This is a genomic window from Paenibacillus sp. Soil724D2 (assembly GCF_001427935.1).
In the GTDB taxonomy this organism is placed as follows: Bacteria; Bacillota; Bacilli; order Paenibacillales; family NBRC-103111; genus Paenibacillus_E.
This window is the reverse complement of the sequence record NZ_LMRY01000002.1, coordinates 1-115,343: the sequence shown is the minus strand read 5'-3', so window position 1 is coordinate 115,343 and position 115,343 is coordinate 1. Positions and strand designations below refer to the sequence as shown.

The following is a 115,343-nucleotide window of genomic DNA, read 5'->3' as shown; positions in this document are numbered from 1 at the left end:
CTCGAATTATTTTATGGAAAAAAGAATCTTGTAGATATTCACAGTGAGCCGGGCCAAGGGACGACTGTCCTCATCCGGATTCCTACTGCAGGAAAGGAGGATGGGGATGTATCGCCTACTGATCGCAGATGATGAAGCTTTAGAGAGAGAAGGTATTGAGTGGATCGTTACCCGAATGATGCCGAATACGTTTGAAATTATTCATGCAGAGAATGGCCGTGTGGCGATTCAAAAGGCAGATGAATTTCGACCGCATATCGTTCTGATGGATATTCGAATGCCGGGCATTCAAGGCCTTGAAGCGTTAAAGGAAATCAAGGCTCATAGTCCGCAGATCAAGATGGTACTGGTTACAGCCTATGAACAATTTGAATACGCTAAAGAAGCCCTTTCCTTGGGAGTAAAAGAGTACCTGATCAAACCGGCTAAACGCGATCAAATCGTTGCACTCCTCCAGCGGCTGGTAGCTGAAATTGACCAGGACCAAAGAAAGCGCGACGAGGAATTCGCAATGCGCGATAAGTATTTCCAGCTGCTCCCGCTGGCGGAAACGGAAATGGCTCTGGTCTTTATGTCCGATCAAGTGAATGAAACCGAGTTGGGGTATCTGGCTGATATCCTCGAGCTTTCCATAGATAAAGGCTGTGCGCTTGTGCTCGCTTTGCCGGAATTCGGGCATACATCCGAGCAGGAATTAGGCATCGAGAAGAAAAAGGTTTACGAAACGGTAAAAAACTTCGCCAAAGGCTTTATCAAGAATAGGGTCGGCTGTGTGGTCAGTTCCATGGTCCATTGGCACATGGTCATTTTTCTACTCGAAAAGGCAGACATCAAGGATGAGGTATTGCGGGAAGAGGCTCATTTGCTAGGCGCTAAGCTGGTTGAGACACTTCACCAACAGCGTAATTTAGACGCTAATGTAGGCATTGGGTCCGTCCAAATGGAGATTGAGGGAATAAGGAGATCGTATTTTGAAGCCGTCTTCGCATCTACGTATCCTAAAAGGTGGGGTAACCTTTGCTCATTTGAGGATATGAAAATGCTTTCCCTAGAAGGTGAGCGGGAAACGGCTGATAAGTTGATTGCAGAAAAGACTACCGAACGCACGTACGTGGAATTGGCCATCAAACGAATTCGTGAGGAACGTGAGCAGCGAACATGGAGTGTCCTAGACAACGCCATCACGTTCATTCAAGATAAATTCAACGAGGAGCTTTCCCTCGAAGATGTTGCGGAACATGTCCATTTGAACCCGTATTATTTCAGTAAAGTATTCAAACAGCAAACGGGAGAAACCTTCATTGATTATGTGACAAGGCTGCGGATCGAAAGGGCCAAAGAATTCATAAACGAAGGGCAATTCAGCTTAAAGGAAGTCTGCTATATGGTTGGTTATAAAGATCCTAATTATTTCAGCCGAGTATTTAAAAAGGTAACAGGGGTAACGCCCACCGAATACCGCAACCAACTTTAATAAAGACAAAGGTTCATGTAGAGATGCATGGACTTTTTTGCTTTTACACAACAAAAATATGCTAGTCTGCCGCCCTATATCAGGCGGAGAATTACAGGCATCAATATTATGCTTGTAAACAGCAAATAAGTGAAGGGAATAGGCCCCTAGCTTGAACAAAACGCATGGTATAATGAGTCTCGCATTATAAGGATTGACTATTTTTTCACGATAAAAGACTCGCACGCAGGTGCGGATAAGTCAGAAGGGATAATCGCTTATGAGCTCACAACATATAAACAATCAAGACCAACAAGTAAGCATGAAGTTTGTCACGCTAGTTTCGATGGTTGCCGCTTTGGGTGGTTTATTATTTGGATTTGATACAGCTGTTGTGTCGGGTGCAATCGGTTTTATGAAAGAACGCTTTGACCTCAGCGAGGTGCAAGTGGGGTGGGCGGTCTCTAGCTTAATCATCGGGTGTATCGTTGGAGCAGCAGGATCCGGTATGCTGGGGGACAGGTTCGGTCGGAAAAAAGTGCTGATAATGGCCGCGATCCTATTCATTATCGGATCCATCAGTTCCGCCATTCCAGATACGTTCACCGGTTATATTATTGCCCGGATTATTGGCGGACTGGGGATTGGTATTACCTCAACGCTATGTCCTCTTTATAACGCGGAAATAGCACCTGCCAAGTATCGCGGCCGCCTTGTAGCCCTCAATCAATTCGCGACGGTGACCGGTATCTTCCTCGTATATTTCATTAATATGGGCATTGCGGGGTATGGTGACGACGCGTGGGATATTTCAACAGCTTGGCGATGGATGTTTGGCTTCGGGGTTCTTCCAGGCTTGCTATTCTTAGTACTGCTTTTCTTTGTGCCTGAAAGTCCAAGATGGTTGATCAAACAGGGGAGGGCAGCAGAGTCACTTCCGATTTTACTAAAAATTCACGGCGACGAATTGGCCAGACAGGAAGTACTGGATATTAAGGAATCGTTCGAACAGGAAAGTGGATCGATCCGCCAACTGTTCAGCCCTGCTTTGCGGCTTGCTTTAATTGTAGGTGTGGGACTGGCCGTTCTCCAGCAAGTTACGGGAATTAACGCGATTATGTATTATGCTCCGGAAATTTTTAAGGAAACGGGTGCTGGCACGAATGCTTCTCTGATTCAGACCATTTTGGTCGGTTTGATTAATTTCCTCTTCACCATTCTTGCTATATGGCTCATCGATAAGGTGGGACGTAAGGCTCTTTTACTCGTCGGATCTGCCTCAATGACAGTGTGCCTAGTCGTTATAGGCGCTGCCTTTCACACGGGACAACCTTCAGGGCCATTGGTGCTAATCTTTATTTTACTGTATGTGGCTTCCTTTGCTGTATCGCTTGGTCCTGTTGTGTGGGTGATTATGTCCGAAATTTTCCCGAACCGTATTCGTGGAAAAGCTACGGCAATTGCATCTATGGCGCTATGGGCAGCGGATTATATCGTATCTCAGACCTTTCCTCCGATGCTTGGTTCTGCAGGGCCCGCGGTGACATTCTGGATATTCGGTTTCATGTCCTTGCTTACTTTCTTTTTCACTTGGCGTCTAGTGCCTGAGACAAAGGGGAAATCGCTGGAGGAAATCGAAGCCTTGTGGTCTTCGAAAAAAGCTTCTACTGCGAATAAAAGCAAAGAAGAAGAGGGAGTCCCATATAGAACTTTTCCTAATACACGCGAATCCTGAGTGCTCGTTGTGGACGAGATATAGCGGTTGTCGAGCCCCATTTACGATAAAAGGGAACTACGATTCGTTATATTGAGCAAATGAGAGCTAGGCGGGTATATCACGAACGAGGATACCTTATTTACTTGAAAAACGCGTTGCAGACGCAAAAATGACCAAATAGCGAATCGTCATTCCTCTTGAACCCAAATTTGAGCGGATCTCTGCGAAATAGCGAATCCTCGTTCCGTTTAAACGGGCTAATTAGGAACAAGTCATTCCTATTATATGAAAAGAACCTCAACTCCACAAAAAGGAGCTTGAGGTTCTTTTTTTACACATCGGTTGTCTGCTGCCAGTTACTACGGTTCTATAATACTTTAAAGCTTTCCTCCCGAATTAAGAGAGCAATTCCTGCGTCATATCAAAAAATGCTTTTGTATGTTTGATTTCATAATTGCGGGGCCGATCAAAGCTTTAGGCTAAAATGGTTGCATTTTATGCAACAATCGCTTAAAAACGAGGGTTATCTTGCATAATTTTGTATAAAATACAACTTTACACGTATAAGCAAGCATTAGCATTTCGCTTCTTGGGCGCAGCATGCTTTTGGCGTATGCTCTTTATTTAAGAAATCTTGCTTCAGCCAAAACTAGGCATTTATCACGAATTAACTTCCAACGCATATCATGCAGATATATGAATTACAAGTGAAATGGAGTTGTTCCTAAATGGCGACACCTGATATAGATTATACGAAACCAGATGTTCAATATTTTTTTGATATCAATAAGAACCGTTTGAAAACAAGGAATGCCGAAAATTTTATTAATCGATTGGGACGAGAGAATTTAAACACGCTGGGTAACGTTTCTTTGCTTGATATTTATTTAAGTAAAGGACGTGTTGTTGAACCACATTATCATCAAAATGCATCTGAGCTTGTTTATTGTATTACGGGAACCGCTAGGGTTTCCTTAATTAATCCTTTTAATAATGTAATCACAAATGTGACGATAGTCCCAGGACAAGTGGCGAATATTCCGCAGGGCTGGTGGCATTGGGAAGTGGCTTTAGAAGATAGCACCCATTTACTCGCCATCTTTGATGCTCCGTATCCAGAGTATATTTTCGGGTCTGATATTTTAACAAAAACACCAATAGAAGTCCTTGCCCATACGTATTGTTTAGATCCAGAACTATTGAGGAAAACTCTTAAACCTCTAGATAATCAAACCATTATAATTGGACCTACGGACGAATGTGTGTCAGAAATGCATAAGCGGCAGGCCACTCCCTCGTATTCTAACACGACAAGTCATCCCCATGCAGCGCCTCAATACCAGTATCCCCCTCAAAACAATTATCATTATGGGAATCGCTAAAGTTGATTATGCAAAAAGAAAGGCCATAGTTCGGTTTTCTTAGAGAAAATCGGAATAGAACCTTTCTTTTTTTGCACGCTAAATGAATTTGATTTTCTTTTGCCGAAAGACTACTTTGTGCACCCTATGACGCAATGATGAAAAGTATCGTTACAGCATTAAAATGATGATTGAGCTCCCTTGTAACAATGTAAAACATCGTTCCATCAACCTTTTATGAACAGTTATACGCCCAATCGCCCTTGCAACGATATAAAACATCGATGCAGCAATCGTAAAGCTACAATAACTTGAATCTAACGATGAAATACATCATTGCAGCAAAAATGGCTGTGCTAAAAGTCGCCGAAGATGACTGTGAGATAGGCTTTACGATAAAACAAGGGGCTGTCCCCAAAGAGACAGCCCCTTGTTTGTATGATTAAAGAGTTATACATTAGCAGGCTTACGTTCTGCAAGATAACAAGCAAATCCTAAGATCAGCGCCAGTCCTACAAGTATAGCGCCAACCCAAGGGAGGGCTGTGATGGACAAATGTGTAATGACCCATCCTCCAATGAAAGCGCCTGATGCATTTCCTAGATTACCGGCAGAATGACTGGAGGTAGAAGCAAGTGCTGGCGCCGCCTGTGCAAGGCTCATAATTCGTACTTGCAGCCCAGGGAATACAGCAAAGGAAGCAGCTCCCCACAGAAAAATAGTCAATACCGCAGCTATTGGACTATGAATGGTAAAGGTGAAGAGGGTGAGAAGTACACATATCGAAAGATAAAGTCCCAGTATGGAAGGCATCAGCTTCCAGTCCGCAAGCTTCCCGCCAACGATATTTCCGATGGTTACTCCACAGCCGAAGAGGACTAGAATCCAAGTTACGCTATGTTCAGCAAAACCGGTGACTTGCACAAGCAGTGGCGTAATATAAGTAAAGACGGCGAATAGGCCGGCGTTGCCTAGGGCTCCGATAAGCAGGTAAAGAAGGAGCTTGGGCTTGACGAGAGCGCTTATCTGCTTAACGATACTCGCTGGTTGGTCATGTCGAATTTGCGGTATAAAGATAAGAATGCCGATTAATGCAATGATTCCCATGATCGCAATCGCGCCAAATGAGGATCGCCACCCCATGTGTTGACCGATGAATGTCCCCAGAGGAACACCGATAATATTGGCAATGGTTAGACCGGCCATCATAATGGATACGGCCCCGGCACGCTTGTCCGGACGTACCAGATTGGAGGCGATAACAGCCCCGACGCCAAAGAATGTCCCGTGTGTCAATGCGGTTATCATACGGGCTCCCATGAGAATGGCATAGCTTGGAGCGAAAACAGAAATTCCGTTACCCAGAATAAATAAAACCATTAGCAAACATAACAGTTTCTTTTGCGGGATTCGGTGGGTGAGAACCGTCAGTATAGGCGCGCCAAGAGCTACCCCGAGGGCATACATCGTAATGAGTTGTCCTGCGGATGAGATGCTGACATGCAGATCATTCGCGACATTAGGCAAAAGCCCCATGATGACAAATTCAGTCATTCCAATGGCAAAGGCGCCAACGGTAAGAGAAAGTATAGAGATGGGGAACGGTTCTTTGGCTGTTTGTTCCTTGGTAATACGGTGAGATAACTCCATGATGTCAATGGCAACCTTTCTGTTGTGTGTACTAAAGCTCAAATCATAATCAAATCGTGCCGATCAATAAGACCTTTTTCATATTATTTAGTTTTCTAAGCTTATAATCAAGACAATTCTTTTAAAAAATATGTAAAGAGGTGCGTTTTTTTGTCGAGCGATTGGATATTTTATTAGAAATAAAGAATAAAATGGCTGCCGTCAAGCACAACGTAAACAATATGAAATAAAGGAAAGGTGCGCCCATATGGTCAATAAAGATACCTCCAAAGGCACCGCCAATAATTCCGCCAAGCCCCGTAGTGATCGCTGCAAATACCGTTTGAAAGGTAGCCTGATTCTCGTCTTTGGAATAACCTTTCACCATTTCAACAGATGCGCTTGCGAAAAAGGCATAGGCCATTCCGTCTAAAAGCTGTGAAGCCAGCACCAGATAAATATCGTGCGTGAAAGCCAATGTCAAACACTTGGCCGCATAGCAAATTGCAGCCATGCAGAGGACAGGCAAACGTCCGATTTTGTTATTCAGCTTAGCTGATACCCAGAACATCGGTACTTCAATAATCGCTGCTATCGCATACGTGGTGCCAATCCAGGCTTTATTAAAGCCCATTTCTTTGAAATAAATAGGAAGAAACGAAAAGTTGATCGCAATCGATAAATTCACCAGCAAACAAATCCCGATAAAGCCAAGAAACCGTTTATGGCTAATTACCTCTTTAGCCTGATCAAACATCGACAGCTTATGTTCGGACGGTTTGATTTTTGGAAATAGAAACAATACACCGAGGACAGCAGCATTGATGATAAGGAAATAGAAAAAACTACTTCCGTAGCCGCTGCGTTCATAAATAATACCTGTGGCAAAACTAGCCAAGGAAAAACTCAGGGCTCCCCAGAGACGAATGCTGCCAAAAGAAATACCCGCATTACTGCCAATCTCAACAGCCAACGCATCGCTTAACGAGGCAGAAGAAGATTGAAACCATGGGAAGAGAACCGAGAAGATCAATAAGGCAAAGTAGGCGTCAAAAAAGTAGAAGCCAAATGCGAGAATAGGGGATAGGATGGTACAAAGCATCAATATTTGTCGGCGATCGTTCAGCCGGTCATTCAGCATGCCCATAATGGGCTGAGCAATGACACTCGTAAAGGCCCAAAGAGATAGAAGCAGTCCGACTAGGGTAGAGCTTATCCCCTTATCACTAAGATATAGGCTAAGATAAGGCATTAATGCTGCCTGTCCGAGATAGTATAGGAAATAGTAGGACGCAAGACTTTTCATGCGAGAATCCCCTCTCAGATGTCCAAACCAAATAAAGGGCACATACGTGTAATGTGTGGATTGACAGGAATCTGTGCCCATTTAACATCTTATTCTTTTCCCGTTACCTTGGCAATCAACAAACAGGGTGTGTCGTGTCCCAACAGCTAGGGACACAGAAAATAAAAAAATGAGAAGGCAAGGTTACTCTTGCCCTCTCATTTTTTGTTTTGCCGATTGTTAAGGAAAGCCACCTAACCACTAGTACTAGGTAGCGGAACGTAGAGGCGTTATTTCAGGAAAACAGCCCGAAAAACCGATTGAGAGGAACATGAGGGCGCTATTTGATCATCAACACGATCCAGAAGGCGAAAAACCGCGAAATAACGCCTCGTCGTTCCGCTTCCTCGTGATTATGGGGGTTTTTCGAACAAATAGCGAATCGACGTTCCCTCTCAGCAAATTCGGGTCCAGTATATATAGGTAGAGAGGCTTAACATCAAAATGGCTATGGGATAGCCGCTTTCCGTATTAGTAAGCTCGAGCATATTGTTCCGGGATATGATTCGGTTCTTTGCGAAGTGTAATGGCTGCATGTGTAGCCCAGTACGGATCACGCAGCATGCCCCGTGCAATCGCTACGAAATCTGCATCTTCACTGCCGATAACGGACTCAGCAAGCGCTGGGTCTTCGAGCATACCTACAGCAATCACGGGTACATTCAGCGCCTCACGGATTTTACGTGCGAACGGAACCTGATAGCCGGGGTAGTTGCCTGGTTTTCTCTCTCCAGCGGGTCCTTCCCCGCCGGAACTCACATGAAAAGCGTCTACACCTGCAGCTTGGTAGGCTTTGGAAAGCTCGATGGCATGATCCATATCATATCCGCCATCGGCATACTCCACTGCGGAGATGCGGAAGATGAGCGGCATGTCAGCAGGCATTTCTTTTTTGACGGTTTGAATGACTTCTACGCCAAAACGGGCTAGGTCTTGACCGTATACATCATCTCGTTTATTGGTTAGAGGCGATTGGAACTGATGGATCAAATAGCCGTGAGCTCCATGAAGCTCGATCGTATCTACACCTGCTGTTACAGCACGGCGGGCGGCATCACCGAATTTTTGGACGACGTCTTGAACCTCCTCGGTTGTAAGAGCGCGCGGCATCTTGTAAGCCGAGCCAGGAAACTTAATCGCAGATGGGGCAATGGGGACTGCCGCATCTTCTGCTTTGCGTCCTGCATGAGCGATCTGAATCCCGATTTTGCCATTATGCGAATGTACACCGTCGATAATTCTGGCGAATGCTGGAATATGATCATCTGACCATAGTCCTAAGTCGAAATCAGTAATGCGGCCATCGGGATCAACATCCGTCATTTCCATGATAATGAGACCAGTACCGCCAATAGCGCGGCTAAGATAGTGAACGTAGTGCCATTCGTTCGGCTTTCCGTCTTTGGCCGTAACCGAATATTGACACATTGGCGCCATGACAACGCGATTATTTATGTGCAAACCTTTCAAATCATACGAAGAAAACAATTTCTGAGTCATAGTCATCTCTCCTTTAAGCTATTTATGAAGACAACCCTAACAAGGGTTCCTATTTGCAACTGACAGTCACGCCATTATTATTAATGGTATTGGAATTAAAAGCAAGTACCTACTTTTAAGTACTATAGTATCAAAAAGTATACTAAAGGAGTCGTTTACCATGGGTAATCAACGATTTAAGAACTCGGTAGAAATGACCTTGTGCTGATCATCAGATCAGGATCAGGGGAATCCAAGAGCCTCCTCTCTATCCTTGTTTGGTTTTTTCTTTTCTATTTAGGAGATAATGACAGGGAGGAGGGACATAAGTATGTATGCCTACGTGGAAATTCTGATTCGGACCGTTCTAGCTATTTTACTGCTTCTGTTTATAGCCAAAGTACTTGGTAAACAGACGATTTCCAATATGACGTTTCATGATTTTGTGACTGGTATTACTATAGGGGCTATTGCAGCTAATTTGGCATTCAATGAAAAATTAAGTCTTTCGCATATGATTTTATCGCTGATTGTCATTGCCATTATGTCCTATTTGTTATCCGTCATTGCATTGAAAAGCCGCAAAATGAGAAACTGGATATCAGGTTCCCCGACGGTACTTATTGAAAGCGGGAAAATTCTTGAAGATAATATGAGAAAAGTGAGATATACACTGGACTCATTAGATCAAGCTTTAAGGGAAAAGGGGATTTTTAATATAGAGGAAGTGGACTACGCTGTACTTGAGGATAATGGTGTGGTATCGGTATTAAAAAAAGACGAGTACCAATATGTCACTAAAAAGGATATGAAGCTTCATTCAAACACCCAAGCTTTTCCCATTGAATTAATTATGGATGGAAAAATGATGGAGAAAAACCTAGAGAATAACGGACTGACTAAGGAATGGTTGGAACTGGAGGTAAAACGCAAAGGAAAACAGATATCCGATGTATTCTATGCGGCAAGAGGTACGAAACAACAGCTTGTCTTTGATTTTTATGAAGATGGAATCCATCAAACCATTGATAAAGAATAAACGGATGTAAACTTTGTGAAATTTTACAAGGTGACTTGAGAAGGATTTTCCAGTAACATTATTTCATCAAAATAACGTTAGGAGATAATCATTCATCATGAGTAACGATCAGACATCAGGACAAGCAGCAAGCAAAAAAACAGGAACGGTTGAACGATTTACGTCTACTGGTTTTATTTTGGCTGCGATCGGCAGCTCGGTAGGGCTAGGCAACATGTGGAAGTTTCCCTACATTACAGGTAAACATGGCGGTGCCGCCTTTTTCCTGTTGTTCATCATTTGTTTAATTGTTGTAGGCTTACCTATTTTGCTTGCAGAGATGACGATTGGCCGCGGTGGTAGAGGGAATGCATCGGCATCCTTCTTTAATCTGACGGGCAAAAAATACTGGGGAGCATTTGGGTTATTATCAATTCTAACCGCTTTCATGATCATGTCCTACTACGCGGTAGTCGCGGGATGGACACTCCATTATACGGTAGAGTCGTTTACTGGCCTCTTGTTCCAAGAGGGCTCAGACTATAAAGAGAAGTTCCTATCATTCGCTTCGGGCTACTGGCCTATTTTCTGGCAGGCTGTTGTTATGTTGGTTACAGGGTGGGTTATTGCCAAGGGGGTTTCTGGCGGTATTGAGAAATTCAACAAAATTTTGATTCCTGGTTTTCTCATCATCCTACTCATTCTTATGTTCCGTTCGCTTACGCTTCCAGGGGCAGCAGCGGGGGTATCCTTCTTCTTGAAACCTGACTTCTCCAAGCTGGACGCGGAGTCTGCACTAGTTGCTTTGGGACATGCGTTCTTTTCCTTATCGTTAGGGATGGGCTGTATGCTAACCTATGGATCTTATGTGGAAAAAAGACAATCACTCGGCACGGCGACGCTCGCCATTGGTTTCGGTGATTTGGTATATGCTTTCATCGCGGGTCTAGTCATTTTCCCTACGGTGTTCTCCTACGGGCTTCAGCCTGGTGAAGGCGTAGGTTTGGCTTTCATGGCGCTGCCTGCGGCGTTCTCGCAAATGCCATTTGGCTTCTTCTTTGGTGGATTATTCTTCTTGCTGCTAGCCATTGCGGCGTTAACTTCAGCGATTTCCATCTTAGAAGTTCCAGTTGCTTATGCTATGCACAAATGGCAGTGGAGCCGCAAAAAATCAGCGGTTATCTTATCCATCCTTTGTTTCTTAGTTGGTGTTCCTTCAGGGCTTTCTGTTGGAGGCGTTCTAGGGGACTTCCATCCTGGAGGTAAAAGCATTTTTGATTGGATGGACTTCGTTACTTCTTATGTTCTGATGCCATTCGGTGGGTTGGTTGTTACCTTATTTACCGGATATGCATGGAAAAAGGCTGGAGAAGAAGCGGGTTTGAAAGGTTTTTGGTATAAAGCTTGGATGTTCTTACTACGCGTGGTAGCTCCCATACTCATCGTTTGTGTATTCTTGCATTCGGTAGGTATAATTAAATTTTCATAGACATATACCAACTATCATTAGTAAAGAGGATACCGCAAAGGTATCCTCTTTCTTTTTTCTTACTTTTTTTCAATCCTGCGGCAAAGGGCATATCATCTTGATATCTTCCATCTCCAGCATTTGAGAACGCTCGACTAGACTGTTCAGAGGGACACTTTGCTCATTTTCCGGTTGATCCAAAGGATAAATTCTGGCGGTTTCATTCTTTTCGTCGACATTTTGAATGTAGATTGGCGTCCCATTATAAGTGACATCTACCATGACAGGTGAAACCGCAATCTCTTGAGCGCGTTGATTGTTCATTTTTTAGCCTCCTTGACGTACTAGTTACATTATTTGTGGATGTGAAAGGATGTATTCATAAAAAAGCACCCCCAGCTATTTGGAGGTACCTTAATTTTTATTTGATTCTCATACTAAGATGATAGCCCTAGCTAACCAACTAAATTTATTCAGCTGAGCTGTTGAACCGTTACCAACTGTAATAAATGAACCCGTAAAGGTGATTCCACGGTTGATTGTAGACCTTTGAATATAACCTTCATAAAGCTGGTTGTTTGTTCCTGGAATGCTGCCACCTGGCACAAATCTTAGGAAAGTCATTTTACCAGAAGGCACGTCATACCACCCTCGAATCGTATTCCCCAATGCCGTTCCTGTCACAAAGCCGTTACGAGCAACCAGTGAGACCTGTATGGATCAATAGATTAGTAGAATAGCGTATTTTTCATAAAGGATGGTAAAATAAGAGGCAGATAAAGGAACGCGTATGGCCTCTCACTCCCCTTGTGTTCATGAAGGATTTTTGGCACAATAATAAACAGATGGTACGCTTCGGCTGCTTAGTAGAATAGGACTGTATGTGAAAGTCTTGAAAAGAGGATAACGATGAATAAAGAATCCATCTTTGGATTAACGTTGGATCAATTGATTGCATGGCTTGAGGAAAAAGGACACAAAAAATCGCGGGCATTACAAGTCTGGGATTGGCTATATCGGAAGCGGGTGACCGACTTCTCAGAGATGACGGATGTGAAGCAGGATTGTATTCAGAGTCTGGAAGAGCATTTCGTCATTCAGACGTTGACTGAACATACGAGACAAGAATCAGCGGATGGTACGATGAAGTTCCTGTTCAAGCTTCAGGATGGTAATTTGATCGAGACCGTGTTGATGAGACATAAATTCGGGTTGTCCGTGTGTGTAACGACGCAAGTTGGCTGCAACATTGGGTGCAGCTTCTGTGCGAGCGGGCTTTTGGCCAAAAGTCGTGATCTATCCAGCGCCGAAGTCGTGGAACAAATTATGAAGGTTCAGTTTCATTTGGACAAAGTGGGTAAAGACGAACGTGTCAGCCACATTGTTGTGATGGGCATTGGTGAGCCATTTGATAATTTTGAAAATATGGTTGATTTTATCCGCGTTGTGAAAGATCAGAAAGGCCTAGACATTGCCGCTAGACATATTACGGTATCAACTAGTGGTCTTGCTAATAAAATAATCGAATTCGCGGACTCGGATTTGAAGGTAAATCTCGCAATTTCTCTGCATGCCCCGACGAACGAGCTTCGTACCCGGATCATGAAAATAAATAAAGCGATTCCGATTGAGAAATTAATGCAGGCAATCGAGTACTATTTGGAGAAAACGAACCGGAGAATTACACTCGAGTACATTCTGCTGAAGGATGTTAACGACGGTAGAGAGCATGCGCTGCAATTAGCAGAGCTCATCCAGCATATTCGCCACCTTGCCAACGTGAACTTGATTCCTTACAATCCTGTGGATGAGCATAGTCAATATCAACGGAGCGAGCGGGAATCCGTGCGGGCTTTCTATGATACATTGAAAAAGCAGGGAATTAGCTGCAGTGTTCGCCTTGAGCATGGAACGGATATTGATGCCGCTTGTGGACAATTAAGAAGCAAACAGATCAAACAATCCACAGGGGATAACCTGGGTCAGGATAGTTTGGTTGTAGGATAATAAAGAAGGCGGGACCCCATCAGATATTGATCGGGTCTTTTTTTCGTAAAGAATAGCAGCTTTGATATAAAGGGAAAAATGACTTAAGATCCAACTGAGATAGGTATAGGAGGCGTAGAATGTCAGATTTCAAAGCCGTTATTCTAGATGAGGAAACAGCACCTTCTCATGCCATCGCATGCCAGCAATGCGAGCTTTCCAAGCAGCGTCATCGTGTGATTTGGGGGGAAGGTAATCCCGAAGCTCCGATTTTTATTATTATGGATAACCCGGGTGCCCGTGAAGACAAGGAGGGACAAGCATTCGTATGCGGTACAAGGGAAACTTTACAGATGGGGATGAGGGAAGCGGGGCTGGATTTGGGCTTGGTTTATGTAAGTTATTTATTGAAGTGCCGCCCGATTCGGGCTTATAACAAGCCCTTAGCCAGAGAGGCGTGCTCTTCCCATTTAAAGCTTCAACTTGAAGAGAAGAAACCCAGTTTGTTGTTTGGACTTGGAAATGTTGTTGTGGATTCTATGTTTCCGGATGTTGGTGCCGATGTAAAAAGCTACAGGGGTAGATGGCACACATTCCAAGGGTTACCTATAGCTTTCTCTTATCATCCACTCGCTGTACGCCGGAGACCCATCCTTATGAAATATTTCGTCCAGGATGTTGAGCTTATTACTCAAAGGATCAAGGAAATGACGTAAATGGAGATGAATGTTCTGTCTTCCCAACCCGTAGCTGCTGCATTTTTTGGGCAACCTACACTGCTCTTGGCTCGTTCACTGCTCGGCAAACTACTTGTGAAAGAAACCGAATTAGGCATAGCCGCAGGCTGGATTGTAGAGACAGAGGCCTATAAAGGGCCGGGAGATCGCGCCGCTCATAGCTTTGGCAATCGCAGGACACCGAGAACGGAAGTCATGTTCGGCCCTCCGGGCTATGTCTATACCTATGTGATGCATACCCATTGTCTAGTGAACATTGTTAGCGGGGAGCCTGGTCACCCAGAAGCTGTCTTAATTCGAGCTGTGGAGCCCTGCATAGGAATTGATCTCATGTATGATCGCCGCGGCCACGATAAAAAACTCAAGGAGCTCACAAACGGTCCCGGCAAACTAACGAAAGCTCTTGGCATTGTAAAAGAGGACTATGGAAGGCCCTTCTTTGAGCGTCCTCTTTTCATTGCTGAAGGAAAAACAATAGAATCCGTTGCGGCTGGACCGAGAATCGGTATCGACAATAGTGGGGAGGCCAGAGAATATCCGTGGCGATTCTGGATCGAAGGAAATTATTTTATTTCAAAATAGCTGCAGAACCGTATTTCCGCCCATTCGTCGCCTATTTTCAGTAAACTTTAAGCCAATCTTCGGATAAATTTCAGGGAATTTCCCCCAGTTCCATGCTATTCTATTCGTACAAGAGGTTGAATTGGGGGGGACGACAATGGAAGAGAAGCAAAAGGAGTCGAAATCTTCGAGTATGAAAATAACGCGTCGCCGGTTCTTGGTATCGAGTGTTCTAATGGTCACCAGTGCGACGTTAGCGGCCTGCGGAATTAATTTGGGCGGCGGAGCTACGACTGGAGGACCAACGACTCAGCCTGAAGTTAATCAAGCGAAGGAAACGGCGAGCGAATCACTGAAAGCTGCGAATCTGGAGCCAACACCTGCGTGCGGTTCCCCGGAGGAGATGACGCCAGCTGTCACCGAAGGTCCGTATTTTACACCGAACTCGCCGGAGAAAAGTTCCTTGTTAGAGCAAGGAATGAAGGGAACGAAGCTTACGCTTGTAGGCTACGTTGTATCCACGGCGTGTAAACCAGCTGCGCATGCGTTATTAGACTTCTGGCAGGCAGATGCAGACGGTCAATATGATAACAAAGGCTTCACCCTTCGGGGGCATCAATATACGGACGATAAAGGTAAATTTACATTGGAAACGATTGTGCCGGGCTTGTACCCAGGGCGAACGCGCCATATCCATGTGAAGGTGCAGGCGCCGAATGGTCAGGTGCTGACGAGTCAGCTCTTTTTCCCGAATGAAGCGGGCAATGTGAAGGATGGCATCTACAACAAGGCACTACTGATGGATATTAAAAGCAACGCGGATGGCAGCCTGTCGGGCGCCTTTCAATTCGTTGTGAAGGTATAAATAAAGAGGAGCCCATGATGAATTCATGAGGCTCCTTTTTGTTTTAGATATGTAAGAATTGAGGGTAAGCGAAGCTTGTCCCTTGATTTTGCTGTATCTTGATCTTTTTCTTTTTGTCTCAGTCTTTTATCCTCTGTCTCGGTCTATTCCCCGCTTAAGTTGTACAACGTACAACAATTCCGTTAGTTTCTTCTCATTAAGCAGTAAGTGTTGTATGTCGTACAACAATTTAGCCATATTTCATGGAATTGAGTTAATTTATTGGAAAATTGATGTATTTTCTGCAACAATCGCAGGGATAACGCGGATTTAGCCTGCGTAAAGTTGTACGTAGTACAACTTTACGATTACCTTGGACCAACATTGCTTGGAGCAAGCGACTTTATGATGATAAAAGCTTGCATCTACTATAAACTTGTTCCGTATTTACCTAATAAACACCACACTCGTCCAAAAGGAGGGCATAATCCGTATTCTTCATAGAGTTAGATTGATTTCCGATTGCGCGTAATCATCATCAAGCCGCCTGCAACAATAAGAATAATAGCAATGATCGGTATGGAGAAAATGGTGAAGAACAAAAGGGACATGACGGTCAGAATGTTAATCGGGATGAGCAGCCATTTATTTCGGCCTCCGAACCAGTAGAGTTCGAATAAACCGACGGCAACAGCCAGCATAAATCCAGGCCACATAAGATGCCAGATATCAAACAGCATGGAGATTTGGCAGATGACGCCGGTTGTTAACACAATCCCGCCTGGGACAAGCACACCAACACCTCGCCGCTGCAGGATAAAGAAGTATAACCAGTGGAAAAATATGCCCGCCGGTATGACAAACAAAGTTGGCCAGAAGTACTCAAAAATGGTACCGGTATTGAACGTACTGTCGCCTTTTAGAAACATAAAAATACCTAAGATGATCAATATTGGACCAAGAAAGGCGCTGCGATTCATATTCAACATGCTCACTCCTAAACGTTATTATCCATTCTCAATTACTTTAAGAATATCATGACAAGGGAAAAGTGTCTTCCTACTCAGGGGGAGAATGGGTATCGGTCGGAAGACTGATTTCATCCCCTCCATCATATGCATCCTTGCCAACAATAGGAGCTAGCGAATGCCTTCTCATGAATGAAAATAGTCCACAAGCACACAATAAAAGGACTGTTAATCATGATCAAAAGGAGAAGATGTTGATGCGTGGCAAATTTCTCAAGTTAATGCTGTTGTCGATGTCCATAGCCTTAAGTGTGGCCCCACTCAGCGCAGAGGCAAAGGCGGACGAACGCGCCGCTGTAAAGATGCAGTGCTACAGTCAATCGATGGTCAAATTGAAAGGCGACTTAAGAAAACTGTGGATTGATCATGTTTTTTGGACCAGAAGCTACGTTATAAGCGCCCTTGCTGGCTTAGAAGATCAAGAAAAGGTGCTGGCTAGACTGCTCAAGAATCAGAAGGACACCGGAAATGCGATAAAACCGTATTACGGAGAGGCCGCTGGTAATCAACTAGGTGACCTGTTAACTGAACATATCGTTCTTGCAGGCAAAGTGATAGCCGCAGTCAAAAGCGGTAATTCAGCTGATTTCGAGAAGTACAACAAAGAGTGGCATCGGAATGCCGATGATATCGCCGCATTTCTCAGCAAAGCGAACCCGAATTGGCCCATGAAAACTGCGCAAGATCTAATGTATGGGCACTTGCAATTGCTCACAAACAATGTGTTAGCTAGGCACAAAAAGGATTGGGACGCGGACATAGCTACGTTCGAACAATACGAGGACCATATTTTTATGCTGGCCGATTTTCTTTCGGACGGGATCATCAAACAATTCCCTAAGAAGTTTAAGTAGTCGTGTTCGAAACGTAGTGAAACTTGACACAAAAAGCCTCAAAGACATTAGTCTTCGAGGCTTTTTTACATACTATTTTTAGAAAAACTTCACCAACTGATCCTTGATCTCATCGTTCGTACCGCCAACGACCGTCTGGAACTGCGGCTTGTCGAACAGCGCTTGAATCTGCTGCGGATACGTCTGCTCAATGCTGCGCAAACGGATCGACTCATCGAATTTAGCCGGATGAGCTGTCGAAAGGGCAACAGTCACTTCACCGTCTACAGCGAGCTTGTCAGCAGCAGCTACTCCGCAAGCTGTATGCGGATCGAGCAGATACGCGTATTTCTCATAATACTCGCTAATTGTATCCAAGCACTCCTCATTCTGCACGCCATAGGCAGCAAAGTCAGCTTGCACGGCTTGCAGCTTGTCAGCAGGGATAACAACGCGGCCTTCAGCCTTGAATTGATCCATGATAGCCGAGACAGCTTGCGCGTCTTCGCCATAGAGGTAGAACAAGTAGCGCTCGAAGTTGCTAGCCACTTGAATATCCATGGAAGGACTGTATGTTCCGCGGAATGCTCCTGGTTGGTAGACGCCGTCTTGTACGAAACGCTCAAGAATATTGTTTTCGTTCGTTGCAAGAATGAGTTTATGGATGGGAAGACCCATTTTCTGAGCCAAATAGCCAGCGAAGATATCACCGAAGTTTCCAGTCGGCACACTGAAATTGACCTTATCAGCCTGATTATTGTTCGCTAATTGGAAGTAAGCATAGAAGTAATATACCGTTTGTGCCAAAATGCGGGCAATGTTGATTGAGTTAATCGCACGCAAATGGTAACGGTGCTTGAATTCCACGTCGGCGAACAGCTCCTTGATAATACGCTGGCAGTCGTCGAAAGTGCCTTCAACGGAAAGATTCAGCACATTCGCGTCATCAACGGTGGTCATTTGCAATTCTTGGACCTTGCTGACCTTCCCGTGTGGGTGAAGGATACAGATTCGGATGCCTTCTTTACCGCGCACACCTTCAATCGCTGAAGCTCCTGTATCCCCTGAAGTGGCTCCAAGAATATGGATAATCGAATTCGTTTTGCGAGAAACGTACGAGTAGAGATTGCCTAAGAATTGCAGAGCAATGTCTTTGAAAGCAAAAGTAGGTCCGTGGAACAATTCCAGCACATACGTGCCGTCGTTCAGACGTTTGACCGGTGTCACTGCTTCGTCCCGGAAGGTTGCATAGCTGTCGTCAACCAGCTGCTTCAGCTCATTGCGCGGGATTTCGTTATTCACATATAGCGAGAAGATTTCAAGAGCCAACTCCGAGTAGGAGAGCTTTTGCCACTTCTGTAGTGTGTCTGCCGATAATTGCGGGATATGCTTAGGAACAAGTAAACCGCCGTCGTCTGCCAATCCCATCAAGATGGCGTCGATGAAGCCGATGGGTTCTACTTTACCGCGAGTGCTAATGTATTCCATATGAGTCCCCTTAGGATTGAATTTTCAGCTATTGTATCAAAAAACAGACCATTTGGACAGTGTAGATGCTTTACAAATGAGCAAAAAAACCATCCAAAGAGGGAAGGTTTCTTCGACATTTTAAAAGTATTAACCTATTCTTGTTTAGCACTTACAACGATTTTCCATGCTTGACCGATAGGAGGAAGGCTTTTCGTCAATGCTGGTCCATAAAATCCGATGACATTCGCGCCTTTAACAAGAGCGGCTTTCTCCACTTTATCGCCGTTTTTATCGACAATAGCCGTCTTGTCTGAGATTTGTAGAACAACCTCGCTCGGAGATGTTTCCGTTAAACCAGTACCTTTAACAAGGAGACTCATATTACCTTTATCATCGCCCCTGACTTCTTCAACCACGCCAGCTGTACCGAGGCTGTTTGCCTCTCTTTTCGTGTCCAAAACCGTAATCTTGGAAGTTGACGTTTGTGGCGGCAAGCTGAGGGTTGTAGCCATAGAATGCTCAGCAGTAACGGTTAAACCAACATGAAGATCGGAAAGACTAAGTTTAGTGCCATCCAGCATTTGATATTCCGTATCTTTGTTCACATTGAGGATCATCCCCTCTGTGCCAATTCCTTGAATCTGAATCGCTGTATAATCATCAACAGGTCGAATCGAAGTGATTACGCCAGTCGTTTGAACTTTCTTAACATCCTTTTTCATCGCGATGGAAACCGAAGCTCCTTTCGTTGTGACAGAACCGTGCAGTACCTTGCTGACAAAGGAAGCAGGCACGTAAAGCTTGTTGTCGACCAATTCAGGAGCCGTACCAAGCGTTGTGAACATTTTATTAATCGCATAGCGATCTTCGCCAGTCTTCACGGTTGTAAATACACTGCCTTTTAACAAATCAACGGAAAGCGTTTCTTGATTCCAAGTGAGTTTGAAGCCCAAGCTCTCCGTTACAGCTCGAAGCGGCAGCATAGGTTCAGTCGCAGCAGCTTTCAAATAACCTTTCTCGGAAAGGGCTCCTTCATTGACTTGGACGGAAATAGCCGTTGGAGTAGCTTGTGTGGTGACAGGCATAATAGTAGTCGTGTGGACAGTTTCATTCGTTGCAGCAAATGCGGCGCCCGTCGTCATCATAGTGGATAAGGATAGAATAGCTAAGCTCTTTTTCATTGTACGATTCATGGCTGTAATTCCTTCCTGTATGTAAGTTATGTTGGATAGTCTGTCTTCCTAAACAAAGGGATATTCCAGAATGTTGCAGGTGAACGGAAAGTTTCGTTAAAAACAACTTAATAAGTAGACTTCAATTGGCTTAAACTATAAAATCAATCTTAGTGGGAAATGGGAAGGGGTGGAAATCTTGTCTTTTGTAATCAAATTGCGGTGGTTTTTCAAAGAAAGATGGAAATACTACGTGCTTGCAATTAGCTTAATGATCTGTGTGAATTTATTGGCGACGATTCCGCCTAAAATGATAGGGAATACAATCGATCAGATTGGCAGCAGGAGTTTAACAGCATCTAGCTTAAGTCAGACTGTTCTTCTGCTTGTAGGCTTGTCTCTCCTATTATATGTAATTACTTATGTTTGGATCACGACCTTATTCGGCAATTCGGCACTTGTTGAGAAAGTGCTCAGAGGGCGTTTACTGGCTCATCTGACGAAAATGACACCGGCTTTCTTCCAACGCAACAGCACGGGGCAGTTGATGGCATTAGCTACTAATGATGTACTCGCTATTGGACAGACCGCTGGTTACGGCGTTATGACACTCGTGCACACATTGGTTGGGGCATCCGTCGTCATTATTACGATGATCTCCCTTATTAGCTTCAAATTAATGATTGCGGCGCTGATTCCTCTGCCTTTTCTAGCCTTTGTGATTAGTAAACTGGGTCAAAAAGTGAGAGTTCGCTTCCTTGCTGCACAGGCTTCTTTCGGCCAAATGAATGATCACGCACTCGAGTCCATCTCCGGTATTCGTGTGATTCGTTCTTATGTTCAGGAAGATCATGATCTGGTCGCGTTCGATAAAGTAACGTCAGAAGTGATGAATAAGAATAGACGCGTGTCCATGCTGAATGCGCTTTTTCAGCCGCTTACATCGTTGATTGTCGGTCTAAGTTACTCGATAGGCATTGGCTATGGCTCTTATATGGTCTTTCATAATGAAATCACGCTGGGTCAGTTGATTTCATTTAATATTTACTTAGGTATGCTGATCTGGCCGATGATTTCTTTCGGCGAGTTTATTAATGTCCTGCAGCGCGGCAGTGCCTCGGCAGACCGTCTGGAAACAGCACTGACGCAGAAAGCGGATATTGTGGATGTTGATGCACCGATTGCGGTGAGTGTGCCGGAGCGTATCGAGATGAAGGATTTAACCTTTACGTATCCGACCGCAAACCATCCAAGTCTCGTTAACGTTTCTTTCCAATTGGAAAGAGGGCAGACGCTAGGGATTGTAGGCCGGACGGGTAGCGGCAAAAGCACGCTGCTGAAGCAGCTGCTGCGGCAATTCCCGATCGAACCAGGTAAGCTGCTGTTTGCAGGCGTGCCGATTGAGAGAATCGCCTTGGATCAAGTGAAGCGCTGGGTAGCCTACGTTCCGCAGGAGCATCTGCTGCTATCGAAATCCATTCGCGACAATGTCGCGCTGGGTAAGCATGACGCTTCGCCGGAAGAGATTGCAAGGGCCATTGAGATGGCCTCTTTTACCCAAGATATCGAGCAAATGCCGGAAGGTCTAGCGACAATTGTCGGCGAAAATGGCGTCATGCTGTCTGGTGGACAGAAGCAGCGTTTGGCAATTGCTAGAGCCCTTCTGATCGATTCGGAAATCCTGCTGCTTGATGACTCGTTATCCGCTGTCGATGCGCGGACTGAAAGCCGCATCCTCCAGCATATCCGTAAGGAACGCGCGGGCAGAACGACATTGATCAGCACGCACCGGCTCTCGGCAGTGAGCCACGCGAATTGGATCCTCGTTCTAGATGAGGGGCGAATCGTCGAAGAGGGTACCCACGAAGAGCTGATGTTGTTCGGCGGCTGGTACCGTGAGCAGTGGGAACGTCAACAAATGGAAGCGAGTTTGGAAGAATGACAAACAGAAGAAGGGAGGACGACAAGATGCAGAAACCGTCCACGGCGAGAAGGCTGATTTCGTATGCGCTCGTCTATAAGTTCAGGATTATCGGCGCACTGCTCATTCTTTGCTGTGCAGTAGCCGCCGAGCTGGGCGGACCTTATATAACCAAAACCATTATCGATCAGCATTTGTCTACAGGCACACACACGATGGCGCCTGTACTTAAACTGCTTGGTCTCTACATGGGCTTGCTCCTCGTAGCAAGCATCTGTAATTTTTCGCAAGCCTATTTACTCCAATCTACGGCTTTGCAAATTATCAAAAACATGCGCATGGATTTAATGCAGCACATTCAGCGCATTTCACTGCGCTATTTCGATAACACGCCGATCGGGCAGGTTGTGTCCCGAATTGCGAACGATACCGAGGCTGTCCGCGACTTATTCATGAGTTTCATGGCTACATTCGTCGTGAGCATGATGCAGCTAACGGGCATTTTCGTAGCTTTATTCATTCTGGATTGGCATCTCGCTCTTTTTTGCTTGGTGCTGCCGCCTATCTTTGCAATAATTATGGTTGTTCACTTAAAATATTCGAAAATCTTCATCACCATTATGCGTGCGCGGCTGAGTGATATGAACGCGATGATTAATGAATCGATCGTCGTTATGCCTATTATTCAAGCTTTTCGCCGGGAGAAAGTGACGCTTGAGGAATTCGAAGTACTGAACAAGGATCGCTATGTAAATCAACTTAAGCAGTTCCGTATTTTTTCCTTATCCTCTCGTAATATTGTGGGGACCATCGGCAGCTTGGTGACGGCTATGGTCATATGGTATTTTGGCCGGGAATCGCTGACAGCCGTGATTTCTTTCGGGGTGTTTTATGCTTTCATCGATTATCTGGGGCGGATCTTTCAACCGATTATCGGGATTTTCGATCAATTGACGAATGCGCAAAGAGCCTTTGTATCCGCGGATAAGGTGTTCACCATCCTAGACATGGAAGGCCAAGAGGTTGAGAAGACGGATAAAGTCAGCCGCCCGGAAGGCGTTGTGAAGTTCGAGGACGTAACCTTTGCTTATAAAGCAGGGGAAAACGTACTGAAGCATATTTCCTTCGAAGCTCGCAAGGGGGAAACCGTAGCCTTGGTCGGACATACAGGCTCAGGCAAAAGCTCCATCATGAACTTGCTGCTCGGGTTCTATGAACCGGATGAAGGCAGTATCACGATTGATGGACGCGACATCCGGGAGATGTCGAAGCAAGCGCTGCGTAAGCATATGGGCATTGTTTTGCAGGACCCGTTCTTGTTTGCCGGAGATATCAAATTCAATGTGAGCCTGTATAATGAAGAGATTTCGCTTGAACGTGTGAAAAATGCGTTAAGTGATGTAGGCGCAGCCTCCTTCATTGAGCAGCTGCCTAACGGCTATGATGAGCAGGTTGTGGAGCGGGGGAGCACTCTGTCTTCCGGCCAGAGACAGCTCATTTCATTCGCGCGAGCGCTGGCCTTCGACCCGTCGATTCTCATCTTGGATGAAGCGACAGCCAGCATCGACAGTGAGACGGAAGGGCTGATCCAGCGCGCGCTGAAGGTGGTCAGCGAAGGGCGCACGACCTTGGTCATCGCGCACAGACTGTCTACGATTCGCGATGCGGATCAGATTCTCGTGCTGCACCGCGGCGAGATCGCCGAGCGTGGCAACCATGAGACGCTGATGGCGCTGGGCGGCCGATACGCGAAGATGTATCAGCTGCAGAAGGGCGAGTCGGCTGTAGTGGGCTGACCATAACATATGAAGCCTGCCTATAACTGAAGCTTAGGACGTATTTCAAAAGGATAAGCCTTTCCCGATAGGGGGTGGCTTATCCTTTTGTCATTTTACCTGAGCACGGTCATTTTGGTTAAAGATGAAGATGCAAAAAGTGCAGCAAAAAGTACTCTTTTTAGCCATTCCGACTTGTTTCGGTTTTGGATAAAGCGGATACTACCGCATTATAAGCAGCGTAATAAAGAAAAGCATATTATTTTTCAAATTACCTGTTGACATCTATCTCGAAATGAAGTATCTTTAAATCAAGATATTACAAATTAAGATTTCGCAGCAAAGCATAACACACCACAGATCATCACAGCATAACAAAAAGATAAAAGAAATGAGGTGAACCAAATGAGTGAACAGAGAAACGAATCATTAGATCTCTATATTGCACTCTCCAGAGCAAGTGAATGGGTCAACGCCCATGGGGACCGGGATATTCGTAATTATGGATTGAATCGAACGGAATTCGGTGTCCTCGAGTTGCTTTATCATAAAGGCGCGCAGCCGATTCAACAGATTGGCGGCAAGGTGCTGATGAGCAGCGGGAATATCACCTATGTTGTAGATAAGCTGGAGAAGAAAGAGTTCGTAAAGCGCAAAACATCAACCGAAGACCGCAGGCTCATTTTTGCAGAAATTACGGAAAAAGGGAAGCAGTTTATTGAAGAAGTATTTCCCAAGCATACCGAGGTCATTGAGAAAGCGGTAGCTGGACTTACAGCAGAAGAGAAGAAGATAGCTAGTCAATTGTTGAAAAAGCTGGGTAGGTTTGCTCAGGATGGTTTCAAGTAGTTTGGCCTCACATGAGAGGTGTTAACTACTTAACCTTTTATCTTATATCTTAAATTAAAGATTCTTAAATTGAAGGAGAATGAATATGAGTATCGCATTAGGATTATTAATTATTCGTTTGGTTGTTGGATTAAGCTTTATGGCGCATGGGGCACAGAAGCTGTTTGGTTGGTTCGGAGGCTATGGTCCGAAAGGAACGGGCGGGTGGATGGAATCCATCGGCATTAAACCCGGTGTTGCTATGGCGGTTATGGCAGGACTCATGGAGTTCGTGGGCGGTGCATTATTCGCCACTGGATTTGGTACAGTCATTGCTTCATTGCTCATCGTCATGACAATGGTCGTTGCAATTGTCAAAGTACACGCTAAGAGCGGCTATTGGGCTACCGCGGGCGGCTATGAATACAACTTGCTGCTGATTGCTATTGCGGTTGGCGTGGCATTAACTGGTGCAGGAGCTTACTCTGTCGACGCTTTATTCAAATAATAATCTTGGATACTTTTAAATTAGGTCTGGAATAATTAAACTAAACTAAAGGAGTTGGATTCAATGACACAACAACAACAACAAACAGCAGGTATTCACCATATCACAGCTTTCGTTCAAAATGCACAGGAAACAGTAGACTTTTATGCAGGGATTCTAGGACTTCGGATGATCAAAAAAACAATTAACTTCGACGCACCGGAAGTCTACCATCTGTACTTTGGTAATGAAATGGGAAGTCCAGGAACGATCATCACTTTCTTCCCATGGGCGCACTCTCGCAAAGGGCGTATCGGCGGCGGTCAAGTCGGTATCACAACGTATGCTGTGCCTACAGGCAGTCTGTCATTCTGGGAAGAGCGTCTAGCGCAATTTGATATTCCTTTCGAAAAAACGCAAAGATTCACAGAAACATACCTTCAATTCGAGGATCGGGATGGTCTGAAACTTGAAATCGTAGAGCGCGAGCAAGGAGCGCTTAGCCAATGGTCATTCGGCGGTATTCCAACGGATAAAGCGATCAAAGGCTTCGGCGGCGCTGTTCTCTACAGCACGGCTCCTGACAAAACTTCGCAGCTGCTAGAGCAAGTGATGGGGCTTCAAAAAGTAGGGCAAGAGGGAGCTTACGCTCGATTCAAATCCTTCGGAGACTTGGGTAACATCGTCGATGTTAACGTAACCCCAATGGCCTACGGAGCTGGTGGAGCGGGTACCGTCCATCATATTGCATGGCGCGCCAAAGATGATGCTGAGCATGCACTATGGAGAAGCCATGTACAGACGAATGGATTCCAACCTACGCCGATCGTGGATCGTCAATACTTTAACGCGATCTACTTCCGTGAAGAAGGCGGCATACTCTTTGAGATTGCAACGGATCCTCCGGGCTTTGCACGTGATGAACAGCCTGAGGCGTTAGGTGAGAAACTGATGCTGCCGGAATGGTTCGAGGAGAGCCGTGAACAAATCGAGCGTAATCTTCCGCCGATTCAAGTACGTGTATTGGAGGCGAAAAAACAATGAAACATATCTTTCAAAAGGGATCAGATATAACGGCTCCGGTACTCGTGCTCTTTCATGGCACAGGTGGCACCGAACGTGATCTACTGCCGCTAGCTCAGGCGATTTCACCGACATCGTCGGTGCTAAGCGTTAGAGGTAATGTGCTTGAGAATGGGATGCCGCGGTTTTTTCGCAGGCTGGCTGAGGGAATCTTTGATGAGGAGGATCTGATCTTCCGTACCAAGGAATTGTACGATTTCCTCGATCAAGCTGCCGTGGAACACGGCTTTGATCGTAACAATCTCGTAGCCATTGGTTATTCCAACGGTGCAAACATCGCCGGAAGTCTGTTATTCCACTATCCAGATGCACTGAGAGGAGCCATTCTCCATCATCCAATGGTGCCGCTGCGAGGCATTCAACTGCCGGATCTATCTGGGATTCCAGTCTTTATTGGAGCAGGTCAGAACGATCCGATCTGTTCTCCGAAGGAGACAGAGGAATTACAGATGCTGTTAAGTGAAGCGGGATCAACTGTCGCTGTTCACTGGGAACAGGCAGGGCATCAACTGACTCGTTCGGAGGTAGAAGCGGCAGCGACTTGGTTCAAGACGAATTTAGCATGAGACCGAGTCTAGTAAAGGTGGGAGATGCGTTGTGAGATCCATTGATCCCTCAAGTCAAAGTGAGCGGGAAAACTATAAGCTGTTGATAGGCAGCATAATTCCTAGGCCGATCGCATTTGTTACATCCCTATCTTCAGAGGGTGTGCTCAACGCAGCACCGTATAGTTACTTTACAATTGTGACGGCGAATCCTCCAATGGTCGCTATCTCCGTGCAGAGGAAACAGGGTGTTCGCAAAGATACTTCGCGAAATGCCATCGATACTGGAGCATTCGTCGTTCACATCTCAGACGAATCGTACATCGACCAGATTAACCAAACCGCTGCTGCGCTAGCGGCAAGTGAAAGCGAAGTTGCTTTAGCCGGACTTACACCCGTCGCGAGTGACAAGATTGCCGTACCGGGCATCGCCGAAGCGAGCATTCGCATGGAATGTGTTCTGGAGCAAGTTATAACGCTTGGCGGAACAGACGAAGCACCTGCAGCCGATTTATTAATCGGTAGAGTCGTACAGTTTCATATTGCTGAGTCCTTATATGAGAACGGTCATATTGACCCGAATGGACTTAAACCAGTCAGTCGATTAGCCGGTAACTGGTATGCGAAATTGGGAGAACAATTTGCTATGGATCGTCCCGTTTGAAATAAATAGGTAAGCCCTCGTGACCCACTATCTTTCTTTCGAAAGAAAAATGGACTACGGGGGCTTTTTCCCATTTTTTATCTACAAAAATGTAACTATTTGTAAAACCGAATCGTCTACTCTATGTATCTTTCGTAACCTTATATAGAAATAGGTGATTTGTTATTGTAAGTATTTTCAGGGGAACGCAAATAGCCTTCATGTTGAAGCGGATAATAAAAGGGCTGGATGCCATTATTTTATTGCTGCTGCTCATCTTTATGATCATTAGTATTTTCTGCATCTACAGTGCGACGCGGACAGTTCCAGACTTTTCACAATCATATATTAAAATGATGTATTTTTACGGGTTGGGGTTTGTTGTCTTATTTACGATGCTGTTTGTCAACTATAAACTCTTATTGCAGTTTTCGTCGCTGTACTATTTCATTGGGCTGGGACTGTTGGTCTTATTGTTTTTTAAAGGGAATACTCTCAACAATGCTCAGGGTTGGTTCACTCTTCCTGGCGGGATCAACTTTCAGCCGGCAGAGCTTTGTAAGCTCATTTTGATCTTGTTTTTATCGTATTTCCTGTCCAGAAGAGAAATCGAGACCCTTAGCCTGATCAAGGAAATACTGCCGATGGGTGTTATTACGTTTGTTCCTTTTCTCTTGGTTCTAATGCAGCCGGATCTCGGTAATTCTATCGGATATCTGGTCATTTTCATTGTAGTCTGTTGGTTTGGCCATATTAACTACAAGCATGCTTTGATCGGCCTAGTCATTATCATAATCGTAAGCGGAAGCTCCCTGTACAGCTATATAAAATACCATGAAGAAGTAAAGCAATTCATGGCATCTAAACATAAAGCGTATTGGTTGGATAGGGTTGATGCTGTCCTTTTGCCAGACCAAGCTTCTGAGAAAGCAACCTATCACATGAAACAATCGGTTAAAGCAATCGGATCAGGTTCCTTAGAAGGAGATGGCTACCTTCATGGAACCTCAGTCCAAAGCGGTCAAGTCCCATATACATATTCAGATTCCATATTCGTTGTCGTGGGAGAAGAATTTGGATTTATAGGAGCATCTGTTTTACTCATACTTTACTTTCTTCTCATTTATCGAATGATCACTATCGCGCTGAACATCCGCAGCCAAACAGGCATATACATTATTGGTGGTATTACAGCTATGTTTCTGTTTCAAGTTTTCGAAAACATTGGGATGCTGATCGGTATCATGCCGATTACAGGGATCACCCTTCCGTTTATCAGCTATGGAGGGACCTCGCTTTTGATCAACATGATATCTATTGGCTTTGTTCTAAGTATAAAAATCTATGATGATATAGACGTAGAAGATAGAAATCATTCATTAATAAACCATGTCAAATAAGGTGAGTCAGTCATAATCAAGAGAACACTCCCATGCAGGGGTGCCCTCTTTTTGCTATGTTCACTTTTTAAGCCGAAGCCCGTTTCTCTCGCAGGTCCTGTCTATGCTGACTAAACCAAGGATCAATCCAAGAACCGGCAGCAGGGCTCCCGCCCAAGGCAAAAAGGTAAGCACCATATGGGTGATGACCCACCCACCAATAAAAGCACCGCTAGCATTGCCAAGGTTTAGAGAAATAAGGAACCTCCCTTTGGTTGCGTGGCTCCCCATCGTTGCTTGATGCTGACTAATAATAATGAATTCCAACCTCTCTAGATCTCTTTGACAACCTCCGCGACAATTTCATAAGACCTCAAGCGAGCGTTGTGATCATAAATTTGGCCGGCGATGATCCACTCATCGGCTGCAGTTTGCTGCTGCAGCTTAGCAAGCTTCTCTCGAACGGTGTCTTTACTGCCTACGATGGAGAAGCTTAGGGCTTTGTGAACGTAAGCTTTCTCTTGAGGACTCCATAGGGACTCCATGCTGTCCACGGGCGGGCTCAGCATGCCAGGACGGCCGCGCACGATGTTCAGAAACTGCTGGTGCTGCGAAGTCGCCAAATGCTGAGCTTCCTCATCGGTTTCGGCAGCAATAATGTTAACGCCGACCATCGCGTACGGCTTCTCAAGCGCACCCGACGGGCGGAACTGACGGCGGTACAGATCAAGAGCCGCCAGCAAATAATCCGGAGCAAAGTGGCTGGCGAAAGCGAAAGGAAGACCCAGCTGACCAGCCAGTTGGGCGCTGAAATCACTCGATCCGAGCAGCCAGATCGGGATGTCCAGTCCTTCGCCCGGCACGGCGCGCACGCCCGGTACACCCGTACCCAGCGCCGGGTTGAGATAGCCGCGGAGCTCGCTCAGCTGCTCTGGGAAGTCATGGCCGTCGCTGCCTAAGCCGCGGCGAAGCGCTCTTGCCGCAGGCTGATCGGAGCCAGGCGCACGCCCTAAACCAAGATCGATGCGTCCCGGAAACATCGATTCCAGCGTCCCAAACTGCTCGGCGATGACGAGCGGTGCGTGGTTAGGCAGCATAATGCCGCCGGAGCCTACGCGAATCTTTTCCGTAGCCATAGCGACATACCCGATGACGAGTGATGTGGCGGAGCTGGCAATACCCGGCATATTATGATGTTCGGCGAGCCAATATCTATGGTAGCCCCACTTTTCAACGTGTTTGGCTAAATCAACGGAACGGAGAAATGAATCTCTTGGCGTACCGCCAGCAATAACGGGAGCCAAGTCCAAAACAGATATAGGTATCATTGAATAGACCTCCATTTTATTATATACACTACTATACCAGCATTAAGTAAGGTGCGCTTAAATGGGTCAAGCTAGGAGTAAAAGGCATATGAAAAGGGTGTGGAGCTAATTTTGGGAGAGATAATTGTATTTTTTGTATTTTTTGCAACATTTGAAGGGTATAACGACGATTTGTTCGCCTAATGTTGTAATAAGGAGACTGTCGATTGTTTCACAACTAGTATTCATCATAACTCCATAATGCGATTTTAGAGTCATTCAGCTTTCGTGAGGCAGATGGGCTATAGTGATTACCAATGTTGTACATGATGCAACATCGAAGGGTGAGAGGCTGGATCTAGGCAGCAATTGTTGCGCTTTTTACAACATTATTCTACCGCGAATAGGGATTCATTCATTTAGCAACCTCAAGCGAACATGATGATAATTGATCCCGATCTGAGCTACCCCAATGTAGAGAAAGATGGATGAATGAATCGAAGGTCTCATAAGTGTGGAAGGCGGTTTGTATTTTATTCCGTATGAGAAACCTATTTTTATGGGAAAATAAGGGTTAGGTTGCCATTCGCAGGATGATTTTTGGGTTGTGCAGAATAGTAAAAAATAGGGTCTAATGCAGCTTTGACTTATATTGCATTTTACAAAAAGCATTATGGAACTTATGATGAGAGGGCAATGTAACATTTCTTCTCTTATAAAGGGAACTTAATTAAATTCCCAACGTACTACATCAGGTGGCACAAATCAGTCCGGTACGAAACGGAGAGAAGGAGCTTTAATTAGAATGACTCAACAAGACAAAGGTGGGTGGCGGTCTGACATCGCGCCTTACGAAAGACCACATATGAAGATCAGTGTGTGGCAAATCATTAATACATTAGGACCCTTTTTTGTACTTTGGTATTTCGCCTTCCTAAGTCTATCGGTTTCTATCTGGCTCACGTTCGTGTTAGATATTATTGCAGCAGGATTCCTAATTCGAATCTTTATTATTTTCCATGATTGCTGCCACAAATCTTTTTTCAAAAATAAAATCGCGAATGAAATTGTTGGTACATTAACAGGTATTTTGACGTTTGTCCCTTATCATCAGTGGCGTCATACCCACTCCGTCCATCACGCATCCAGCGGTAATTTGGATCGTAGAGGTGTCGGCGATATATGGACACTAACGGTTGACGAATATATGGCATCTTCTCCGGCTAGAAGACTATATTATCGGGTTTACAGAAATCCGATTGTGATGTTTATTGTCGGACCCATTTTCATCTTTTTGATTGATTACCGTTTTAACCGCAAACGCGCAGGAATGAAAGAACGTATGAATACGTACATCACGAACTTGGGTATCTTTGGGAGCATTGCACTGCTTTGCTCAGGTATGGGTTGGCAATCATTCCTCCTAGTCCAAGGTCCGATGTTTTTAATTTCAGGTATGGCTGGGATTTGGCTTTTCTACGTACAGCACAACTATGAAGACTCGTACTATGAGAATGATGGAGAATGGGATTATATGAAAGCGGCTATGCATGGAAGCTCTTTCTACAAATTGCCTAGAATTCTGCACTGGATCACAGGTAATATCGGCTTTCACCATATTCATCATCTGAGCCCGCGAGTTCCTAATTACTATTTGGAAAAAGTTCATAACAAGAATGCTGAGCTTCGCAAAGTGCAGACAATTACATTGAAGACAAGCTTGGAATCCCTTAAATTCCGTATTTGGAACGAGGAAACGAAGAAGTTCATACAGTTCAAAGATCTCAAGCCTTTCAAGTCGAAAAGAATGATCGAGACACTCAAAACTAAGGCAGAGTAAGTCTTAAAGAAGAGTCGACGGCCTTAAGCAGAGCGCTGCTTAGGTTGTTGGCTTTTTTTCTTTGATTCCATGCTTGCAAAAAAGGAAGTACAAACGTTATAATCATTCCATTACGACAAAAAGTGAACAGGTGTTTATTATATGCAAGTTTTAAAAGATGACGTAAAAAAGAGTATCCGCCAAGCGGCCTTGTCTGAGTTCAAGAAACATGGGTATATGAAAGCCTCCATACGGCATATTGCAGACGCAGCGGGTATCACACCGGGCAATATTTATCGGTATTTTAAAAACAAAGAAGACCTATTCTATGAGCTGATTCAACCCGTCTATGAGCAGCTTGCTTCTTACACCCTAGAGATCAAGAATGAGGTTGATTTCAAATTGTGCAAGGAGACTGCCGATCATCTCGTTATTTTACGTAAAATTGATGCGACGATTCTGCAGCTTTTCAAGCAATCGAGTGTTGAGCTGACCATCCTATTAAATCTGAGTGAAGGCTCACGCTACGAAACCGTGAAACAGGAACTCATTACTTTGGTATATCAAATTTTGGAGAACGTGTTCGCCACAACGAAGCAAACGCCCGGCCCGCTCGAAGTGAATGAGCAGCAATCTGCACGGATGCTAGCTGTTACGCTTATTGAGGGGATGAGCCTTATTCTGCGCGATTATGAAGATGGCGATACCATTAAGGTGCTGGTTGATGAACTGTTGTACCTGTATTCTGCGGGTATTTCAGAAAAAATAAAGCTTCAAGGGCAGTGCTAAAATTTTTTTGAGTCAAAAATGAACGCTTGTTTACTAACGATTACGTAAATCGGAGGAGGAATTAGAGAGATGAAACAAATTATTAAATGGCGCTGGACGATTGTCGCCCTGTGGCTGGTAGCTACCGTGGTTCTCACGGTTTTTCAACCTGATGTGAATGCCATTTTAGGGCTCAGAGGCCAAGATCCGCTGCCAAAGGATAGTCCGTCGAAAGTTGCTACATCGATTTTGAATAAAATGAATGGGGTTGAGGGGACTAGCGATATCATCGTGTTCCACAACCCGAATAAACTGTCTGATACGGATATGAAGCAGATCGAGTCAGGTATTACGAGTATGAAGAACCATCAAGCGGAGCTTGGGTTCAATCAATTGCTTGATCCGTTCTCACTGCCTGACGCGAAGTCCTCACTTATTTCGGAGGATCAGACGACATTAATGGCTAGCTTTAGTTTGGATAAAAGAGGACGTCATGTCGATGAGATTCAACAGGAGTTTGAGGCTGTTTTGAAAGACGTGAACGTGGACTACTACCTCTCAGGTGAAGACTTCATTCAGAACGATTATATCAAAGCATCCGAATCGGGTGTGGCCAAAAGTGCGGCGTTAACGGTTATCTTCATCCTAGCGGTGCTAGTCATTATGTTCCGTTCCGTTGTTATTCCGATTGTCTCGCTGCTTGCTGTGGGTATTTCCTATTTGTGCTCCATGGGGATTGCCGCGCAGCTTATTGATAAGTTTGAGTTTCCAGTGACAAGTGTCACGGAGATGCTGTTGATTTTGATTCTTTTCGGCATTGGAACTGACTATAACATCCTGTTATTCAATCGGTTTAAAGAAGAATTATCCCATGGTCTTTCTGTGGATGAAGCGATTATTGTGACGTATAAAACGGCTGGGAAAACGATTTTTTATAGTATTCTGACGGTATTTATCGCTTTCGCGAGTTTGACGTTCTCGGACTTTGGTATTTATAAATCAGGTAATGTGGTGGCTATTGGCACCGCGGTGCTCTTGCTTGAAATTATGACCGTGACACCTTTCCTCATGAAAGTACTAGGCAATAAGCTGTATTGGCCTTCCAAGGGTGCAACCGGGCATAAGGAAAGTAAATTTTGGGCGAGCTTGACGGCAGTTGCGGTAAAAAGACCGGTGATCACAACGCTGTTTATTCTGATTGTGATGATTCCAATTGCCCTTTCTAACCATCAGAAATTGTCTTTTGACCAGTTGAAAGAGTTAGGAAATAGCCATGAATCCACCAAAGGATTCAGCCTCGTAGCGGATCATTTTAGTCGAGGTCAAGCACTGCCGACCATGGTCGTGATTGAGAATGATAAAGCACTTGATAATAATGACGGATTAGCCGCAATTGATAAGCTAACGGACAAATTGAAGGGTGTTCCGGGCGTGGATAAGGTGTCCAGTGTGACGCAGCCACAGTCGAAGCCGATTGATAACTTCTATATTTCGACCCAAACGTCGACCGTTGCAGAAGGAATTACAGCTTCTCAGAAGGGCGTTAATCAAATAAAAGATGGTTTGAATTTGATGCAGAGCAAACTGGTTAGTCCAGATTTGTCCGGCACCGACCAGTTAGTTGACGGAACCGGTAAGGTTCAAGATGGCTACAGCCAGATTACTGTTGCGCTGGGGCAAGTATCGAAGGGCATCACGCAAGGGGCCGACGGAGCCGGTGAGCTAACTGCGGGCATTGCGAGCTTAAAGGATGGCATGGCGCAAGTCGAGGCTAACACGTCGAAAATTAGCAGCGGACTTACGCAGCTGCAGCAGGGTTATAGTGCTTTATCTGACGGCTATCGTCAGATTGAAGGGAAGCTTCCTGGCATTCAGCAGGGGCTAACTGGGATGAATGGGCTAATTGGCGGGCTGGGTGAAAAGTACAGCCAGTTGAAGGCAGATGCGGATTACACGAAGCTGAAGCAAACGGGTGAGGGCTTGGAATCCGGTCTCGCCCAGCTGAACGGTGGGCTGAAGGAGCTTGGCGCGAATGCAGCCAAGTTGAATGGCTCTTTTGCAGAGGCTGCTGCGGGACTTACGCAGATTAACGGTGCGCAGTCGCAGCTTGCTGCGGGATTGGCTTCCCTGCAGAGCGGCTCAGAGGCGCTTGCCAAAGGGCTGAAGCAAGGCAGCGCGGGCAGCCAAGAGATCGTCGCGAACATGGCGAAGCTGAATGACGCGCTGGGCAGCATCAAGAACGGGCAGCAGAAGCTGAACGAGGGCTTGTCGGGCTTGGCTGGCGGGATGAGCCAGCTGAAGGACGGCCTCGGCCAAAGCGGCAACGGACTGGGCGATGTGTCCGAAGGGCTCGGCAAAACGAGCCAGTTCCTGACGCAGCTGAATAGCTCGAAGACGTTTTTCATTCCGAAAGAAGCGCTTGTGAGCGCGGATTTCGGTAAATCGCTGGACAGCTTCATGTCCAAAGATCGCAAGAGTACGAAACTCATCGTCATTCTGAAGGATGATCCGTACTCGTCAGCGGCTATGGACACCATTGAGGGGATTAACGCCGAGTTAGCGTCTAGCTTGAAAGGTACAGTGCTGGAGAAAGCAAAAGTCGGTGCCGCGGGACCAAGCTCGACGACCTATGACACGAACAAAGCACAGCTGAAATCGTTCAACAGCACGGCGATCATCGTGATCATTGGCGTATTTATTGTCCTGTTGTTCGTGATACGCTCCTTCTGGCCAGCGGTCTATATCATCGTGTCATTAGTAATTTCCTACTATGTAGCCATGACCGCTACCAATATCGTTACAGATAAAATCATCGGTGCAGACGGTGTTTCCTCTTTTGTACCGTTCTTCTCCTTCATCATTATCATCGCAGTCGGTGTCGACTACAGCATCTTCCTGATGATGCGATATAAAGAGCTGGGCGAATTATCGCCGTCTAAGGCGATTGTTCAGGCCGCTAAACACATCGGCGGCGTGGTGATCTCGGCTATGGTTATCCTCGGCGGTACCTTCGCGACGTTGGTGCCATCAGGCCTAGTGCTGCTGATTGAGCTAGCCGTAGCCGTGATCGTGGGGCTCATTGTACTTTGCTTTATTTTGCTTCCGATGCTGCTGCCGGCTTTGCTGGCTATGCCTGAGGCATTGCGGATGAAGCGCAAGTCAGCGGCTAGGCAAGTGTCCACGGAGAGTAGAACTGCATAAGGATGAAGTGAATGGATTGATAGGGCGCCTCCCACATTGTGGGCGGCGTTTTTTGTTTGTCTTGTGGATGTGGTGATGGCTTTAGCGATGATTTTCATCGTTAAAATGATGATCTTGAGTAGAAGCCTGACTTTAGCGATGCAAAACATGCTTACGAGCGGGGATATTCACATAAAGGCAGAGTAGATGGAAGTATAACGATGAAATTCATCGTTAAAGAGATGGTATTGAGCAGCAGCCCGGTTTTAGCGATGAAAAACATGCTTACAAGCAAGGAAATTCCCATAAAGGCAAAGTAGATAGAAAATAACGATGAAATTCATCGTTAGAGTGATGGCATTCAGCAGCAGCCCGACTTTAACGATGAAAAACAACCTTACGAGCAAGGGAATTCATATAAAAGCAAAGTAGATGCATTATAACGATGAATTTCATCGTTAAAAAGGTGCTTTTGAGCAGCAGCCCGACTTTAACGATGAAAAACAACCCTACAAGCAGAAAATTTCACTTAAGAGCCAAGTAGCATGAGTGGGGATAGGACGTGTTGGGAGTTGGAGGGGATTTGGATATTCGGAAGCGGGCCCTGACTGAGCGCGGAAAACGCACTACACCACAAGCATTTTGTGCATCAAAATCTCAGCGATGAATGTCTGTTGGAGGGTTTTATATGCAAAATGTGCAGCTAATTTCTCCCAAAAGCGTTCAAAATCACGCTTTCCTGGGAAATTTGTTGTAGGAAACGCAGCTAATTCATCAGTTCAGCATAGGTTGAGGCAAATTAGCTGCATGTTTCGTAGCAAAAGGTGTTGAGATCTTACGCATGTCGCGCGATAGACGGGGAGATGTTCAACGCTGTAGAGGACGGATGCTAGCAGCCGAAGACTTCTTTTGTGATTCTCATATTCTTCCCGCGCATCCCGCCGTCCAGCGCAAGCCGCCCCTCCGCCCCCCCATACGTCCAAAACAAGCTGCAACGCGGCACTTCTCCCACCTAAAAAAAACACAAGTGAGTGAAAAGACAATCCATTGTTGCAAGCGCTTTAGCGGGGTACGATGTAGGTATAACATCAGCGAAGAATAGTGAGGGGGGCCAAGAATGGCGGTCAACGCACAAGCGGTAAAAAAGATGAATCAGCGCTCGCAGGTACGTAAAGGTAGATCCTTTCTGCGAACGTTCTGGAAGTATAAGGCACTGTATTTGATATCGCTGCCGGGGATTTTGTATTTTATTGTTTTCAAGTATGTGCCTTTGTTAGGTTCAGTTATTGCTTTTCAAGATTACAACATTTTTGATGGCTTCACGGGAAGTGAATGGGTTGGGTTTGAGCATTTCACTCGAATGTTTGCCCATTATGACTTCCTCAAGATCTTGAAGAATACGATTCTGATCGGCATTTACGACTTGGTACTGGCTTTTCCGGCGCCGATCATTCTCGCCTTGCTGCTTAATGAGCTGCGCGTTGTCGTGTACAAGCGGTTACTTCAAACCGTTGTTTACATGCCTCACTTCTTATCGTGGGTTATTGTGAGCGGGATTGCGATCGGTATTCTTTCTCCTTCAACGGGGGCTTTGAACCATCTCATTACTTGGCTAGGATTCGAGCCGATTTATTTCATGGGTGAAGAGTCATGGATTCGTACAGTGCTCATTTCTTCGGGTATTTGGCGTGATTCCGGTTACGGTACGATCATTTATTTGGCCGCGCTGGCAGGAATTAATCCGGATCTGTATGAAGCTTCTGAGGTGGATGGCGCGAACCGCTGGAGACAAACCATTTCAATTACGCTCCCGTCGCTTCTACCAACCATTATGATCTTGTTCCTTCTTCATATCGGTAAATTTTTGGACTTTGGCTTCGAGCGTGTTTACGTGTTCCTGAACCCTCTGAATAAAGAAAATGGTGAAATTCTAGACACGTATATTTACACTGCGGGGTTGTTAGGTCAGCAGTTTAGCTATACGACGGCGATCGGACTTTTCAAAGCACTAGTTGGCGTAATTTTTATTGTTACGGGTAATATTTTAAGCAAAAAAACAACGGGTGAAAGCTTGTACTAAGACGGAGGTGAACGCTTTATGAATCGCAAGCCGACAGCCGGCTGGCAAGTTTTTAACATCTTTAATGTGCTATTTCTGACACTTCTATCGCTAGCGATGCTCCTGCCGTTCTTAAACGTGCTGGCCCAATCGTTCAGTTCTTCGGAAGCCATTGTGAATGGGAAGGTATTATTCTTGCCTGTTCAATTTACATCGATCAACTACCAATATGTGTTTAGCGATGCGGCGATCTGGCGTTCCTTCGGAGTGACCGTGTATATTACAGTAGTGGGTACTTTGATCAATCTGATCGCCACGGCATCGCTAGCGTATCCGGTGTCTCGACCCGAGTATGCTGGCCGCAATGTTGTCGTTATTATGGTTCTCATTACAATGGTTTTCACAGCTCCGCTGATTCCTAACTTTATTTTGATGAAAAATTTACACCTGACGAATTCGCTCTGGGCCTTATTGCTTCCAGGTGCCATCAGTGCTTTCAATTTTTTCATTATGCGGTCATTTTTCTTACAAATTCCGAGTGAATTGATTGATTCCGGGCGTATCGACGGCTGCTCCGAGCTTCGGATGATCTGGAATATCATTCTGCCTTTGTCCAAGCCGGTCATGGCCTCGCTGGGGATCTTCTATGCGGTGGGTCACTGGAATACGTACCAAAGTGCACTGTACTATATTAACAAGCCTGCCTTATGGCCGCTTCAGGTAAAGCTCCGTCAATTGATTGTGTCTGAGGATATTAGTATTGATCCGAACGCTTCCCAATTCAGCGGACTTGCTCATATGGATCCCGAAGGCATCAAGATGGCGACCATTATTATTGCGACGATCCCCATTATTCTGATCTATCCGTTCTTGCAGCGCCATTTTGTCAAAGGAATGATGGTTGGTTCTGTAAAATCTTAAGGAAATAGTGCTGAATGAATTCAACCATTTCTACAGCATTCTAAAAAAAAGACAAATCGAACTAAAGACATTCCATATCGGCAATTTGTAAACGCTTTTACAATGAAGGTGTGAAAGCGTTCATATCTCAGTGAAATGAAAAGAGGGGTAGAAATGAAAAAATGGATTCCCACCACGATGGCAGCAGTAATGATGGCCAGTTTGCTGGTTGCTTGCTCTTCAAAAACCGCTGAACAACCGGCGTCAAGCGCGGCTGCTGGCACGACAAGCGCGAAGCCTGCTGAAAAAACGAAATTCTCCATCTCTTTGCGTACACTCGCATTCGGACATGTAGAGAAGTCGCCTGATATTAATCAAGACAAATGGGTGAAAAAATTAGAAGAGATGACGAACTCCGATATGAATATCGTACTTGTTCCTCACAAAGAATATGAGCAAAAAATGATTCAGATGTTTGCAACCAATGACATTCCTGACGTTGTACAGGGCAGTGGCGGTGTGAACGGTAAAGAAATGGCAGGTTCCGTGAAGGCTGGCGTGTTCACGCCGCTTGATGAATTACTGAAGAAGTATGGACCGAATCTGCTTAAAAAAGTGCCAAAAGACGCTTGGGATAACGTAACTTACCAAGGTAAAATTTTCGCCATTCCGGAATACTTGTCCAACCCGTCCCGTCGCTCTATCTTCATTCGTAAAGATTTGCTTGATAAAACAGGCCTAGGGGTTCCTAAAACAGTTGACGAGTACATGGCCGTACTTCGCAAGTTCAAAGAAATGGGCGTTGAGAACCCGTACATGGGTCGTGAAAACTTCAAGTATTCAGACTCCTTCTTTGGCGCATACGATGTGTTCCCTTATCTATCCATGTTCGAGAAGCAAGGCGATCAAGTTCTGCCGAAGTTCTTCGACACAGAGAATATGACGAAAGCACTGACAACGTACAAAACGATGTTTGATGAAGGCTTGATCAACAAAGAGTTCGCAACGATCAACGCTACAGTGTTCAAAAACACCATCCTTGCGGGTAAAGCAGGTATGTGGTCCATGAACGCGAATGAATTGCTGCAATGGGAAACACAGCTGAAAACAACCGTTCCAACGGGCGATATCGAGATCATCGCATCGCCGACAGGACCAGATGGCAAAGGCGGCCACTACTTGTACGGACCTGCTCCGCGTGCGTACTTCATCAATAAAAATGCTAAAAATGCTGCGCAAATTATCCAGTTTTTTGATTGGATGATGTCAGATGAGGCAGAGAAATTCTTTACCTTCGGTATCGAAGGTGACACGTACAAAACGGTGGATGGCAAAATCGACTACAAAGCACCAACGGATACGGCGGGTGTCGATGAAGAGCGTTACCGTCAATCCTTCTTGTGGCTTGTCCAAGATACGACTTATAATAAAGGGACACTAAGCTTAACGGACGAAGGTAAGAAATTAATGAATGTCTATGATACAACGTTAAAGAATGAAGGACGCGACGGTATCAGCTTCGAGCCACGTCTTGAATCTTTAATGAAAAATCCGGATATTTCGCCGCTTTCCGACCAAGCACCTCCAGTCATTCTTCAACATATGGTCAAAATGGTATACGGCAAAGAGCCGATCTCCGATTGGCCGAAAGTATTGGAAGAGTGGAAATCCAAAGGCGGCAACGAAGTAATCAAGGAAGCAACAGAGAAATTCAATAGTAAAGATTCCGGTACGACGGTGTCGATGCCGCGTAAATAAGCTCATCTGCTGAGCATGACCGCCTCCTCACGTGCCAACCAGCCCGTGGGGAGCGTGCATTTCATAAGGGTTTGAAAGGAGCATTCCTCATGTACCGCATACTCATTGTCGATGACGAACCGATGATACGCAAAGGATTACAGAAACTCGTTGAACAATCGGAGCTCCCCATCGAAAGCCTGCGAACGGCTGAGAATGGCGTTGTCGCGCTGCAGCGGATTCAAGAGGAACGACCTGACTTCCTGTTCACCGATATTCGGATGCCTAAGATGGATGGACTGGAACTATGTGCTCGTGTTGCAGAAATGGATGCGGACATACAAGTCGTGGTCATTTCCGGTTATGGTGATTTCGAATATGCGCAGAAATGCGTGTCTTACGGGGTGAAAGAGTACTTACTGAAGCCCGTCAACATTAAGGGATTTCAGCATGTGTTAGAGAAGCTAATTCGTAACCAAAGTAAAGTAAGCTCCGAATCCTTCGTTGCTGTAACGAAGTTGGAGCAGTGGGCTGGCCGTATGGAGCAAGCCGTGTGGATGCTGCAGCAGGCGGAATTAAACGGTGTGGTAGAGGAAATTCAGGCGGAGTTGAAGGCCAATAAGCTGAAGCTCAACCGGGTTAGCGATATTTTGCAAGAGATCCACACCCTCCTGCACCAAAGGTTAAATGTGAGGGATGTATATTTCATGCAGGGTGAGCTTGATTTAACCGGTGCTGTGAGCGAGGAGGAAGCTTGGCTTCGTTTCACGACTGCGATCAGCGGGTACCTGGATGAGCTTCGAATCAAACGCAAAGGCAAGCTTAAGGACCCTGTTGAGGAAGCCAAACACTATATAGAGACGCATCTCGCTGAGGAAGTATCCTTGGAAGAGGTAGCTGACTTTATCGGGCTTAATCCTTCTTATTTCAGCCAACTGTTTAAGCAATGTACGGCGGAAACATTCGTGCAGTACCGCACACGCAGACGCATGGAGAAGGCGAAGAAGCTGCTTCAACAGCCGCAGTGGCGAATTACCGATATCTCGGGTGAGGTTGGTTACGCCGATCATCCCCATTTTACAAAAACATTTAAGAAATACGAAGGTTGCCTACCTTCTGAATATCGACAACAAATGGGTATCCGTTCATGAAAAGAAAGACGTTATCAGGTCAAATTTATACGTACTTTCTCATTGTGATCGTGCTGTCCCTTTTGTCCGTAGGCGCTGTATCCTATTGGCAATCATCGCGGGCGTTAGACGACCAAGTGAAGCAGTATATGGAGCAAATGGTCGATAGTGCGAACTATCAGACAGATAGTTACTTGCAGGCTTATGAGCTGCTTAGTAATGCCTTTTCATCCAACTCTGATGTCAGGAATTTTATGGAAATAAAGCCTGACGACGCATATGAATATTATGTGTATTCGGATAAAATCAAGAAATTTTCGGAATCGTCCGTTCAATCCGTTGTCACCTTGTACAAACAGTTGAACATGATTTATGTCGTCGGTAAGCATGGGCGTTCCTTCATTTATGAGAATCAGAATCTACTGAACCTCGATCCCGTACTCGTACAAGAACAATTCGATAACCTAATGAAGATTGCGGGTGACGGCAAAATTGCGCTGCTGAATATGAGCATTCGTCCTGTTGATCAAGGATCAGTCGTAACGATGGCCCGTAAAGTAAGAGGACCTTCTTACGGCGACGAGAATCGTGGGGTAGTTGCTATTGAGATCAAGCTAGATGAACTGGCAAAGACTTGGGATCGTGTGAGTTTGGGGAAAAAGGGCTTTTTCTTCATCGTGGATGATGCCGGTAACTACATCTATCCTCGTTCGATGAGCGAGCGGAAGCCTCAAGACGAACTGTCATCGCTCGTTTTGGCGAGTGGCAATCAGACATTCCTTCATAAATACAACGGGGAAGAACGTATGTTTGTATCAAGGAAATCCGGTTATTCCGATTGGAACCTTGTCGCATCGATGCCAGTTGAGGAACTGCGCCGACCAGCTAATACCATTCGAACGACAACAATTATCGTTGGTCTGGTTACACTGGCTATCGCATTATGGCTAGCCTACCGTTTCGGTCGGTCTATAATTGCCCCTATACGAGGGTTAAAGGATGGCATGCGGGAAACGGAAAAAGGAAACTGGCAGTACATCGAGGAGATTGGCCGAACGGACGAGATCGGCGGACTTATTCACAGCTACAACCTGATGGTGACCCGTCTTTCCGATATGATCGAACGGGTGTATGAGGCCGAGCTGGAGCAGCAGAAGAACCAGCTTGAGCTAGGTGAGACGAAGCTTGAACGGCAGCGGGCAGAATTTCAGTCCTTGCAGCTGCAGATCAATCCGCATTTTTTATATAACACGTTGGAAACGATCAATTGTTATGCAATAGTTCAGGATTCTAGTGAAATAACCGAGATGGTAGAAGCAATGGCTTTCATGCTCCGCTACTCGGTGCAGACGAATTTAGAAGAGATTACGGTAGCGAATGAACTGAATCATGTGCGCAATTATATGATTGTTTTGCAGCACCGGACGGGAAAAGAGTTTGAAATTGATGTCGCCATACCGCCAGGCTTGCTGTTGGAGAAGATGGTTCGGTTGACTTTGCAGCCGCTCATCGAGAATGTTTTCCAACATGCATTCCCAGATGGTGTGGAACCGCATCATTTCATACGCATCGATGCTCGCAAAGAAGGCGGATTGTTCCAAGTGTTCATCCAGGATAATGGCACAGGCATCAAGCCGGAGCGGCTCGCCGAGCTGCGCACGAAGCTGGAGGAAAACCGCTTGGCAGAGCCGGAAGAGACAGGCGATTTACAAGGTGGCGGGATTGGACTAATGAACGTCCACCGACGGATTCAGATGGTGTTCGGCGAGGCCTACGGGCTGTCTATAGACAGTGAATGGGGACGAGGGACCTGTTTAACGATGACCATGCCGGAGACGGTGAGGCCTCGGTTGCGTGGGTGAGCTGGAGCGGAACTCGGGGACAGCCATTGGATTCAGAACCAAGTGGAGAATAGCAGTCTCTAACGTCTCTTATTTCAACAATAATAGAGGGTAAATTGAAGTCCTTAGAGACTCTTATTCCCCCGAAAACTAGTTGAAATTTCATTTTTGGAGAGAATAGCAGTCTCTAAAGACTCTTATCCGAGCAATATTAGCTAATAGAGGGTAAATAGAAGTCCTTAGAGGCTCTTATTCTACTAATCAAGCAAAGATTGAATAATTTAACACATACATGGGAGGAATTCATATGAATATCGATTTGACGGGGAAAATTGCACTGGTGACAGGATCTAATGCGGGGATTGGGCGCGCAATTGCACTAGCTTTGGCTAGCAATGGGGCGAAGGTTGGTGTGAACTGCTTAAATAACGTTGCACAAGGTCAGGAAGTTGTAGCAACCATTCAAGCGGCAGGCGGCCAGGCCGTATTGGTACAGGCGGATGTGACGAATTTGGAGCAAATCGACAGACTCGTGAGTGAAGTTGAGCAAGCATTGGGGGGGACGATTGATATTCTCGTGAACAATGCAGGCCATCTCGTTCAGCGTGTTGCGAATTCTGAAATGTTCGAAGAGATGTACAACCGAATCATGGATGTAAATTTAAAGAGTGCCGTGTTCATGTCCAAAAGAGTGCTTGCCGGCATGAAAGCGAAAGGCTACGGCCGTATCGTCAATATGACATCGGTTGCTGCGCATAACGGCGGTGGACCAGGTTCCAGCATATATGCAGCTAGTAAAGCAGCTGTACAAACGTTCTCCAAGGGATTAGCCAAGGAAGTGGCGGCAAGTGGAATTACCGTCAACAACGTCTCTCCTGGCTTTATCGGCAATACGATGTTCCACGCGACATTCACGACGGACACCGCACGCCAAGCAACTGTGAATGGCATTCCGCTGCAGCGTGAGGGAACACCGGATGATGTAGCAGGTGCTGTGCTTTACCTTGCTTCCGATCTAGCTGCATACGTAACGGGTGAAACGATCGAAATCAACGGCGGGATGATGATGCGATGAGTACCGCGCTGAGGCTCGGCGAAAAGCTGGAAAAACTGACTTGGGCAGGCCGCACAGCACACATATTGAAAGAGGAAATTGATAGGCTGCAGCAAGCAGGCAGCCTTTCCATTCCTAAGGAACCTGGGGGGTGGTGGCACCAGTATGTCTGTCCACACCATCACACCGAACTGACGTTCGATTCGATGCAGGTGGATGCGTCCGAATTTCTATGTCCGCACGGCTGCAAAATCGAGGGAGAAGCTTACCGAGGCGCTTGGCTCGTGTTCAAGCACCAGTCCCTTGCGCGGGTGGCTTTACAGTCAGCAGCTGTCTTTGCAGCGCTGGGCGAAAAGTCGTACGCGCAGATTAGTAAAAGGCTGCTCGTAGAGTACGCTGCGCAGTTTCCGCTCTACCCCGTGCATCCGGAAGCTCAGAGCTGGATGCTGAAGGGGCGTGCTTTTCACCAGGCGCTGACCGAGGCGATCTGGTCCACGACCTTGATTCGCGCTTACTTGCTACTGCGCGATGAGGGTGTTGTTTTCGAGGCGAAGGAGCAGGCGGCGATTGATGCCTTCCTGGGTTTGCTCGCTGGTAGTATGGAAGAATACCGGCACATCCTGATACATGAGCGGAACAATGCGGAGAACAACTACACCGCTTGGCTGAACGCGTCATTATCTTGTGTATATGCCGCTCGCGGAGAGCAAGCGGCTTTGGAAGCGCTCATTGAAGGCCAAGGCGGCTTCAAGCATCACTTATCGATCGGCGTGAAGGCCGATCAGCTGGAGTTCGAAGGAAGCACGTACTACCACGTATTCGTGCTTCGGGCGTACTTAATCTCTGCAGAGATGGCGCAGCGATTCGGGATTGATCTCTACGCCACGACAGGCGCAGGCGGCCAATCCATGCGCGGCATGCTAGAGGCGCTGGCCGATCTGGCCGACGACCAGGGCGCGCTGCCCGCCCTGCATGACGGGCCGCTGGCGCGGGAGCCTTACGCCCGCGAGATCGCCGAGATCGCTGAGCAGGGGCTCGCGATCTACGGCATCGCCGGGCTAGCGCCGGTCCTGCGCGAAGCGTACCGGCAGCTAGGCGCTGCCGTCGGCGAGCAGCTCGAGGCGCTGCTCTACGGCGCTGGCGAGGCCGCTGACCGCGCGCCTGCCCTAGAGCCGCGTGGGTCGCGGCTCTGGCCGGACGCCGGCTTCGTGATCGGCCGCGCAGCCGGGAACCCGCTGTCGTTCCTCGCCGATTTCGGCGAGCATGGCGGGTCCCACGGCCATTACGACAAGCTGCATCTGACGTTGATGCACACGGAGCAAACCCCGACGCCCGATTTCGGGATGGTGCCTTACGGCTCACCCATGCGGAAATCGTGGTTTGCCGAAACCGCCAGCCACAACACCGTGTCGCTGGATGGCCGATCCCAAGCGCCGCATGAAGGACGCTGCGTCCGCTATGAGGCTAACGATTCGACCGTGTACGTTTGGCTTCAGTCAACAGAAGCCTACGAAGGGTGCACGTTGAATCGCCATTTGCTGCTCACAGGCGAGTGGCTGCTCGATTGGTTCCAAGCCGAGCTTGCGGGCGAAGAGCAGAAGAGCATCGAGTGGTGGATGCATCCAGTTGTTCAAACGCATTCGGAGCAGTTGCATAGCCGGGATGAAGTTTACAAGCTTCTCATTGAACAGAAGGATGCTGCTTCAGGTACCGTCGCTGACTCCGTGCAAGATCTGCCGATCATCGGCCAGTTCGTGCCTAGCGATTCCGTCGACGCAAGCGGTTCGGCCCAATTGCACGTATCCTATGCCTTTGGCTCTGATCTTAACGGCTCCACCACGACCTTATTCCACACGGCGCTTGTTCAACCTGGCGATGAGATACTCGCTGTACGGACACCGGGCGACTCCGTTGATCCGAGTCAGCCGCTTACAGCGATGCTTCACCGTTGCAATGATCGTAAAGCTGACTTTATTCATGTGTATCGTGCAGGCAGCAATGCTGAACTCACACGCTTTTCCGCACAGGAAATTGCCATTTCAGTTCCGGGACAAACGAATAGCTCCAAACGCATTCAATTAACAGCAGATAAAGGCTTGCTTTTTATATAAGATAATTTCCACTAGAGAACCCACCCGGGAGGAGAATGGATATGACTTCATTGTCGCCATTATACGAACCGCAGAGCGGCGTTTTAACTGTACAATACGAACCGAATGAGCAGACCGTACTGCTGGAAAACCCACCTCGTTTCACGTGGATTCCTGCACAATTGGAGCATGATCGCTATGTACTGCAAATCTCGCATTCTGAGGCCTTCTCTCAGGCTGACACACAAACGATAAAGCCGGTTCCATATAACTTATATACACCGGATGATGCGCTAACCCCAGGTACATATTTCTGGCGGTACGCCCTTCTCCAGGAAGATGGCACACAAACCGTCTGGAGCCTCGTTCGACGCTTCGAGGTGCCAGCCGATTTACCGGAAACTCCGCTGCCTAGCAGAGAACGCCGATACGCGGAAGCTTCTTCCCAGCATCCTAGACTATGGCTTCAGTCTGCTGAGCTCGACGCCTTCCGCAGTGCGCTAGCTGCAGATCAGACCTATTGCGGATTTGATGTCTTCTACGAGAAATCTGTTAAGCCTTGGATCGAACGTGAGCTGATTGCAGAGCCGCTGCCGTATCCGGGAAATAAGCGAGTAGCTAAGCTATGGCGCCAAATGTACATGGATACCCAAGAAGCTCTCTATGCGGTTCGCCATCTCGTGGTGGCCGGTACGATTTTGATTGACGAAACGCTGCTGGATCGCGCGAAAACGTGGCTGCTCCATCTCTGCAGCTGGGACGTGAACGGTACAACAAGCCGCGACTATAACGACGAAGCCTCCTTCCGTATGGCTGGAGCTATCGCATGGGGCTATGACTGGCTTTATGCTCGGTTAACTGAGGATGAGCGGAAGCAGGTGCGGCAGGTTCTGCTCGCCCGTACGCGTCAAATCGCCCAACATGTTATTGAGCATTCCAAGATCCATCATGTGCCGTTCGACAGTCATGCGGTGCGTTCGTTATCGAGTGTACTGGTGCCGTGCTGCATCGTGCTCTTGAATGAGGAGCCGGAAGTTCGCGAATGGCTCGATTATACCCTTGAATACTATGCGTGCTTATATTCGCCTTGGGGCGGGTCGGACGGAGGTTGGGCGGAAGGTCCGATGTATTGGACGACTGGGATGGCCTTTGTTACGGAAGCGATGAATTTGCTGAAAAAATATACAGGCATTAACTTTTATAAAAGACCGTTTTTCACGAAAACAGGCGATTTCCCGCTTTACGCATTCAGCCCAGATACCCTTCGCGCAAGCTTCGGTGACCAATCGACCCTTGGCGATCCGGTTAGCTTGAAAACTGGCTTTAACATCCGTCAGTTCGCTGGTGTAACCGGTAACGGTCTGTACCAGTGGTATTTTGAGCGGGTACGTGAAACGGATACCGATTCGGAAATGAAATTCTACAACTATGGTTGGTGGGATTTCCGTTTCGACGAAATGGTCTACCGTCATGATTATCCGCAAGTGGAAGCTATCGCTCCAACTGACGCGAATATCGAGCCGGTCAAATGGTTCCGCGACATCGGCTGGGTAGCGTTTCACTCGCAAATGGCCGATCCGGAGCGCCATATCATGCTGCTGACGAAGAGCAGCAAATACGGCTCCGTCAGCCATAGTCACGGCGACCAGAATGGCTTCCTGCTGCATGCTTATGGGGAACCGCTTGCCATTGAAAGCGGTTATTACGTGGCATTCAGCAGCACAATGCACATGAACTGGCGCAGACAGACGCGTTCGACGAACAATATTTTGATTGACGGTTTAGGCCAATACGCAGAGAAGAATAAAGTGCTGAACATGGCTGCTAACGGGTTCGTTGAAGTTGCCGAGCAGCGCAAAGGCTACGGTTATTCCCGTAGTAACGCAACCGCAGCATATAAGGAGTACGTTCCGTATTTGGAGCGTTATGTGCGCGAGCTTTACTTCTTCGGAACGTACGTTGTTGTCGTCGACCATATCGACCTGTCGCAGGCAGGTTCTATTGACTGGCTGTTCCAGACGCTGTATGAAATGAAGCTGAACGGACAGACTTTCAAAGTCCAAGGCCGCAAGGCGGATATGGACGGGCGTTTCGTCTATTGCTCATCCGGTGAGCTGGAGCTGACGCAGCATGAAGGCTTTACGGATGTGGATCCAGCCGAAATCGAGGGACTGCCGCTGCATTGGCATCTCAAGGCAACAACCAAGCCTGCGCGCAGCCACCGCATTGCAACACTCCTTGTGCCGATCAAGCACGGCGAGCCGAAATACGTGTCCTATTTCATGGACGATCAGGGCTTCGACACACATATTTATTTCACCGAAGATGGTGTCACGCATAGAGTCGAGGTTCCGAAGGCTTACTAGTCTTTACAAGCTGCACTCATCATTTATCTTTAAAGATCGACCTCTTATTCGCTGAACTAGCGAGAGAGGTTGATCTTTTTTGCTGTACTAGGCAGCTATTTTTTTAAAATAGAAAACTGATTATTATTGTATGGGTAGCTATAGGTTCAAGGAGTGTGAATAAGTGTCTATTCAGCTAGAAGGGAGGATATCTTTTGTTTATAGTCGGATATAGGTAGGGGTTCGAAAGAGGGGAAAGATTTGAGTTGTAACTAGAGGATTTGAAATTGATGAGATAGCTGAAAGTAATCGAGATGGGGATAGGAGATAGGAGATAAGAGATAAGAGACAGGAGATAGGAGACAGGAGACAGGAGACAGGAGATAAGAGATAAGAAATAAGAAATAAGGTATAAGAAATAAGTGAAAGGAGATAAGAAGTGAGAGGTGAGAGTAAAATGAGAAGTGAGAAGTGAGAAGTGAGAAGTGAGAAGTGAGAACGGCGAGTGGTGATGGATGATAGATGATAGATGATAGATGAAAGGTTCTGAGTTCGAAATTTCATCTAACTCATGCTGGCTTAGGATGCCGAATGAATTAATCGAGGGTTCGAAATAGCAACTGAATGCTTTGGTATTAGAAGAATTAGATCATTTTATCGAAATAAAGGAGCTAATAGTAAAAGCTGATGTCTGAAAGTTGTACAGCGTACAACATTTTCCTGGGTATTATCTCTTTTTACTAGAAGTGTTGTACTTTGTACAACAACTTTACCGTATTTCACCCAAAATGGGCTCTTTTAAGTAAAATTGTTGTATTTTCTGCAACATTCGCCTCAGAAACGCCGTTTATCCAGATTATTGTTGTATAAAATACAACTTGGGTCACTCCCGCTGCAGATTCCACTCCGTCACTCCAACCTGACGCCTCCATTCCAGCACTCCACCAGCAAATCTGATTAGTCTTTCTCTCCTGTCGCCCCTCAGCGATCCCCCCAGCCACCAACCTGCCGCCGCCCCACCGGCAATACCATTAGTCACTCCAATCTACCTTCTCCACACTAGCATCTAAACAGCCACTCGAACCAGCCGCCACTCCACCAGCATTCTCATTTTAGTCACTCCTACTTGCCACCACCGCACCAGCAATCCATTAGTACTCCCCCAGCCACCAATCTGCCACCACGCACCAGCAATCCCACTAGTCACTCCACCAGTCTCCACCAGTCCTCCCACCCATCATTCCCCCCACTTCCAACATAAACCTATAAAAATTAAACATCATACCTATAGTTCCCACATTGTAAGGGTTGCCATATTCGAGCGATAATAAGGACATCAAGAACAACCAACAAACGAGGGGGATTCACATTGGTAACTAAATATAAAGCACTAAGCGTCGTTGCAGCTAGCTTGCTTACTATCAGCTTAACAGCATGCGGTGCAGGTGGAAGCACAACCGGCAGTACAACAGATACGAAAACAAGCGAGGCACCGACTGCGACAGCACAAGCTAAAAAGCAGGAGAACATCACGATCACGTTCCAAAATATATATCCGGATCCAACCGATCCCAAAAACGGCATGTTGAAGAAAATCGTTAACGATTACCAAACGAAAAATCCGAACATCAAAGTCGAGCTTGACTCCCTGAACACAGATCAACAAAAGCTGAAGCTCAAAACACAAGCCGCTTCCAAAGAGGTTCCCGACATCACGATCGTGAATCCGGCAGCGCAAATGAAGCCTTTCGTCGATGCTGGCCTGTTCGCGCCACTGAACGACATGGTGGATCAAAACGGATTAAAAGGGACGTTCCAAGAAGGTATTCTGAACTGGTACACGTTCAACAACAACATCTACGCACTGCCTGACGGTAACAACATTGCTGTTGTTTACTACAATAAAGATCTATTCAAGCAAGCTGGCGTTGAAGTGCCGAAGACGTTCGAAGAAATGGTTGCAACGGTAAAAACACTCAAAGGCAAAGGCATTCAGCCAATGGCGATCGGTGAAAAAGATTCCTGGACTGGTTCCTTCTTGTTCATGAACGTACTGCTTCGCACAAATGGCGGTCCTGGCTTCCTACAATCTGTCGTTGATGGCAAAAAGACGTTTGCTGATCCGGCATTCACAGAGGCAGTAAGCAGCTTCCAAGACCTGGTTCAAGCTGGTGCTTTCCAAGAGGGCGCAACATCTTTTGACTACAACGCAGGTGAAAACTTGTTCAAAACGGGCAAAGCCGCTATGTACTTCATGGGCAGCTGGGCAACGGGCGGAATCGAAACATCTTCCGTTAATGGTAAAGTTGGCGTGTTCAAATTCCCAACGGTTAAAGGTAAAGGGAATCCAGACGAGTTCATGCTTGCGCCAGGAAGCGCGTTCGCTATTTCTGCAAACAGCAAACATTTGAAAGAAACCAAGGATTTCTTGAACTACTTCATGCTGAACTTCCCTAAAGAAGCTTTCGCTGTAAAAGGTGCTGTAGGTATCGCACAAAAAGTAGATGGCGACTTCAAAGCCGCTGGTTACTCGGATATGGCGATGGAAGTGCTTGGCTTGTTCAAACAAGTAAAAGGCGGCGATCTTGCGTTCGACAATACGATGAACCCAGGAACAGCGCAAGGACACTTAACAAGCATCCAAAACCTTTTCGTACAGAAGAAAGATCCTGCTGAAGTGGGCAAAGAACACCAAACCGCTTACGAAACGAATAAAAAATAAGATGAATTAGCAGCCGAGTCGGAATTTATCTTGAGCGCCGCAATGGGCTGAAGGTAAATTCCGATTGGTTTATACCAGGAAGGAGGCGAGCCAAGTGAATGTGTTAAGAGTCTCCAAGTGGACAATTGCCATGTTTGTATTACCGTGTTTGCTGATCTATGTTAGTCTCGTTTTCGTCCCGATTCTCGTGTCTCTTTACAGTGGATTGCTGGATTGGAACGGAATTGGCGATTCGACATTCGTAGGTCTCAAAAATTTTCAAACGCTGCTATTCGCAGACCCTGTGTTCTGGCCGTCTGTTCGCCGTACATTGATGTTTGCTGTATTTTCTATGGCAGAAATTCCGATCGCTTTAGGTGTAGCTATACTCTTGAACCGATTTATCAAAAAACCGAATTTTCTCGTTTCGAGTTACTTTTTACCGGTTATTCTATCCGTCGTTATCATCGGTCAATTGTGGAAAACCATTTATAACCCCGCCGCGATGGGGGGCATGCTCAATCAAGTGCTCGATATGTTGAATTTGCATGGTTGGACGAGATCGTGGCTGACAGATCCTAAGATTGCGATGTATTCTCTCTATTTTGTAGCCCTATGGCAGTACTTGGGTTACCATACGCTGATCCAGTTTACCGGTATTCAGAACATCCCTGCTGATATTTATGAGGCAGCCCGGATTGACGGAGCCGAGGGGCTTAAAGCCGACTGGCATATTACTTTCCCTATGAATATTCCGATTTTTAAAATATCGATCGTCCTCGCCTTTATCGGCTCGCTGCAAGCGTTCGACATGGTCATGGTCATGACCGCAGGGGGACCGGCGCACGCGACAGACGTCATTTCCACACATATGTACAACATGTCCTTCCTCTCCATGAAATATGGTTACGGAAGCGCGATTGCGGCTTTCTTGGTCGGTATGTGTTTGATCGCAACGGTTGTTATTAATGCGGTATTCAACCGACTAGAGAGAAGATTTTCATGAAGGAGGGGAGTGTTACCATGCAGACCGCACGGGAAATAGCTTCGGCTAAACCTGCAACCATTCGGAGACGCAAACGCCTCTCTATCATCAAAATTATCGTGATCGCCTTTCTTTCCCTACTCGTGGTTACGCAAGTATATCCGCTGCTCTGGCTGGCTATTTACTCATTAAAAAGCAATGAAGAAATCCTGTCGGGCCAATTTTTCGCTCTTCCTCATACGCTTCAATGGAAGAATTTCACGGATGCGATCAAGGCCGGACACTATTTTCAATATTTGAAAAACAGCCTATTCGTCACTTCGGTTACGATGGTGAGCGTCCTGCTGCTCAGTTCTCTTACCTCGTTTGCCATCGCCCGATTCCGTTGGAAATACGGTCAGGTCGTGATGGTCATCTTCCTCATCGGAATGATGGTACCGCTGCAGGCCACGCTGTTGCCGCTCATGATTATTTTCAAAAATCTACACGCACTGAACACGCATATTTCAATCATTCTTCCTTATATAGCGTTCCAGACGCCGATTGCGGTCTTTATCCTCAGTGGATTTATGAAATCCATTCCGAGTGAGATTGAGGAATCCGCTGTTATGGATGGCGCGGGGGTTTTCCGGATCTTCCGCAGTATCATCTTACCAATTTCCATTCCTCCAATGATGACAGTCTGTATTTTAACTTTCATTAGTATTTGGAACGAATACATTCTCGCGGCGACTTTCATTTCGTCGGAGCGGCTGAAGACGCTGCCTTTCGGGGTGAACAGCTTCGTCAGTCAATATTCGGTCAATTACGGAGCAATCGGTGCCTTCCTTGTACTGGGCGCGCTGCCGGTCATTCTCATCTATTTCTTGTTAGCAGATAAAATTACAAAAGGTATGGTAGCGGGAGCGGTGAAGGGTTAATTTCACCCCTCTCTTTTTGCTGTTTCTTGGGGTGCCTATGATAAAATAGGAAGTAGCGTATAACGAAAGGAGACCGACAACCAGTGACACGAGGCTTACACTCCATTCATAACCGGCTATTTCTTCTCTTTATCTCCTGTATGTTAGTCCTCGTTCTTTTGGGAAGCGTCCTCTATTATAAGAAGACGACGGATATCATCCATAGTAAAATTAGTGATTTGGCGGAGAAAAATATTTCTCAAACGGTAGGTTTATTTGATTTGCTGCTGCAAGGCTATGACAGTATTACGAAGTCTCTGAATAGCAATTTTGAGCTGCTCAGATTAATCCAAGATCGCGACACCAATAAGGATGAAGCGATTAGCATTATTAATGAGCGCACGATTACCAATATCTTAGGGGCTATCTATTACTCGCGCGATGATATTGTCGGAATTCATGTGATTACGAACGCCGGCAAAAACTATAATTACGAACGAGGATTCCATAGTGTTATGGACACGAATTATCCATCCTCGGAGTGGTACCGGAAGCTGCAGGACTCCTCGGGAGAAATGGTATGGCTTGGCCTTTTCCAAGGCTCTGTCATCAATCAGTTTCAGAAGGATCCGTTATTCATATTCGGGCGCAAGCTGTACGATTTAACAGACCACCGGGTGATAGGCGTTATGCTCATTGAAACGAATCCGCAGCCGATTCTTGCCGCTCTTTCGAACGTCACCATCAGTCCAAACAGTCAGGTGTACATTGTTGACCGGGAAGATCGGATGATCGCTTCTACTGCGGCAGAGAAGGTCATTCCGCCTTCTTTCAGAGGGCTTCCGCGTCCTCAAACGAATGAGATCCTCGTTGATGATCGAACGGATCATCTCCTCGTTGCCGCGAAAGCGAAGATGTCAGATTGGACTGTGCTTGGTTTGACTCCAAAAGGTGATATCAACGCCGAGGTCGTGAAGACAAGAGAATATTTGTACGTGGTTATTGTTGTACTCGTTATTTTGTCAACCGCTTTGGCAAGTCTCATATCCCGCAACATCGCATCACCGCTCAAGCTCCTCATCCGCGAGATGAAGCAAGTGGAGATGGGGAATTTTAAAGGATCGGTGACGGTGAAGTCATTTGAGGAAATTAATTCGTTGGTTTCATCGTTTAACCGAATGGTGAATCGGATGGATGAGCTTATCGAGCGCATTACACTCTCTTCCATGAGTGAGAAGAATGCGGAGCTGCAGGCGCTTCAATCGCAGGTTAACCCTCATTTCCTCTATAACACCTTGGATATGATTTACTGGATGCTGGATGAGCGTGAGAACGATCGATTGGGCAAGGTGATCTTAGCCCTGTCTCATATGTTTCGATACAGCAGCGACTGGCAGGAAGCGTCTAAGACGACACTGCGGCAGGAGCTAGACCAAATGCGGCATTACATCACGATTATCGAAAGCCGTTTAGAGGGTAGGGTTAGTACAGACATACAAATAGACCCAGAAGTTCTTGATGTCAGTCTACCGAAAATGACCCTGCAGCCAATCATCGAGAACGCCGTTAAATATGGGCTGGAGCCTTCCCGAGAGCCGGGCAATCTCCGTGTATTTACGGAGGTTCATGAGCAAGAGCTTCATATCATTATTAAGGATAACGGGGTCGGCATCCCGGAGAGCACCTTAGAGGAAATGCAGGAAATGCTGCGCGCAGATACAACGGAGGGAAGTGGCGTGGTGGCTTCAATGAAAATGGAGCAAACTATAGCGCAAAGCTACGTCCAAGCGGCAAGACCTTCTGTGAAAACTAGGCGGGGTATTGGACTCACCAATGTTCACCGCCGCATAAAGTTAATGTTTGGAGATGCCTACGGGCTCCGTATTCATAGTGAACAAGGAGAAGGAACAACGGTCATCATCGCGATGCCGCTTCCTCGGAAAGGAATGTAAACCATGGACATTCTCATCGTAGATGATGAAACAGTCATACGAGAGGGCATACAGCGTACGCTGCAGAACCGTTTCCCCGAGCATCGGGTTCATCTGGCTGCGAATGCGGAGCAAGCCATCACGCTGCTGCGGAGCCATCCGATTCACATCGTTCTGACAGACATTCTGATGCCGGGCATGACCGGTCTAGAGCTTATGAATATGTCTCGAAGCCGGCACCCTCATGTGAAATGGGTTGTCATTTCGGCCTATTCGGAGTTTGCCTACGCCCAGGAGGCAGTGCGGCTAGGGGCGAAGGACTATTTGCTTAAGCCGATCGGCAAAGAGGTTTTGATTGAAATGATCGGCAAGCTTAGCGAAGAAGTTACGCGTGACACGGAGCTGATCGAAGAGGCTGAGTTGCTGAAGGCCAACCGCAAATACTTGCAGGAAGCCGTCTTCCAGCGCTTTGCGCAGGGTTTGGACACGGGTCGCATCGATATGGGACCCTTCATGGAGCAGCACCCTTATTTTCATCTCATCATGGTTAAAATGGAGACCGACAAGCCCGTCTTCCTCGAAAATTTCATTATCGAGAATGTCCTGCTCGAGCTTATCGAGCGCTATGGTAAGGGCTTCGTGACGGTGCACGACAGCAAAAGCCTGCTAGGATTGGTCACACTGCCGGAAGGCAGCAGCCTGACCCTGCTGGTGGATGAGCTGCGCAGCCATCTCGTGAAATATTTGAAGGTGCCCTTTCAGATGATGAGCTCCGAGCTGATCGACTGCTTCCAGGCGGTGCCGGCAGAAGTACAGCGCATGAGGCAAGCGTCTACGACGCAGGTCTACGAGCACCATGCCAGCGGCAGCGATCGCTCCATAGAGGTGGCCCTGCAATATATCCGCACGCACTACCATGCCGATCTATCGCTAGAGAAGGTAGCCTCGATCGTCTACCTGAATTCTGTCTACTTTAGCCAGCTTTTTAAGCAAAAGACGGGTCAAGGCTTCAAGGAGTATGTTATTCACCTGCGTTTGGAGCAGGCGAAGCAGCTGCTGATGAATCCCAAGCTCAAGCTCGCTGATGTGGCTGAACGTATCGGGTACCATGATATTCGCCACTTTTCGCAGGTTTTCCGCAAAAAGTACGGCGTAACCCCTTCGGAATATCGCCAGGAGAACACGGGTGATAAACCGGATAAATATGTGTCAAGGGAATAATTTTCATCAAATTCTCATGGAATTCTAAGAATGGCGGTTTTTGCTAGTCGTGGCGCGTCTTTCTCCCTTTTCAGGTAAATACTGGATGATCGTAGTGTGGTAAGGTGGAATCAGGGTCAAACAAGCCCGTCACAACACGATCCATGAAGGAGGAAGTCCAATCATGCTAGTAGTGAAAAACAACCGCCTTAGCAAATCGTTAGTGGGGATAAGCTTAAGCCTTTCCTTGTTAACTTCAGGAACGATGTTCCTTAGCCCGCAGTCCGCTCATGCAGCAACAGACGCCACGTCAACAGCAACATACAGCGCAAGCGCAACGAGTACCAGCAAAGCTAACAGCATTATACGTACTGCACAATCTTATATAGGTAAAGTTCGGTACAGATTTGGTGTAAGAGATACGAATCGTTTAATCTTAGACTGCTCTGCTTTTACGCAAATGGTATTTAAGAAGAACGGCATCACGATCCCTTGGGGCTCTAGCGCGCAAGCGAAAGTAGGGACTCCTGTTAGGAGTAAATCGAAATTACAAAAAGGTGATCTCGTCCTGTTTAGTGTTAGCAGACCGGGACGCATTAATCATGTTGGCATCTATATAGGAAATGGTAAGTTTATTAGCAACACGACCAGCTCCGGTGTAGTAATTCGTGATATGAATACAGGCTACTGGAAAGATAGATTCATTTCAGGCCGTCATTTGTAAAATTGGACAAGCTGCTTAGAGCGTGAAAGCGCTTAGCTGAGCGTTCCAGTGCCTAAACCGCAATCCTACCTACTCAAGCCCTTACTCGAACCTCCTGTCCATGGTGAAGCTCTTGCTCATGAATAGAAGTATTGAAGTTAGGGCTTTTTGTTGACCGAGGACACTTTTAAATGGTATATAAAAGAAAACCGTTTGCAAGGGAGCAGAAGAAACGAAATGACCTTAAAAAAAGCATTTGAAGATGTTAAAAAGTTTCATGAAACGTTTGAGCATCCAGTAGGCACATCCCCACAGCGTCTTACCGAAAGTCGTAAATCAGCTCGTCTAGCATGGATGGAAGAAGAACTCCAGGAGTTTAAAGAAGCAGCGACACTGGAAGACGAAGTGGATGCGATGATCGATGAGTTATATTTTGTCCTTGGTACATTAGTTGAAATGGGCGTGGAGCCTGGACCGATTTTTGACATTGTTCAGCATGCAAATATGTCCAAGGTATGGCCCGATGGACAAGTTCATAAAAATGAGACCGGCAAGACCCTTAAGCCCCCCCATTGGCAGGACCCATTCGACAAAATTAAAGCTGAAATTCGCAGACAGCAAGGCAACCAAAATGGCTGAGGAGGGCGCAACAGTGGCGTTTCACACGAAATTAAAAGAGCTCAGACAGCAGCAAAATCTAACTCTCCGAAAGCTCGGGGAGAAGGCTGGAATCAGCTATTCCATCCTTAATTCTATCGAAAATGGTCGAATCGAGCCGTCGAAAGATGTCGCATTAGCACTAGCAATTGCCTTGAAAATAGAGGACAGGGAAGAGTTCTTATCTTTAGCAAGAAATCCCTCTTAGGGACAATTGCATTACACGATATTGTGTGGTAAAGTAATGTTAAGTCTTAAAGATTCACCCTGAATTGCGTATTGCAAAGGGTTATCATTAAGTTAATGAAACCTTTTCCAATGTGTAATTTTTTTGTTCGAAACAAGAAAAAAGACATGTTAATAAAACTTTGGAGGTATTACCCATGGCAGTAGGAACAGTAAAATGGTTTAACGCAGAAAAAGGATTTGGCTTTATCGAAGTTGAAGGCGGCAACGATGTATTCGTACATTTCTCCGCAATCACTGGCGAAGGTTTCAAATCTTTGGACGAAGGCCAACGCGTTGAGTTCAACGTAGTTCAAGGCAACCGCGGACCACAAGCTGAGAACGTTGTAAAACTGTAAGCTTAGCTTGCACAAATAGCATTCTCGAAGAACGGCCTCTCAACATTACGTTGAGGGTCGTTCTTTTTTGCGTTCAGCTCTAAAGGCAGCAAAACCAAAAATAAAGAGCCTCTAAAGAGGCTCTCCATTCACGTTATTATTGATAATCTTTTGCTTTTTTCACAAGCTCCTCATAAGCAGCTTCTGGCGTTATTTTGCCGAACATTACTTTTTCACCGATGCTCTTATAATCTTTAGCTGTATAGTTACTCCAGCCTTTAGCTCCGGCATTGAAAGGTTGAGCGTCAGGAGCAACATTCTTAATGAGTTCAATTTGCAGTTTATCTGCGGGAGTTAACTTCGGTGTTAGGTACTCAAGCATTTTCTTGGAAACCGGCACGCCTCTTGTTGTTGTTAGAATGTCTGCGGCTTCGCTATCATTCACGAACCAGTCGATGAATTTCTTGGATTCTTCCGCATACTTCGAATCAGCGCTTACCGACCAGAACATAGAAGGCTTCAACCAACCGCTGGACTTTGGTCCTTTAGGCTGAGCAACAAGTGAGTAAGCACCTGGTTTTACACCCTCGTAGCCTGGGAACAGCGCGGCGAAAGTACGTTTCATCAAGACACTGTCATTGTTCATCAAATCCAGCTTCGCATCAGATTCTTTATCTGTGCTGGCGATTTCTGCGGGAGGAATAACTCCGGCTGTTCGCAGCTCCGCATATTTCTTAACAAAGGTCAGCCACGTATCTTTATCGAAGTTGAATTTGCCATCCTCGGTGATTGGGTAGCCTTTACCCTGACTAATTTGATAGGCGGAATACGTGGTATAATCGGATGTCGCATCCATTAACACATATTTGTCTTTCTCAAGCTTGGCTTTCGCATCTTTACCAAATTGGAAGTATTCGTCCCATGTCCAACCGTTTTTGGGAGGTGTAATCCCTAGTTTATCAACGGCATTCTTGTTGTAGATCATGCCAGTTGCATTATTGCCTAGCGCGATGGCATAAAGCTTATCTTTAAATTTCCCTGAATCCACGAGCGATTTATCGATATCTTCGGTACGAATGCCTTTGGATAAGTCAGCCAGCTGGTTTCTGCCTGCATACTCGGCCAGCCATGCTGGATCCATTTGGATAATGTCCGGAGCATTTTTGGCTGCAGCTTGGGTAGCTAGTTTATCCGCGTAGCCATCAAACCCGGAGAATTCTGGCTCGAAGGTCACGTTAGGGTGTTTCTTTGTATACGCATCTAGTGCTTTTAATGTAGCGTCGTGCCTTGCCTGTGAACCCCACCATACAATGCGAAGCTTAACGGGCTGGGAGGCTGTAGCCGCGGGTGTTGCTGTTGCAGCAGGGCTGCTTCCCGTAGTACTTGGTTTATTTCCGGAACCACATGCACTTAGGGACAGCGCTATCATGGCAGTCATCGAAAGCATGCTCCATTTTCTCATCTGCACTTTCATTGAAAATCCCCTTTCACTACCTCATTATCTTTACAAGTTAATTATAGGACAACTGAAAAGAAGAAAAAGGAGAGTAATGAACACACTTCTTTCACTATTGATCACAATATTATGACAAATAGGTACATTCCCGGCTATAATCCGCTTTTACTTACTTCACTTGGGCTAATGCCATTATATTTTTTGAAAATAGAGCTAAAATAAGGGACGTTTTTGTAGCCAACTTTTTCGGATATCTCGTAAATCAAATACTTGCCTTCGGCCAGAAGAGCTTGTGCCTTTTTCATCCGCACTTGAATGACGTAGTTGGTGAAAGTTTCACCTGTCGCTTTCTTGAATATTTGATTCAAATAATTGCGAGACAAGTAAAGCTGCTTCGACATATCTTCCAAGCTAATCTCTTCGGCATAGTGATCATGTGCATATTGAATCATGAAATCAACCGCTTCTTTATGTTTGGAATTCTCGTTCCAATGGCGGCTGGTTGCAATGATATGAATTTTACCCTGCAGCCATTGCTGCAATTGTTCGGGTGTTTGAATTTGAATGATTTCCGACTGCAGCTTCATTTCTGGAAACAGTTCATCTAGCACAATACCTACACTATATAAGGAATAAGCAAATATAGTCCAAAGCTCTGTACATAAGTACTGCAAGTAAGCGGGGGTCATGGTTGACATGGTTTGCAGACGGTGGATATAAGCTTCCACAATCTGTGCAGCCGTTTCTTCTTTGGAATAAACAATCGCTTCCGCAAGCTCTTGATAAAACTTAACTGGACGAATAGCAAGTTCTTTCTCTGATGGAACAATCGATGGATGCTCTCGTGCAAGCGGCGGGATGATGGTCATCTGTAATAAATCTAGAAAGGCTTCTTCGGTGGAATCCGATATTTCCTGCCATGATTCCTTCATCTGGCCTAACCCTAGACGGATCGTTAGACGCAGATAAGTAAGGACACAATCCGTGATACGCTCGCCAATCAATTGAATCCTATGCATAACGTCATCTTTTACACTCGAACGCTCAATATGAAACATAATCGCGGCATGATGGCTGTGAAGCTCAATGAAGTCGGACTCAGGCCAATCTTCGGCCAAGATTTCTCTAATAATATTGGCTAAGGCAAAACGAAACAAATTCCAATCGATTAGCGATAGGTTAGCTGTGCGAACAGTGCTCATCAGCTCTATACCCATCACGAGGTGGTTCCTTTGCAGCCAATAGGCTTGTTCAGATAGCAGAATGCTTTCCGCGGCAATTGTTTCATTAAAGGTGCCGGTAATGACCGACTTCAGCCATTCTTGCTGCACAAACGGCTCATACATCATTAGCCTTCTTTTGACTTCTTCTTGCTCTATTTTTTTCAGTTCTTTCGTTTCTAGTTCTTTAATGACTTTGGCTAGCACAGCCCCCAGTTCTTCAATGGTTACGGGCTTGGACAAATAGTCACTCACCTGCAGCCGCAGAGCCTGCCGTGCATACTGGAAATCGGCGTAACCGCTTAGAATGATCAGTTCACCGGGAAAGTTAGTCTCTCGGAGCTTCTCAATCATTTCCAGGCCGTTCATCACAGGCATGTAAATATCCGTAATCACGATATCCGGCTGAGTTTGTCGGACCATTTCTAGACCTTCGGCGCCATCACTGGCCTCACCCACTAATTCGGCGTCAATAGACTCCCAAGGAATCGCCTTCTTCATACCTTCCAACACTTGAAAGTCGTCATCAATAATGAGTATTTTCCACATGATACTTCTCCTCGACTTCTTCTTTATTTTGGATTTGCGGCAATAGAATAGTGACTTCGGTGCCCCTGCCTTCCGTACTGGCAATATGGACCCCATAAGGAGGCCCGAAATAAGCCTGAATTCGTTCTTTCACATTTCGCAATCCGTAACCGCCTGTTTTCCTTGCCTTGGGTTGATCCCAATCGGGTCGCAGCCCAACACCATCATCCCAAATTTGAAATTGGATATCTTGCCCTAGCAGCTGCACATTCACTCGGATTTCGCCTTTCTTTCGCCCGTGAAAACCATGGATGATCGCATTTTCAATAAAAGGCTGCAGGGTAAGTCTCGGTACATACAGTTCTTTGGCTGATTCGTCGACAGAGATGGTGAATGTCAAGCGATCGCCCCATCGAATTTGCTGAATTTGCAAATAACATTCGACATGCGTCATCTCGTCCGCAATGGGGATCAAGGTTTCACCATTGGAGAGGCCGATGCGAAACATTTTACCCATTAAGGAAAGGATCTTGCTGATTTTCGTTTGACCGGAATCAATGGCTAGCCAGTTTAATTGATCCAATGTGTTGTATAGAAAATGGGGATTGATCATAGCCTGCAGCGCCTTAATTTCGGCTTCTCGTTGGCGCTTGTGCTGATCTTTCAATGAGGTTAAAAGTTCCTCTATTCGTTCCATTTGTTTGCGATAGCCGTTAAATAAATTTCCGAATTCATTGGTGTAATCCGTAGGCAAGTCCGAAACAAGACCCCGATCGGGAAGCTTGCTCATAAAAGCAACCAAAAGTCTAATTGGATTGGTAAATTGTCTGGATATAAAGAAAGTGAAAAAAGATGCAATAAAAATGGCGGATAAGCCAACAGTTAAGAGAATTAGTGCTAATCGAATACTGCCATGGACAATGCTCTTCCACGGTGTCACCTCAACGAGTGTCCAGTTCGAGGGGGATTTACTCCAAACGAGTAAGGCTTCACTTTGCTCTTTGGCTTTTAAATGAACACTTCCGGACTTCTCCTGAATCAACCTAATCTTCTCCAGCTCACTCTCTTGTAAGTTGGGATCGCCTATGGCAGCAATTGTTCTGCCGCCAGCGTCAACTAACAATCTGCTTCTTCCCTCTGTTTCACCTCGAATCAAATTCTGGATTTCGGATGATTTCACATTAAGCAAGAGCAAGCCATAATAGATTCCTGAGTTATTGTAAAGCTTTCTTGCAAAGCTAGTGACGGGTAGCGAGCCTTTATTGGTTGGAATAGTACGTTCTTTTATCCAAGCAAAATCATTATTTTGGATGTCCGAAAACCATTCCTCGTCCTTCACCGTCTTTAAATCATAAACGCGAATTGGCCCCTGAGCATCTGTCACGAACGGGCGTTCGATATATAAATAAATGGATTGTACCATTGTCGTGCTGTAGGTAATGCTGGCTAGTAGGGCCTCCAAATCTGCCTTGCGTTTTTTTAGCTCAAATAAGTCACTCTCCAGAGGATCATACCCAATAATATCGATATTTCTGGAGGCTGCGTTAGACATCTGCTCAATAGAGTTCAACTGAGTGACCAAGCGCTTATTCAACTCATTTAACAGATCCTGCTGATAATTAGCGGTATTGTCAGCTAACTCGCGTGAAGTTAGGCTGTAGCTGATCCAGGAGGAAATGAGCAGCAGCACGGCAATAAACGCGGCGAAGCTTCCAAAGAACAGGCGGCCGATTCGAACGCGCTTGAATAAGTTAAACACAGCAGCCCCTCCTCATTTACTTCCATAAAAGTGGAAAAAAGGCTGCGGAAGCGCAACCTTTTTAAGTATTATATTATTCTATCCTTTCACTGCACCCGAAGCAATGCCATCGACAAAATGGCGCTGTGCCATAAAAAAGAGAATCAGTGACGGAATAATAGAAACGAGCGACATGGCAAGTAATTGTCCCCACGGAAGAGCTGATTGGCTGTCGACGAACAGCTTCAAAGCAAGACCGACGGTGTATTTGCTCACAGAATTGATATACAGCAAGTGTCCGAAGAAATCGTCCCAATTCCAAAGGAAACAATAAATGGCGACCGTTACGAGTGCGGGCTTCGTTAAGGGCAGAACAATGCGTAAGTAAATGCCGAACCAGCTGCAGCCATCCATTTTGGCCGATTCATCCAGCTCCCGCGGAATTCCGCGAATAAACTGCACCAACAGGAAGATAAAGAAGGGTCCTCCGATCCCGCCTGCTAGAGCATGCGGAACATAGAAAGGCAGATACGTATTGACCCAACCCCAAGTATTAAACATGATGTACTGGGGAACCAGTGTCACTTGACTTGGCAGCATCAGGGTGACCATTAGAATGGAAAACCAGAAATTTTTCAGCGGAAAATCTAATCGAGCGAAACCAAAAGCTACCAAGCTGCAGGAAATGATAGACGTTACAAGAACTCCAGCAATCAGTTCAAAAGTATTCAGATAAAAATGAGTAAAGGTGAACTTTGGAATGGCGACCCACCCTTGGCTGAAGTTACTCCATAACCACTCCGTAGGAAAGAAGCTGGGCGAGCTCATCTCCGCGTTCGATTTAAAAGCAGCTCCCACCCACCACAACATGGGATATATCATGATGAGACTAAACAGTGCCAATAAGAAATGCGTTCGAAAAGTGCGTGTTCCAATCAGCTGGTTTCTCATTTTCTTCTCCCTCCTCCTTCTGTTTCGTAGAATACCCAGTAACGGGATGAGGCGAAAATTAAAGCCGTTACGATTGCAATCACTACAAGGAGTATCCATGCCAGAGCGGAAGCATAACCCATCTCATATCTAGAAAAAGCACGATCATATAGGTATAAAGCATACATATACGTGGAGTTAATGGGTCCGCCTTTCGTAATGATGAAGGCTTGCGTAAACATTTGAAAGGAACCGATTGTCTGCAGTACGAGATTAAACAACAGTACAGGCGACAGCATAGGTAAGGTAATACTGAAAAACTGTCTAACTTTAGATGCCCCATCCACGGAAGAGGCTTCGTATAACTCGGCGGGTATTTGTTTTAATCCGGCTAGGAAAATAACCATCGAAGAACCAAACTGCCAAGCAACCAGTATAATTAAGGTGCCTAAAGCTGTATTGGGATTGCTAATCCAACTGATTCCCTCGATACCGAAATAACTTAAAAATCGATTGATAAAACCGTTAATGCCGAAAATATTTTGCCAAAGAATAGCTACAGCAATGCTGCTCCCTATTAATGAAGGCAAATAGATGAACGTTCGATACACAGAAATCCCTTTTATTTTCTTATTGAGCACCATTGCAACCATTAAGGCGCTGAAGAGTTTGATGGGCACGGATAATACGACAAAAAGAATCGTTATTTTCAAAGATTGACGAAACATCTCATCGTCTGCAAAAATGCGTTCATAATTTCTTAAGCCAATCCACTCTGGCGCATCTAACAACGTATATTTTGTGAAAGAGTAGTACATCGATTGAACCATCGGCCATAAGGTTAACAGCAGAAATCCAAGTAACCACGGGGAAATAAATAGATACCCAGCTATGGGGGATTCCCAGCGTCCTTTCAGGGTGAATGCTGTTGTCAGTTTGCGTGAAGAAAGCTTTTGGGGAGCAGCGCTAGTTTCAGGCTTCATCGGGATTAACCGCCTTTCATTTCAATAACACCTTTATGTTTAGTATAAAAGGTATTGCCTACCCGAAAAATGAGAGTAATGAACACAATTCATTCACAATCGAACAAATTGTTCTGCGAAAATAAAGTTGTTAAACAAAAACCCAGTCAAAACACCAAAATTAAGTGTTAGACTGGGTTTTTATTTACTAATGGCTGCTTTGCCAAGCAGGGTTCACTTCTCGTTTACGGACAGGCCGGGCCTGGTTCCTATTACGACTGTGGCGTCCAGTTCGTCTAATCTAGCTACCTGCGGGATCAGCCCATTGCTAGCGAAAATTTTGATTGTCTGCGGCGCCTGCCGCTGGCTAGTCTCAATCAGAAGATGGCCACCCGGTGCCAGCCAGATTGGCGCCGCAGCCGCCACCCGGCGCTGGACGTCATGCCCATCTGCGCCCCCGTCGAGCGCCACCAGCGATTCGTGAATCCTGGCCTCTGGAGGCAGCAGCCTGATCGCCTCGGTGGGGACGTAAGGTGCGTTGGCGACCAAGATGTCGACGCGGCCTCGTAGTTTGGCGGGCAACGGCTCGTAGAGGTCGCCTTCATATACATACCCACTGGCGGAAGTGACGTTGCGGCGGGCACACCGTACTGCGGCTGGGTCGATGTCGGTGGCGTGCAACTCGATCTGTTCTAAGACGGCAGCCAGTGCTGTGCCCACTGCGCCCGAGCCACAGCATAGGTCGACCACTACGGCTCCTGACTGTGCGAGTGCTGCGGCTTGGCGAACGAGAAATTCTGTGCGGTGGCGAGGTACGAAGACTCCTGGATCCACGGCTATCTTTAGACCGCAAAACTCCGCCCATCCGATGACATGTTCGAGAGGCAAACCGGCGACTCGACGATCCACCATGGTGATGAGATCGTCCGACGTTCGAGCTGCTGAGATGAGTAACCGGACCTCATCTTCGGCGAAAACACAACCAGCGGCTCGAAGCCTGCTGACAAAGATTGTTTCATTTATTATTTATCTTCACTCTCTTTCGAATAAATCCATCATGTCTCATAATGAACATGATAACAAAACATTTAAGGATAATGTGGATAAAGAATCGCTATAGCCATTCTGTCCGGTAGTTCGTCTTGCTGTTGGCAATTCTATGCATCCCCTTCTGGAATTATGTTGACGTAACCCCCCAAACCGCCTATACTGACCATGATTCTCATTCTCACATAAAACTAGTTTGAGGTACCCTTAACTAAAAGAAGGTCACAACAAATATGCCAACAAAGAAACAAATTGTTCGTTTCCTGGCGATCCTTTTGATCGTTTGTTCTATTTTTCTGACATGGCAATGGTTCGATTCGAAGGAATGGCTCCGGGACGTAGAGCTTCTTTTCCATCAACCCCAATGGTTGGTCTTCATGTTCGCCATCTACCTCCTCTCTTTCCTCCTAAAGGCCGCAGCTTGGCGAATTTATACAGGGTCTGAGGTGCGATTCAGCATTTATTTTCATGCTATTAGCTATAGCTTGCTCGTCAATCATGTACTTCCGGTGAAAGCGGGAGATGGCGTTCGTGCTGGCTTATATATGAAGCATGGCGGGAAATCGTGGGAGGAAGCGTTCCATTCCGTTGCGGTCATGCGATTGCTTGATGTGCTCGTGCTTGCCGGAATTGGGGGAATTGGCATCATTCGGTTAGGTCTGCCCTCTTCATGGATCTGGGTGACGGTGTTGGCTGGGGGAACCGTGATTCTCGCAACAGCGCATTACCTGCCCATGATTCGCAAAATTCCATTCATAGCGAAGCATTCGGCTTATTTTCATCTTAAAATGCTTTCTGGCAAAGGGCTCGTTATTGTAGGCTTGATTGCTTTAAGCTGGATCCTAGAAGCTGGTGTTATCTTTGCTGTTGCTCGCATGATCGGCTTGCAGCTTGGGACAATCTCGCTCGTTTGGGCGAATAGCATGACGATTGCTGGACAAATTTTCCACATAACCCCAGGTGGGATAGGTACCTATGAAAGTACAATGAGCGGGTCCCTTGTCTTGCTCGGTGTTGATGGTAAGGATGCTTATAGGGCGGCACTTGTGTCGCATACTTTTAAATTTCTTTTTGCCTACACGTTAGGGGCGTATTCACTTGTGCGAATGCCTTTAGGTTGGCACGAGATGAAAACCTGGATTGGACGGCTTAAGGGTCACAAAAAACCATCATTGAATGGTAACGCACGGAAGGATGATTAATATGAAAAAAGCTTCATCGTTTGAAATCGTCGCAGCTCGCTGCTGGAACTTGCTAAATGAGGGAAAACCGTTTACCCCGATTTTCGTTGTGGGCGTCTTTCTGCTCTATCATATCGGCGTATGGTCCGATCCTAGTTTTTGGAGTTCCGCTGGTTTGGGGCTGCTCGTGACCCTCCCTCTTTTTGTGCTGTATTATTGCTTTGATTTTCCGCTTTTTTTGCGAAATTATTTATGGATGCCATTCATTGCTGCGCTGCTGATTTGGGAGCGGTCTGAGTTCTCGCTGTATTTGCTAGCGCTAGGGTTGTTCTACTTCTTTACGGTTTATTTCTGGGGCACTTTTTACTATCATCTACGAATTGGGACGACTTGGTGGAATTTCACACGGTTCTGGAAGCTAGTTCTGAAAAATAGCGACTCGACGAGCGGCAATGCGCAGGAGCAGATGCCTAAATTTTTGCTGCTGCTTTTCGTATGGAATCATTATTACCGTCAGTTCGAGGGTGGTGTTTCCGCTGATGTGGGTACGGGGCTTCTATTTGCGGGCGGTTTGCTGATATACAGCTTCATTCTCCATCGTTATTTGTTTGACTGGAAACCAGCCGAAATCCCAACGTACACACGCGATTCAAGCGATGTACAAGCGGGCGGACAAGCACTGAATAAGAAGGTCATTGTTATTGTCGTGGACGGGATGCGCAAAGAGCGCTTTGAAGAAGCCGACGCGCCATTTATGAAGAAACTGCGAGCAGAAGGCACAGAGTATGCCCAAATGGAAACCGTTTATCCTGCGCGAACCGTGGTATGTTTCTCTTCGATGTTCACGGGTACTTACCCGCGCGAGCACGGTATTCGCTCCAATATGGTTTGGAGGCTGGGGATTCGGGTTGAAAGTATTTTTGATTCGCTGCGTAAGGTTGGGAAAAAGGGACGTCTGCTCGGCATAGCGCACTTAATCGACTCCATGGGAGACGATGTTGAAAGTGTGACCGCTGTGATGCATAACGATGTCGCAGATCGTAATATTATCGAACGGGCGAAGAAGATCATGGCCGAACAAAATCCGGATTTACTCGTTGCCCAATTGATTGGAGTTGACCAAACGGGTCACAGCCGAGGCGTTTTATATGACGATTACACGCAAAAAATCGCAGAAGCCGATAAATTAATCGAAGAATTCGTTGGCTGGCTTGAAGAGCGCGGCATGATGGAGAATACAACACTCATTATATGTGCCGATCACGGACAGGCTGATGGAATTGGTGGACATGGCCATTTGGATGAGGGTGAGCGCTATGTGCCTTTCTTCCTGCACGGTCCTGCCATCCAAAGCGGCCATCGCATTGATGAAAAGCATTCCCTCGTATCTATGGCCCCAACTTTGGCCTATCTGCTGGGTGCGCCATTCCCAAGCCATAGTCGCGGACCCGTCCTAACGGAGGCTATTAAGCATCATGACTAAGAAAAAAATCATCGTTTTTATGCCTGCGCATAACGAAGAAGAGAATATTAGCGGGGTTATTGCCCGCGTTCCGAGAGCTTTCCACCCTCAGTATGAGGTGGAGGTGCTCGTCATTGACGACGGGTCCAAGGACCGCACGGTCGCCGTCAGCAAGGCAGCGGGAGCCGACCACATCGTGTCGTTCCCACACAATAAAGGACTCGGCGCTGCCGTTCGTGAAGGGCTGAAGCAATGCTGCCTGCTCGGCGCCGACATTGGCATCATGATCGATGCGGATAATGAGTATCCGCCGGAGCAAATTCCCGATGTCCTTGCGCCCATCATCGCCGGGCGGGCGGACTACACCTTCGGCTCACGCTTCAAAGGGCAAATTCAAGGCATGAAGCTGCATCGCCGTTTAGGCAACTATACGTTCACACTGCTGCAGGCGATCCTGCTGCGCAGATGGATTTATGACGGCCAATCTGGGATGCGCGGGTTTTCTCGCGATGCGATGGAGAATGCCGTTATTGTCCACGATTACAATTACGCCCAGGTGCTCACGTTAAACTTGGTTCGTCAGGGTTACCGCTTGGAGGAGATTCCCATCTCATACCAAGTTCGGACTAAAGGCCAATCCTTCATCAAATTCAGACAATATGTAACCTCCGTTCTTCCGGCGATCTATAAAGAAATGAGACGCCCTGTCTCCAAACGCAATGTGAATCCACAGACGAATCGAGATGATGCGGGCATATGAAACTTAATGCAATATGGTTGGCGCTGTTCGCAGCTGCTGTTATTGCTGGAGTGACGTGCCTAAGTATTGTCTACGCCAGCTCCTTTGCGCGAACGTGGGACGAGGTCGATTTCACGTTGGCTCTACATAGGTATGATCTACTCGCCATGCAGCCTCATTTTCCGGGTTATCCGTATTTTATTCTAGGTGGTTGGTTTATTAACCAGTGGATGAATAATCCCGTTAAAGCTTTATCTGTCTTCAACACCCTAGCAGCCTTAAGCTCCGCGCTTCCGATGTTTTTACTGGCAAATCGTCTGACGGGCAGCGGCATAAAGAGTCTTTTACTGCCTGCGCTCGTATTAAGCAGCCCTTACATCTGGCTCATGTCCTCACGTCCCATGTCGGAGTGTGCGGGTATGGCCTTATTGTGGTGGTTTCTTTGGAGTATCCGCTTTGCGATGGATCGTCCCGTTACCATGCTACGTCATGGACTGGCGCTGCTGATGTTCGGCTTCCTTCTGGGGACACGCCTATCCTTCTTTCCGTACGGTCTTGCGTTGGTGCCCCTCTGGTACGGAATTTGGCAGTACGGTGCGAGCGGTTGGCGGAGATGGTTGAGACTGGGGTGCTCGGCCTTGGCTGCGCTGCTGTTTCAGCTGCTTTGGATAGCTGGTTTGGTGCTTTCCGAAGGAACTCTCGCTGGTTTCTGGAAGCTCTCACTGGCTTTCGTTGAAGGACACTTCTCCGAATGGGGCGGCGGCGTTATCTCTACCCCGATGCCGCTGGGAGAACGAATCTACCAGCTCATTGGACACAATTTGCTGGGATCAGCCCTGCTAGGCGGTTCTATTCTCATTGGCTTATGTGTCGTCGTTATTGTCGCTGCAACGTTTATCGGTCGGAGATTCGTTCCTCCAAGTGTGCAGGGCAACGAGAATCGGCGTTACATCTTCTGGCTCGTTGGCTGTGCCGTTTTGTACACCCTTTGGGCTCTTTTTGGTCAAAATATTGAGAAACCGCGTCATATCGTTCCTGTCGTTGCCCCGATATTGCTTCTAATGTTTGCTTTTATCATTCGAACAGCAGATGGATTAAGGACATCCACGCATAGGACGCGTCTATTGAGAATAGCGCCAACGATCCTGTACGCCCTCCTCATTAGCCTCATATCCATTCAAGTTGTGTATGGGGCTCAGCTTCAGAAGCGGCAGGCCGTGGAAGAACCGGCAGTTTATCAGCTTCATGACTATGTAAGCAGCTTGCAAGAGCCTCTCCTACTGTTTACATGGGAAGAAACGAGGGTACTGCAGTACTTGCAGGCCGACTACGATCATCAGCGTATCTATACATACGGGTACTTTCAAGCGTTGGCTGGGGCGAATCCCGAGCGGCGTGTGCTGCTAACCGATCATGTCGTTCAAGGCTTTGCGCAGCAAGGCAAATCGGTGAAGGAGCATTTAAAGCAGCTTGCTGAGTTTAAATCCGACGACCTATTTGACCCGGCGTATGGGCGCGTTATTTTATATGAGTGGGTGCGTTAAGAGTGGGTTCATCTTCTAGGTAAAGTAAAATAATGGTTGACACAAATATGGACAATGATTATCATTATCAATGACAACGAGGTTCCAAACAATCATATCAGGGGTGAAGACATGAAACGATGGCTACTAGCCGGTTTGACTTTTGTTCTAGCGGCATTGATCATCTTGCCGTCCTCCGCGCTGGCCTATTCGTATGGTGACGCCAATACTGAAGCAGTCGCTGAAACCTTTAAGCTGGTTCAAACCAGTGTAGGCGATGGAGCGAACAATTGGGGCGCTGCGGAAAGTGCTTACAAGGAGATAAGAGCAGAACTCGTATCGCACTTCGGCGATGGAATAGCTGCCACACTGGACGCTAATTTCCAGGCCAAAGATAGTAAAGAAGTCATTGCTAATTTCAAAGCTGTCCTCGTCATGAACTTGGATCGACGGTTTACCTATGCTACCAAAGGGCTTGATGATTATGCAGAGTCTAAACTCTTGCTAGCCAAAGCTAAGGCGACCTTTGATACACTGGAGCTTTATGTGGGGGCGGGTTCGAGTGAAATTAATAAAGCTTTCGAAGCCGCACTTGAAGCGCTTGGGAATCCTGGATTGTTCGGTGTAGGGAAGAAGGATGTACAGCCAGATGTCTTCAAGGAAAAGGTCAATTTTATCTATGGTAAGGTGAAGCCTTTATTCCCTTATAAGGCTTACGTCAAGCCTGCCGCTCCAAGTGAGTCTACTCCTGTTCCTAAACCGCAGGCAACAACTGCCCCGGTTAAGAACGAGGCAGCGGTCAAGCCAGATCAACCAGCGCCAACGGCTAAACCGACAGAGACGAAGGCACCCGATGCAGCTGCAGCAGTGGAGACGAAGTCGCCTGAGCCTAGTGCAACGGCTAGTGCTAGTCCAACACCAACTGCGGAAGCGGCTCCTACAGCTACTGTAGAAGCGCCGGCTAAAGCGTCGGAAGCAGCGGGTTCGGATAATAAGCAAGCTGAGCCGGCGAAAGAAGCGTCGGCGCATGCACCTATGGAACGTTCCGATAAAACGAATCCATTTATCAGCATCACTGTTATCGGAGGGGTTATTGTTCTTCTGGGTGGGGGCGTATGGTTCGCTCGTAAAAGAAAGTGGATTTAAATATTTCTTACAAACTTGAGATGAATAGAGGAGAAACTTATTATGCGTAAATTTCTAGCAGTAGCTTTAAGTGTTTCACTAGCTTTATCTAGCGTTGTTACGGTTACATCTGTTGCTTTTGCAGAAAGTAAATTCCAAATCACGGAAGATCAAACGATCGCTGCCTCCATCAAGTCTTTCACGGATATCAAAGCTCTTTTCACGGATAAAACCGTACTTGCAGATGTTCAGAAATTATATGTAGATAAATTCCAAACTGAAGTTAAACGCATTGATACAACCATTAAAGCAGACGATCCTAAGATCGATGCGAACATCACACTTGTCCTGGACAGTGCTATCAAAGGCGATTTGAAAGTCGACCAAGCGAAACAAGCGATTGATAAAGGCCTACAATGGTACTACTTCTTGGCTGTACGTGATTTGGTCAACAACCAAGTGCGTCCTGCTTTGACTAAAGGCGATGTTGCCGGAGCGAAAGCGGCTTTTGATAAAGTCGTACAAATTTATGAAGCTGTTCTAGAACCAAACGTTGTGAAACGCGACGCAAAATATAGCTTAAACATGGTTTCACTTTTGAAAACAACGATTGAACTTATGCAAAAAGATATTAAAGAGAATAACTTGAATGAATTCAATGTTCACCGTCAATTCTTAGACAAAACGTTGATCAAAAACTACACACTCGCTACTTTTACATACGCAGAAAGCATTGCTACTAAAGCCCCAGCTGATCAAGCGGCAGCGATTACAGAAGGTTACTTCCTCTACATGCCGGTATACACCTACCTCAGAGGCGGCAGTGTCGCAGATGCGAACTTCGTGAGAGATGCCTTCGCTTCCGGCGATGCAAGCAAAATCAAAAAAGACGAAATCAAAGATGCCTTACAACGCACTATGATCGGAAAAGTATCTGAGTATGTGAACCAAGCTTTCATCAAGCTTGAAGCTGGCGACCTACAAGGTGCTCGCGGTTATGTGGCTGAAGGTACGATGTTCCTTGCTAGCCAAGAAGTTTTCTTAGGTAAAGAGAAATATGCGGCAGCAAGTATAGCGGCAACGAAATTCACAGAAGCTGTTAATAAATCCGATCTTGCTGCTACCAAAGAGTACGGTTTCCAAATTCTTAAGTTCCTCGTTGACAAAGATGGTTCCAGCTTGAAAATTGGCGACAAAGCGTATCAAGTGGACGGAGCTGCTTTCACAGCTGAAAATGCGCCTTTCATTAATACAGAAAGCGGACGTACATTGGTTCCGGTTCGTGTTATTGCCCAGGCAATTCAAGCTCAAGTTGAATGGGTAGATGCAACGAAAACAGTTGTTATCACAAAAGATGGTAAGAAAACAGAAATTACATTAGGATCCGATCAAGTCGTAGAGAATGGTAAAGTGAATGAGAAAGTCAAACTGGATCAACCGGTTATTATTGAAAACGGAAGCTCATTTATTCCATTGCGTGCTGTAGCTGAGTTGTTCAGCAAACGAGTATTCTACCAAAATGGTGAAATTATCATTCTTCGTTAATCAGTTCTGTTCATAGCGAAGACACTTGTGCCTAGTAGGCGCAAGTGTCTTTCAGCATGCTGAAACAAGGAAGAGAATAGGGGGCAGATTATGGATTTACAGGCATTTCTCATTACGTTTCGTGAGGCGCTTGAGGCCATTCTCATAGTTGGTGTAATCATTACGTATTTAACACGTATTGATGCCGTGCACTGGCATAAATGGGTATGGGTTGGTGTGTTTTTGGCTTTGATCGTGAGTTACGGATTGGCCCTGGCTTTCCAGGTTTTATTGACCGGATTTGCCAGTATGGGCAGCCAAAATTACTTGAAAATCGGTATCATGCTCGTCTCTTCCGGGCTGCTGACACATATGATCATGTTTATGGGCAAACAAAATAGCGAATTGCAAGGGAAGGTTCAGAGCAAGGTTGCACATATTCTAACCATTGGCGGCGCCATTAATATGGTCGTCCACTCGTTCTTAGTCGTTGTGCGAGAAGGCGTGGAGACGGTTTTCTTTTTTGCGGCAATTACAGGTGGAAACATACAGAAAGCACTCGAAAGCTGGGGAGCACTAGGTGGACTCATTCTGGCTGTCGTTATTGGCCTTCTTTTTTTCAAAGGGACGAAGAAAATTCGGCTGGGCACGTTCTTTCGCATCACCAGTGTGTTTTTGATGATGATTTCTGCGGGTTTGTTCGTGCAAGCCATCGGAATTATGCAGGATTTGGGCATCATTGGAAGTTTGTATCGAACAGCGGGACACCAAATCGGTGAAATATATAATATAACAGGATTTATGCCGGAGCATCCAATTGATGGTGTGCAATATCTCCGTGATTTCGGGAAAGAGCCGCTTATCAACGGCCAAGTCGGCATTTTCTTTAAAGCTTTCCTAGGCTATACGCAGAACCCTTCACTGGAGGAATTCGTCGGTTACTGGGGATACTACTTCTTGGTATTCATCTTGCTTGCCGTTCAGAAGAAGCGTCATGAACAGGAGCAGGTAGAGGAAGAGAAAGTGGCTGCGTGATATCTGCAGTAGAAATTTCGAATGGCAAAGCATAAGGAGCGAGGACTGATGACGATTAAGATAGGAATTGTTGGATACGGTCATGTTGGGAAGGCGATACATGCTTTGTTTCCAAACGCTGCGGTTTATGATGCACCTATGCAGGTGGGCAGCCAAGCGGAGGTAAACAAGAGCGATGTCGTCTTCGTCTGTGTTCCGACACCCTCGCTCCCGAGCGGCAAATGTGATACGTCCATCGTGGAAGAAGTGATTATGTGGCTGACAGCCAAAGTCATTGTGATTCGCTCGACAGTTCCCGTAGGGTTCACTGACGCTATGAAGGAACGAACGGGGAAAAGAATCGTGTTCCAGCCAGAGTACTATGGAGAAACCGTTGATCACCCCTTTTCGGACTTGCGTCACCGGACGTGGCTTACATTTGGAGGCGAATCTGAGTATGTTAGCCTTGTGATTCGGGCCTATCAGCAGGTCTATAACGCAGAAGTAAGAATCCGTCGGACGGATGCCCGCACAGCCGAAATGGCGAAGTATATGGAGAATTGCTTCCTTGCGCTTAAAGTGTCTTTTTGCAATGAGTTTTATGATATCGCCGGAGCCCACGGGATTGATTACAATGAGCTGCGGGAAGTTTGGCTCGAGGACCCGAGAATTGGACGCAGCCATACCTTCGTGTATGAGGATAGTCGCGGGTACGGCGGGAAATGCTTGCCGAAGGATGTTCATGCGTTGATTAGCATGGCGGATGAGAAAGAAGTTAATGCGGATTTGATGAAGTCTGTTCAACGGAAAAATAGCGACCTTCGTGCTTCATTCGAGTGATTATATAGTAAAGCCTCCTTGTCCACGGATTGTTCGTGGGTTAGGAGGCTTTCTTTTATATGCCGTCTTGAACAACTGTAATGGTGCCCATATTTCTGACATAGACTCGGTTCGTCCTTGTATTCAGGGCCATTTGAGGTGGGCTCTACACACAGCTAGATGAAAAAAGTGCATCAAAATATCGGGGATTCGACCGAAAGTGGGCATAACTTGACTAATTTGATGCAACTTTTGCAGCAAATCTCTTTCTCCTTAAGGTTTATCCGACGATATTTCCACCGAATCCACACTTCATGAACGTTAAGAGTCTTTAGGGACTTCTATTTTTACATAATACGGTGAAAATGAAGAGATAGCAGTCTCTAAAGGCTCTTATCCGATTGCTTTTCTCCGAATTCACACTTTACTTGACGGATAAGAGCCTCTAGGGACTCTTATTATTACAAAATACGCTGGAAATGAAGGAATAACAGTCTCTAAAGGCTCTTATTCAACTGCATTTCTCCCGAATCCCGAGATCAATCACGCAGAATTAGCTACTCCAAGTGATCTAAACACAGTACACGGAGCTAAGTACTCCAATCAATCTCCCCGCAGAAGTTGGTATTATCCAATTTGCAGCTATAGGGAGATGCAAAACAGCCTGCAATCCAACTAATGCTGCGCTAGTTGGATTGCAGGCCTATATGCGTTAGCCCTCTTAGCGCAGGTTGGCGCGCTTGAGCAACCGCTGGATGGAGCGGTTCGCTTCGGGCAGGACGATGTCCTTGTCGATCGTCCGCATGATGCGGTTTTCCATGACGATACGACCGTTAATGATCGTCGTTTCTACGTCGGCTCGCGTCGCGGAGTAAACGATGCGAGAGATCGGATCCACGTCGAAGGACGGATACGTGTGAAAGTTGTTGAGATCGAGAATAGCGAGGTCGGCCTTCTTGCCGACCTCGAGGCTGCCGATCTCCTTCTCCATGCCGACCGCGCGTGCGCCCCCGATGGTCGCCATGCGGAATACCGTCTGCGCATTCATGGCCGTCGGCCCGTGTATCGGCTTCTGGATAAGCGCAGCCAAACGCATCTCGTTAAACATATCGAGATTATTGTTGCACGGCGCGCCATCGGCTCCTAGGCTGACGGAGATATCGAGCTTCAGCATGTCGGGCGTCTCGGCAATGCCTGAAGCAAGCTTCAGGTTAGAGCCGGGACAATGGCTCACATGGACGCCTCGATCATGGATGATACGCTTCTCTTCCTCATCGAGCCAAATGCAGTGCGCCAGAATAAGGCGCTCATTCGCCAAACCGAGATGATCGAGGTAGACGACGTTGCGCATGCCAGTCTCTGCCTGCACAATCTCGATCTCGCCGAGATTCTCAGATGCGTGCGTGTGCACTTTCACTTGGTACTGCTCCGATAGGCTGCGGACCTCACGCAGCAGCTCTTCTGTACACGATATGACGAATCGTGGAGAGAACGCGTACTGGATGCGGCCATCGTCGTGGCCGTTCCATTTCTCTAACAAATCGACACTTTGCTGAAGCGATTCAGAGGTCTTTTCCTGCAAAGCAAAAGGAACCTCGTCCCCTTTGTCCATCATCACCTTGCCGGATAAAGCGCGCATGCCGCTCTCCGCAATAGCTTGAAAAGCAAAGTCGGTGTGGTGTACCGTCTCCATATCGACGATCGTCGTCGTGCCGCTTTGAATCAGCTCACCGATGCCAAGCATGGCGGAATAATAGATCGATTCCTCGTCATGCGAGGCTTCAAGCGGCCATATCCGCTTTTTCAACCAATCCATTAATTCCAAATCGTCCCCCTTGCCGCGGAAAATGGTTTGGCATAAATGAATATGGGTTTGAATGAAGCCTGGAATGATCGTACGGTGTTTGGCGTCAATCACCTTATCCACCTGTGGGGGATTCAAATCCGGGCCAATTGCTGTAATCCGGTCATTTTCGATGAAAATGTCCCCAGTAATCACATCTCCATTGCGGTTCATAGTCACAATTTGCGCATCTTTAATTAGAATGGTTGTCATCGTATAAGCCTCCTACTCCTAGTAGTGTATGAAGCAATGGACACAAAAAAACTAGCCACGAAAAATATGCCTGTCATGCGCACATTTTTCGTAGCTAGAAATTTACGGTTTCTAAGTAGAGACCCTTAATCCAATTATTAAGGTTATACGAAATGGGTAGTATTCAGTTCCTGCTTGCTTTCCTCTAGCCTAAACCGATACAGGTCATTTTGTCAACAGTCTGTGTTACCTATTCTGACATCCCCTCCCTCTTTTATGAAAACGGAGTCAATCATTCTGGATGATTAATCGTACCGCTTCCTACTGAGAATGGCGTCGTAACGCCTTCATACATAAGATGCATCGTCATTCCTGCTGCGGCATGTACGAGGTTATGGCAATGATCCATCCATAATCCAGGATTATTTGCGACGAAGGCCACTTCATAAGTTTCCCCCGGCAGTACAGCCAGCGTATCGGACCACCAAGGACTGCCCGTAGAAGGCTTACCATTGCGTGATAATACCAGCACATGATGACCGTGTAAGTGCATGGGATGTTCGACATTACCGCGGTTCACGATGGTCGTTTTGACGAGATCGCCTTTTTTCACCATTAGCATTGGTGTATTCGGGAATACTTCGCCATTCAACGTATAAAGGAAATCCAGTTTGCGATTATAGAACCCGAGTTTATTATCCAAGATCAAGGTGAAATCTCTGTCAAAACGGCTATTAGCATCAAAGGGTGTCGAGGTCAGGTCCCCATATTGAAGAGGATCGAAAGCGACCGTTTGAGGAAGCTCTGGAATTTCTCCCTTCCCATCCGGTGACATCAAGATGCCGCCGCTGCGGTCACCGCCAACATTCAGGTACACAGGACGCTCTGGCATGATGAACGTGATGTCATAACGACCACCTGTAGGTACAACCACATTCGTATTGGTCAACACACCGGGCTTATTCAGTTCCGTTCCATCAATCGCCGCCACCTCAAAATGAGTGCCGATAAGTGTGAATTTTTGCTGCACCCAATCGTCCGTATTAATAAGTCTCATGCGGACAGGCGTCCCTGGCGCGATTATCATGCGTTCTAATTGATCTGATGCGCCAATGGCGAAAGTATTGCCTTTCCAGCGATGAGTCATGACTGTGATGTCCTTCACTTGCTGCATGGTTTCCACCTTCGGCTCAATGATCAACGCTCCAAAAAGCCCCATGCTAACTGCTTCTTGTGAATCTTGGTGAGAGTGATACCAGAAAGTGCCCACTTGCTCTGCGCGGAAGCGGTATGTGTAAGTTTCACCAGGCATAACGGCATTTTGAGTGGCTCCAGCAACGCCATCCTCGGCATTTGGCACATCCAAACCATGCCAATGCGCGGTAACACCATGCTCGATATCTTCGTTGTTCAAAGTGACCTCAACCAGCTCCCCCTCTTTCATACGCAGTTCCGGTCCTGGAATTTGCCCATTGTACGTCCAAGCATCCACGGTTTTGCCAGAGCTAAGTGTGACCGTCTTTTTCTGAGCGGTAAGTGTAAAATGACGATCGGGCGTCCCTTCGGTAGGACCTTTTAGGTCAGCGACGGAAACCATATTGGCAGAGGGGCTGTTCATTCCCTCTATCCCGTGATTATGCGGACTCATATTCGCCGTTACTACCTGACCGCCATAATCGTGTGTCCCGCTCGCCATATCGATTTCTGCTGGTAATTGACTGTTGTTCATCGCCAACATAACCAAATAATAGACAGTTCCAGCCACAACAGCCATAACACCTACCATCGTTAAGGCGCGTTTCCAAAAGGTAGGAATGACGTAAGCTTCCATTTTACTTACCTGATTGAAACGAATCTGATGTCTCCACCAAAGTCCAGCTGTTAATAGTACAAAGGCAGCCAAAGGTATGGAAATGTCCAACCACCGAAATGGAACCGGAGGGACGAGTGAGAAATAAAAAGCGGTTAACGCGCCTAGTGCCGTCATTTGAAAAGGAATAATGAGACCGGGGCTAGCAGCTCTATGGTAAATAGTTGGCTCTATTGCGGCACCAGGCTCGGCTGAGCCTTGCTTCGTTAAGGACCGCAGTTTGATCAGTTTGGGAACCGATACAACCCAGATGGTCAAAATAGGCAGAACCACAAGCGGCGCTTGAATAAACACGCGGTCTTGCCAGAAGACGGGATCCATGGATTGCTGCATCCAAACAATAGCTCCAATGATAGCGGCAGCTGGAATAACTGGAAACCATGACCAGAACAGCAGCTTGCTTGCTTTACGGTGCATCCGTTCCAAACTCTGGCTATATAGTAATCGGGATGCTTTGACACTCCCTATCCAGGTGAAGATGACGAATAACAAAGAGACGAACAGTATGGTTTGAATACTTATGCTGTACACAATGAAAACCCTCCTAAGAATCGATAATTTCAGTATAGTTCCTCTATTTAAGATGGCACACGGTCCAGAGGCTAAGTGAATACCTAGACTTAAGTAGGGGGTTAAAAATACATCCGCTGACATTCGCCCATTTTTTGAGGTAAGCGGTTACTTTGTTTGTAATCAACTGGAAATAGTTTGCGTTTTCAAGCGGTGTATGGTATGATAAATCCAATCGACAAAAAGAACCTGAATTCACATATTGTAAAGGGTTTTCATTTTTGTTAGTGAACCTTATACAATGTGTGAATTTTTTCTCTTTGAAGAATAAAAAACATGTTAATAATTTTTGGAGGTATTTCTCATGGCTACTGGTACAGTAAAATGGTTTAACGCAGAAAAAGGTTTCGGTTTCATCGAAGTTGAAGGCGGCAACGATGTATTCGTTCACTTCTCCGCAATCCAAGGCGACGGTTTCAAAACTTTGGACGAAGGCCAACACGTTGAGTTCAGCGTTGTTCAAGGCAACCGCGGACCACAAGCAGAAAACGTTGTAAAACTGTAATATAATTAAAAAGACTGCCTTTACTTGTGTAATGGCAGTCTTTTTCAATTTAGCTTATGAGGGCGAAGAATGTTTTGCCAATAGCAAAACGCTACGTCAATGCTTACCAAGCTAGTTTTACTAACGTAAAACTCTAAGGAGGTTTATCCATGTATTCCAGAAAAAAGTCGCTTGAAGAGATGCCTCTAGAAAATGTGACGGTATGGTCTTGTGAAAAAGAAGGCTGTAAAGGCTGGATGCGAGATAATTTTGCATTCGATCACGTGCCGACTTGTCATTTATGTCAGTCCACTATGGTTCGAAGTGTCAAGTTACTTCCTTTAGTTAATAACACGAATACGGATCAGAAGGCGCTCAAAAAGGGCGTACAAATTTAATATAACGAAACCCGGAGGCATGGATGTCTTCGGGTTTTTTGTGTTCCCATGTAAGCAGTAATAAGATTTTGGCTGCAAGGCTAAGTGAGATAGTGGATATGCATAATCATTCGGTAGGCTATTTTTCAACTTGAAATTGCAGTTTGTACAACATTTTGAGCCCATTTGTTGAGAAATCGCCTATATTGGGCTCAATTGTTGTACAGTATACAACAACGAAGGGATAGAGACGGGATCTAAGCAGCAATTATTGCACTTTTTACAACACCATTCACCCGGCTACCTCAAGCGAGCATACAACGATCGATTCCGATGCTCTCAAACAAAGATAGCGTAAAGCGTTTATTTTAACGTAGACGTATAGCTAGCATAAATGAAATTACTCACTTGTAAGCGGGGGAGGAAAAATGTCAGTGAAATCAAGAAAACGTCGTCAATGGCCGCTATTGGCCGGCGCCTGCTTGCTTGCCGCATGTGTGGTGATTTTGATTGGTAAAACGCCATTCGGCGCACCATTCTCTTGGAAAGACAATACGCCTGCTGTTGCAGTAGCAACACCGCTGCCAACGCCACCACCGCGAGAGGCTATGGAATTCCGCATGCTCGACTTTGATCGCGGCTGGGTGAAATATACCGATGGCGGGATCGCGAGAACAGAGGATGGTGGGGCGCAGTGGCAAGAAGCACTCGGAACAGACATCACCGCCGAGGAAGCAGGAGGCACCATGCCAACAGGCGGGCCGATCATGGAGCTTCTTAGCCTAGAGGCAAGTTCAGGATCCGCCGGTCAGGACAGCCCAAAACCGCTTACTGTTACAGTGGGCAATGCTTCTTTACAAGTGAAGCAATCGCAATTCCTGACGCCTCGCATCGGATGGGTGCTTCTGGCCAGTACGAAGGATAGTAAAAACCCGCTGCTCATCACAACAGATGGTGGACAGACCTGGGTGGACGGTATGACGGCAGAGGTTAAAGAGGCCATTTTGAAAGAGAAAAATCATCTGCAGCAGCTGAAGATGGAATCGGCGCTCTACGGAACCAAGGAGGATGCTAAAGCGGTCATCGGTTCGAAATGGAAGCTCGTTCCGGATAGCGCAGCTCCAGGGGATGTGGTGCTGGTGCGTCATAACGAACCAGGGAGTATCACTTGGTTGAATAAAACGTATACCCTCCTGCCTTATGGAACGGGATACTTTACGTATTTGCCGATTACAATGAGTGCAAAGCCGGGGAAATATCTGATTGGTGATCAGACTCTAACCATTCAACCGAAGAAGTTCGAAACGCAATATCTGAAGGTAACCGCTGAGATGGAAAGCATGAAGCAGGACACGGGGCGCATAGCAGCCGACCAGAAGAAGATCGATCTGGCGCGAAGTAAGTCCGAGCCGGAGTTTCTGTTCAGCGGGCCGTTCGTGCAGCCCGTCGAGGGGATTTTGACGACACCGTATGGACATACCCGTTATGTGAACGGGAAATACGACAGCTCTCATCTGGCCATTGATCTGGCCGCGAAGGAAGGCACCCCGATCAAAGCTACGAACGACGGGGTAGTCGCGCTGGCGGAAACCCTATATTTGACCGGCAATGCCATCTATATCGACCATGGGATGGGGCTTTTCTCGCAGTACGCCCACCTCTCGGAGCTGCGTGTGAAAGCGGGTGATCGGGTCAAGCAGGGCGATATCATTGGGCTCGTCGGCACGACCGGTTTCTCTACCGGGCCGCATTTGCACTTTACCTTTTGGGCGCACAATGTGCAGGTCAATCCGAACTTGTTTTTTAATACGATACCGTTTCGCTGGGTTCAGCCGAAGGGATAAATTTGAAAGGACACCGACTCTCATCATTTATAGAGAGTGGTGTCCTTTTTTGTGCTATTTGCATTTAGAGATACGTTCATATGTATCAATATCGCAGATGACGAACAGCCGCGCATCTTCAGGGATGAGCTGATCCAGCTTGCGGTTGATATTCAATTGATCGCCGTCGGAGATTAATGTCGCACCCTCTTGGAGCAGCTGCTCGAATGCGTCACGGTAGGTGCTCCACGATTTTCTTTTGCTAAGAACATGAAGATTATCGCCCGATTGTCTGGTTAGAAGCTGTGAAACAATACGGGAAGAGCCCGGTGAAAAGGCAGAGCGAACGGCAAGTTGTGAGATCGTCTCGGATCCAAGAATGAACTCGTTCACGTTGACGTGCAGAAAGTTTTGCATGTTTTCGCTGTTTTTGATTTCCACAATGGAGTGCACGTTGCGGTAATTCCGCTCAATGGTCGTGGCAACGAGCAGTGTTTTGCCGTCGACAAAGGAGGGATCGCGAAGCATCGCTTGATCTTCCGTTGTTTCATTGGCAAAGATGAACACGGAACGCGCTTTTTTCATATTAGCTTTTTCCAACGTTTCAATGAGGGTCGGACTTCCTTGGATATAATGAACGCGGTCATGAACGATAGGTGTTTTCTCCAGCGTATCAATGAGGACGATCTCCGTTTCTGAGTCCGTGTTTAGAATTTCTTGTATCGCCAACTCGGCGTTTTTGCTCCAGTCTACGATCACAAAATGCTGTTCGCCTTGATATCTCAATTTGCCCTCTTCCTTTCGCTGTCTGTATACGAATAATGAGTCGATAACTTTACCGATGGTGACGGAGATAAGACCTATTCCGAAGATGTAGAGAAACATACCGAGGAATTTGCCTGCCACGGTTTTCGGAAAATAATCCCCATAGCCGGTTGTCGTAACGGTCGTCATGACCCACCATAAGCCATTGAAGAGACTGCCAAAGGTTTCTTTTTCCAATAGGTAAGCGCTCACGGAAGATAGGACGATAAACGCAACGGCTACGACGAAAATAAACTTGTTATTCATCCGCAGAAGTCTGAGAAAGAACTTACTGAAATAGTACATGTGGGTGGCCCTTTCATAAGTCTAAATGGCTTAAAATGAAGTCGACATGTATGTAACTTACTTCCATTTATAGTGAGAAAAGTAGCTATTTAGTACTGGTGCATGCTACAATGAAGAACAAATGTTCTAGGACGGAGAAAAAAGAGATGACCCCTAACGTCAACATTTCCGTGCGCTCCCTGGTGGAATATGTGTATCGAAGCGGCAGCATTGAGTCAGGGTTTCGGACGAGCCGTGCACTGACGGAAGGGACCAAAGCGCATCAAAAACTACAGAAGCAATATGGCGAGTCAGACAAGCATGAGGTTTATGTTTCGGCAGAGATCCCTTATGAGGATCTATTATTTGTCATTGATGGGCGCTGTGACGGGCTTCTGATGGATGCCGATGGTGTGACGGTTACCGTGGACGAAATCAAATCAACCTCATCCGACATTGGGCAGATCGAGGAAGATTCCTATCCGGTTCATTGGGCACAAGCGAAATGCTATGCCTATATGGTGTCCAAAGATCGAGGGCTAAGCCGTATACGAATTCAACTCACGTATATGCAGGTTGATACGGAAGAGACTCGGCGATTTGTTGTGGATGTGTCATCGGACGAGCTTGAGCAGTTCATGTTTGATGTGGTGGAGCGGTATTATCCTTATGCACAGGCGAGAAACGAACATGAACAGCGCAGGAATCAGAGCATCAAGGAGCTGTCTTTCCCGTTCCCGAATTATCGTGAAGGGCAGCGTAAGCTGGCCGGTGCGGTGTACAAAACGATAAACGAAGGGCGCAAGCTGTTCGCCAAGGCACCAACAGGCATCGGTAAGACGATGTCGACCCTATTTCCATCGGTCAAAGCGATCGGTGAGGGACTGCTGCAGCGGATCTTTTATTTGACGGCGAGAACAACTACCCGTACCGCTGCGGAAGAAGCTTATTCGCTTCTGCAGGCTGGGGGACTTAGGCTGCAAGTCGTCACGATCACGGCGAAGGAGAAAGTGTGCTTTAAGGAGGAAGTGCGGTGCTCGAAGGAGCATTGTGAGTTCGCAGACGGCTACTATGACCGGATTAATGAAGCAGTACTTGATCTTCTGAAAAATGAGACCATTATGACGCGCTCTGTCATTGAGACATATGCGCGAAAGCATCGGGTGTGTCCTTTTGAGTTTTCACTCGATGTCGCCTATGCAGCGGATGCTGTCATTTGCGATTATAATTATATTTTCGACCCTCGTGTGAATTTGAAAAGGCTGTTCGAGGAACAGAAGCGGCAAACCTCGCTGCTTGTAGATGAGGCTCATAATTTAGTGGATCGTGCGCGTGAGATGTATTCCAGCGTTTTAAATAAATCGGATTTCCTTGCGCTGCAGCGGGAGTTCAAGGGCGTTCGAGCCGAGCTGCATGATGCGGCCAAGGCGATTAATCAGTACTTTATTGCGATGCGCAAACAGATCGGGGATCGCCAGATGCAGGTGGAACCGGAGCTGCCGGAGCCGTTGATCGGGCTGCTGAACGTGTTTATTGCAGCAGCGGAAAAAGAGCTGGCCGGGGCAGGCGCCACACCGCCCACAACCCCGCTGCTGCTAGAGGCTTATTTCGGCGCACAAAATTTTGTGCGCATAGCGAAGCTGTACGATGAACGGTATGTGACGTTCATGGTATGTGAACGGAACGAGGTCAGCGTAAAGCTGTTCTGCCTTGATCCTTCCCACTTGCTTCGGCAGATGGGCAAGGGGTATCGGTCACATGTGTTTTTCTCGGCGACCCTCTCGCCGCTGTCCTACTTCATGGACACGCTAGGGGCAGGGGAGGACGACTATTCTGTGACAGTGCCGTCCCCTTTTTCCAAAGAGCAGCTGGATGTATTCGTTCAGCCTCTGTCAACGCGCTACCAGGATCGCGAGCGCAGTCGTGAGCCGATTGCCCGCTCGCTGTATGAGCTGATGGCGAAGCGTTCGGGTAATTATTTGGTGTTTTTTCCTTCGTATGCTTATATGAGCAGCGTATATGAGGCTTTCACTGACCTCGTAGGTGAGCAGGATGAGGACATGCTACCAGAAGAGGAGCCGAGAAGTCAGCTCCAAGTTCTCGTACAGCAGACGCAGATGTCGGAGGAGGAGCGGGAGCAGTTTCTTGCGAAGTTTCAAGCGGGAACGGAGAAGACGCTTGTAGGCTTTGCTGTGATGGGCGGTATCTTCTCGGAGGGCATAGATCTGGTAGGAGACCGGCTAACAGGCGTGGCGGTCGTTGGCGTCGGTTTGCCGCAGCTCGGGCCGGAACGCAATCTTATCAAAGCGTACATGGATAGTACCGGCAAAAACGGTTACGAGTATGCTTATGTGTTCCCAGGCATGAATAAAGTGCAGCAGGCTGGCGGGCGCTTGATCCGCTCCGAAACGGATCGCGGCGTTCTGCTGTTGATCGACGACCGCTACCTGCAGCCGCTATATCAACGTCTACTGCCAGAAGAGTGGCGCGACTACACAGTGCTGCAGGCACAGCGTTAGTAGTATTTGTCATGCTTAGCGTTGCAACAGGAAGTAAATCTCTGCAATTGTGGAGAAATAATGAATGCCATTGAAAAAAACCACTTTATAGAAGATTGGGAAATTTGTTCTAAAGAGGTTTTTTTATCGAACTTCTGATTTCATCCATTCAGTTAATATGGTTATATATTAATTTCTCAGTACCACAATTATCTCCAACAGCTTTGATAATTGACATGCAGACAAACCCGACCTTCACTGTTTTTTAATTTAGTGCAACTGCTGAAATTTCATCCTTTAAATAGGATGAATCTATCCAGGACGGTAACGAACAGTCTTTGTGACTTAGCGTAAGGAACGGCAATCTGATCAAAGCCCCCCGTATCGTTCAGTGTTTATCGTTTCTCATTCGGTTTAATGCCCCGTTCTGTCCTGTGAGGATCTAATCATGCGGGTCATCATCTTACGAGGCAACAACCGCGGCATAAACGCGATGAGTCGGTTTCGAGCACCAGGCATAATTAACGTCTTGCCACGCAAGAAGCCTCGATATCCTTCTTCAGCCACCTGACCGGCTTCCATGATCGCACCATTCAGCATCTTCGAGGCACCCATACCCGAACGATCAACAAAACCGGTTGATGTCAGCCCTGGGCACAGTGCAGTCACAGTAACTCCTGTGCCGCTTACTTCGTTCTCTAAAGCCTCAGTGAACGATAGCACGTACGCCTTCGTCGCGTAATAAACCGACATCATAGGTCCAGGGAAGAAGCCCACCAACGAAGCCACATTCAACACGCCGCCTTGCCCACGTTTGATCATATCCGGCAGGAAAAGCTTTGTCATAACCGTCAGAGCCTTGATATTAACGTCAATCATATTTATTTCTTGCTCCATATCCGTCTCCATAAAAGTCCCAAACAAACCGAAGCCAGCATTGTTGACAAGATAGTCAACGATGATCTCCTGCTCCTTAAGCTCGTTGAAAATCTCCTCCGGTACCCCAGGTGCCGCAACATCCTTGGCAATGACCGTCGCCTGAATGCCGTATTTATTCTGATACTCCTGCGCAAGCTCCAATATTTTACCCTCGCTGCGAGCTACCAGCACAATATTATGTCCACCCTTGGCAAAACGATCTGCTAACTCTTTACCGATCCCACCTGATACTCCTGTGATCAGAACTGTCTTTCTCATTTTGAGCCCACCTCATTTCTATTTTAGAATTTAAGCCATAGTAATACCGTTTTTTAGCTCGCTAGAATGCACGGCAACAAATAGTAGAATGAACATTCTAAAATTATGAAAAAAACTGTTATTTTACTATAAGCTGCATGGATAGATTAGCTATACGGAGAAGTTTTTCTTTTGTAATCGAAGTTTTGGCTATCACCCTTAAGCCAACCCCTAAATGATCTCGTACCCCCTTACTTCGTTCTACAGTATAATTTGTTTATTCTCAGAACACGCGAGCAACATCACTAAGTTGCTTATTATTTAGAAGGTCACAATCACTTTGCCCTGGGAGTGACCCGTCGATACTTTAATCAACGCGTTGTTAATGTCACCAAACGTATAAGTTGAATCTATAGAGGGCTTGATATTTTCTTTTTCAACAAGTTTAGTGATTTCTTGTAATTGACTTCCATTGGCTTGCACAAATAAAAAACGATATTCATTTTGATTCTTACGCGCTAAAGAATCTAAGCGGGCACCCACTAGACCAAACAATACTTTTTTCCACATCGGAAAATGATTGTCAACCGCAAAGCGATAATTAGGTCCGGCTTTCAATGATACCAATTTCCCTTGTGGTTTTAAAATGCCCAGTTCAGCTTTGATCTCTTTGGTACCCAAGGTGTCGATCACATAATCGATATCGGACAGTATGTTAGCATAATTCTCTGCCTTATAATTTATGAATTGATCAGCCCCGATCGACAGTGTGCGTGATCTGCCTCTTTCACTGCCACTTGTAATAACATATAATCCCATTGATTTGGCAATGGGGATTGCCATAGCGCCAAATCCTCCGGTTCCTCCAGGAATGAATAGCTTTTTATTCGGCTGGGCACGGAGTACATCGTGCAATGCTTGATAAGCAGTCAAGGCAGTAAGGGGTACCGCAGCAGCTTCAATAAAAGATAGATTCTCAGGCATGATGGATAAAGCGTCTTCATTCACGGCCGCATATTCAGCAAAAGCACCGATTTTATTAAGCGGCAACCTCGTATAAACAGGGTCACCAATCTTAAAATTAAAAACATCATCACCAACGGCTTCAATAACGCCAGATAGTTCATTACCTAAAGTTAATGGTAACTTATAGTCGGCAATTATCCGAACACTGCCATTCAGATTAAGAATGTCCAGTGGATTTACGCCTGCAGCTTTTACTTTGACAAGTACCTCATGACTATTGATCTGTGGTATGTTAACATCATTCAATTCTACTTGGATTTTTTTTGAATATTTCTGTATTTGTGCTGCTCTCATGTTTCATCCTCTTCCATAATACGGTGCGATTTATGGCATCAAGCAGAATTTTTAGGTTGACCCGCTCGCTATACCATTTATCAAATACGTTTTTTTCGAAAACATCGAACATCTTTAGACTAAAAACATGGCGCACAATTTTCAGTTGTACGCCATTTTTCACCCTTTATGCTATTGTAGCCCCTCTTGCGATTCTAATTCTTCCATCGTAGGATAATCCGTGTAACCTTTACTTCCCAAACCAAAGAATGTTGTCGGATCTGCTTCATTTAGTTGCGCACATTTTTGAAGTCGTTCCACTAAATCCGGATTGGCTAATGACCATACACCAACAGGTACCAGATCAGCAAGGCCACTATCTATATCCACACTGAGATCCTCCAGAGCTCTTCCAGCCCGATTGACTAACAATGGATTCGTCCAGATTGAGCGAATGTCTTGGAGCAGCTTTTCATTTCCAAGATGCATGACATGAAGGTAAGCTAAATCCAATTGAGCTAATTCCTTTACAAGGTAGCGATAAAGCTCAGGACCTTGTTCACCATCTTGGATCCCACCAAGAGGTGTCCCTGGGGAAATACGGAAGCCTGTTCTTTCTGCTCCAATTTCTTCGACGATGGCTTTCGTTACTTCGATCGCGAAGCGAGCACGATTTTCTATAGATCCCCCGTATCCATCTGTCCGTGCATTCGAATTTTCTCCGATAAATTGATTAATTAGGTAACCATTGGCTCCATGAATTTCAACGCCATCCGCACCTGCTTTAATAGCCGCTGCTGCTGCTTTCCGGAAATCCCTAATGGTCGTTTGAATATCCTCTTCACTTAACTCACGAGGAACGGGGATGTCCTGCATACCTTTAACAGTAAACATTTCTACACCGGGCGCGATTGCAGATGGCGCAACAGGTTGGCGATGATGTGGTGTATTATCAGGGTGCGACATGCGACCGGCATGCATTAATTGGATATACATATATCCACCTGCTTCATGCACTGCATCCGTAACCTTTTTCCATCCTTCAATATGTTTATCCGTATAGATTCCAGGTGACCATAAGTAACCTTGCCCATCATCAGAAGGCTGTGCACCCTCAGTAATAATGAGTCCCATTGACGCTCGTTGAGCATAATAAAGAGATGTTAACTCTCCTGGTGTACCATCTTCTTGCGATCTACTACGTGTCATTGGTGCCATTGCTAAACGATGAGGTAATTCCATTGTTCCAATGTTCGTTTTACTCCACAACTTTTTCAATCGGATACTCTCCTTTTTCAATGTATTCCACGGATATATGAATTGAATTTAAAGTGAAATTATTGGATAGATTTGGCCTCTCAGATTGAAATCATAGTTCTGGTCTACGATCCCTACCACTTCGTTGTTATCATAAAGATCCACCATGAAGCCCGCCATTTGTTTGGCAGTATGGAACTTAGGCATGTTTGCTTTGTAATCAAACTCTTCAGTATCTAATGATTTCTTCACGAATTCCGTTTCCGTTATAGCTGGTGCTAAGATCTTTGCCTTTAGTTTTGCACCTTTCATTTCTAGTTCTTTTGAAAGCCCTTCTGTGAAGGCACTAACGTAATATTTAGATGCAGAATAAGCAACGCTCCCAACAGCAATGGCATATCCGAGTGCGGATGAGACGTTAATTAACTGAGTTCCTTCTACATCAGCATAATCTCGTACATATAGTGTAGAAAGGATCGTTAAGGATTCGATATTAACACGTAACATAGTTTCAACTTTATCTAAATTCTGTTCTGCTACAAAAGAAGCTTCACCGAGACCCGCATTGTTAATCCAAGTCTCAATTTGGTATTCCTTTAGATTGCTATACAGTGTGTAGGCCTGATCTGTAACAGACAGATCACTTGTACGAATAATAACATTTACACTAGGATCAATTTCCTGAATTGTTGATTTAAGTTCTTCTAATTTATCCAATCTTCTAGCTACCAATATTAAGTTTTTGCCTCGTGCAGCAAACGCCAATGCCGTCTCGTATCCAATCCCTGAACTTGCTCCTGTAATAACTGTATACTTCATAATATTCTCTCCTTCATAAAATACAGATTAGTGTGAATGATAATTTTAGAACGATCATTCTTATTTGGGCAAAAAAAACAAGTTAGATCTAACTTGCTATTAGTATATCAATTCTAGAACGAACAGTAAAGAATTTTTTTAATCTAAAGCGGACAGTGTCATATCAATAATATTCTTTAATTTTTGTTGATCCGTTGTTGTCTTAACCAGCGTACGTAGCCCCAACCACGCATTCATTAAATAATGAGAAATAACTTTAGGTTCAAAGTCAGCCTTGATCTCACCCGTTTGCTGACCCTCCAGAACAAGGTTAGTCAACAATTCCTCAGTTCGTGAATAACTCCCATCAACCAGGGATGCAACTTCAGGATCTAAAACGCCCAGTTCCACGCCTGAATTCACGAGAAAACACCCTAGAGGTTCTCCTTCATTTCTTAATGTCGACTCAAACAACTCCCGAATTAATTCTTTGATCGACTTTCGCTTTTCAACCAAAAATTTCATTTTATTGGTTTGCTTAGCTTCATATCGTTCGAGAGCTTTCATAAACAAGGCATGCTTATCCCCAAACGTATCATAAATACTTCTACGGTGGATGCCCATAAAGTTAACCAATTCATGCATTGAAGTTTTCTCGTACCCTTGTGCCCAGAATAGTTGTATTGCTTTATCTAATACTTCATTAACTTCAAATTCTTTTGATCTTGCCATCGTCATCACCTCGAATAATCATTATACATTTAAGTGAACGATCGGCAAAATAGAAATAAAAACGTGAATACAATCAAGCGATAAGTCGCTTGATTGTATACTTGGTGAATGCATTACAGGTATGAGGCCTATCTTATATATTTAACCCAGGCTTCTTCGTTTGTCTGCTTGTAACCAATCAGGCGTCCAGCCTTTTTCCAAGACATCCATGGTCTATCGCATCCAGGATATCAATGCTTAATCGGATGTTACTGCCGTGTACCAATAGCTCCCCAACTCATTAATTACAAATAAACAGTGGAATTTATAGGAAGTTATTGATAAGATTAAAATGAAACCATGTTTCACTAAATGAAACTTCCATTGGAGGGATTATGTATGAAATTTTCATTTCATGGGATTGACCATATCCAATTAGCGGCTCCTGAAGGCTGTGAAGATGAGGCGAGAAATTTTTTTGCAACATTACTAGGCTGGACAGAAATCCCGAAACCTGAAAACTTAAGGAAACGCGGCGGTGTTTGGTTTCAATGCGGTATTCATCAGGTTCACATCGGGGTTCAAAAGGATTTTGTTCCTGCTATAAAAGCTCATCCAGCATTTCAGGTAAGTCGATTAGACGAGTTGCAGACATATTTGTCGAGTCATAACATACAAACCATTCCAGATGATGCAAGAGTCGACGAGGGAGTAAAGCGATTCTATTTGAATGATCCATTCGGCAATCGCCTTGAGTTTCTTGAATGGTTTTAACCAGATTCGTGCCTTTATTGCAGCTCATATTCTTGTTTCCATTTTTGTATAGCTAAAATGAATTCATTCCGATGGTTGCCTGGAAAATGGTCTAATGCCTTATAATTAGGGGCTTCAGCTGCCATTATATGAGATACAGGGACCACACGCAGAATTTCTACAATATCGTTTGCTATCCTAAAAACAATTCGGATGCCAGCCTCTTGTAAGGTAATCTCTTTGCAACCTGCGAATTTAGGATTTGAATAATGGCTTAGTTCTTCGCCAACCTCATTCGCCCGGTAACTCAATTCATCGATTGCTTGATTGACTTCATCTAATACGGAAATATCCAACTGCCTATACTCCTGAGCTGCTCCTGCATCAAAACGAATAGCCAATCGCTCCTTCGTGTGGTTCTTTGCGGATTTCTTTCCAAATCAAAATAGAGGCAGGGTCTTGTGTGATTCGATCTATTCGTTCATTCAGAATTCGCTCTTCCTCTTGTTGTTCTAGCTGAGTCAGGCGTTCAAACATTTGCTCGAAGTAAGGGTACCCAACTAATACTGTATCGACGACACCATTCTCAGTTATGAATTGGGGTAGATCCTTCGCCTTCCTACGCAGCTCGCCAAATTTTTTGGAAGCTGTGGTGGAACTGACCAATTGATCGGCTGTAAAAGTAAGTTTTTTCATGGATATAGTATGATCCTCGTCGCTTTAAGTATTCAGTAGTTATTCCATGTTATTTACAAACCATAAGCAGGTTACCGTCCGGATCTCGAAAAGCGAACCATTGTTCATTTTGGATCTCTGTAACAAGCTCAACCTCGTTATTTTTCATAAATTCATAAGAAGCTTGAATATTCTCGGTTTGAAACATAAAAGCAGGTGTTTGATAAGTTGGAGGGCCTCCTGGTTCATTACCGCCCCACATGGGCATTTGATCAAGCACAAGGGATGTTCCATCCATGGGAAGTGCGTAGAGGTGCCCGAACAAGATATCCCCGTCAGGAGCTATACCAAGTAACCTGCAGTACCAATCCCGTGCATGCTCAATATTCCGAACGGGAATAAAGACATTGCTAATTCGATTCTTAATCGGACTTGACATACGAACCTCACTCATATCAACTCAACCTCCATAAAAGGGATAATTTCCCTATAAGTATTTCATATGAAATCCTGTCTGTAAATGATTTGTAGCATTTTCCCCAGAAAAAAAGAGCGAACTGACAATAATGTCAGCTCACTCCTAATTCTCATAATGACATCCGATAAATATTCACAACATCTTCGCGTGTCAGCTTCTTAAAGTTGCCAAAATCCCCGTAAACCATGGCTTTATCGGCCATTAGCTCAATTGTCGAGTCGTCGATGTCGTAATCGGACAGTCGGCTTGGCGCACCAATGGAGGCTAAGAATTCACGAAGAGCGGCGATGCCTTCCTCCGCAACTTGGCGGTCCGATTTGTCTATCGCATCAATGTCAAAGACGTTCTGTGCGAACTGTTTGAACCGCGCCACGTTGGCATCGAGTGTGTAGGTCATCCAGTTCGGGAAGAGGATTGCTAGACCGCCTCCGTGCGGAATATCGTGAACGGCTGACACTGCGTGCTCCAGATTATGTGTAGCCCAATCGCCGCGGACACCCATGCTCAGGACACCGTTAAGCGCCATTGTACCGCTATATAGGATCGTTGCGCGTCCTTCCAGATCATCAAGATCTCGCAGCAAGCGCGGAGCCGTATCGATCACTGTGCGAAGGATTGTTTCACAGAAGCCATCCTGCAATGGTGTATTAGACGTATGATGGAAGTACTGTTCAAACACGTGAGACATGATATCAACCATGCCATATACGGTCTGATTTTCTGGCAAGGAAGTCGTGTGAGCTGGGTCTAGAATCGAGAATTTTGGGAATGAGAACGGACTGCCCCAACCGAGTTTCTCTTTCGTCTCCCAATTCGTAATAACAGAACCGGAGTTCATTTCTGAGCCTGTTGCTGCGATCGTGAGGACAGTTCCTAAGGGCAGCGCACCCGTTGGAGAAGCCTTCCTTGTAACGATATCCCAGAAGTCACCCGCGTACTTCGCTCCTACAGCAATTGCTTTGGCGCAGTCGATGACGCTGCCTCCGCCGACAGCGAGAATGAGGTCAATGCTCTGCTTGCGGCACATGTCTACACCCCGATGAACAGTTGTTAGTCTCGGGTTAGGCTCAACACCGCTCAGTTCGAAAATATTTACATCCAAGCCTTTCAGAATATGAACAACGTTCGTATAAATGCCATTCTGCTTAATGCTCCCGCCGCCATAGACGAGCAGCACATTCTTGCCATATTTAGGTACCTCAGCTGTTAATTTCTCCAGTTGTCCCTGACCGAAATGCAGTGTGGTTGGATTGTAAAATGTAAAATTATTCATCGAATTACCTCCTCAGTGACTCTGTAGGTAGTATGTACTTACCCTTTCATTGTATAGAAGAAACAGTAAAAAACAAAATCTGGCCTCTGTTAGGGTATAACGACAGCGCCTGCTCTGGATTCCTGGCGCGTGAAAGGCCGATCTCCCAGCCAGTAGATAGTTCCATCCTGCGTAACAAAATGATGAAAAAAGTAAGCTCTTCCTTCAATCGGGAAATGATAATATGATGAAGAAGTAGCAAGTTTCGATGAACCAGGTAAAGAAACATGGTTATCGGCAATTAGGTTCGTATCATGAATAATGCCTTGCGAATCAATGTAGGCCCCACCTGTTAATTGCTGCGCCTTTTGATCCGTTTTCTTTATCTCAACCGTAAATATATTAGTCTCTGAACTTCCTTCTGTCTGTTTGAGGGTAAGCTCATGCACCTTGTTTTGTTCATCTAAGGCTAAGGCGACGAACCGGGAGCCATCGTTAAACACATAGTCTATAGGAGAAAACTGCCTGAAAGACGTTCCCGCCTGAGCTGGGACCATATCAGGGCTGAAGGCTCCTTTGACCATCTTAGGCGCGAAATAGAGTTCGCCTTGATCCGTCAAAGCAAATGCGGAAGGCGATCCGAAGACGCGGGTTACGACGCCCTTCGGTCGTGGATTCAAGATGAAATCAGAAACCTTCAGCGGTCCTGAGTTCCCTTCTATGCCTTGGGCATAAAGGGTTCGCCCACCCCGCAAAACCATGAGGAAACCATTCCAAGTGTGGCTAACATCAACAATGGGTTCAGGAGTTTGCAGCATCCTGCATGTTTTACTGCCGTCTGGATCAAGAAAAAGCAGGTGACCGTTTGATGTTAGCAGCGTATGGCTGTTCAGAGCTTTGCTAATTTTTTGCCCTAGCAGTAGAGGCTTTGGTGTATCATCCGTCTTCCATAACCAGGCATCCCCGTCTTTAATAGCGATGTAGGATTCGTAGGAAGGATAAAGCTCATCAAGTCCAGGCCACTGTCCTATCGCAATTGGGACTGCGGTATAAACAGATGAACGTCCTAATTGGCCATACATGTTGGAACCCAAGGATAACAGCTGACGGTCGGTGGTTAGAGCCAGTACATGATCGGAACCGACGGCAAGTTTAGCCACATTAGACAGACCGTCTAGGCGAATCGCTTTCTCAGGCGTGACGGATTGATAATCGGGACCCAGCAAGCTTTGCAGATCACCCCATGCGAGCACACTTCCATTTTTCTGAAGTGCAACGGTGTAATGCTGCGTCGCTGTAGGCTGAATCGTACTGTCAGGTACCGTCGCGTCAACGAGTTGATTATCCTGATTGATCATGTACCATTTTTGTCGATCAGATTGGATATACGCTTTCGTCGAGTAAGACATTGTCGTCTCGATCTTTGTAGGCTTTTCTTCATTGGGAAGCACAATATTTTGGAGCGAATTAGTTGGGTTTTGGAACGAGTTATCTTGTAAATGGACAAGGGTTCCATCTTTACGTAGACCTAAGGCTATATAGGGGCTGGCGTATATCTCAGTTAGTTCACCTTGCAGCTCCCACTTCTTTGTGGAAGGTTTTCCGTCGCTTCCCCAAGTTTCGTACAGACGAACCACGCCGTTTGGATACCAGCCGAGCACCGATGAATCAAACGCTTGCGCGATGCCGATTGCACCTTTCAACTCTTGAACAGGCTTTGGCGTTTCGCCCATTCCGAGATCCCACACCTCACCTTGATGCGTTAGTGCGAAGCGTCCATCCAGTTGTTTAATCGATGTCGGAGCTCCTGCCACCTTTTGCGGAAACCCAGAAGGGTGTATGCCTGCCTCGAAGCTCAGGTTCCCCCAGCGGTACACACTGCCATCCTCCGCAAGCGCGTATGAGGTGCCAAATTCCATGCCATAACCTGCTTGGTCAAGCAGATGACCTGTTGATACATGGCGGACGCTCGTGAGTGACTTGGTAATTGGCATTTTTACAGCTGTAAATCCTGAATTCTGGGTCGTAGAAGGGTAGATGTCAAAGTCTGCAGGGCACGCAAGAATCTCAAAATCAGCTGTTTTCACAGGCGGGATAGTGGGTGTAACCAATGGTTCCTGGGAAGCAGGGGCTGTAACTACGGGTTCGTTGGGTATTTTCCTAATGGGATAATGCCAGATAAATAAAGTTACCAGGAAGAGAAGGATGACTATGGCGACGATTTTTTCCGTGTGTCGCTGAATAAAGGATTGAAGTCGTTTAAACATGAAACACAACCTTTCCAATAAATGGTTATTCATGTAAAGTAATAGACGACGTTCAGCAAGAAAAGTTGTATATAAATTGAATGAGGCAGGACTTCCTGTTATTTCCATAGAATTTCAAAAGTGTACAATGCTATATCGAGGAAGTGATTGCACCGTGCCTGTGACTAGAAGATCTGACCACATTTTGGAAATTGCCTATTGTTGTGTACGGTGGTTTTTTGTACCGACGTCAACTATTCTATTTATGAAGTATTATCATCAAACGACATTAGATCTGATTATTTTTATGAGTCTATTTGTTTTTGCTGTTATTTATATGGGAATAACGGAATTTGCCATACATCGCAGTCCCATTGACTCTGCCTTCTATCGCTACACAACGAGGACGGGAGTGCTGTTAGATTACGTAGCCTTTGTAGCGATTATTTCGCTAACCGGAGGTACCCAGAGTCCCGTTTATCCAATTGCTTATCTGGTTATTTTGCATGCGTCATTATACTGGAGTCTCGCTGGGGCCATGGTGGCAACCCTTATGGTGATTCTTGGTTATATCGGTGTTGTAATCACGGTCGATGGCGGTTTTATGATAGAAGATCTGCCGCGGCATTTTTTCAACTTTGCTTTTTTGATTATGGTCGGTGTAATTGGCGGCATCATCGTGGCGCGGGAGCGAAAGCATTTTGTGGAGAAGGGCATTTTCGAGAATTTAGCTAAAAAAGACTACCTAACGGGGCTCTGTAATCACCGCAGCTTTCAAGAGGAAATGAAGGAAACGATTGCGCGGAGGCAGCAATTTACCCTTGTGATGGGAGATATTGATTATTTCAAACGCATTAATGATCAGTACGGTCACCAGGCAGGGGATGCGGTTCTGCGGTCGATCGGAACATTGTTTGACTCGAGTATTCCTACTGAGCATGGCAGTGCCTTCCGTTATGGAGGCGAGGAGTTTGTTATCATTTTGTACACACAGGATCGGCATTTCGCTAGTGATCTGCTGAATCAATTCAGAGAAAAGCTGCGCGCGATTGAGTTTGGTACTGACGAGGATAAGTTCCATATTACCATGAGCTTCGGAGCGGCCGTTCGTGACAAGGAGCAAAGTGCGACAGAGTTAGTCGCTACGGCAGATGCGCTTTTGTATGAAGCGAAGGAGCAAGGAAGAGACCGCTTAGTGTGGGGATCGTATTCACTTCCCTAGGCAAGTGGTGGTATGATCGGTCTGTATCCAACGATTACTAATTAGGAGGGAAGCAACATGGCAACGTTAACTCCATATATTTACAGCAGTGATGCAAGAAAACAAGCTGACTTTTACGTGAAGGCACTAGGCGGGGAATTGGTTAGTCTGCGTACTTTCGCGGATATGCCGGATGCGGATGAATCTATCAAAAATCGCGTCATGCATCTAGAGCTGCAGGCCCTTGGCCTTCGCTTCTTCATGGCTGATTCAGGTACAAATACGGTCGATAGAGGCCAAGGTCTGGATTTGACGCTGGAATTTAAGAGCGAAGAAGAAGCACGCCGTATATTCGATGGACTTTCCGAGGGCGGCATTGTGAAAATGCCTTTCGAACGCATGTTCTGGGGGACGATGTTTGGTCGTCTGGAAGATCCTTTCGGTGTGATCTGGCAGATAGCAACGGAATCATAATCATCTTATGAAAAATATGCCAAGAATGCAGGGATACACCGTTGGGCAAACGGCGAAAATATGCCAGACCTCGATCCAGACCCTCCATTTCTATGACAAAATTGGGCTTGTAAAGCCGCACCGTGTGGATGGGCAGAATGGCTATCGGTACTACGCCAGTCAAGATATTCTTGCGATTAAAATCGTTCAGGACCTGCAGAGCATGCAGTTCACGCTAGAGCAGATCGGTCAAATTCTCAAAAGCAAAAGCATGGACAGCATGCCGGAGCTGATGCGTGGGAAGAAGGCGGAAGCGGAAGAAACGATCCGCACGCTGGAAACGGTCGTCGGTACGATTGATCAAAGGCTGCGGCATTTGGACGCCGGGCGGCAGCTGCGCAACGAATTCGAGCATTCGCAAGTCGTGGTAGAGCTGAAGACATATCCGGATCGCTTCGTCGCTTTCGAACGTAAACGTGACGCATGCGGGATGGAGGCTTCAGTTATGCGCTTCATGGCGCTGATGGACCGGATCAAAGAGAACGGTTTGACGATGGATGGGCACATTATGACCATCTATCATGAAGATCTATTGACGTTTGACAGGAGCGATTCCGATATTGAGATCTGTGTGCCGCTGCTGACAACAAAGCCCGAACCTGATTTTACCCGATGGCTGCCGGGCGGGGATTACATATCCGCGGTATACGCGGGTTTTCCTAATGAAGATTCGTGCAAATCGCTGTTCCAACGCTTAAAGGACTGGATGAGCCTGAACGGCTATGAAGAAAACGGTCCTGTGCTGGAGCGGTATTTGATTGATTTTACCCATATGATGAACACAGATGACTTTATTGTTGATCTTCAAATTCCTGTGAGAAACGTATTGACCCTATAGTTGCTATAGGGTTTATTGTTATTTCATAAGAAGAAGCTAGCCGGTCATTCTGGCGAAAACCACTTGGGAGGATGCAGCATGGAAGTCATATTGGGAGTGGGTCCGCTGGGCAGGGCCGTCATGAAAGAACTTTTGAGGAGAGGGAAGAAAGTAAGAATGGTTAACTCCTCGGGCAGGGCAAGTGTACCTGATGGTGTTGAAGTGATGCAAGCAGATCTGATGAGTGAAAGCGGTGCTCTAACTGCGTTAAAAGGGGCGAAGAACGTATTTCAATGCGCGTCGCCACCCTATCATAAGTGGGATGGTTTGTTTCAGCAAATGATGAGCCATATTACAAAAGCCGCTGCCCATCATAAGGTGAATCTAATTATGGGGGATAACCTCTATATGTACGGTGAAGTTACGGGGTTGATCCATGAAGATCTGGCTTATATGGCTTCCACGCGTAAAGGCAAAGTAAGGGCTGAAGTTGCTCGTGATCTGTTGAATTTACACCAAAAAGGGATCGTGAAAGTGACGATCGGCAGAGGGGCTGATTTCTTTGGACCTCAGGTAGGAAATTCCTCCGTTGGTTCGCGTTTTTTCACACCAGTGGCGGCTGGGAAGCCGATTTCGCTGCTTGGGAATCCAGATGTGCCGCATACATTTACGTATATAGACGACTTTGGTCGAGCCCTCGTGACCCTGAGTGAGCATGAAGATGCCTTCGGTCAGGTGTGGCACGTGCCAAATGCAGAGACCGTAAGCGCTCGGCGATTCGCAGAACTAGCCTACGAGGTTGCAGGACACGCTCCGCGTATTGGCACGATGGGCCGTGGGATGCTTCGTCTGGGCGGTCTATTCCTACCGGCAGCCAAGGAGGTTATCGAGATGCTCTATCAATTTGAGCAGCCTTTTGTCGTGGATAGCAGTAAGTTTGTACAGCGCTTTGGCGGAGAAGCGGGACCTACGCCGCTGCGTACAGCGCTTACCGAGACAGTCGCGTACTATCGCGAGAGGGCAAAGAAATAGGAGGCTGCTTCTCCGCCTGAGGGCCGATGGGATCTTGTTTATATTCCGTTTAAAATAGAAGTGTATGATACCTAAGAAAGTGATCATACAAGAGAGAGACGGATGAACATCCAATCGGTAAAGGAGTAGAGATAGATGGCAGCTACAAGGAAAGAAGAGCCTAAGGTTAAGAGCAACTGGCGCGGGTTCGCTCGTTTGCTCGCACAGGCTAACCCGCCTAAGCTCGTATTAAGCATAGCACTAGGGTTAAGTATTATTTCAACGTTGGTGGGGTTGGTGATCCCGCTGTTTACGAAGAATGTCGTCGACAGCTTCTCTGTTAGTTCCCTGAATTGGGCGCAGATTAGCGGGATGGCGATCGCTTTTGTTGCATCAGCTGTAGCTTCCGGGATTTCGGTGTACTTACTGAACTTTGCGGGACAGCGCGTTGTGGCCGGCATTCGGGATCGTTTGTGGAGGAAGCTGCTCGTGCTGCCGGTTAGATACTATGATAACCACCAGACGGGAGATACCATCTCTCGGATGACGAACGATACAGCGGTCATTAAGGGACTCATTGCCGAGCATATGTCGGGTTTCGTCACGGGGATCATCTCGATTATTGGGTCTATTGTGGTGCTTCTGTTTATGGATTGGAAAATGACGCTTATCATGTTCAGCGTATTCCCGATAGCCTTCGTCATTCTTTTTCCGCTGGGTCGGCAAATGTTTAAAATATCCAAGGGCATGCAAGCCGAGACAGCTGGTTTCACCTCCGTGCTGAATCGAGTGCTATCGGAAATGCGCTTAGTGAAGGCAGCCAATGCCGAGCCTGTTGAGTATAAAGAAGGCGCTGCAGGGATAGAAAGGCTTTTCAAATTCGGGCTTAAAGAGGGCCGGATTCAAGCATTAATGGCGCCGCTTGTCACCTTTGTCATGCTAATGCTGTTTGTTGTGCTTTTCGGGTATGGCGGCATGCAGGTTGCCTCTGGAGCTATTTCGGCTGGTCAGCTCGTTGCATTCATGCTGTATTTGTTCCAAATTGTTGCGCCGATCACACAAATTACGCAGTTTTTCAATCAGGTACAGAAGGCGATGGGGGCGACCGATACGATCCTCAAGGTACTCGATTATGAAGAAGAGAATCCGCATGCCGGAGTACCCGTCACGAATGCCTCGCAGTCGATTCACTTCGACCAGGTATCTTTCAGCTACAAAGAAGGGGACTCTGTGCTGAAAAGTGTCAGCTTCACCATGGAAGCGGGCAAAGTAACAGCAATTGTAGGGCCGAGCGGCAGCGGTAAGACGACAATGTTCTCTCTTTTGGAAAGATTTTATACGCCGCAAAAGGGTTCAGTCGCGTTGGGTACCGACCGAATTGATCAATTCTCGCTCATTTCTTGGAGGAGCCAGATTGGCTATGTTTCGCAGGAGAGTCCGCTGATTGCAGGCACGATTAGGGACAATATCTGTTACGGACTGCAGCATGAAGTGACGATGGAGGAACTGAAGCGGGCTTCACAGATGGCGTATGCCGACGACTTTATCGAGGACCTCCCGCAGAAGTATGAGACCGAGGTCGGCGAACGCGGCATCAAGCTGTCGGGTGGACAACGGCAGCGGATCGCCATTGCGCGAGCCTTGCTACGGGATCCGAAGATTCTGATGCTGGACGAAGCAACATCGAGTCTGGACAGTAAATCGGAGGTCGTTGTGCAGCAAGCGCTGCAGAATTTGATGCAAGGACGCACAACGTTGGTGATTGCGCATCGCTTATCGACGGTCGTAGATGCCGATCAAATTATCTTCCTGGACAAAGGCGTCGTGACGGGCAGTGGTACACATCAGCAGTTGCTGGAGTCCCATGAGATGTACCGCGAGTTTGCTACGCAGCAGCTGCAGCTGCATGAGCAGGCGACTGCAGATCACTCACAGCTGGCATCTGTTGAGGTTCGTTCCTAAAATAGGATGAGATAATAATGCGAAAAGCGTTTCGAACCCTGGAATTTCGGGGTTTGAAACGCTTTTTTAATTGAGGAGCCAGCGCATATGTGTGCTTTTTGCCACTGGTGGCCATTGGGCGGAGTTGTTGAGGTTATTGAGGTTGTTAAGGTGCAGTACCACGTCATGTTGTTGGCCGTCCACAGTTTCACGATAGGTCGAAACGTGCGCAGCTTCATGATTGGTCCAAGTTTCACAATGTACAACAATATATCTACTTTTGCACCACTGCAACCCAATATGTTGCATTTCGTACAACAATTTGAGCTGGAAACACAGTTTTCTAAGAAAATTCGATCGATTTGTTGCACGAAATACAACATTAATCCGATTTGCCTGATTTTACGCGCCGATTGTTGTATGAAATGCAACATCTCACTAATTTGCCCGATTGAATCTCTGATTGGTGTGTGAAATGAAGCCTGTTGAATGACTTACTTTTGGAAGCAGGGGAGGGTTAAGTTGTTCGTTAGTAGACCATCCATACTGGCTTCAATGATTCATACGATATAACAGATCGAATACGCTATAAGATAACTTATCACTTTGGATGAATAGTGAAATTTCCCTGATCGTAAAATTATGCTCAGAATCAACATGGCCAGTCTGTTCGCTGAGGGGGAGAACTGTTTGCAGAATATTTAATAGCATAGTAGAATTTCAATGAGGTCGTCTCGTTTCGGATGTTTGTAGGGGTACAAACACATTACCGAATGAGCGGCCTTTTTTTGTACCATTTTTTTGGTTAATCGACAGGCTTGTGAGTATGGATGTGGATAGTGTTGTATTTTCTACAACAATTCCCACCCTCAATAGCTATTTTGCAAGCTGATGTTGCAGTTTGTACAACAATTCTGACCCATTTGAGGCAAAAACGCCTGTATGGGGTCCCAATTGTTGCAGGTTTTACAACATTGAAGCGAGAGAGGCTGGATTTGGGCAGCAATTGTTGTATTTTCTGCAACTCCATTACACTGAGAGTAAGGAGTCCTAATTTATTCGTCTGTTCACAATAAAAGGAGAGAAGGTTCAAGCTTTAAGATTTTCTCTCTTAAGAGAGGCAATTTTATATTCATCTTCCCTCGCCATTGTTTCTAACTGCTTTGCTGCATTTATAAAAAAGGTCACAAGGAGGAGACGGTCTCATGTCGAATATGTAGGATAAAATCTTGTATCACTGTGACCTATTAGGAGGTTTGGATAAGTGGATAAGGTGCGATGGGGTATTATTGGTTGTGGGGATGTGACTGAGGTCAAGAGCGGGCCGGCCTTACAAAAGGCGGAGGGTTCTGAGCTTGTCGCTGTGATGCGAAGAAATGGAGCGCTAGCAGAAGATTACGCCAAAAGGCATGGAGTTGCTGCATGGTACGATGATGCGGAAGCGTTGGTCAACGATCCGGATGTCAATGCGATCTATGTCGCGACACCTCCAGGTTATCATCGGGAATATGCCCTGCTGGCAGCACGGGCGGGGAAGCCTGTCTATGTGGAAAAGCCGATGGCGAGGAATCATGCGGAATGTTTGGAAATGATAGCTGCTTGCGAAGAAGCAAAGGTACCTTTATTCGTGGCCTATTATCGCAGAGGCTTGCCGAAATTTGTTGAGATCAAAAGATTGCTTGACAGCGGTATCCTTGGTGAGGTTCGATTTGTGCAGACGACTTTTCTCCAAACCTTGAGGGATGATGATGGACAGGAGCAGCCGTGGCGCATACGGCCGGAGCTTTCGGGAGGCGGTTTGTTCGTTGATTTGGCGAGTCATACGCTGGATGTTCTTGATTATTTACTTGGCCCAATTGGGGAAGTAAAAGGTTTTGCCAGAAATCAGTCGGGCAAGTATCAAGTCGAAGATATCGTGACAACGACCTATGCATTTGAGTCTGGTGTTATGGGTGCTGGGATTTGGAGCTTCAACTCGTTTAAGCGCAGTGACGTAACTGAAATTACGGGGAGTCTGGGCAAAATTGCGTTCTCGACGTTTAGCGATGATATTCGCTTGGAGATGGCAGATGGTCAGATCGAGGAGTACGCCATTCCGTATCCGGCTCATGTGCAACAGCCTCTTATTCAATCTGTGGTTGACGAGCTTCGGGGTATTGGCAAAAGTCCTAGTACCGGTCGGACTGCGGCGCGAACGAATCGGGTGATGGATGAATTGCTTCGTGACTTTTATGTTCAACAGCAGTCCTGAGCAATCTTCTCCAAATGTTAACAGAAAACATATAAATGCGGATAAAACAATTGACGGAAACCCAGTAGCCCTTTAAACTATGGTTAATTAATATGGAGCCTTGGGTATTTCATATCCTCAAACTTTGTCCCGCAAAAGCGTTAAAGTGGTGAGTGAGCAATGAGTCCAAGCGATAAATGGGAACTTAGAGAGGGGTAATTATGTTGAAAAAGAAAGCACTCGTATCATTCGCATTAACAGCAGCTCTTATGGTCGTAGCAGGTTGTGGGCAGAAGGCAGCTCCGGCTCCAGCAGCAAGCGCTGCGGCTTCAGCTACTCCGGCAGCAACAGCAGCCGCGCAAAAGTCTTATAAAGTCGCGATTTCACAAATTGTCGAACATCCGTCTCTGGATGCAACGCGTCAAGGTTTCCTTGCAGCTCTTAAAGATGGCGGTATCGTGGAAGGTACCAACTTGAAAGTCGATTTCAACAATGCGCAAGGCGATCAACCGAATAACTTATCCATTGCTCAAAAAATTGCTTCCGCCGACTACGATTTGGTACTTGGTATCGCAACACCATCTGCACAAGCTCTTGTACAGCAAGTGAAGAAGTCTCCAATTCTTTTCGCAGCTGTTACAGACCCGCTTGCAGCCAAAATCGTCAGCAATGTGGACAAGCCGGGCGGTAATGTTTCCGGAGCTTCAGACACGAACCCAATGGCTGTTGCGCAATTAATGGATTTCGTTGCTGCGAACATGCCTAAAGTGAAAACAGTTGGTCTTGTTATTAACGAAGGTGAGCCTAACGCTGTTATCATGGCCAAAAATGCAGAGCAAACCTTAACGAAACATGGTATTAAGCTCATTAAAGCGCCGGTTACTAATACGTCTGAGGTAAAACAAGCAGCGCAATCCCTCGTTGGCCGCGCGGATGCTTTCTTGATTACACTGGATAACACGGTCGTTAGCGGCGTGGATGGCATCATTCAAATCGCGAATGAAAAACACATTCCGTTCTTCTCCAGTGACCGTGATACCGTGGAAAAAGGTGCTTTTGCAACAGTTGGCTTCAAATACTATGATCATGGCTACCAAGTTGGCCAAATGGCTGTCGACATTCTCAAGAATGGTAAAAAACCAGCAGACATGAAAGTAACTGTTCCTGAAAAAATGGATCTGATCTTAAACCTGAAGGCAGCAAAAGCTCAAGGAATTGATGTAACAGACGCTATGAAAAATGCAGTAAAAGATAAAGAGAAAAACATCATTCAGTAAGGATTAAGACACAAAAGGGGTGAACGTCGCTTTCGTTCACCCCTTTTTTTCAAAGTAGGAGGTTATTCACATGATGGATTCAATGACTGGTGCCGTCGAGCTGGGTCTTCTCTATGCGTTGATGGCGCTTGGTGTTTATATCACGTTTCGCATTCTCGATTTCCCTGATCTTACGGTGGACGGGAGTTTTACAACAGGCGGCGCTGTTGCAGCTATCATGATTGCTCATGGCTATTCGCCGCTGCTAGCTTGTTTCGCTGCTTTTGCAGCCGGGCTTGTGGCTGGAGCTTGTACGGGACTGCTCCATACGAAAGGTAAAATTAATGGACTTTTATCAGGGATTCTTATGATGATTGCCTTGTATTCCATTAATATGCGCATTATGGGCAAGCCTAACATTTCACTTCTCAATGTCGATACGATATTCACTTCGGTGTCGCCGATTACGGTTGTGCTTATTATTGTCATCGTGTTCAAATTGCTGCTGGATGCGTTCCTGCATACTGATTTGGGACTTGCTCTGCGAGCAACCGGTGACAATGCGAGAATGATTCGCAGCTTTGGTGCGAATACGGACAATACTACGATTCTAGGCGTCAGTATATCGAACGGATTAGTGGCACTATCTGGAGCTCTCATCGCGCAGCAGTCGGGCTTTGCCGACATCTCGATGGGGATCGGGATGATCGTCATTGGACTAGCTTCCGTTATTATTGGGGAAGCGATTTTTGGCGCTCGGACGGTTTTTCAAGCGACACTGGCTGCTGTACTCGGTTCCATCGTGTACCGTATTGTTGTCGCATTGGCCCTGCGAGTCGAATGGCTAAAAGCATCCGACTTGAAGCTCATTACCGCGATTATTGTTATTATCGCGCTTGTTCTACCTTCCGTGCAGCGAGCCATTAAGCAAAAAGCAACAGCGAAAAGGCGTTCAGCTGAGCTCATCGCCCTCGCTGTGAAAATGAACAAGGGAGGTGATCGCTAATGCTTCAGCTCTCGAATGTTTCTAAGCTATTTAACCCCGGTTCAGCGGATGAGAAAATCGCGCTAATCGGCATTAACTTGAACCTCAAGCCCGGTGACTTCGTCACGGTCATTGGAAGTAACGGCGCCGGTAAGTCGACGCTGATGAACATCATCTCCGGCGTCATGACGCCGGATGCCGGCGAAGTCGCTATTAGCGGTGAGGTGATTCATCACCTGCCGGAATACGAGCGCAGCCGTTGGGTCGGCCGCGTCTTTCAAGACCCCATGGCGGGGACCGCTCCTCGAATGACGATCGAGGAGAATCTCGCCATGGCGTATGCCCGCGGCAAGAAGCGCGGGCTGAGCTTCGGCGTCACCTCGCGTAAGCGCGCGCTGTTCCTGGAACAGCTGCAGCGCCTCGGCATCGGCCTGGAGGGCCGTCTGCGCGCGAAGGTGGGCCTGCTCTCCGGCGGAGAGCGCCAAGCCCTCAGCTTGCTGATGGCGACGTTCACCAAGCCGCAGATTCTGCTGCTTGATGAGCACACCGCCGCGTTGGACCCTTCGCGCGCGGAGCTCATCACACGATTGACTGAGGACATCGTGCGCGAAATGAAGCTGACCACCTTGATGGTCACGCACAACATGGAGCAGGCGATACGTCTCGGCAACCGCCTGATCATGATGGATAAAGGCCGCATCATTCTTGATGTGAGCGAGGAACGGAAGAAGGACCTCACCGTGGAGCAGCTGCTCGGTGAGTTCGAGCACATCAGCGGCAATAAGCTGTCGGATGACCGCGTGGTGCTGGGTTAAAACAGAAAGCCTGCTGCAAAAGGGAAGGATTCCTTTTGCAGAAGGCTTTTTTTGCCTCTGCACACGTATCAAGGGCGGTAAAACTTTTAAAGGACGAGCCTATAGAAGAGTCTGCTTCTCAGCCTGCTGTCGAGGCTCCAACTCTTACGGTAGCTCCTATCGTTCAAGCTGAGGAAGAAATTTGGCGGGAGTCTCGTTAGCGCCTGTATGTCGAAGCTCGGGCTCTTACTACCTGGAGATTAGAGTTAACTTAGTTGACATCATTTCATTTTGAAATTGTCACCTAATCTGTGAAATTTCACTACGAAAGCGTTACCTGTTAGTTTACTTAACAAAAAAACAAAAAATGTTTGACAACAGATAGGTGAGTTGTTAATATTTAATTATTAACATCACTGGAATAAATAAAAGAAGAAAAGAACATTTACATCATGCATTCAGTCATTTTTGTCTGGTAATATTATCGTTTCATTGTTTTATTTCGACAATTAATAACATCTGTGGAATAATTGGCCTCGCAACAACATTAGACCATGAAATTTTACGCAAAAGAGGGGAAGACGAAATGGATAAAACATTAGTTGAAGAGTATCGTGGAGGTGCTTTGGAATGCGTGCATAGCGGGCATATTTGCGGAGTCTCCATCTCGGGTGCTGTTAAGTACGCAGTAGGGGATGTAGAATCATTAACATATTTAAGGTCATCCGGAAAACCATTTCAAGCTATTCCTGTCATTAGGCATGGCGCGGATAGAAAGTTTGGCCTATCTGATAAAGAAACGGCAATTATGATCGGCTCCCATCGTGCGGAAACCTTCCATGTTGAAGCATTGGAATCCATGCTTACCAAGATTGGAGTGGGAGAGGAAGCGCTTGTCTGTCACCCCACTTACCCCTTAAGTGTGCCTGCTTCAGAAGCCATGCTTAGAGCACAGAAGCCTAAACGTTCGATTTATCATAATTGTTCTGGAAAGCATCTTGGCATTCTTGCTTTGTGCAAAACAATGGGATATCCGACTGAAGGCTACTTTGAACCTGATCATCCTGCTCAAATCGAGATCGTAGACACCCTCGCTTACTTATCTGAATGTCCAAGAGAACAGATCCACATAGGTACAGACGGTTGCGGTTTTCCGGTGTTCGCTATTCCTCTTAAGCATTTAGCGACTGCCTTCATGAAGCTGGCCTGTCCAGAAGTGATTGAAGATCTTGAAATTCGATCCGCCGTCATCCGAATAACCGCTCTCATGAACGAGCATTATGAGATGATTGCTGGTTCAGAAAGAATCTGTTCCAGTTTACTTATGGATCCCAATATTGTCGCTAAGGGCGGTGCGAAAGGCGTGTACTGCTTTGGATTGAAAAAAGAAAAGCTAGGTTTCGCGCTTAAAGTGATGGATGGCTCTGAGGACGAGTGGCCTATCATTACGGCATCCATCCTTGAGCAGATTGGATATAGTAACCAAGAGACGATCGATCGTATGTATCAACTCACACCAACTGACATTACGAACGATAATCGTAAGGTTATCGGAACAAACAAAGCGGTTTTTACCTTAGAAATCATATAGATACCCAGGCTTAGTTACTAAATTATGTTGAGGAAACGATCTTCAGCAAGATTTTATAACATAGATCAAATTACAGGAGGGGTTATAAAAATGAAGAAAAAAGCTACGATTCTAGCCTTATGTACCAGTCTAGTACTTACTTTTGCTTTAGCAGGCTGCTCTACGAATGGCGGGCAGAATGAAGCGGCAAAAGCCACTGGAGCCGCAGGAGCCAAAGAAGCCACAGGCAAGAAAGCGAAAATCTCGTATCTCGATCCGCTGCCAAGCCCGGAAAGAACAGCGCTTATGCAGGGGCTTTTGAAGCAATTTCAAGAGAAAAACCCGAATATCGAAGTTGAATATACGTCTGTTCCTTGGGATGATGCGAATAAGAAATGGATGACCATGGGTGCAGCTGGCATTCTTCCTGACGTATTGAGTATTGATGATACTTCTTTAGTAGCTATGGCTTCTGCTGGTTATATCGAGAACTTGCAACCCTTTTATGACAAATGGGATCAATTAAATAATTTGACGGAAGCAACCAAACAAGCGAGAAACAAATTCAAAGGGAATGTCTATGCGATTCCAGATGGATTCTTGCTGCAGGGCTTATTTATAAGAAGCGATTGGTTTAAAGAACTGAATATGCCCGAGACCATCGCGACATGGGATGATTACTTTAATCTAGCGCAAAAATTCACAGACTCTGCGAAAAACAGATACGGTATTTCCTTCAGAGGAGGAGCCAATGGCGTTATTCGCGCAATGGAATATGTTATGGCGGCGGTTCACTCCGATAGTTGGTTTGATAAAGATGGTAAATCGATTTTGTATAAACCTGAAGGCGCTGCGGCCTTTAAGAAATTTTATGATGTTTACTTAAACGGAAATGCTCCTAAAGAGTCTGTCAACTGGGGCTTCAACGAAATGGTTCAAGGATTCTTAAACGGTCAAACGGCTATTTTAAATCAAACGCCTGAAGTTATTATTACAGCTCAGAAAAATATGAAAGAAGGCACATGGAATGTAGTTCCAATGCCTAAAGCCGATGACGGAAAACGTTACATTTTCTGGGGTTACACAGCGGCTTACGCCATGTCTTCCAAATCACAAAATAAAGAGGCTTCTTGGAAGTTGATCGAATTCTTAAGCTCTCCTGAGAACAACCTAGCGTACAGTATTAAAAATTCAACGATTCCTATTTACAAAGAAAACCTGAAAGATCCGTTCTTCAGCAAAGGTCCTATTGCTGGGTATGCAGGTTCCATGGCGGATTCCAACATTGTGTTTGCAGGCCCTCCGAGCCATTTAACGAAGCTTGGTCAATTCACGGGAACGTTCGCAGTAGAAGAAACGCAAAAATATTTGACAAAGGCGCAATCGCTCGAGGATACTGTTAAGCATCTTGCAGATTTTCTAACCAAAGAACAACAAGCTTATATGAAGGAAAATCCATAAAAAGAAGGCAGATAACCGGGGACACGAATGAATCCCCGGTTATCTATTCTAAAGTATTGAAAAGGCGGGGAGAGAAAGTATGCTAAAAGCAATTCGATGGAAATCATTCGAGCCTTATTTATTAATCACTCCTGCTGTTCTAATTATTCTAGCTTTTTTTGCTTATCCGTTACTATCAGGACTTAAGCTTGCTTTTATGCATTATGTCTTATTTGAACCGGGGGATATCCACTTTTCAGGTTTTGAAAATTTTAGATCTTTACTGGCCGATAAGAATCTCCCTCAAATATTAGGTAATTCTGTACTTTGGGTCATCCTAACGGTATGTTTGCAATTCGTTCTTGGATTTATTTTGGCACTAGCGCTTAACAAACAATTTAAAGGGAAAAACATCTACCAATCTATTGTTTTTCTGCCTTGGGCCGTGTCTGCTTTTTTAATCGGAATGATTTTTAAATGGTTGTTTAATGAACAGAACGGGCTTATTAATTACTTATTGGTGAAACTCGGAATTCTGGAAAAAGGCATCCCCTTTTTGGCTATTCCACATGTCTCTATTTACCCAGTCATCGCTGCTATGGTTTGGTATGGAGTGCCTTTTTTCGGGATTATGATTCTTGCTGCTCTGCAAAACGTACCTAAAGACATCTATGAATCTGCTGATATTGACGGGGCAGGCCGAATGACCAAACTGTTTCGAGTTACGATTCCTTATATCAAACCGACGATTATTATTACATTGCTGCTCCGAGTGATTTGGGTATTCAATTCAGCCGATTTGATTTACATCATGACCAATGGGGGCCCAGCTAATACTTCACATAACTTGCCTTCCTATATATTTAATAAAATCTTCTATACGACCGACTATGGGCAAGCCTCCGCATTGGGAATTATGATGCTAGCAATACTTATTCTTTATACGTTAATTTTCTTGAAAACGACTAAATATGATGATGCAGGTGATTTCTAATGGTCTCCTATGTTCGGAATGTAACCCCTACAGTTTCTCGAGTCATTGCGTTAACATTGTTCCTAATCGGTGCGTTGTTTCCATTTTATTGGATGCTAGTCACTTCTCTAAAGGATAGACAGGAAATTTATAGCGGGAAGCTAACGCTTTGGCCCAAAAATTTAACGTTTGCGAACTATATAGATACTTTTCAGAATTCTAGCTTTCCGCATTATTTTATGAACAGTTTTATAGTAAGTATGAGTAGTTCAATCTTGGTGTTGATTGTATCCATTCTTGGTGGCTATAGTATGGCCAGATATTCATTTCGAGGCAAGAAGCTATTTCTTATTTCCTTTTTGGCTACTCAAATGATTCCTGTGATGGTTATTTTAGTTCCTCTCTTCATTACATTCAGTCATTTGCACTTGTTAAATAAGCTGCCTTCGTTGATCATTACTTATACGGCCATGAACATTCCTTTTTGTTTACTGACGATGTCCAGTTTCTTTCAGAGAATTCCCGTATCTCTCGAGGAAGCGGCTCTAATTGACGGGTGTAACAAGTTTCAAACGATGATCAAAATTATTCTGCCCATTATGCGGCCGGGAATTGTTGCTACCCTTGTATTCGCATTTACAGGCGCGTGGAATGATTTGTTTTTCGGAGTTATGTTTACGAATAGCGAAAGCACCAAAACAGTCCCTGTAGGGCTAAGCAGTTTTGTGCAAAAATTTGATATTAACTGGGGACAAATGAGCGCAGCGGGTATTTTATCCTTGATTCCGGTTGTGATTATGTTTGCTTTTGCCCAAAAATACATTGTATCGGGACTAACAGAGGGTGCAGTCAAAGGATAACGACTTCAATTGGTGAAGCGGAGAGACTTTGAGCTACGACGCTCAAAGATCCCAAAGCGGAGAGACTTTGAGCTACGACGCTCAAAGATCCCAAAGCGGAGAGACTTTGAGCTACGCTCAAAGATCCCTATATTAGGAGGAGAATTATGCTGCTGGAAGTTATTGCGACTACCGTGAAGGATGCTTTACTGGCCGAACAGAGCGGTGCGGATCGTATCGAACTCATAACTGGGATTCTGGAAGGCGGGTTAACGCCTAGCTACGGCTTAATTGATGAGGTTGTGCACAGCACGAAGATCCCTGTTCAAGTGATGATTCGCCCGCATAGCCAATCTTTTTGTTATGACCAGAGAGATCTTGGCGTGATGATGAAAGATATCCAGACTGTGAAACGGATTGGTGCTCATGGCATTGTACTTGGGGCGCTTACCAAAGACCGTATGATTGATCACGAGGTGCTGCGCCGATTGTTAGATGAGGCGGAGGGGTTATCTGTGACTTTTCATCGTGCATTTGACGAAGTAACCAATCTCGAGAAGGCTCTAGAGGAACTGCTATCTTATAGACAAATTGATCGGGTGCTCACTTCTGGAGGAAAGCCAAACGTGCTTGATGCACAAGAAGAAATCAAACAGCTTGTTAAGAAAGCGGAGCATTCTCACCTGCAAATTTTAGCCGGAAGCGGCTTGACCGTAAGTTCAATTCCTGCCTTCCTTCAAGCGACAGGTGTGAAAGAGATTCATTTCGGTAGAGGGGTACGAGTGGATAATCATCCGATAAATGAGATCGATACGGAAAAAATTAAAGATATAAAAAATATGGGTAGGGATCATGTTGCTAATGGTTGACTGCGGTGTGTAGGATGGTTAACATTAGATTTATTAACATGGGTGGAATAAGAAGAGGAATCCAAGTAAATGAAAAAAATTGAGAAGCATGACCAAGATGTGATCAGACTGCACAATAAGCAGATGATTTTGGAAATCATTAAAAAGAGTCGGCCCATCTCTCGAGCGGAAATCACCAAAATCACCAAGTTAAGTCCTACATCTGTAGGGCGTATCGTAGGTGAGTTATGTGAACAAGGATTGGTGAGGGAAACCGCGTTAACCTCGGTAGGCGTTGGACGTAAGGCGATTATGTTAGATATCGATCCCCAGGCGGTTTATACAATTGGTGTCGACATCGGTAAAAAGGCGATTAAGTTCGGAGTCATGGAGTTCAGCGGTGAACTTCTGCATGAGGAGCGAGTTGATCATATCGCTTTGCAAACAACCCCCGAAGCTACGGCCGCCATCATCTCCGAAATGATTAACTTGATGATTGCGCATAAAAATCTAGATAAGTCGAAAATCATTGGCATCGGCATAGGTGTGCCCGGTGTGATCGACCATGAACGGGGAAGCGTCCAATATTCGTCGACATTGGGTTGGAAAAATATCCCTTTTGCTCAGTTCATCCAGGACAAGCTGCATATTCAGACAGTTATTGACAATGACTTGAAAGTGAAAATCCTTGCTGAGTATTTACTAGGGTCTGCCCGCGGATCGAGAAAGACAGCATTGATTGAGTTGGGCACCGGCGTAGGCTCCTCTTTGATCATTGATGGCGACATTTTTCGCGGAGGTTCAAACAGTGCCGGGGAATTAGGACATACCACGCTGGATCCGAATGGCAACATGTGCGAATGTGGCAAAAGAGGATGTCTGCAAACGTATATCGACGAGTCGGCTATTCTGCATGAAGCAAACCGAATCAAGGAGACCGCCGATATCCAGCAGCTTTTTGCAGCTGCACAGAACGAAGAGAACTGGGCCCAAGATATTATATCCAGAACTTCGCTTTACATTGGCATAACCATTAACAATATTGTCTGCATGTACAATCCCGATGCCGTCATATTATGTGGAGATTTGGTGGAAAATTACAGTGAGATTGTGCCTTTAATCGAAGAACAGTGCGGGCAGGTGGTGTGGGAACCTTTTCGTGACACGTTCAAGATTCTGACTTCCGAGTTGAAGAGCAAATCGATCGTTGTAGGCGCAGCCATGTTAGTGATGAATAACTACGTTGATAAAGCTTAAAGTAAAAGCGTTACGGACGTTTGAGGCGGCAGCCCCATGTTCGTAACGCTTTTTTAAATATATAAGATCATAATTTCATTTATTTCTTCTGGGCAATCTAAGGATGTTGTATGTGGTACAACAATTTGCGCGCCAAAAGGCTATTTCACAACTTGAAGTTGCACTTTGTACAACATTTTGAGCCCATATGTTGCGAAATGGCCTATATAGGACCAAATTGTTGTACATGATGCAACATCGAAGGGATAAAGGTGGCATCTAGGCAGAATTGTTGCACTTTCGAGTCAATTTCATAATTAAATATTGGTTAATGCACGGAGTTCCCCTAGCAGGGTGTCCCTCATTTTTTGAAAATTCGATTTCTAAGCTGCCTCTGCG

General features: G+C 46.1%; 97 protein-coding genes, 1 pseudogene and 1 riboswitch (1 of these 99 running past the window's edge). Of the genes and pseudogenes, 67 read left to right on the top strand and 31 right to left on the bottom strand.

The features are described 5' to 3' along the window. The 4 genes from ASG85_RS04470 to ASG85_RS04455 form a co-directional block, all read left to right on the top strand. Positions 1 to 132 carry the 3' portion of a sensor histidine kinase gene (locus ASG85_RS04470; RefSeq protein WP_060645481.1) on the top strand. Its footprint begins 1,332 nt before the window's first position, so only the last 132 of its 1,464 coding nucleotides appear in the window; the start codon falls outside the window, past its left edge; its stop codon occupies positions 130 to 132. Beyond that, a complete protein-coding gene (locus ASG85_RS04465; protein ID WP_200961658.1) occupies positions 107 to 1,474 on the top strand; it encodes an AraC family transcriptional regulator in 1,368 nt (455 codons plus the stop codon). Before ASG85_RS04470 ends, ASG85_RS04465 begins: the two co-directional genes overlap by 26 nt. Before the next feature lie 259 nt (positions 1,475 to 1,733). Continuing rightward, entirely contained in the window at positions 1,734 to 3,188 is a 1,455-nt protein-coding gene (locus ASG85_RS04460) for a sugar porter family MFS transporter (RefSeq protein ID WP_060645479.1), read from the top strand. A gap of 710 nt (positions 3,189 to 3,898) precedes the next feature. After that, positions 3,899 to 4,552 carry a cupin domain-containing protein gene (locus tag ASG85_RS04455; protein ID WP_057303603.1) on the top strand — a complete coding sequence of 218 codons (654 nt, stop codon included), beginning with the start codon at positions 3,899 to 3,901 and terminating at the stop codon, positions 4,550 to 4,552. 429 nt (positions 4,553 to 4,981) lie between these two features. Here the strand turns inward: ASG85_RS04455 and ASG85_RS04450 are convergent, their stop codons facing one another. From ASG85_RS04450 to ASG85_RS04440, 3 genes are all read right to left on the bottom strand, one after another. Further along, positions 4,982 to 6,181, bottom strand: coding sequence for an MFS transporter (locus ASG85_RS04450; protein WP_060645478.1), 1,200 nt, complete (start codon positions 6,179 to 6,181; stop codon positions 4,982 to 4,984). A 121-nt stretch (positions 6,182 to 6,302) separates the two neighbouring features. Then, on the bottom strand, positions 6,303 to 7,466 hold the full coding sequence (locus ASG85_RS04445; protein ID WP_060645477.1) for an MFS transporter: 1,164 nt from the start codon (positions 7,464 to 7,466) through the stop codon (positions 6,303 to 6,305). 510 nt (positions 7,467 to 7,976) lie between these two features. Next, on the bottom strand, positions 7,977 to 9,005 hold the full coding sequence (locus tag ASG85_RS04440; protein WP_060645476.1) for an NADH:flavin oxidoreductase/NADH oxidase: 1,029 nt from the start codon (positions 9,003 to 9,005) through the stop codon (positions 7,977 to 7,979). A 310-nt stretch (positions 9,006 to 9,315) separates the two neighbouring features. Between ASG85_RS04440 and ASG85_RS04435 the strand changes: the two genes are divergently transcribed. Then, positions 9,316 to 10,023 (top strand): DUF421 domain-containing protein, encoded by a 708-nt coding sequence (locus ASG85_RS04435; RefSeq protein ID WP_060645475.1) that lies wholly within the window; start codon positions 9,316 to 9,318, stop codon positions 10,021 to 10,023. 97 nt (positions 10,024 to 10,120) lie between these two features. Next, on the top strand, positions 10,121 to 11,491 hold the full coding sequence (locus ASG85_RS04430; protein ID WP_060645474.1) for a sodium-dependent transporter: 1,371 nt from the start codon (positions 10,121 to 10,123) through the stop codon (positions 11,489 to 11,491). A gap of 129 nt (positions 11,492 to 11,620) precedes the next feature. Here the strand turns inward: ASG85_RS04430 and ASG85_RS04425 are convergent. Further along, positions 11,621 to 11,794: pseudogene (locus ASG85_RS04425) on the bottom strand (small acid-soluble spore protein H); the annotation flags it as partial. A gap of 108 nt (positions 11,795 to 11,902) precedes the next feature. After that, positions 11,903 to 12,109 (bottom strand): hypothetical protein, encoded by a 207-nt coding sequence (locus tag ASG85_RS04420; RefSeq protein WP_060645472.1) that lies wholly within the window; start codon positions 12,107 to 12,109, stop codon positions 11,903 to 11,905. Between the two features lie 270 nt (positions 12,110 to 12,379). Between ASG85_RS04420 and rlmN the strand changes: the two genes are divergently transcribed. The 4 genes from rlmN (at position 12,380) to ASG85_RS04400 (ending at position 15,619) form a co-directional block, all read left to right on the top strand. Next, positions 12,380 to 13,477, top strand: a complete 1,098-nt coding sequence (rlmN, locus tag ASG85_RS04415; RefSeq protein ID WP_057303595.1) for a 23S rRNA (adenine(2503)-C(2))-methyltransferase RlmN — start codon at positions 12,380 to 12,382, stop codon at positions 13,475 to 13,477. A gap of 119 nt (positions 13,478 to 13,596) precedes the next feature. Then, the gene (locus tag ASG85_RS04410; RefSeq protein WP_060645471.1) at positions 13,597 to 14,172 is read left to right on the top strand and encodes a uracil-DNA glycosylase; all 576 of its coding nucleotides are present in this window, start codon (positions 13,597 to 13,599) and stop codon (positions 14,170 to 14,172) included. Continuing rightward, on the top strand, positions 14,173 to 14,775 hold the full coding sequence (locus tag ASG85_RS04405) for a DNA-3-methyladenine glycosylase (protein ID WP_200961657.1): 603 nt from the start codon (positions 14,173 to 14,175) through the stop codon (positions 14,773 to 14,775). It begins immediately after the preceding gene. Between the two features lie 136 nt (positions 14,776 to 14,911). Next, positions 14,912 to 15,619: a hypothetical protein gene (locus ASG85_RS04400; RefSeq protein WP_060645470.1), complete on the top strand. Its 708-nt coding sequence runs from the start codon at positions 14,912 to 14,914 to the stop codon at positions 15,617 to 15,619. 485 nt (positions 15,620 to 16,104) lie between these two features. Here the strand turns inward: ASG85_RS04400 and ASG85_RS04395 are convergent, their stop codons facing one another. Further along, complete coding sequence (locus tag ASG85_RS04395; protein ID WP_060645530.1) at positions 16,105 to 16,578, bottom strand: hypothetical protein; 474 nt, start codon at positions 16,576 to 16,578, stop codon at positions 16,105 to 16,107. A 245-nt stretch (positions 16,579 to 16,823) separates the two neighbouring features. On the opposite strand from ASG85_RS04395, the gene ASG85_RS04390 reads away from it, so the two are divergent. After that, a complete protein-coding gene (locus tag ASG85_RS04390) occupies positions 16,824 to 17,480 on the top strand; it encodes a hypothetical protein (RefSeq protein ID WP_060645529.1) in 657 nt (218 codons plus the stop codon). A gap of 78 nt (positions 17,481 to 17,558) precedes the next feature. On the opposite strand, the gene thrC is transcribed toward ASG85_RS04390, so the two are convergent. After that, the gene (gene thrC, locus ASG85_RS04385) at positions 17,559 to 18,947 is read right to left on the bottom strand and encodes a threonine synthase (RefSeq protein WP_060645469.1); all 1,389 of its coding nucleotides are present in this window, start codon (positions 18,945 to 18,947) and stop codon (positions 17,559 to 17,561) included. Between the two features lie 134 nt (positions 18,948 to 19,081). After that, on the bottom strand, positions 19,082 to 20,122 hold the full coding sequence (locus tag ASG85_RS04380; protein ID WP_060645468.1) for a copper amine oxidase N-terminal domain-containing protein: 1,041 nt from the start codon (positions 20,120 to 20,122) through the stop codon (positions 19,082 to 19,084). A gap of 175 nt (positions 20,123 to 20,297) precedes the next feature. Here ASG85_RS04380 and ASG85_RS04375 point away from each other — a divergent pair, with 175 nt between their 5' ends. The 8 genes from ASG85_RS04375 (at position 20,298) to ASG85_RS04340 (ending at position 28,783) form a co-directional block, all read left to right on the top strand. Then, on the top strand, positions 20,298 to 22,043 hold the full coding sequence (locus ASG85_RS04375) for an ABC transporter ATP-binding protein (protein WP_060645528.1): 1,746 nt from the start codon (positions 20,298 to 20,300) through the stop codon (positions 22,041 to 22,043). 26 nt (positions 22,044 to 22,069) lie between these two features. Further along, positions 22,070 to 23,818, top strand: a complete 1,749-nt coding sequence (locus ASG85_RS04370; protein WP_060645467.1) for an ABC transporter ATP-binding protein — start codon at positions 22,070 to 22,072, stop codon at positions 23,816 to 23,818. Positions 23,819 to 24,202: 384 nt separating this feature from the next. Continuing rightward, positions 24,203 to 24,646, top strand: coding sequence for a MarR family winged helix-turn-helix transcriptional regulator (locus ASG85_RS04365; protein WP_057303588.1), 444 nt, complete (start codon positions 24,203 to 24,205; stop codon positions 24,644 to 24,646). An 85-nt stretch (positions 24,647 to 24,731) separates the two neighbouring features. Continuing rightward, on the top strand, positions 24,732 to 25,133 hold the full coding sequence (locus tag ASG85_RS04360; protein ID WP_060645466.1) for a DoxX family protein: 402 nt from the start codon (positions 24,732 to 24,734) through the stop codon (positions 25,131 to 25,133). Positions 25,134 to 25,196: 63 nt separating this feature from the next. Then, positions 25,197 to 26,156: a ring-cleaving dioxygenase gene (locus tag ASG85_RS04355; RefSeq protein WP_060645465.1), complete on the top strand. Its 960-nt coding sequence runs from the start codon at positions 25,197 to 25,199 to the stop codon at positions 26,154 to 26,156. Then, the gene (locus tag ASG85_RS04350; protein WP_060645464.1) at positions 26,153 to 26,761 is read left to right on the top strand and encodes an alpha/beta hydrolase; all 609 of its coding nucleotides are present in this window, start codon (positions 26,153 to 26,155) and stop codon (positions 26,759 to 26,761) included. Before ASG85_RS04355 ends, ASG85_RS04350 begins: the two co-directional genes overlap by 4 nt. A gap of 31 nt (positions 26,762 to 26,792) precedes the next feature. Then, positions 26,793 to 27,404, top strand: coding sequence for a flavin reductase family protein (locus tag ASG85_RS04345; protein WP_060645463.1), 612 nt, complete (start codon positions 26,793 to 26,795; stop codon positions 27,402 to 27,404). A 200-nt stretch (positions 27,405 to 27,604) separates the two neighbouring features. Beyond that, entirely contained in the window at positions 27,605 to 28,783 is a 1,179-nt protein-coding gene (locus ASG85_RS04340) for an FtsW/RodA/SpoVE family cell cycle protein (protein WP_060645462.1), read from the top strand. Positions 28,784 to 28,843: 60 nt separating this feature from the next. On the opposite strand, the gene ASG85_RS04335 is transcribed toward ASG85_RS04340, so the two are convergent. Continuing rightward, positions 28,844 to 29,089 (bottom strand): MFS transporter, encoded by a 246-nt coding sequence (locus ASG85_RS04335; RefSeq protein ID WP_060645461.1) that lies wholly within the window; start codon positions 29,087 to 29,089, stop codon positions 28,844 to 28,846. A gap of 5 nt (positions 29,090 to 29,094) precedes the next feature. After that, complete coding sequence (locus tag ASG85_RS04330) at positions 29,095 to 30,090, bottom strand: LLM class flavin-dependent oxidoreductase (protein WP_235550062.1); 996 nt, start codon at positions 30,088 to 30,090, stop codon at positions 29,095 to 29,097. A 784-nt stretch (positions 30,091 to 30,874) separates the two neighbouring features. Between ASG85_RS04330 and ASG85_RS04325 the strand changes: the two genes are divergently transcribed. The 11 genes from ASG85_RS04325 (at position 30,875) to ASG85_RS04275 (ending at position 49,013) form a co-directional block, all read left to right on the top strand. Beyond that, on the top strand, positions 30,875 to 31,909 hold the full coding sequence (locus ASG85_RS04325; RefSeq protein ID WP_060645459.1) for a fatty acid desaturase: 1,035 nt from the start codon (positions 30,875 to 30,877) through the stop codon (positions 31,907 to 31,909). A 141-nt stretch (positions 31,910 to 32,050) separates the two neighbouring features. Beyond that, positions 32,051 to 32,677, top strand: coding sequence for a TetR/AcrR family transcriptional regulator (locus tag ASG85_RS04320; protein ID WP_060645458.1), 627 nt, complete (start codon positions 32,051 to 32,053; stop codon positions 32,675 to 32,677). 69 nt (positions 32,678 to 32,746) lie between these two features. Continuing rightward, on the top strand, positions 32,747 to 35,857 hold the full coding sequence (locus tag ASG85_RS04315) for an MMPL family transporter (RefSeq protein WP_060645457.1): 3,111 nt from the start codon (positions 32,747 to 32,749) through the stop codon (positions 35,855 to 35,857). 1,096 nt (positions 35,858 to 36,953) lie between these two features. Continuing rightward, positions 36,954 to 37,916 (top strand): ABC transporter permease, encoded by a 963-nt coding sequence (locus ASG85_RS04310; RefSeq protein WP_057303904.1) that lies wholly within the window; start codon positions 36,954 to 36,956, stop codon positions 37,914 to 37,916. A gap of 18 nt (positions 37,917 to 37,934) precedes the next feature. Next, entirely contained in the window at positions 37,935 to 38,816 is an 882-nt protein-coding gene (locus ASG85_RS04305) for a carbohydrate ABC transporter permease (RefSeq protein WP_060645456.1), read from the top strand. A gap of 153 nt (positions 38,817 to 38,969) precedes the next feature. Then, positions 38,970 to 40,553 carry an extracellular solute-binding protein gene (locus ASG85_RS04300; protein ID WP_057303902.1) on the top strand — a complete coding sequence of 528 codons (1,584 nt, stop codon included), beginning with the start codon at positions 38,970 to 38,972 and terminating at the stop codon, positions 40,551 to 40,553. A gap of 89 nt (positions 40,554 to 40,642) precedes the next feature. Beyond that, the gene (locus ASG85_RS04295) at positions 40,643 to 41,683 is read left to right on the top strand and encodes a response regulator transcription factor (protein ID WP_060645455.1); all 1,041 of its coding nucleotides are present in this window, start codon (positions 40,643 to 40,645) and stop codon (positions 41,681 to 41,683) included. Further along, positions 41,680 to 43,524, top strand: coding sequence for a sensor histidine kinase (locus ASG85_RS04290; protein WP_060645454.1), 1,845 nt, complete (start codon positions 41,680 to 41,682; stop codon positions 43,522 to 43,524). Before ASG85_RS04295 ends, ASG85_RS04290 begins: the two co-directional genes overlap by 4 nt. Positions 43,525 to 43,810: 286 nt before the next feature. Beyond that, positions 43,811 to 44,578 carry an SDR family NAD(P)-dependent oxidoreductase gene (locus tag ASG85_RS04285; protein WP_060645453.1) on the top strand — a complete coding sequence of 256 codons (768 nt, stop codon included), beginning with the start codon at positions 43,811 to 43,813 and terminating at the stop codon, positions 44,576 to 44,578. Continuing rightward, positions 44,575 to 46,668 carry a heparinase II/III domain-containing protein gene (locus ASG85_RS04280; protein ID WP_060645452.1) on the top strand — a complete coding sequence of 698 codons (2,094 nt, stop codon included), beginning with the start codon at positions 44,575 to 44,577 and terminating at the stop codon, positions 46,666 to 46,668. Before ASG85_RS04285 ends, ASG85_RS04280 begins: the two co-directional genes overlap by 4 nt. 41 nt (positions 46,669 to 46,709) lie before the next feature. Further along, complete coding sequence (locus ASG85_RS04275; protein ID WP_060645451.1) at positions 46,710 to 49,013, top strand: DUF4962 domain-containing protein; 2,304 nt, start codon at positions 46,710 to 46,712, stop codon at positions 49,011 to 49,013. 862 nt (positions 49,014 to 49,875) lie between these two features. Here the strand turns inward: ASG85_RS04275 and ASG85_RS37590 are convergent. Beyond that, positions 49,876 to 50,031, bottom strand: a complete 156-nt coding sequence (locus ASG85_RS37590; RefSeq protein ID WP_156396413.1) for a hypothetical protein — start codon at positions 50,029 to 50,031, stop codon at positions 49,876 to 49,878. Between the two features lie 27 nt (positions 50,032 to 50,058). Further along, positions 50,059 to 50,226, bottom strand: coding sequence for a hypothetical protein (locus ASG85_RS37585; RefSeq protein WP_156396411.1), 168 nt, complete (start codon positions 50,224 to 50,226; stop codon positions 50,059 to 50,061). Positions 50,227 to 50,361: 135 nt separating this feature from the next. Here ASG85_RS37585 and ASG85_RS04265 point away from each other — a divergent pair, with 135 nt between their 5' ends. The 9 genes from ASG85_RS04265 to ASG85_RS04225 all read left to right on the top strand — a co-directional run bounded on the left by ASG85_RS04265 (position 50,362) and on the right by ASG85_RS04225 (position 58,652). After that, complete coding sequence (locus tag ASG85_RS04265) at positions 50,362 to 51,714, top strand: extracellular solute-binding protein (RefSeq protein WP_057303895.1); 1,353 nt, start codon at positions 50,362 to 50,364, stop codon at positions 51,712 to 51,714. 94 nt (positions 51,715 to 51,808) lie between these two features. After that, positions 51,809 to 52,699 carry a carbohydrate ABC transporter permease gene (locus tag ASG85_RS04260; protein ID WP_057303894.1) on the top strand — a complete coding sequence of 297 codons (891 nt, stop codon included), beginning with the start codon at positions 51,809 to 51,811 and terminating at the stop codon, positions 52,697 to 52,699. A 17-nt stretch (positions 52,700 to 52,716) separates the two neighbouring features. After that, on the top strand, positions 52,717 to 53,598 hold the full coding sequence (locus ASG85_RS04255) for a carbohydrate ABC transporter permease (RefSeq protein ID WP_082587963.1): 882 nt from the start codon (positions 52,717 to 52,719) through the stop codon (positions 53,596 to 53,598). 83 nt (positions 53,599 to 53,681) lie between these two features. Further along, complete coding sequence (locus ASG85_RS04250; RefSeq protein WP_057303893.1) at positions 53,682 to 55,529, top strand: sensor histidine kinase; 1,848 nt, start codon at positions 53,682 to 53,684, stop codon at positions 55,527 to 55,529. A 3-nt stretch (positions 55,530 to 55,532) separates the two neighbouring features. Continuing rightward, the gene (locus tag ASG85_RS04245) at positions 55,533 to 56,729 is read left to right on the top strand and encodes a response regulator (RefSeq protein WP_057303892.1); all 1,197 of its coding nucleotides are present in this window, start codon (positions 55,533 to 55,535) and stop codon (positions 56,727 to 56,729) included. A gap of 163 nt (positions 56,730 to 56,892) precedes the next feature. After that, positions 56,893 to 57,432, top strand: a complete 540-nt coding sequence (locus tag ASG85_RS04240; protein WP_060645449.1) for a C40 family peptidase — start codon at positions 56,893 to 56,895, stop codon at positions 57,430 to 57,432. 216 nt (positions 57,433 to 57,648) lie between these two features. After that, the gene (locus ASG85_RS04235) at positions 57,649 to 58,050 is read left to right on the top strand and encodes an HAD family hydrolase (protein ID WP_057303890.1); all 402 of its coding nucleotides are present in this window, start codon (positions 57,649 to 57,651) and stop codon (positions 58,048 to 58,050) included. Between the two features lie 13 nt (positions 58,051 to 58,063). After that, the gene (locus tag ASG85_RS38590) at positions 58,064 to 58,276 is read left to right on the top strand and encodes a helix-turn-helix domain-containing protein (protein ID WP_057303889.1); all 213 of its coding nucleotides are present in this window, start codon (positions 58,064 to 58,066) and stop codon (positions 58,274 to 58,276) included. Positions 58,277 to 58,451: 175 nt separating this feature from the next. Next, positions 58,452 to 58,652 (top strand): cold-shock protein, encoded by a 201-nt coding sequence (locus tag ASG85_RS04225; protein WP_028555213.1) that lies wholly within the window; start codon positions 58,452 to 58,454, stop codon positions 58,650 to 58,652. Between the two features lie 136 nt (positions 58,653 to 58,788). Here ASG85_RS04225 and ASG85_RS04220 read toward each other — a convergent pair whose 3' ends face one another. From ASG85_RS04220 to ASG85_RS04195, 6 genes are all read right to left on the bottom strand, one after another. Beyond that, entirely contained in the window at positions 58,789 to 60,105 is a 1,317-nt protein-coding gene (locus ASG85_RS04220; protein ID WP_060645448.1) for an ABC transporter substrate-binding protein, read from the bottom strand. 134 nt (positions 60,106 to 60,239) lie between these two features. Further along, positions 60,240 to 61,856 carry a response regulator transcription factor gene (locus ASG85_RS04215; protein WP_057303887.1) on the bottom strand — a complete coding sequence of 539 codons (1,617 nt, stop codon included), beginning with the start codon at positions 61,854 to 61,856 and terminating at the stop codon, positions 60,240 to 60,242. Next, entirely contained in the window at positions 61,834 to 63,594 is a 1,761-nt protein-coding gene (locus ASG85_RS04210) for a sensor histidine kinase (RefSeq protein ID WP_057303886.1), read from the bottom strand. Before ASG85_RS04210 ends, ASG85_RS04215 begins: the two co-directional genes overlap by 23 nt. Before the next feature lie 78 nt (positions 63,595 to 63,672). Continuing rightward, entirely contained in the window at positions 63,673 to 64,524 is an 852-nt protein-coding gene (locus ASG85_RS04205) for a carbohydrate ABC transporter permease (protein WP_057303885.1), read from the bottom strand. Next, complete coding sequence (locus ASG85_RS04200; RefSeq protein WP_057303884.1) at positions 64,521 to 65,486, bottom strand: carbohydrate ABC transporter permease; 966 nt, start codon at positions 65,484 to 65,486, stop codon at positions 64,521 to 64,523. The genes ASG85_RS04205 and ASG85_RS04200 overlap by 4 nt, the downstream gene beginning before the upstream one ends. A gap of 213 nt (positions 65,487 to 65,699) precedes the next feature. Next, complete coding sequence (locus tag ASG85_RS04195) at positions 65,700 to 66,491, bottom strand: putative protein N(5)-glutamine methyltransferase (RefSeq protein ID WP_060645447.1); 792 nt, start codon at positions 66,489 to 66,491, stop codon at positions 65,700 to 65,702. A 254-nt stretch (positions 66,492 to 66,745) separates the two neighbouring features. Here ASG85_RS04195 and ASG85_RS04190 point away from each other — a divergent pair, with 254 nt between their 5' ends. From ASG85_RS04190 to ASG85_RS04155, 8 genes are all read left to right on the top strand, one after another. Beyond that, a complete protein-coding gene (locus ASG85_RS04190) occupies positions 66,746 to 67,714 on the top strand; it encodes a lysylphosphatidylglycerol synthase transmembrane domain-containing protein (RefSeq protein ID WP_057303882.1) in 969 nt (322 codons plus the stop codon). A gap of 1 nt (position 67,715) precedes the next feature. Then, positions 67,716 to 69,176 carry an alkaline phosphatase family protein gene (locus ASG85_RS04185; RefSeq protein WP_057303881.1) on the top strand — a complete coding sequence of 487 codons (1,461 nt, stop codon included), beginning with the start codon at positions 67,716 to 67,718 and terminating at the stop codon, positions 69,174 to 69,176. Then, positions 69,169 to 69,915 (top strand): glycosyltransferase family 2 protein, encoded by a 747-nt coding sequence (locus tag ASG85_RS04180; RefSeq protein ID WP_060645446.1) that lies wholly within the window; start codon positions 69,169 to 69,171, stop codon positions 69,913 to 69,915. Before ASG85_RS04185 ends, ASG85_RS04180 begins: the two co-directional genes overlap by 8 nt. Further along, a complete protein-coding gene (locus tag ASG85_RS04175; RefSeq protein WP_060645445.1) occupies positions 69,912 to 71,438 on the top strand; it encodes a hypothetical protein in 1,527 nt (508 codons plus the stop codon). Before ASG85_RS04180 ends, ASG85_RS04175 begins: the two co-directional genes overlap by 4 nt. A gap of 111 nt (positions 71,439 to 71,549) precedes the next feature. Continuing rightward, positions 71,550 to 72,563: a hypothetical protein gene (locus ASG85_RS04170; protein WP_060645444.1), complete on the top strand. Its 1,014-nt coding sequence runs from the start codon at positions 71,550 to 71,552 to the stop codon at positions 72,561 to 72,563. Positions 72,564 to 72,605: 42 nt separating this feature from the next. Next, entirely contained in the window at positions 72,606 to 74,087 is a 1,482-nt protein-coding gene (locus tag ASG85_RS04165; protein WP_060645443.1) for a copper amine oxidase N-terminal domain-containing protein, read from the top strand. A gap of 90 nt (positions 74,088 to 74,177) precedes the next feature. Continuing rightward, the gene (locus ASG85_RS04160; RefSeq protein ID WP_057303876.1) at positions 74,178 to 75,101 is read left to right on the top strand and encodes an FTR1 family iron permease; all 924 of its coding nucleotides are present in this window, start codon (positions 74,178 to 74,180) and stop codon (positions 75,099 to 75,101) included. 48 nt (positions 75,102 to 75,149) lie between these two features. Then, on the top strand, positions 75,150 to 75,920 hold the full coding sequence (locus tag ASG85_RS04155; RefSeq protein ID WP_060645442.1) for a hypothetical protein: 771 nt from the start codon (positions 75,150 to 75,152) through the stop codon (positions 75,918 to 75,920). Between the two features lie 700 nt (positions 75,921 to 76,620). On the opposite strand, the gene ASG85_RS04150 is transcribed toward ASG85_RS04155, so the two are convergent. Together ASG85_RS04150 and ASG85_RS04145 are read right to left on the bottom strand one after the other, a co-directional pair. Beyond that, the gene (locus ASG85_RS04150; RefSeq protein WP_057303874.1) at positions 76,621 to 77,955 is read right to left on the bottom strand and encodes a 5'-deoxyadenosine deaminase; all 1,335 of its coding nucleotides are present in this window, start codon (positions 77,953 to 77,955) and stop codon (positions 76,621 to 76,623) included. 71 nt (positions 77,956 to 78,026) lie between these two features. After that, positions 78,027 to 78,126: riboswitch (purine riboswitch) on the bottom strand. 100 nt (positions 78,127 to 78,226) lie between these two features. Beyond that, complete coding sequence (locus ASG85_RS04145; protein WP_060645441.1) at positions 78,227 to 80,335, bottom strand: multicopper oxidase family protein; 2,109 nt, start codon at positions 80,333 to 80,335, stop codon at positions 78,227 to 78,229. Positions 80,336 to 80,678: 343 nt separating this feature from the next. On the opposite strand from ASG85_RS04145, the gene ASG85_RS04140 reads away from it, so the two are divergent. The 3 genes from ASG85_RS04140 to ASG85_RS04130 all read left to right on the top strand — a co-directional run bounded on the left by ASG85_RS04140 (position 80,679) and on the right by ASG85_RS04130 (position 83,079). Further along, positions 80,679 to 80,879: a cold-shock protein gene (locus tag ASG85_RS04140; RefSeq protein ID WP_029199448.1), complete on the top strand. Its 201-nt coding sequence runs from the start codon at positions 80,679 to 80,681 to the stop codon at positions 80,877 to 80,879. 149 nt (positions 80,880 to 81,028) lie between these two features. After that, the gene (locus ASG85_RS04135) at positions 81,029 to 81,256 is read left to right on the top strand and encodes a cold-shock protein (protein WP_029199449.1); all 228 of its coding nucleotides are present in this window, start codon (positions 81,029 to 81,031) and stop codon (positions 81,254 to 81,256) included. Positions 81,257 to 81,663: 407 nt separating this feature from the next. Further along, positions 81,664 to 83,079: a M23 family metallopeptidase gene (locus tag ASG85_RS04130; protein ID WP_060645440.1), complete on the top strand. Its 1,416-nt coding sequence runs from the start codon at positions 81,664 to 81,666 to the stop codon at positions 83,077 to 83,079. Positions 83,080 to 83,133: 54 nt separating this feature from the next. Here the strand turns inward: ASG85_RS04130 and ASG85_RS04125 are convergent, their stop codons facing one another. Beyond that, positions 83,134 to 84,168, bottom strand: coding sequence for a potassium channel protein (locus ASG85_RS04125; RefSeq protein WP_057303871.1), 1,035 nt, complete (start codon positions 84,166 to 84,168; stop codon positions 83,134 to 83,136). Positions 84,169 to 84,314: 146 nt separating this feature from the next. Between ASG85_RS04125 and ASG85_RS04120 the strand changes: the two genes are divergently transcribed. After that, positions 84,315 to 86,666, top strand: a complete 2,352-nt coding sequence (locus ASG85_RS04120) for an ATP-dependent DNA helicase (RefSeq protein WP_057303870.1) — start codon at positions 84,315 to 84,317, stop codon at positions 86,664 to 86,666. Positions 86,667 to 87,059: 393 nt separating this feature from the next. Here the strand turns inward: ASG85_RS04120 and ASG85_RS04115 are convergent, their stop codons facing one another. From ASG85_RS04115 to ASG85_RS04095, 5 genes are all read right to left on the bottom strand, one after another. Continuing rightward, positions 87,060 to 87,842, bottom strand: a complete 783-nt coding sequence (locus tag ASG85_RS04115; RefSeq protein WP_057303869.1) for an SDR family NAD(P)-dependent oxidoreductase — start codon at positions 87,840 to 87,842, stop codon at positions 87,060 to 87,062. A 300-nt stretch (positions 87,843 to 88,142) separates the two neighbouring features. After that, positions 88,143 to 89,141 carry an NADP-dependent oxidoreductase gene (locus tag ASG85_RS04110; RefSeq protein WP_057303868.1) on the bottom strand — a complete coding sequence of 333 codons (999 nt, stop codon included), beginning with the start codon at positions 89,139 to 89,141 and terminating at the stop codon, positions 88,143 to 88,145. A 171-nt stretch (positions 89,142 to 89,312) separates the two neighbouring features. Beyond that, complete coding sequence (locus ASG85_RS04105; protein WP_057303867.1) at positions 89,313 to 90,398, bottom strand: alkene reductase; 1,086 nt, start codon at positions 90,396 to 90,398, stop codon at positions 89,313 to 89,315. Between the two features lie 48 nt (positions 90,399 to 90,446). Further along, positions 90,447 to 91,196, bottom strand: a complete 750-nt coding sequence (locus tag ASG85_RS04100; RefSeq protein ID WP_057303866.1) for an SDR family NAD(P)-dependent oxidoreductase — start codon at positions 91,194 to 91,196, stop codon at positions 90,447 to 90,449. A 138-nt stretch (positions 91,197 to 91,334) separates the two neighbouring features. Then, a complete protein-coding gene (locus tag ASG85_RS04095; RefSeq protein ID WP_057303865.1) occupies positions 91,335 to 91,907 on the bottom strand; it encodes a TetR/AcrR family transcriptional regulator in 573 nt (190 codons plus the stop codon). 378 nt (positions 91,908 to 92,285) lie between these two features. Between ASG85_RS04095 and ASG85_RS04090 the strand changes: the two genes are divergently transcribed. Further along, a complete protein-coding gene (locus ASG85_RS04090; RefSeq protein WP_057303864.1) occupies positions 92,286 to 92,660 on the top strand; it encodes a glyoxalase in 375 nt (124 codons plus the stop codon). Positions 92,661 to 92,674: 14 nt separating this feature from the next. On the opposite strand, the gene ASG85_RS04085 is transcribed toward ASG85_RS04090, so the two are convergent. The 5 genes from ASG85_RS04085 to ASG85_RS04065 all read right to left on the bottom strand — a co-directional run bounded on the left by ASG85_RS04085 (position 92,675) and on the right by ASG85_RS04065 (position 97,311). Then, on the bottom strand, positions 92,675 to 93,040 hold the full coding sequence (locus ASG85_RS04085) for a hypothetical protein (protein WP_156390007.1): 366 nt from the start codon (positions 93,038 to 93,040) through the stop codon (positions 92,675 to 92,677). Then, positions 93,024 to 93,335: a hypothetical protein gene (locus tag ASG85_RS04080; RefSeq protein WP_057303862.1), complete on the bottom strand. Its 312-nt coding sequence runs from the start codon at positions 93,333 to 93,335 to the stop codon at positions 93,024 to 93,026. The genes ASG85_RS04085 and ASG85_RS04080 overlap by 17 nt, the downstream gene beginning before the upstream one ends. Before the next feature lie 49 nt (positions 93,336 to 93,384). After that, positions 93,385 to 93,768, bottom strand: coding sequence for a VOC family protein (locus tag ASG85_RS04075; protein WP_057303861.1), 384 nt, complete (start codon positions 93,766 to 93,768; stop codon positions 93,385 to 93,387). A gap of 133 nt (positions 93,769 to 93,901) precedes the next feature. After that, a complete protein-coding gene (locus ASG85_RS04070) occupies positions 93,902 to 95,065 on the bottom strand; it encodes an iron-containing alcohol dehydrogenase (protein ID WP_057303860.1) in 1,164 nt (387 codons plus the stop codon). Positions 95,066 to 95,154: 89 nt separating this feature from the next. Next, positions 95,155 to 97,311, bottom strand: coding sequence for a hypothetical protein (locus ASG85_RS04065; protein ID WP_060645439.1), 2,157 nt, complete (start codon positions 97,309 to 97,311; stop codon positions 95,155 to 95,157). 154 nt (positions 97,312 to 97,465) lie between these two features. Between ASG85_RS04065 and ASG85_RS04060 the strand changes: the two genes are divergently transcribed. The 15 genes from ASG85_RS04060 (at position 97,466) to ASG85_RS03985 (ending at position 114,965) form a co-directional block, all read left to right on the top strand. Next, positions 97,466 to 98,512, top strand: coding sequence for a GGDEF domain-containing protein (locus tag ASG85_RS04060; protein WP_162257233.1), 1,047 nt, complete (start codon positions 97,466 to 97,468; stop codon positions 98,510 to 98,512). Between the two features lie 57 nt (positions 98,513 to 98,569). Beyond that, complete coding sequence (locus ASG85_RS04055; RefSeq protein ID WP_057303857.1) at positions 98,570 to 98,965, top strand: VOC family protein; 396 nt, start codon at positions 98,570 to 98,572, stop codon at positions 98,963 to 98,965. A gap of 7 nt (positions 98,966 to 98,972) precedes the next feature. Then, positions 98,973 to 99,842: a MerR family transcriptional regulator gene (locus ASG85_RS04050; RefSeq protein ID WP_057303856.1), complete on the top strand. Its 870-nt coding sequence runs from the start codon at positions 98,973 to 98,975 to the stop codon at positions 99,840 to 99,842. Between the two features lie 78 nt (positions 99,843 to 99,920). Then, positions 99,921 to 100,853: an NAD-dependent epimerase/dehydratase family protein gene (locus ASG85_RS04045; protein ID WP_063860149.1), complete on the top strand. Its 933-nt coding sequence runs from the start codon at positions 99,921 to 99,923 to the stop codon at positions 100,851 to 100,853. A gap of 135 nt (positions 100,854 to 100,988) precedes the next feature. After that, positions 100,989 to 102,794 carry an ABC transporter ATP-binding protein gene (locus ASG85_RS04040; protein WP_060645438.1) on the top strand — a complete coding sequence of 602 codons (1,806 nt, stop codon included), beginning with the start codon at positions 100,989 to 100,991 and terminating at the stop codon, positions 102,792 to 102,794. A gap of 1,243 nt (positions 102,795 to 104,037) precedes the next feature. Then, complete coding sequence (locus ASG85_RS04030; protein ID WP_057305246.1) at positions 104,038 to 105,024, top strand: Gfo/Idh/MocA family protein; 987 nt, start codon at positions 104,038 to 104,040, stop codon at positions 105,022 to 105,024. Between the two features lie 200 nt (positions 105,025 to 105,224). Next, positions 105,225 to 106,280 (top strand): ABC transporter substrate-binding protein, encoded by a 1,056-nt coding sequence (locus tag ASG85_RS04025; protein ID WP_082562362.1) that lies wholly within the window; start codon positions 105,225 to 105,227, stop codon positions 106,278 to 106,280. Positions 106,281 to 106,350: 70 nt separating this feature from the next. Continuing rightward, entirely contained in the window at positions 106,351 to 107,265 is a 915-nt protein-coding gene (locus ASG85_RS04020) for an ABC transporter permease (protein ID WP_060645436.1), read from the top strand. Continuing rightward, a complete protein-coding gene (locus tag ASG85_RS04015) occupies positions 107,265 to 108,059 on the top strand; it encodes an ABC transporter ATP-binding protein (RefSeq protein ID WP_060645435.1) in 795 nt (264 codons plus the stop codon). The genes ASG85_RS04020 and ASG85_RS04015 overlap by 1 nt, the downstream gene beginning before the upstream one ends. A 565-nt stretch (positions 108,060 to 108,624) precedes the next feature. Further along, positions 108,625 to 109,629: an asparaginase gene (locus ASG85_RS04010; protein ID WP_060645434.1), complete on the top strand. Its 1,005-nt coding sequence runs from the start codon at positions 108,625 to 108,627 to the stop codon at positions 109,627 to 109,629. A gap of 90 nt (positions 109,630 to 109,719) precedes the next feature. Continuing rightward, positions 109,720 to 111,069 carry an ABC transporter substrate-binding protein gene (locus ASG85_RS04005; protein WP_057305250.1) on the top strand — a complete coding sequence of 450 codons (1,350 nt, stop codon included), beginning with the start codon at positions 109,720 to 109,722 and terminating at the stop codon, positions 111,067 to 111,069. Between the two features lie 79 nt (positions 111,070 to 111,148). Further along, positions 111,149 to 112,042 (top strand): carbohydrate ABC transporter permease, encoded by an 894-nt coding sequence (locus tag ASG85_RS04000; RefSeq protein ID WP_060645433.1) that lies wholly within the window; start codon positions 111,149 to 111,151, stop codon positions 112,040 to 112,042. Next, entirely contained in the window at positions 112,042 to 112,881 is an 840-nt protein-coding gene (locus ASG85_RS03995; RefSeq protein ID WP_057305252.1) for a carbohydrate ABC transporter permease, read from the top strand. Before ASG85_RS04000 ends, ASG85_RS03995 begins: the two co-directional genes overlap by 1 nt. 146 nt (positions 112,882 to 113,027) lie before the next feature. Next, the gene (locus tag ASG85_RS03990; RefSeq protein WP_060645432.1) at positions 113,028 to 113,729 is read left to right on the top strand and encodes a copper homeostasis protein CutC; all 702 of its coding nucleotides are present in this window, start codon (positions 113,028 to 113,030) and stop codon (positions 113,727 to 113,729) included. A gap of 69 nt (positions 113,730 to 113,798) precedes the next feature. Further along, on the top strand, positions 113,799 to 114,965 hold the full coding sequence (locus tag ASG85_RS03985; RefSeq protein WP_060645431.1) for an ROK family transcriptional regulator: 1,167 nt from the start codon (positions 113,799 to 113,801) through the stop codon (positions 114,963 to 114,965). Positions 114,966 to 115,343: the final 378 nt, after the last annotated feature.

Coding starts and splice junctions, on each gene's coding strand:
- ASG85_RS04185 (WP_057303881.1), top strand. CDS start 67,716: ATGAAAAAAGCTTCATCGTTTGAAATCGTCGCAGCTCGCTGCTGGAAC.
- rlmN (WP_057303595.1), top strand. CDS start 12,380: ATGAATAAAGAATCCATCTTTGGATTAACGTTGGATCAATTGATTGCA.
- ASG85_RS04300 (WP_057303902.1), top strand. CDS start 38,970: ATGAAAAAATGGATTCCCACCACGATGGCAGCAGTAATGATGGCCAGT.
- ASG85_RS04090 (WP_057303864.1), top strand. CDS start 92,286: ATGAAATTTTCATTTCATGGGATTGACCATATCCAATTAGCGGCTCCT.
- ASG85_RS04395 (WP_060645530.1), bottom strand. CDS start 16,578: ATGAATCGCAGCGCCTTTCTTGGTCCAATATTGATCATCTTAGGTATT.
- ASG85_RS04190 (WP_057303882.1), top strand. CDS start 66,746: ATGCCAACAAAGAAACAAATTGTTCGTTTCCTGGCGATCCTTTTGATC.
- ASG85_RS04065 (WP_060645439.1), bottom strand. CDS start 97,311: ATGTTTAAACGACTTCAATCCTTTATTCAGCGACACACGGAAAAAATC.
- ASG85_RS04325 (WP_060645459.1), top strand. CDS start 30,875: ATGACTCAACAAGACAAAGGTGGGTGGCGGTCTGACATCGCGCCTTAC.
- ASG85_RS04320 (WP_060645458.1), top strand. CDS start 32,051: ATGCAAGTTTTAAAAGATGACGTAAAAAAGAGTATCCGCCAAGCGGCC.
- ASG85_RS04095 (WP_057303865.1), bottom strand. CDS start 91,907: ATGGCAAGATCAAAAGAATTTGAAGTTAATGAAGTATTAGATAAAGCA.
- ASG85_RS04055 (WP_057303857.1), top strand. CDS start 98,570: ATGGCAACGTTAACTCCATATATTTACAGCAGTGATGCAAGAAAACAA.
- ASG85_RS04100 (WP_057303866.1), bottom strand. CDS start 91,196: ATGAAGTATACAGTTATTACAGGAGCAAGTTCAGGGATTGGATACGAG.
- ASG85_RS04360 (WP_060645466.1), top strand. CDS start 24,732: ATGAGTATCGCATTAGGATTATTAATTATTCGTTTGGTTGTTGGATTA.
- ASG85_RS04180 (WP_060645446.1), top strand. CDS start 69,169: ATGACTAAGAAAAAAATCATCGTTTTTATGCCTGCGCATAACGAAGAA.
- ASG85_RS04275 (WP_060645451.1), top strand. CDS start 46,710: ATGACTTCATTGTCGCCATTATACGAACCGCAGAGCGGCGTTTTAACT.
- ASG85_RS04235 (WP_057303890.1), top strand. CDS start 57,649: ATGACCTTAAAAAAAGCATTTGAAGATGTTAAAAAGTTTCATGAAACG.
- ASG85_RS04045 (WP_063860149.1), top strand. CDS start 99,921: ATGGAAGTCATATTGGGAGTGGGTCCGCTGGGCAGGGCCGTCATGAAA.
- ASG85_RS03995 (WP_057305252.1), top strand. CDS start 112,042: ATGGTCTCCTATGTTCGGAATGTAACCCCTACAGTTTCTCGAGTCATT.
- ASG85_RS04465 (WP_200961658.1), top strand. CDS start 107: ATGTATCGCCTACTGATCGCAGATGATGAAGCTTTAGAGAGAGAAGGT.
- ASG85_RS04455 (WP_057303603.1), top strand. CDS start 3,899: ATGGCGACACCTGATATAGATTATACGAAACCAGATGTTCAATATTTT.
- ASG85_RS04225 (WP_028555213.1), top strand. CDS start 58,452: ATGGCAGTAGGAACAGTAAAATGGTTTAACGCAGAAAAAGGATTTGGC.
- ASG85_RS04450 (WP_060645478.1), bottom strand. CDS start 6,181: ATGGAGTTATCTCACCGTATTACCAAGGAACAAACAGCCAAAGAACCG.
- ASG85_RS04370 (WP_060645467.1), top strand. CDS start 22,070: ATGCAGAAACCGTCCACGGCGAGAAGGCTGATTTCGTATGCGCTCGTC.
- ASG85_RS04215 (WP_057303887.1), bottom strand. CDS start 61,856: ATGTGGAAAATACTCATTATTGATGACGACTTTCAAGTGTTGGAAGGT.
- ASG85_RS04240 (WP_060645449.1), top strand. CDS start 56,893: ATGCTAGTAGTGAAAAACAACCGCCTTAGCAAATCGTTAGTGGGGATA.
- ASG85_RS04175 (WP_060645445.1), top strand. CDS start 69,912: ATGAAACTTAATGCAATATGGTTGGCGCTGTTCGCAGCTGCTGTTATT.
- ASG85_RS04410 (WP_060645471.1), top strand. CDS start 13,597: ATGTCAGATTTCAAAGCCGTTATTCTAGATGAGGAAACAGCACCTTCT.
- ASG85_RS04150 (WP_057303874.1), bottom strand. CDS start 77,955: ATGACAACCATTCTAATTAAAGATGCGCAAATTGTGACTATGAACCGC.
- ASG85_RS04075 (WP_057303861.1), bottom strand. CDS start 93,768: ATGAGTGAGGTTCGTATGTCAAGTCCGATTAAGAATCGAATTAGCAAT.
- ASG85_RS04350 (WP_060645464.1), top strand. CDS start 26,153: ATGAAACATATCTTTCAAAAGGGATCAGATATAACGGCTCCGGTACTC.
- ASG85_RS03985 (WP_060645431.1), top strand. CDS start 113,799: ATGAAAAAAATTGAGAAGCATGACCAAGATGTGATCAGACTGCACAAT.
- ASG85_RS04440 (WP_060645476.1), bottom strand. CDS start 9,005: ATGACTCAGAAATTGTTTTCTTCGTATGATTTGAAAGGTTTGCACATA.
- ASG85_RS04390 (WP_060645529.1), top strand. CDS start 16,824: ATGCGTGGCAAATTTCTCAAGTTAATGCTGTTGTCGATGTCCATAGCC.
- ASG85_RS04000 (WP_060645433.1), top strand. CDS start 111,149: ATGCTAAAAGCAATTCGATGGAAATCATTCGAGCCTTATTTATTAATC.
- thrC (WP_060645469.1), bottom strand. CDS start 18,947: ATGGAATACATTAGCACTCGCGGTAAAGTAGAACCCATCGGCTTCATC.
- ASG85_RS04245 (WP_057303892.1), top strand. CDS start 55,533: ATGGACATTCTCATCGTAGATGATGAAACAGTCATACGAGAGGGCATA.
- ASG85_RS04080 (WP_057303862.1), bottom strand. CDS start 93,335: ATGAAAAAACTTACTTTTACAGCCGATCAATTGGTCAGTTCCACCACA.
- ASG85_RS03990 (WP_060645432.1), top strand. CDS start 113,028: ATGCTGCTGGAAGTTATTGCGACTACCGTGAAGGATGCTTTACTGGCC.
- ASG85_RS04160 (WP_057303876.1), top strand. CDS start 74,178: ATGGATTTACAGGCATTTCTCATTACGTTTCGTGAGGCGCTTGAGGCC.
- ASG85_RS04155 (WP_060645442.1), top strand. CDS start 75,150: ATGACGATTAAGATAGGAATTGTTGGATACGGTCATGTTGGGAAGGCG.
- ASG85_RS04205 (WP_057303885.1), bottom strand. CDS start 64,524: ATGAGAAACCAGCTGATTGGAACACGCACTTTTCGAACGCATTTCTTA.
- ASG85_RS04170 (WP_060645444.1), top strand. CDS start 71,550: ATGAAACGATGGCTACTAGCCGGTTTGACTTTTGTTCTAGCGGCATTG.
- ASG85_RS04025 (WP_082562362.1), top strand. CDS start 105,225: ATGTTGAAAAAGAAAGCACTCGTATCATTCGCATTAACAGCAGCTCTT.
- ASG85_RS04040 (WP_060645438.1), top strand. CDS start 100,989: ATGGCAGCTACAAGGAAAGAAGAGCCTAAGGTTAAGAGCAACTGGCGC.
- ASG85_RS04010 (WP_060645434.1), top strand. CDS start 108,625: ATGGATAAAACATTAGTTGAAGAGTATCGTGGAGGTGCTTTGGAATGC.
- ASG85_RS04315 (WP_060645457.1), top strand. CDS start 32,747: ATGAAACAAATTATTAAATGGCGCTGGACGATTGTCGCCCTGTGGCTG.
- ASG85_RS04255 (WP_082587963.1), top strand. CDS start 52,717: ATGCAGACCGCACGGGAAATAGCTTCGGCTAAACCTGCAACCATTCGG.
- ASG85_RS04140 (WP_029199448.1), top strand. CDS start 80,679: ATGGCTACTGGTACAGTAAAATGGTTTAACGCAGAAAAAGGTTTCGGT.
- ASG85_RS04005 (WP_057305250.1), top strand. CDS start 109,720: ATGAAGAAAAAAGCTACGATTCTAGCCTTATGTACCAGTCTAGTACTT.
- ASG85_RS04305 (WP_060645456.1), top strand. CDS start 37,935: ATGAATCGCAAGCCGACAGCCGGCTGGCAAGTTTTTAACATCTTTAAT.
- ASG85_RS04070 (WP_057303860.1), bottom strand. CDS start 95,065: ATGAATAATTTTACATTTTACAATCCAACCACACTGCATTTCGGTCAG.
- ASG85_RS04340 (WP_060645462.1), top strand. CDS start 27,605: ATGTTGAAGCGGATAATAAAAGGGCTGGATGCCATTATTTTATTGCTG.
- ASG85_RS04295 (WP_060645455.1), top strand. CDS start 40,643: ATGTACCGCATACTCATTGTCGATGACGAACCGATGATACGCAAAGGA.
- ASG85_RS04330 (WP_235550062.1), bottom strand. CDS start 30,090: ATGATACCTATATCTGTTTTGGACTTGGCTCCCGTTATTGCTGGCGGT.
- ASG85_RS04285 (WP_060645453.1), top strand. CDS start 43,811: ATGAATATCGATTTGACGGGGAAAATTGCACTGGTGACAGGATCTAAT.
- ASG85_RS04130 (WP_060645440.1), top strand. CDS start 81,664: ATGTCAGTGAAATCAAGAAAACGTCGTCAATGGCCGCTATTGGCCGGC.
- ASG85_RS04365 (WP_057303588.1), top strand. CDS start 24,203: ATGAGTGAACAGAGAAACGAATCATTAGATCTCTATATTGCACTCTCC.
- ASG85_RS04290 (WP_060645454.1), top strand. CDS start 41,680: ATGAAAAGAAAGACGTTATCAGGTCAAATTTATACGTACTTTCTCATT.
- ASG85_RS04220 (WP_060645448.1), bottom strand. CDS start 60,105: ATGAAAGTGCAGATGAGAAAATGGAGCATGCTTTCGATGACTGCCATG.
- ASG85_RS04125 (WP_057303871.1), bottom strand. CDS start 84,168: ATGTACTATTTCAGTAAGTTCTTTCTCAGACTTCTGCGGATGAATAAC.
- ASG85_RS04115 (WP_057303869.1), bottom strand. CDS start 87,842: ATGAGAAAGACAGTTCTGATCACAGGAGTATCAGGTGGGATCGGTAAA.
- ASG85_RS04400 (WP_060645470.1), top strand. CDS start 14,912: ATGGAAGAGAAGCAAAAGGAGTCGAAATCTTCGAGTATGAAAATAACG.
- ASG85_RS04430 (WP_060645474.1), top strand. CDS start 10,121: ATGAGTAACGATCAGACATCAGGACAAGCAGCAAGCAAAAAAACAGGA.
- ASG85_RS04380 (WP_060645468.1), bottom strand. CDS start 20,122: ATGAATCGTACAATGAAAAAGAGCTTAGCTATTCTATCCTTATCCACT.
- ASG85_RS04110 (WP_057303868.1), bottom strand. CDS start 89,141: ATGAGAGCAGCACAAATACAGAAATATTCAAAAAAAATCCAAGTAGAA.
- ASG85_RS04355 (WP_060645465.1), top strand. CDS start 25,197: ATGACACAACAACAACAACAAACAGCAGGTATTCACCATATCACAGCT.
- ASG85_RS04445 (WP_060645477.1), bottom strand. CDS start 7,466: ATGAAAAGTCTTGCGTCCTACTATTTCCTATACTATCTCGGACAGGCA.
- ASG85_RS04135 (WP_029199449.1), top strand. CDS start 81,029: ATGTATTCCAGAAAAAAGTCGCTTGAAGAGATGCCTCTAGAAAATGTG.
- ASG85_RS04200 (WP_057303884.1), bottom strand. CDS start 65,486: ATGAAGCCTGAAACTAGCGCTGCTCCCCAAAAGCTTTCTTCACGCAAA.
- ASG85_RS04280 (WP_060645452.1), top strand. CDS start 44,575: ATGAGTACCGCGCTGAGGCTCGGCGAAAAGCTGGAAAAACTGACTTGG.
- ASG85_RS04460 (WP_060645479.1), top strand. CDS start 1,734: ATGAGCTCACAACATATAAACAATCAAGACCAACAAGTAAGCATGAAG.
- ASG85_RS04015 (WP_060645435.1), top strand. CDS start 107,265: ATGCTTCAGCTCTCGAATGTTTCTAAGCTATTTAACCCCGGTTCAGCG.
- ASG85_RS04165 (WP_060645443.1), top strand. CDS start 72,606: ATGCGTAAATTTCTAGCAGTAGCTTTAAGTGTTTCACTAGCTTTATCT.
- ASG85_RS04120 (WP_057303870.1), top strand. CDS start 84,315: ATGACCCCTAACGTCAACATTTCCGTGCGCTCCCTGGTGGAATATGTG.
- ASG85_RS04020 (WP_060645436.1), top strand. CDS start 106,351: ATGATGGATTCAATGACTGGTGCCGTCGAGCTGGGTCTTCTCTATGCG.
- ASG85_RS04405 (WP_200961657.1), top strand. CDS start 14,173: ATGGAGATGAATGTTCTGTCTTCCCAACCCGTAGCTGCTGCATTTTTT.
- ASG85_RS04435 (WP_060645475.1), top strand. CDS start 9,316: ATGTATGCCTACGTGGAAATTCTGATTCGGACCGTTCTAGCTATTTTA.
- ASG85_RS04050 (WP_057303856.1), top strand. CDS start 98,973: ATGAAAAATATGCCAAGAATGCAGGGATACACCGTTGGGCAAACGGCG.
- ASG85_RS04310 (WP_057303904.1), top strand. CDS start 36,954: ATGGCGGTCAACGCACAAGCGGTAAAAAAGATGAATCAGCGCTCGCAG.